Below are 115343 nucleotides of genomic sequence, written 5' to 3'. Positions count from 1 at the left end.
AATATCCCCTGTTCATAAGCATAATCTAAAATATTATCTAAAATGGGCTGAGGATTTTCTAAATTCTCACTTTCTATTTCTACATCTTTATATTCATCTAAGTTTAAAATATCCAAAATTCTATTTACAGCATAAATTTTATCTTCCTCACACAATAGCCTATTTGCAATTCCATAATTTACAAGCCTTTTTATTTCTTTAAAAATACACACTATAAATCACCCCTTATCTAGATGAATTAATCAGGGCCATTTTATGTCATTTTCAATGTAACATCTAAATTCCCTTTTTAAAAAATATATATAAGAGGTAGCTTTTTATTAAATATAACTACCTCTTAATAAATAATTACTAAATTTCTCTAGCACCATCATCAACTGAAACTACATAAAAATCAGCTTTATATCCTATTTTTTCTTCATATTCTTTCCCAACTTTATCAATAAATTCATCAATATTACTACTATACACTAAATTTACAGTACATCCTCCAAATCCAGCACCTGTCATTCTTGCTCCAATTGCTCCATTCTTTAAAGCTGCTTCAACTAATACATCTAATTCTCTACAGGAAACTTCATAATCATAACGCAGTGAAATATGAGAATCATTCATTAATTTTCCAAACAATTTAATATTCCCATCATACAAAGCTTTCGCTGCCTTAATAGTTCTCTGATTTTCATAAACAGCATGTTTAGCCCGTTTTCTTTCTAATTCATTTTTAATTAAATTTTTATTCTTCTCAAATTCTTCTTCAGATAAATCTCCTAAAAAAGAAATATCAAGTTTTCTTTTCAATGCCTTTAAGGCATTTTCACATTCCATTCGTCTTTCATTATATTTTGAATCAGCTAAACTGCGTCTTTTATTTGTATTTGCAATAACAATAGAAATTCCATCTAATTTTATAGGTGCATATTCATATCTTAATGTATTAGTATCTAGTAAAATAGCATAATTTTTCTTTCCCATACCACATGCAAACTGGTCCATAATACCGCAATTTACACCTATAAATTCGTTTTCTGCCATTTGACTTAATTTTACCATCTCAAGCATATCAACATCTAGTTTATATAAAACTTTTAAAATTATACTCATAGCCAATTCAATAGATGCACTTGAAGATAATCCTGCCCCATTTGGAATATTACCATTGAAAAAAACTTCAAATCCTGTTTCAATTTTATATCCTGAATCTAAAAATTTTTTTACAACTCCCTTTGGATAGTTTGCCCAATCATGTTTTTTATCATATCTCAAATTTAAAATATCAAACTCCACAATACCTAAATCTTTAAAATTTTTAGAAAACAGTCTTATTTTAGAATCTCTTCTCTGCCTAGCTACAGCATAAGTGCCGAAGTTTAAAGCACAAGGAAAAACATATCCTCCATTATAATCTGTATGTTCTCCAATTAAATTAACTCTTCCCGGTGAAAAAAATGTATGAATTTTCTCTTCCGCATTTATTTGTTTGAAAACCTGAAAAAAGTCTTTTGTTAAATCGTCTAAATTCATAGCTGACACCTCTAAATTCAAGCATATATTTTTTACTTTTTCTTGATATATTTACGTGAATCAATTGCTACTGCAGATATAATTATAAGTCCCTTTATTATAAACTGCATATATGGGTTTATTCCAATAAAAGACAAACCATATGCTATAACTTGGAATATAAGAACTCCTGTTACTATACCACCTACACTACCAACTCCACCTGAAAAAGACAGTCCTCCAACTATACATGCTGCTATAGCATCTAATTCATACATATTACCAGTATTGTTAGTTGCACTACCAATACGAGCAGCTTCTAAACAGCCACCAAAACCATAAAGAAGTCCTGCTAAAGTATAAACCATTAATAAATATTTAACCACATCTACTCCTGATACAACAGCAGCTTCTTGATTTCCACCAATTGCAAAAATATTCTTTCCAAACTTAGTTTTATTCCATAATATCCAAATAATAATAGTAACTATTGTTGCATAAATTATAAGGTATGGAATCTTAAGACCACCAAAATTTAAATACCCTTGTGCAAACTTAGCAAATTTAGGGTCTAACCCACCAATCGGCTGTGCACCATAAGGCGGTCGGTCAAAATAAATCGAATTGACACCATAAACTATTATCATCATTCCTAGTGTTGCAATAAATGGGTCAACCTTTAATTTAGCTACAATAAATCCATTTATAAAGCTAAATAATCCTGTAACAAACATAACAAGCAATATTGGCAAAATAAGCGGCAACTGTGGTAAATTAGGATACATCTTATAAGCATAATCAGGTGCTTGTAAAAGTGAAGCCGATATTACAGCAGCAAATCCAACTTGACGTCCTAAAGAAAGGTCTGTTCCTTTAGCAACAATAATACCACCAACTCCAAGAGCAAAGATAACACGTGTCGATGCTTGAGCCAATATATTTTTAAAATTTCTAACCGATATAAAATCTGGTGAAACTGAAATAATAACTATAAGTAAACCAAGTAGTACGAAAAAAATTGCATTATCCATCATCCATGTCAATATATCTTTCTTAGATAAACTCTTTATCTTCTTTGAAATTGCATTAAACAATTTAATCACTCCTTGCCTTATAAAAACTTAGCTGATAGTTTTAATATTTCTTCTTGAGTTGTCTCCTTTGTATTTACAATACCCGCTACTCTACCATTACTCATAACTAATATTCTATCTGTAACTCCTAGCAATTCAGCCATTTCTGAAGATACCATAATTATCCCTTTACCTTTATTAGCCAAATCTATCATTAATTGATATATCTCATATTTTGCTCCAACATCTATACCTCTTGTTGGCTCATCAAGCAACAATATTTCAGGTTCTGTCAATAACCACCTTCCTATAATAACTTTTTGCTGATTTCCACCTGACAATGAACTTATAAGTGTTTTATGTGAAGGAGTTTTTACCCTCATACTATTAATAACCCAATTAGTATCATCTATTATTTTCTTTTCATCTAACAATTTATTACTTTTTATATATTTATCTATATTAGAAATAAAAGCATTAAATCTGACACTTAAAACAGGAAAAATCCCTGTCGCACGTCTTTCTTCTGTAACTAGAGCAAATTTATTTTTAATTGCTTCACGCGGATTTTTATTATTTATTTTTTTACCATGAAGATATATACTTCCAGATTCTATACGCCTTATACCAAAAATAGCTTCAACAAGTTCAGTTCTCTTAGCTCCTACCAAACCTGCAATTCCTAAAATTTCTCCTTTTCTAAGTTCAAATGAAATATCTTTAATCGATGGCTGATATGTTGCAGTTAAATTCTTAACTTCTAAAATTACTTCTCCGGGCTCATTTGTCTTTGGTGGAAAACGATTAGTTAAATCACGTCCAACCATCAAATTTATTATTTCATCAGTCGTTATATTTTCAATAAATTCAGTTGCTATCCAGCGTCCATCACGCATTATAGTAACTTCATCTGCAATTTCTTTAATCTCTGCCATTTTATGAGAAATATATATAATTCCTGCTCCTCTAGCTTTTAAAGCCCTTATAATTTTAAACAAATGATTTACTTCTTTTTCTGTAAGTGAAGAAGTAGGTTCATCCATTACTATTATCTTTGAATCATAAGAAACTGCTTTAGCTATCTCTACCATCTGGCTTTCGGATACTGTTAAATTTTGAATTTTTTCACGTGGATCTATAGGAATATCCAATTCTTTGAAAATTTTTAGTGTATCGTTATACATCTTGTCTTCATCAATAAAAAATCCCTTTTTAGGAAAACGTCCTAACCAAATATTATCCATTACCCTTGTTGTCTGTACTTGATTTAATTCTTGATGCACCATTGAAACTCCATTATCTAAAGCTTCTCTTGAAGAATGAAAATTTACTTCTCTGCCCTCTAATAAAATCTTCCCTCCATCTTTTTTATATATGCCAAATAAACATTTCATTAGAGTTGATTTACCTGCTCCGTTTTCTCCCATTAACGCATGTACACTACCCGGTCGAATTTTTAACTGTACACCGTCTAACGCTTTAACTCCGGGAAATTCTTTGGTTATACCTATCATTTCCAACAAATACTTTTCTTTTGACTGTGAATTATTGCTGCTCATAGGCTTTCACCCCATTCTATTCTCTATCTAAATAAACAAGGATGCAGATGCATCCTTGCAACAACTTACAATAAGCTATCAGTATATATTCATATTTCAATAGAAACTCTTATTTATATGCTTCCTCAGCCACTTCTATATTATCCTTTGTTATAGCAACATATGGTACACGTACAGCCTTCTTATCGTCTAACTTCCATTCAGTACCTTCTAATGGGTCTTTTCCATTAGCAACATTTAAAGCCAATTCTAATGTAGCTTTACCTTGATTCTTAGCATCATTTAATACTGTACCTACCATTAAACCTTTCTTAATTTGTTCTAATGCATCAGGAATTGCATCTACACCAACAACTGGCATAAATTTATCTCCTTCAAAATATCCATTAGCTTGTAATGATTGAAGTGCGCCTAATGCCATAGCATCATTGTTAGCAATTACAAACTCAATATTATCCCCATGCTTAGACAACCATGCATCCATTAATTCTTTACCTTTAACTGTATCCCACATTCCAGTTTGAAGCTCTAACTGTTCAACTTCTATACCTTCTGCTACTATAGTTTCTATAGAATATTTTGTACGTGCTTCAGCATCTGGATGTCCTGGCTCTCCTTTTAACATTACATACTGCATCTTTCCATCTCCATTTTTATCCCATTCAGGATGAGCCTTCCATGCCTTAGCTATTAACTGACCTTGTATAACCCCTGATTGAGATGATGTAGTACCTACATACCAAGCTTTATCATAAGATTTCATAGCTTCTTCACTTGGTTCTTTATTAAAGAATATTATTGGTATGTTTTCTTGTTTAGCTTTTGAAATTATCGTAGGAGCTGCTTGAGGGTCAACTAAATTAATAGCCAACGCTTTTACTCCTTTTGAAATCATCATATCTACTTGCTCATTTTGAGTAGCTTGATTATTTTGAGAGTCATTTAAAATCAATTCTGCCTTGCCTTTAGCCTCATTTTCTATAGCACGGCGTACAAAAGACATAAAATTGTCATCAAACTTATAAATCGTTACACCAATCTTCGGTAGTTCTGCTTTGTTTGCTCCTTCGTTACCTGTTCCAGTTTTTGAACCACACGCCGCTAATGAAAAAATAAGCGAAAATGCAAGTAATAATGTTAAAAATTTTCTCATTTAAAAATTCCCCCTTTTAAAATTTTTATTATTTTTATTGAAATCGTTTTCCGTATATGAAAATTTTACTAAACTTTTTAATGTGTTGTCAATCTATTTTTATAGTAAATTTTTGTTCAAAAAAAATTACTATACTTCTTATCAATGGGTAATTATTTAATTTAAGATATATACTTTATTAAAAAATACAGATATACATATTTCCTAACAAAATTATCTTGATTGTCTTGGAATAATTTTAAAAAAACTTAAAACAAATTAAATTTTAAAATAAAGTTACATAAATTTTTAGTAAAAGTTTACTAATTTAGTTTGCAACTTATAAACTTGACTTTGCAAGTTTGAAAATTTTCCTAAAGTTTTAAAAATAATTAGAAATTTAATCTAACTAAACTTAATCGCAAAAAATTTTTAATAATAAAAAAACTACGGATACCCGCAGCTTCTATAAACACAAACGATTACAAACAACCTTCTCATTTTATTTAAAAAATAGCTAAACAAATATATTCTTATATACCAAAGCCCATGTTTAATTCATTTTTTATATTATTATACTCATTAAGAACTTCATCTAATTGCTGACTTAAAAATATAACTTGTTTTACTAAAAGACTTTCATTATTATCAATTGATTCGTGCAAACATTTCCTCAAATATTCAATCTTGTCTTCTATTTTCTTTAATTCCTCCATCTTCATAGTTTATCTCCCCTAAGTACATAATTAATCTCATTCCTTGCTATATATAGTACCACAAAATGACAATCTGTACAATAATTTGTATGAATATTACAGTAAATTTATTGAAAATAATAAACTTTTCATTTCTTAGTTTATTAATTAAGTATAAATTTGTATAAATAAAGAAAACAGCGTCAAAAGCATTCTTGTTTTTTTAATCATTTTTGGCTAAATTAATAATAGTAAAATTTATTATCGTTTAAATAAATGAGGTGGTATATTTGTTAAATTTACCTAAAGACTTTTTAGAAAAAATGTCTTCTTTACTTAAAGAAGATTATGATTTATTTATAAAAAGTTATAAATCTCCTAAAGTTCAAGGAATTAGAATTAATACTTTAAAAATCGATATTGAAAACTTTTTAAACATCAATCCATTTCATTTAGAAAGTATTCCTTGGGTAGACGAAGGTTTTTTCTTTGAAGAAAAAGACAAACCCGGAAAGCATCCTTACCATGATGCAGGTCTTTATTATATTCAAGAACCTAGTGCAATGACTGTAGGCACTGTGCTTAACCCAAAACCCGGAGAAAAAATATTAGACCTGTGTGCTGCTCCCGGTGGAAAATCTACTCACATTGCCTCTAGACTTCAAGGAAAAGGTATTTTAGTTTCAAATGAAATAATTCCTTCCAGAGCAAAGATATTATCTCAAAATATTGAAAGAATGGGAATAAAAAACTGTATAGTAACAAATGAAAGCCCTGAAAATCTCTCTAAAATTTTCAAAGGATATTTTCATAAAATATTAGTTGATGCACCTTGCTCTGGAGAAGGTATGTTTAGGAAAAATCCTGAAGCAATAAAAGAATGGAATCTTAAAAATGTATCATTTTGTGCAGACAGACAGTTAAATATTTTAAATAGTGCCGCTGAAATGCTAATGCCTGAAGGCATACTCGTATATTCAACTTGTACATTTTCACCAGAAGAAAATGAAGGTGTAATCGATAAATTTTTAAAAAAGAACAAAAACTTTGAAATACAAAGAGTAAATACTTATAAATATTTTGATAACGGCAAACCTCAATGGATAAATTCTACAAACGAAAATCTAAAAAATACAATAAGACTTTGGCCTCACAAATTAAAGGGAGAAGGTCATTATATTGCCATTTTAAAAAAAAGAGATGATAATATATATACAACGAGAAAAGCTAAAAAAATTAAACCACTGAAATTAAAAAATAATCTAAAAGATTTTTACGATTTTTGCAATAATTTTTTAACTAAAACACCAGAAGGAAATTATTTTTTATTTGGAGAACATCTTTATATTTCACCTCTTGAAATAACAGATTTTACTAAGCTAAAAGTATTAAGACCCGGATGGCACTTAGGAACTTTTAAAAAGAACAGATTTGAACCATCTCATGCTCTAGCACTTAGTTTAAAATCTACTGAAGTAAAAAATACTATACCTTTTAAATCTTCATCAGAAGAAATTTATTTATATCTAAAAGGAGAATCCTTAAAAATAAATGCTAAAAAAGGCTGGTCATTAGTCCTTATAGATGGCTACTCTATTGGTTGGAGTAAAATATCTAATAATACATTAAAAAACCATTATCCTAAGGGATTGAGATGGAATGTATAAATAAAGCTGTTTGTTTTGTTTAGAAATTAACCTCTAAACAAGACAGCTTTTCTCAAATACTGTTCTTAATTCAATTATATTTTTACCTTTATCTGATAATTTTTACCTATAGTTTTTATTCTTTATTTGTTTTATCTATTTTAAAATGCTACTTACTTTAATTTCCTTCTTTCTATAATATTGTATAGTTGATTATAAAAATGTAATATATTAATATCTTGAGTAAGTAAAACATAAAATTTATAAATATATAAATTTAGTACTGATTAAGTATTCCAAGTTTTCTTGCTTTTTTAAAAAAGTACTTGAAAATATAAACTCCAACTATAATCCAAAATAAAGAAGACAAAATAAGAATATTTAAATCCACAACATTATATTGTGAGTTCGCTATAGATTGTCTAGCAACAATTATGCCATTATATAAAGGAATTATTCTATGAATATTAAATATCAGACCTTTTTCATTAAATATACCACCAATAAATAATAAAATTATTTGAACTATAAAAACAAGTTTTGATATTCTTTTCTCTTTTAGAGCTAAACCTCCAAAAATCAAACCAAAACCATACATTCCAATTAGAGTTATTAACAAAGAAACTATGGAAATTATTGTGAATGATAATCCTATATTAAAGAATATCTTAGAAATAATCAAAAGCATAATCGTTTCTAATATTATAAGTGTATTTCCTGAAAGTAGTTTTCCAAACAATAATATTGGTAGCCCTACACATGCCATTAATTTTTGTTCCAATGTTCCTTTAGTTGCCTCTGAACTAATTTCTGAGCTGGCAAAATTAATTGTTGACACTGAAAAATTCCAAAAAACATATCCTAATAACATAAGTGATTTAGAATCTGTAGAATATGTATTATAAATAGAACCCAAACTATTTCCTGAATTCATAAAAACCAATGCAAAATAAAGTATTGCAATTGTTGCCATTTCTGAAAAAAAGTTCATCTTATATGAAAACAATTGTTTTAAACCCAAGCGGTATTCAGCATAAACTGCTTTTAAGTAATTCATTTTTAGCCCCCCTCTTTTGCATATATCTCTATATATTGCTTTTCAAGACTCTCTTGAGTAAGTTTCTTTTCACTAATTATGGACTGTATAATTCCATTTTTAAGAAATATATAGTTATCTGATACTCTTGTCATAAATTGTGATTCATGTGAAGTTATTATAATTGTTACGCTCTCTGTTGTTTTTAACATATTAATTAAATCAACTAATTGTTTTTTTGAAACAATATCTAATCCATTTGTCGGTTCATCTAATATTAACACTTCAGGTCTATGGAGTATTGCTGTTATTAAACTTACTTTTTGACGTTCTCCTAAAGACAAAGTTCCAACTTTTCTATTTAGAAGGCTTTTTATTTCAAATTTATTTATTAAATCATCAATTCTATTTTTTAAAGTATGCATATTAACACCTTTTAAAGTTCCAAAATAATAAAAATTATCAAGTACTGTTACTCGCCAATATAAATTACGCTGCCCATCAAAAACACAACCAATTTTAGACATTATTTTAGAACGATTCTTTTCATTCATTTGTAATCCAGAAATATAAATACTCCCTTCATCAATATCTAATAATCCACATATTGATTTAATTAAAGTTGTTTTTCCACTCCCATTTGGTCCTAAAATACATGTTACCTTACATGGTTCAAAATTAATTGATATATTTTGTATTGCTGTAACATTTTTATATAATTTAACTAGATTTTTAACTTCTATCATACATAGTATTCCTCCTTAACATAGTATCTACTGTAAATCAATACACTTTTTAATGTATCATTATCTTTTATAGCATGATTTATTTTACATTCTAAAGAAAATTCATTCTCATTTATCAGTTTAATAATGTTAGAACCTTAAGTGAAATTAAATCTTATTTTCACTAAATTATTTTCATTTAAATACATATTAATATTAATCTTCAGTACATTTGAATATGTAAATTTTTTACTTTTTAAAAAAGTGTAGCACACTTTATAAAATTTGTAAATATTTTCGTGTAAACTATTTTATTTTTTTGAAAATTATGTTATTATTGTCGTGTAGATTATTCAATATTGGCAGCATAAAATCAATAATTTTAAAGTTAACAATATATTCTTTTAAGTTAAATAAAGTTGATGATTTGGAATCAAGTGCCCCTGTTGACTCATCAAAGTGCAGTATAAGTATTTCCTCTTGAACCATATACTTTTTTTAAATCCTTAACATCTAAAATAATACTCATTTATTTTACCTCCTGTAAATTTATTTTTATTTCTTACTAATATTTTTTATAAAATTATTCTACTTAAATTACTCATTTTAAACCATTTATTTAACTAACAAATAAGATATTAAACTTACAGTTTTGTCACATTTCAAAAATAAATATATTTTTTATAACACTTTATCTCAATATTCCAAATTACAAATATTATTATACATTTAATTCTAACCTTATAATTCAATTATCAATTGTCAATTAATTATCTTAAGTAACTTCCATTTATTTAAAAATCATAATTTTTTATAAAAAATATTTACGTTTTTAAATAAAAAAAGACTCTTAAAAGAGCCCTTTCCTTTACTATTCTTTAAAACCAAACTGGCTTTTTATTGCATTATGAGGTATTTTGTAAAGTAATTCCTCAATTAATCCAAAAGGACATAACCACCCACATATAAAATCTCCCTAATAAACCTCCTATCAACATTTTATAAATATAAGCATAAAACTAATAATTTTTTTCATTCTTTCACTCATTTACAAAATTATTTTTATTCTTTATTTTACACGATTTATTTAATTCAAACAATTGATTTACATTATAAAACATAGTTTCTATTTTACATTTTCATAAGATAAACAAAAATATCTTCAAAAATTCCAAAATCTAATATATCTCAATATTATATCGGCAAAAAAGCTGCTGACAATTCATTTTGTCAGCAGCTTTTTATTTTTATTTCTCATTTTTTTGTAACTTCTTTAAAAATTCAACTGCTCTATCAGGAAAATCAGTAAATATTCCATCTACTCCTACTTTATTGTAAAAGATATCTAACATATCTTCAAAGTTTTCAGCATATTTAGGTATTCTTCCTTTATCTAATCTAAATGTATAAGGATGTACTTCAAGACCTGCCTCATGAGCTTCTTTAACTAAATTTGTTATCTTTAAATTTTCTCTAGTAGAATCATTTTTTACTATCATAGGTTTCCATGGTCCTACTCCATCAGCATACTCAGCAATTTTTTTCATTGCACCTTTTTCAAACATCCAATCATAATTGTAAGGAACTGCCTTTCCATTTTTATACTCCATTGTTTCATTCCAACTTGTTTCTGCTATCAATTGAACTAATTTTAAATCCATTCCTAATTTAGGCATAAGCTCATTTTTAATTCTCTTTAATTCATTAGCATCAAAACATTGAAGATAAATTTTAGAATTTTTAGAAATATATCCATATTTTTTAAGTACCTTTAAAACTTCCAAACTAATATCTTTTCCCTCATGTTTATGGAACCATGGTGCTTTTATTTCTGGATAAATACCTACATTTTTACCTGTACTCTTATTAAGTCCTTGAATCATTTCTATTTCTTCTTCTAAAGTATGTACCCTAAAAGAAGATTTCCATATAGGAAAACGTTCAGGAAAATTAGCTACTTCTTTTCCGTCTTTAATACTAAAACCTTCTGTCATTTCAAGCTTTTTAATTTCATCTAATGTAAAATCAATCACATAATATCTCCCATCTTTTCTCTTTCTATCAGGATAAACTTTTGCTACATTTGTAACTCTATCAAGATAATGATCGTGTAATACTACTAATTTATTATCTTTTGTCATAACTACATCTTGTTCAATATAATCTGCACCCATAGCGTAAGCCATTGCTTTTGCTTCTAAAGTATGTTCAGGCAAATAACCACAAGCTCCTCTATGTGCTATTACAATCTTCTTTCCTTGCTGTGCATAAGACATATTGCTACAAAATGCAATCACAGTAAATAAAGCAATAAATAAAGCAAATACCTTTCTCATTTGCAACCTCCTTTTCTTTTTTTATAAATATATTTTATATTATTAAAATATATATTAAATTTTGTTAAAATTTATGTTAAATCTTTATTTTTTTTATATTCTTTGATTTTTTTATTAGTTCTTGATTATAACTTTTATAATCTCAAATATTTAAAGGCTATCCCAAAATGATTAAAAAATCATTTTGAGATAGCCTTGTTAATTAATCAATTATTATTTATAAAGCAGAATATAGCTCCGCCTCTAGGTCCTCTTAAAGTTTTATGAGTAGTTGTAATTACAAAATCAACATAATGTATAAATAAACTATATACATTCTTTCTTATAATTTTTATTCTTTATTGAATTTCTTAAAATTACAATAAATTCTCTCTCTTTTAAATTCTCAACTTATAACCCACAGATTCAAATATACTATACTATAATATACCCTTGTCCCTTTTTAGTTTTAATAAAATCTTTAATATTTATTTCTTCAAGCTTTTTTCTCAGTCTATTAATATTTACAGTCAATGTATTATCGTCTACAAAACTTTCATCTTCCCATAGACTCCTCATAATTTTTTCTCTGCTTACAATACTACCTGCATTTTTCATCAATATATACATAATTTTAAATTCATTTTTAGTAAGTTCTACTTGCTTCCCTTCATATAAAACACAACTATCATTTATGCTTAGAAAGACATTATTATATTCAATAACATCGCTTTCTACTTTCATATAAGAATACGTTCTTCTAAGAATAGCATTAATTTTTGCTATCAAAACATCTATAGAAAAAGGCTTATTGATAAAATCATCTCCACCCATATTAATAGCCATAATAATATCCATATTTGTGTTCCTAGATGAAATAAAAATTATAGGTACTTTTGAAAATTTCCTTATTTGGTTGCACCAGTAAAATCCATCATATAGAGGAAGATTAATATCCATAAGTATTAAATGAGGTCTATACTTATTGAAAACATTTAAAATATCAGAAAAATCTTCTACTACCTTAACATCAAAAGCCCATTTTATTAGATTTTCCTTAACAATTTGTGCTATCTTAAAATCATCCTCAACTACCATAATTTTAAACATATTAATCCTCCAAATCTTAATATAATAATTTCATTATAAAATAATTTTATAAAAACTGCCTATTATCTAGGCAGTTTCTAAGTTTACAATTTTATTATAATAATTCACCGTTAATAAATAATACCCCAAATAAATCAATATATATACTATCATAATAAAAACTACAGGATTTACTATATTAAGATTGAATAATTTATAATTCATAGTAATAGCAACTAGACTATGAAATATTCCCATAAGCAAAGGAAACCCAAATATCACTCCTATTTGCTTTGCAATAGATTCTTTTATTTCTTTTCTGCTTACTCCTATATTCCTTAATATTAAATATCTTCTCTTTTCTTCATTAGCTTCTGTTAATTGTTTGAAATAGATAATACTACCATTAGCAATCAAAAATACTAATCCTAAAAAAACACCAATAAATAAAAACATTCCCATAAGCATCAAAGTCGGCATATTTTCTAAACAATAATTCCATTCAACATCTTTCGGAATAATTTTCATAATTTCTTTCGTTAATTTTTTACTATCTAATTCATTCTTTATTTTATAGCTCTTTATCCTATCAACACTATTTTTATCATAATATCTAGCATAAATATTATCTTTTACAACAAATGTATCTTCAATTCTATATCTATTCATAGCATAATACTGCTTATGTGCTACAACTTTAAATTTTTGTTTTTGCTTATTAGATATTAATTCTACTATACTTCCTGTAATTATTTCATCTTTAGACCTAGAGTATTTTAATAACACTACTTCATTGTCATTATTTAAATGTATTTTATCTTTTAATCCTCTTATTTTAGCTATTTGATTAAATTTACTTTCTGATATTAAATAAACTTCTTTTATTTTCTTAGTTTTATTAAACTTTTGGTAAACTTTAATAAACTCTGCTTCTAATGAATTTATCAACTTATTTTTAGGATATTTAGATATTATTTCTTCAACTTTTTTATCTATTGTTTTATCATTAGAAATATACGAATAAGAAAAAGGATGTGAGATAGTATTTTCTTTTACTATAGTATAATACAAAGAATATGTTATTCCCATTGAAGTTAATGTAACAGCACTAAGTATTGCTATTACAGATAATGTAAATGAATTACTCTTTATTCTATATGACAGCTGACTTAAACTTATTATATTAGTTCCCCTATAATACCTTTTTTTATTCTTTTTTAAACTCTTTATAACAAAAACCAAAAAAGAATTAAAAAACATAAATGTCCCCATAACAGATGTTGTAAATACAATAGAGGTATTCAGTAAAAAGTTGCTTGTATTAACATTAAGTCCTACTACATAACCTATAAATATAATTATTATTGAACTAAGAGCCATAATTACTGAAGATTTAGGTTCTTTTTCTTTAATGTTTTGTGCTCTAAAAAGTTCAATAATACTAAATCTATAAATAATGGTATATCCATATATTGATATAATTAAAAATAAAATTCCAAAAGTAAAAATAGTATTTAAAATTGCTTTAAAACTGACTGTAAATTTTACTGCTATTAAAATATTCATAAATCTAAACAATATCATTATAAATAATTTGCTCAATATACTTCCTAATACCAAACCTATTCCTAAAGCAATCATACCCATTATTATATTTTCATAAAACAACATTCTTCCTATTTGACTTTTCTTTATTCCAAATAGTGAATAAAGAGCTATCTCCTTTTTTCTTTTTCTCATAAAAAAAGAAGTTGAATACCATATAAAAATTAACGAAAATACAAATAACACTATAGAAGCAAATTTAAACACTATTAAAATTTTTTCTTCTCCTTCAATAAAATTTACAATTTGCCTATTAAACCTAATAGATGTAAAAGTATAATAAATAATCACATTAAACACTATAGACATGAAATATATAAAATAATTATGAAAATTTCTTTTTATATTCTTAACACAGATATTAAATAAAGTCATCATTATCACCTCCAAGCACTGCTAAAACATCAAGTATTTTATGAAAAAATTCTTTTCTACTCTCTCCTTTTACAAGTTCTGTAAATATAACTCCATCTTTTATAAATAATATTCTATTGCAGTAACTTGCTGCAAAAGCATCGTGTGTTACCATCATTATAGTAGCTTTATTATTTTCATTTAAATCAGATAATGCTTGTAAAAGCTCTGTTGATGATTTAGAATCAAGTGCCCCTGTTGGTTCATCTGCAAGTATAAGTTTAGGTTCATTTATAATAGCTCTAGCTGCTGCCGTCCTCTGCTTTTGTCCTCCTGAAATCTCATATGGATATTTATTTAATATATCAGCTATCCCTAATATGCTTGCTACTTTATTTACTTTTTTTTCAATCTTTTTAGGATTAATTTTAGCAATAGCCAGTGGAAGAAGTATATTTTCTTTAACAGTTAATGTATCAAGCAGATTAAAATCTTGAAATATAAAACCTAATTTATCTCTCCTAAATAATGATAATTTGTTTTCATTCATTCTCAATATGTCTTTTCCATCTATAGTTACAACTCCTGAAGTTGGTTTATCTATAGTTGAAATTATATTCAAAAGAGTAGTCTTGCCAGCACCTGAAGGTCCCATTATGCCTACAAATTCTCCTTCTCTTATTTGTAAACTTATTCCACAAAGTGCAGTATAAGTATTTCCTCTTGAACCATATACTTTTTTTAAATCCTTAACATCTAAAATAATACTCATTTATTTTAACCTCCTGTAAATTTATTTTTATTTCTTACTAATATTTTTTATAAAATTATTCTACTTAAATTACTCATTTTAAACCATTTATTTGACTAACAAAATAAGATATTAAACTTACAATTTTGTCACACTCCAAAAATAAATATATTTTTTATAACATTTTATCTCAATATTCCAAATTACAAATATTATATACATTTAATTCTAACCTTATAATTCAATTATCAATTGTCAATTAATTATCTTAAGTAACTTCCCTTTATTTAAAAATCATAATTTTTTACAAAAAATATTTACGTCTTTAAAAAATAAGACTCTTAAAAGAGCCCTTTCCTTTACTATTCTTTAAAACCAAACTGGCTTTTTATTGCATTATGAGGACAGCTATCAATACATTCTCCACATCTTATACATTCTAAACTATTTGGATTTTTATAAACTTCTATATCTAATTTGCATTTTTGACTACAAATCCCACATTGTGTACATTTATCTAAATCTATATTTAATTTATATACACTAATAGGATTAAATAATGAATATATAGCTCCTAACGGACATATAAATCTACAAAAAGGTCTAAAAATTACTATAGACAATATGATAATTATAATCAATAAAGTTATCTTCCACACAAACAAAAATCCTATTGCTAATCTTAGTGATTCATTTAAAATAACAAGAGGTATGCCTCCTTCAATAGTTCCAACAGGACATATATATTTACAAAAAGTTGGAGAACCCATACCTATATCATTAACCCAAAACATAGGCAGTAAAATTACAAATACAATTAATATTACATACTTTAAATATTTTAATTTTTCAAATCTTTTACTCACTCTAAACTTTGGAGAAGGTATTTTGTAAAGTAATTCCTCAATTAATCCAAAAGGACATAACCACCCACATATAAATCTCCCTAATAAACCTCCTATCAACATTAAAAACCCAACTACATAAAATGAAAACTTATATTTTATATCAGATATAATCGCTTGTAATGAACCAATGGGACAAGAACCTAATGCACCCGGACAAGAATAGCAATTAAGTCCGGGTACACATATTTTTTTCAAATTTCCTTTATAAATATTCCCTTCAAAAAAACCCTTAAAATAACTATTTATACCTATGCTAGTTATTATTTGAACTAATTTTCTCTTCATATTAACCAATTCCTATACACTCCAGACATATATTTATTGCCTTTATGAATGTTTTTCCAACTTCCCCTCGATATATGCCTAATCCAATAAAAACAAATCCTAATATAAATATTATTTTTCTTATTTTATCTCTCATAACCTCCACCTAATTTATACTTTTCAAAGCTTCTTCTATTATTTCTTTATATCCCTCTCTATTCCTTGAACCAACTATAGGTTTACCTATAATCTCTCCTTTATCATTTACAAGTATAGATGTTGGTACAGCTCTTATTTTACTTATAAAATCATTCATAAATTTTTCATCTGGTATTATATTTATAAATGTTACATCTGTCTTTCTTAAAATATCTAATACGCCAATTTCATTATCAATACCATCAGCAGCAATACCTATAATATTTACTTCCTGTCCTTTCATTTCTTCATATAATGCCTGCAACTCAGACATCTCTTGTATACATGCGCCTCAGCCAGTCGCCCATATATTTATCATTGTAAGTTTGTTTCCTTTAAATATTTCATTATTAACCTTTTTATCATTTACATCTTTGAGATCAAACTTAGGCATAACTTTTAAATCTTCTAAAGATACTTTTTCTTTTTTTGCTCCACAGCCTACCACACTTATACCTATTATAAATATAAGCATAAAACTAATAATTTTTTTCATTCTTTCACTCCTTTACAAAATTATTTTTATTTTAATTTATATTATAAAATATAATCTCAAATCATCTCAAATCTCAATTTTATATTTTCGTAACATTAAAATAATCTATCAATTTAGGAAAATGTATCACTATTTTCGTATATTTCTTAAATTTTGATTCTATTGTTATATCATGTCCTAATTTTACTGCTAACTTCTTTGATAAATAAAGACCCATTCCCGTTGATTTATAATTTTTCCTTCCATTGTATCCAGTAAATCCTCTATCAAACACTCTTGATATATCTTCCTTTTTTATCCCTATACCATTATCTTCAATTATAAGTCTTTTTTCTTTTTCATCTTTCTCTGCATAAATTTTTATATAACCACCTTTTTCGGTATACTTTAACGAATTATCTACAATTTGATTGATTATAAACATCAACCATTTTTTATCAGTATGTACACTTATATTTACATCTTTAATATCAATCTTAATTTTTTTATTTATAAAAACCTTAGCATGTTTTTTTACAACCTCTTTTACAACTTTTTCTATATCTGTTTCATTTATCAAATAATCCTTTGAAAAATCATCTATTCTTGAATGATACAATACTTGCTCAACATATTTTTCTATTTTATCAATTTCTTCTTCTAAACTCTCTAATATTTCTTCTTTAGATTTTGCTGCACTATTTTCTATAATCAATCTACTTACTGAAATAGGAATTTTAATTTCATGAACCCATGAAGTAATAAACTCTAAATTTTCTCTTTTTTCTTCACATAACTTCTCTATTTTTTTATTCTGTTGCTCATATATACTAATTAAAAGCTTATTATACAAACTATGTATGTAAGTACCAAAATTAGGCAAACAATTAATTATATTTTCTTTTCGGTTTTTTATAATATAATTTATATCTTCATAATATCTTTTATATAATAAATATTCTCCTATTAAGTAAAATAAAAATAAAACAATAGAAACAAAATTTATATATAATATATTATCTAACCTTACTTTTATAGTTACATCTAAATATATTACTAATGATATAAATCCCATTAAAATAATATAAAATAAAATCAAATACTTCTTGTCTAATATATATTTTCTAAAATTCATAATTATCTACCTACATATTTTTTTATTATATTATTCTAGTTATATTTTATATAAATTTGAACGTTTTGACCATTTATTTATCTAACAAATTATTATTTTAATCTTACATTTTCGTAAGATAAACAAAAATGTCTTCAAAAATTCTAAAATCTAATATATTTTAATATTATGTAGAATCATTTTTTACTATTTTTTTATATTCTTTGATTTTTTTATTAGTTCTTGATTATAACTTTTATAATCTCAAATATTTAAAGGCTATCCCAAAATGATTAAAAAATCATTTTGAGATAGCCTTATTAATTAATCAATTATTATTTATAAAGTGGAAATTTTTCACAAAGCTTTTTAACACGTTCTTTTGCATGTGTCAAATCTTTATCTCTATTATCTATAGTCCAGCTTATAATATCAGCTATTTCTACCATTTCTTCTTTTCCAAAACCCCTAGTTGTAACAGCAGGTGTTCCTATTCTTATACCACTAGTTACAAATGGACTTTCCGTTTCATTTGGTACAGTATTTTTATTTACAGTAATACCTATTTCGTCTAATAAATGCTCTGCTGCTTTACCAGTTATATTTTTATTTCTTAAATCAACTAACATCAAATGATTATCCGTTCCTCCTGAAACTAAATTAAATCCCCTATCTTGAAGAGCATTAGCTAAAGTTTTTGCATTTTCTATCACATTTTTCTGATATTCTTTAAATTCATCTGACATAGCTTCTTTAAAGCAAACGGCTTTTGCTGCTATAATATGCATAAGAGGTCCACCTTGTATACCCGGAAATATACTCTTATCTATTAGTTTAGCATATTTTTCTTTGCAGAGTATAGCTCCACCTCTAGGTCCTCTTAAAGTTTTATGAGTAGTTGTAGTTACAAAATCAGCATATGGTACTGGACTAGGGTGAAGCCCAACTGCAATTAATCCAGCTATATGAGCCATATCTACCATCATATAAGCTCCTACTTCATCACAAATTTCTCTTATCTTTTTAAAATCAATTATTCTTGGATAAGCACTCGCTCCAGCTACAATCATCTTAGGTTTTTCCTTTATAGCTAACTCTCTAAGTTTTTCATAATTTATGTATCCATCATCGTCTACTCCATATGAAACTACATTATATAATTTTCCTGAAAAATTAACTGGACTTCCGTGAGTTAAATGTCCTCCTTCAGATAAATTCATACCCATTATCTTATCTCCGGGATTTAATACTGCAAAATAAACTGCCATATTAGCTTGAGAACCTGAATGTGGCTGAACATTTGCATGCTCTGCTTCAAATAACTTTTTCATTCTGTCACGTGCTAGATTTTCTGCTATATCTACATACTCACATCCCCCATAATATCTCTTGCTTGGATAACCTTCCGCATACTTGTTTGTAAGAGGTGACCCCATAGCTTCCATTACAGCTCTACTAGTGAAGTTTTCAGAAGCAATAAGCTCAATCTTATTTTCTTGTCTTTCTTTTTCTAATATAATACTTTCATATAACTCCGGGTCCTGACTTTTTAAAAATTTAAAATCCATATTCTTTCCCTCCAATCATTTCTATAATATGCATCTTATTTTCTATAGATGCACATTTATTTATATATCTGATTAATGTTAATATTCTATATAAAACATTAATTTCCTTTAAAATATAATATTTATTATTTATATGTTATACTAAACTTGTCTAATTCAATAACTCTTACTTTTAATATGGAGGAATAGACATGAAAGTAGCTATTTTAGATGCTCAAGGAGCAGGCCTCGGTCAAACTGTCATTAAAAAAATAAGAAAAGAAATAGGAAAAAATATATATTTGATAGCTTTAGGAACTAATCAAGTAGCTACTTCTAATATGATAAAAGCTGGAGCAGATGAAGGTTTAACTGGCGAAAGAAGTATTTTCCTTTTTTGTAAAAATAATGAACCTGATTGCATAATAGGTCCTATAGGAATAATATGCAGTGGAGGCATAAAAGGAGAAATTACACCGCTAATTTCTAAGACAGTTTTTGAAATGAATTGTACAAAATACATAATTCCTTTAAAAAAACATGGAATCTATATCCCCGGTACAAGAAATCTTAAAATAAAAGAAATCATTGAAGAAATTGTCTTTAACATAAAAGAAAAAATGATGTCATAAATTATGACATCATTTTTTCTTTACTCCAGATATATAGTACATCTCATCATTATCAATAGCTATTTCTACTTTAAAATACTTTGACATTATTCCTGCTGTTACATCTACAGGTGGCAGCTTATCATCTTTAACATTCTCATTTTTACTGTGAATTTCATTTATTTTTTCCTTACTTTCCGAATGTGCAATAATTATTTTCCCACCAACACTAATAAGGTCATATAAATGTCTAAACAATTTATTTTTATCTTTAAAATGTGGATACGCTGAATAGATAAATATGTATTCAAAATCTTTATTTTCTTTATAATCCATAATATCACTTACAATAAACTGAATTCTTTTATCTTCATATTTACTTTTGGCAACTTCTATCATCTTTTCAGCAATATCTACTGCAACAACTTTCAATGGATTTTTTTCAATCAAATACTTAATTAATACACCTGTACCAGTTCCCACATCTAATATCTTAGAATTTTCCCTTATATTAGATAATTCAATTATTTTTTTTATTTTTTTATCATCATGTATACACATTTCATCCCATTTAAATGCCACTTTATTAAAAAATTCCCTGTTATTCATTTACACTTACCTTCCTTTTTTCTATAGCTTTAATAATAATTGGTATAAATACAATCTGAATTAAAATTCCCCAAATAGACTTTATAAATGCTGACATTAAAAACATCTTAAATACAAAAACTTTACCTCCTAATGTCAATAATAAATAATTTGCAATTCCAGAAATAAATCTACCTATAATCATAGCTATTATCAAAGATATATAAACATTTACTCTCTTGTTTTTATACAAATACCCTGTTATAAATCCGTAAGTTGCTAGCTCAAATCCCATAGATATTGCTACTGGATATAAAGGCGGCATACCTGTAAGAAAAGAATTTAAAAATGGAGTAATAAAACCTATCATAACTCCATATCTTTCACCAAGTACAAATCCGCATAAAAGTACAGGTATATGCATTGGTAAAAATATAGGTCCAGCCATTCCAGTTGCATGAAAAGCATAAGGTAAAATTAATCCCAATGATAAAAACAAACTAGCTTTTACAAGTTCATTAGTTTTAGACATAATACCAACCTCCTCTATATTTTCAAAAAATAAAAGATAGAGCAATATTGCCCTACCTTCGTGGTAAAGAACTAAATTAATAAAATATTAAATTTTTCATTAAACAACTTATAAAAATACAGATTTTCGTAATCTGCAAACAATATGATACCACAATTTTTATATAGTTTCAATCAATAAATATATACCAAAACTTAACACACTAAATTCTTTAATTATTAAAATAGTTGTCTATATAATGCTATAAAGTACATGAACGTTTCATATTTACATGGAATAAAATATTTTATGAGCAAATTAAGAGTCTTTGCTTTTGTCTTTGTTTTAAAGGAGGAGAGTATATTGAATTTTATAATTGATATGATTGCTGATAGATTTAGAGATAAAAGTTTTGATATAACGAAACAAGATTATAAATTTATGAAAATAAAGAGAGCAAAAGAAGAAATTAAAAAAAATTTTCCCTATATTAAACTTATAGATATGGGCATAGGAGAACCCGATTCTCCTGCTAATTCAAATATCGTAAAAATCCTAAAAGAAGAAGCCGGAAAACCAGAAAATAGACATTACTCAGATAATGGTATCCCAGAATTTCAAAAGGCTGCTGCCAAATACTTAAAAGAAGTTTTTGGAGTTGACAATATTGACCCATATAAAGAAATTTTACATGGAATAGGAGCAAAATCAATTTTATCAATGCTGCCATTATGCTTTATAAATCCCGGCGACATTACTATTACTACTCTGCCAAGCTATCCAATCATATCTACTCATACCAAATATCTAGGCGGAGTAGTTTATGGACTTCCCTTAACTAAAGCCAATAATTTTTATCCCGATTTTTCTAATATACCAAATATAATTTTATATAGATCTAAACTTTTATATATAAATTATCCAAATAATCCTACTGGTCAAATTGCCAATAAAGATTTTTACAAAAGAGTAATTGAATTTGCCCACAAAAACAAAATCATTGTTGTAGCAGATTCTACTTATGCACCTTTAACTTTTGACGGTATAGAACCTTTAAGTTTTTTATCAATAGATGGTGCAAAAGAAGTAGGTGTAGAAATCCATTCTCTTTCTAAGATATTTAATATGACTGGATGGAGACTTGCTTTTATTGCAGGAAATCAAGATGTAATAAATATATATGCAAGAGTAAAAGCCAACTCAGATTCAGGTCAGTTTAGAGCTATACAAAAAGCAGGAGTATATGCTTTAAATCATCCTGAAATCATAAAGAAAAATTCTGAAAAATATTCTCGAAGGCTTGATTTGTTAATTAAAGCCTTAAAAGAAGTCGGTTTTAATGTAGAAAAACCAAAAGCTACTTTCTACTGTTACCTACCTATTCCGAAGGGAACTAAGTCAGGTAAAACCTTTGAAAATGCAGAAGACTTTTCTCTATATCTATTAAAAAATGCTTTTATATGTACTGTCCCATGGAATACTCCAGAACCATATGTAAGGCTCTCTGTAACATTTGAAGCAAAAAATTATGAAGAAGAAAAGAAAATAATCGAAGAATTTAAAAACCGATTATTAAAACTAAAGCTGATATTTTAACTTAAGAGACGATACTATTTATCGTCTCTTAAGTTATTTATAACTATTTTTTCATCTTTGAGAATTATTTCAATAGTATCTCCTGCTTTAATTTTATTTTCAAGATAATACTGTACTATTTCATCTTCTATATATCTTTGGATAGTTCTTCTCAGTGGCCTAGCACCATATTTTTCATCATACCCTCTTTGTAAAATAAATTCTTTTACTTCTTCTGAAATTTCTACATTTATTTCTTTTTCCTTAGCTTCTTCGATTACTTCTTTTAACATAAGGTCTACTATTTGACGAAGTTGCTCTTTTGTAAGTTTTGTAAATACTATAATTTCATCTATCCTATTTAAAAATTCAGGTCTAAATATTTCCCTTAATGCTTCTTTTACACTACTTTCTAAAGCTTCATATCCTTCCTTTGCAAATCCCATTCCAGTAGATTTAAAATGAGTACCTGCATTTGACGTCATTATGATAACTGTATTTTCAAAATATACTGTTCTTCCTTGACTGTCTGTAAGTCTTCCATCTTCAAGAATTTGAAGAAGCATATTAAATACATCAGGATGAGCTTTTTCAATTTCGTCTAATAAAATAACAGAGTAAGGTTTTCTTCTAACTTTTTCTGTAAGCTGACCTCCTTGGTCATATCCTATATATCCCGGAGGAGCTCCAATCAATTTTGAAACTGTATGTTTTTCCATATACTCTGACATATCTATACGTATCATAGCATCTTCGCTTCCAAAAAGTTCTTCAGCCAAAGCTCTTACAACTTCTGTTTTTCCTACTCCAGTAGGTCCTACAAATATAAATGATGAAGGCTTTTTCTTCTTTCTAAAACCTGAACGATTGCGTCTTATCGTTCTAGCTAAACTTTTTATTGCCTTATCTTGACCTACTACCCTCTTATGAAGTCTTTCTTCCAAATTTAACAGTCTTTGAGCTTCTTCTTCCGTAATTTTTTGTACAGGTATCTTAGTCCAAGATTCTATTACAAAAGCTATATCGTCAATAGTAATCTCTACTTCATTTAATTCTTTTTCTATTTCTTTAATCTCTTTTTGCAATTTAATCTCTTTCATTTTATACTCAGCAGCTCTTTCAAAATCATTATCAATAGCAGCTTTTGCCTTTTCTTCTTGTATTTTTTTCATTTCTTCTTTTAAATTTTCAAGTTCTATAAGTCCCTTATTTTTAAGATTAGCCATTGAACCTGCTTCATCAATAATATCTATTGCCTTATCTGGTAAATATCTATCAGTAATATATCTTTCTGATAACTTTACAGCAGCTTCAATAACTTCATCTGATATTTTTACCTTATGAAAATCTTCATAATAATCTTTTATACCTTTTAAGATTTCTATGGTTTCTTCTATCGTAGGTTCTTCAACTAATACAGGTTGAAATCTTCTTTCTAATGCTGAATCCTTTTCAATATGTTTTCTATATTCATCAATAGTTGTTGCACCTATAATCTGTATATCACCTCTAGCTAGAGCAGGTTTTAAAATATTCGCTGCATTCATTACTCCTCCATGAACTTCTCCTGCACCCATGATATTGTGAACTTCATCAATTACTAAAATTACATTTCCACACTCTTTAGCTTCATTTATAATATTTTTCATACGTCCTTCAAACTGTCCTCTAAACTGTGTACCTGCTACAATAGCAGTTAAATCAAGAAGATATATTTCTGCATTATATAATTTTGTCGGAACTTTTTTTTCTACAATTCTAACTGCTAATCCTTCTGCAATAGCTGTTTTTCCAACTCCCGGTTCTCCAATAAGTATGGGATTATTTTTTGTTCTCCTATTCAAAATCTGTACTACTCTATCTATTTCCTTATTTCTTCCAACTATTCTGTCTATCTCCTTATTTTTAGCTTTTTCAATTAAGTTTATTCCATAAGTTTCTAAATACTTTTTCTTTTTCTTAAATTTCTTACTTTCATTTTTTTCTTTCTTTATACCTTTATCACTTACAAAATCTTTTTCCTGTTTAGAAGTTTTATTCTCTCCATCTAAATCCTTCATAAATGAAAAAGGATTGTTTAAAAAATTCATAAGTGAATCATCACTATCAAGCTCATCCATATCTTCAAACATTTCATTCATCTGTTCAGTTAAGTTTTCAATATCTTCTTTTGTCATTCCAACTTGCTGCATAAGCTGATCAATGACAGGTATACCCATCTTTCTAGCACATTCTATACATAATCCCTTTATTTCAGGTTTTCCATTTTCAATCCTAGTTGTATATATAACTGCCAAATTTTTATTACAAATAGAACACTTTTTCATACATACCCTCTCCATAATTTCATTTGTTATTAAAAAATATTTTTATTAAAGTAAGTATATCATATTTTACAGTATATTATATTATCAATAATATTAAAACTTGAAAATAACAGTTTTTTAAACACTATATTTATTATAATTAACAAAAAAGACAAATGATATTTTCAAAAAATATCTTGAAATTATATCAGAATATGTTATAATATTTAAAAATGTATATTTATTCATTATTCTGTATATGTATTTTTTATAATATTAATTTTGTCCAGTGAGGCAAAAATATGAGGAGGTTAAAAAATGAAAGGTTATTTATTATTAGAAGATGGAAGTATATTCTTTGGTAAAACAGTAGGAAAAGAAAATTTACTTGGAGAAATTTCAATAAATGGACAAGATTCCATTAAAATTCAATGCCAAATAACTGGTAAAAATAAATTCGTTGCAAACACTAAATCTAACTTAAAAAATGGCATTATATTATCAAATATAGATTTTGAAAGTTTAAAACAAAAAATTAAAAAATCAAAAAAACTTCAAGCTAAAATTGTTACTGATTCTTTACCAATACAATTTCACATGTATGATTTAAAAACTTTTATACCAATTGTATAATACTAAGCCAAGGAATGATTCCTTGGCTTAATTTTATAATTCAGCTAGTCTTCCTTGCAAATATAAGTATATTTATGTTATATTAGTAAAAAATTAAAGAATGGGGGGAGAGTTTTTTCATGCAAGCTACTTTTGTAAAAATAGAAGATATTGATAAATTTGTAAAATTTGTTTCTAAACTAAAGGGAAAAGTATATTTAAAATCTGGAGAAATTAAAGTTAATGCTAAGTCTATAATCGGAGCAATGTACATTGTAAAAGAACATCCTGAAAACATAGTTGTAGAAGTCGAAGACCCTAAAGAAAAAGAAATGGTTTTAGATTTTTTGATTAGAGGAGCACATTTGAAAAAAGATTAGGTATGATTTATTATCATACCTAATCTTTTTTACTATTTTCCACATTTAATCTTTTACATCTATTTTTATGTTTGTCCATTTTTTACTTCTAAATCTCATAAAAACAACTATACAGAAAATAAACATTGAAATTATTTCTCCATACCAAGTTCCTGCTAATCCTTGTTTTAACATGATTGTAAAAACATATGTCAGAGGAATAAAAAACAACCACAACCTTATCGAAGTTATAATCATTACACTCCTAGTATCACCTGCTCCTCTTAATGCACCTGTCATTACAATCATAAAATTTAAAAAAGGCTGATTAATACCTACTGCATACATAGTTGCAACAGAAACCGATATTACATTTATATCTGGTGTAAATATAGCCAATAATTGTTTAGGAAAAATTAAGAATATAATTCCCATAAAAATACCCCACATAGCACCAAATGCCGATGCAGTATATCCTATTTCTACCGCTTTATTAATATCTCTTTCTCCTAATGATTTTCCGACTAACGTTGCTGCAGCAATTGATAATCCTACTGCCGGCATATATGATATTGATTCTATATTTATAAGAATACGAAATGCTGCTTCTGAAATAGTGTCTAATTTAGATACTATAACTCCTACAGCAATAAATGATGTCTGCATAAGTGCTTGTTCAACTGCACCCGGATAGCTCAAATTCCATAAAGGTTTTAATATATTTTTTGTAATTTTCATATATTTTAATTTTATATATACATTTCCCTTTGGATTAAATAAAATAAAAGTATATAAAACAGCTGCAATCATTCTAGAAATTGTAGTAGCCCATGCTGCACCAGCAATACCCATCTTTGGAAAAGGTCCCCATCCAGTGATTAATATATAATTTCCTATAATATTTAATATATTAGCTATCCCTGTAATAATCATAGGTGTAACTGTATTCCCAGCACCTCTTAAAATTGCAGCATAAGAAAAAGATAAAAACATAAAAATACAGCCGAATATTACAATATAGAAATAATCTAATGTAAGATGCATTACTTCCTGAGTCATATCATATATACTGAAAATTTCTTTTGCAAACAACAATGCTAATACAGTTATTATAATACCTATAAAAATATTGATAGATAATCCTTGTCCTGCAACTCTATTAAGTTTTTTATAATTTTCTTCTCCATAAGCCCTAGCTATCATCGCTGTAGCTCCTGTATTGAACGATGAAAAAATAAAAATCAATGTAAAAATAATTTGATTAGCAAATCCTACTGCTGCTAATCCTTCAGAACCTACAAAATAACTTATCATCAAAGTATCAGATAAACCCAATAATGTATTTAAACTCATTTCTCCTACTGCCGGTAAAGCTAATAAAATTATTGAAGCTAACAAATTTTTACGTCTTTTTAGAAAAACCTTTAAATCAACCATATTATCTTCTCCCCATACATATTTAAATATTATGAATTTAGCTATATATATTATAAATATTAGGGTACTACATATAAAAAATAGAGTCAAAGGATAAATCCTTCAACTCATAAATTTTAACACTACATTTCTTCAAATGGCTTATTAAGTTCTTCTGTTCCTTTTAGTACAAATCTTCCATTTCTTATTATATCTATTTCTTCACCATCTTCTGTTATTACTGATATTTTCTCTAGTGAATCATATGGCAAAGTTATATCTGTGTGACAATTTGTATAAGCTTTAGATACATCAGTTTTCCTAAGTATTGATTTTTCATTATCTCTAGCAATTATTTCTTTCTTATCTAAAAAATTATAAACTGGATTGTCTTCTGACCATGCAAAACAAGTATCTCCTACTGCAAAATGTGGTCCCATCTTTTCTATTATAAGTATTGGAAGCTTATTAGTTATATTATGTTTTTTTGCTATTACATATGCAAAAGTATTTGTACCTATAGCAAACTCTCCAATAGGTAGAGTTTTATGCGGAAATAACAAATTTTCCCTTATATATTTTTTATTTTCTTCTTCATTTTCAAAATTAGTACAAGTATAATCAGTAATATATCCATCTTCAAATTTTAATTTTAAATTATTATATTTAAAACCTCTTAAATATATTTCTTTTACATGAAGAATTCCACTTGTCTCTTTTAATACAGGAGATGTAAATACTTCTCCAACAGGTATATTTACATCTGCTACACAATTCACAAAATTTGTTTCTTTTTCAGGATTATTTATTTTGTGAAGATGCACCTTTATATCTGTTTCGTTATCGCCTCTACCTTTTATATGTACATACTTACCTTTGTCAAGTGTATCTATTATTACCTGCTGAATAACTTCATATTTTTCACTGTCAAGCATATTTACCTTTAATATATCTTCAAAAATTTCTTCAAAATTTTCCCCTATTTCTGGAGTAGGAAATGCTATTATACAGAAACTTCTTTCATTTTCTGGAATATATTTTTCAATTAATTGACGTCTTTCATTTTGAATAGTCTGGTATATACTCTGCTGATTCTCACTTAGGGTCAATCTCTCTTCCTTACTCTTTGGACTAAATGGTTCTTCTCCAAATCTTTCTATAAGTATTATTCCAGAATAATCCTTTAATATTTCTTTATTCTTCTCAGCTTCAGTTTCAAAAGCTTTATTAGATAATTTTGCAAACTCTTCATCTAAATATAGAGCATTATCAAATTTATGGTCATAATCATACTGTTTATTATAATCTGTTGATACAACTTCTGCTACATATCCATATAAATTATTTTTCCTTAAATGTTCTATTACTCCTTTCGTTATTTTCTCTTGACCTGCATTAGCAACTATTCTTACATTAGACCTCAATGTAATATCTTTATTATCCCTCTTAAATCCTTCAATATATGCTTTAACTATCATTTGAGCCAGTACATTTAATTTATCATCAGAATAATCATTTAAAAACTTAGCTGTTTTTATTTCATTTTCAGTTATATATTTTCCATACTTGAAAAGATACCTTAAATCATTTAAATCAGAATTACAAGTAATATCAGTATAATATGTATAATCTTTACTAAAAGTTTCATAAATATACTGTTTAAAATCTTTATTTAAATCCTCTGTAACATATTTTTTAATTATATTTTTCAATTCCTTACTATCTTTTTTATCTTTTAAATAATTATAAACATCTATAAATAGTCTATTATTTTTCTCCATTTTAAATATTTTATGGGTAAAAGCAAATGAAATATATCCTCTTACTCTGCTATAAATATAGCAGAGAATCTGACCTATCTCATTTCCAAATTCTTTTACACAAAAGCTTGGATTTGCAAAACTAAATTCATATTTCGCTGGAAGCATTTCTTCATACAATTTATTATTTTCCTCTAATAGCTGTTCAAAAGTCTTACTTTTAAAATAATCTTCATCAATTTTTGCTTCCAAATCTGCCATTTCTAAAATAAATTTTGAAACATAATTAAAAAATTTATTATATTTATTGATATTTAAATTTTCTGTTTCTTCATTTATTTTTCTTATTACTTCTAAAGTTTCTTTATAACTTCTTAATGCCTTATTATTTTCTTCTATGTAAAAATCTTTTACACTCATTAAATCTCCCTCCCGTATTATTTGAATGTAACAAATTAAAATATTTTACTATATAAATTATTTTTTTCATTAATAAGAATTATTCAATATTTTTTCTAATAATCCTTCTTTTTTATTAAAATCAAATTTTCATAATTATTTGCAAAATATATACTCAAATAATATGTCTTTTATTGTATAATAACTTTAAATATTAATTAGGAGGAAAAAGAAATGAGTTTAAAAGTAGCAAAATTTGGTGGTTCATCTCTAGCTGATGCAAATCAAATAAAAAAAGTCAAAGATATCATTTTTTCAGATAAAAACTATCGATATATTGTCGTATCTGCTCCCGGCAAAAGATATGAAAATGATACTAAAATTACTGATTTATTATATTTATGTCATGCCCATATTAAACATTCTGTTCCATATAATGAACTATTTGATATTATCAAAAATCGATTTATTGATATAGTTGATAATTTAGGTCTATCTATTGACATTAATTATCATCTTGAAAATATTAAAGAAAGAATTAATAAATATGAATCTGTAGATTATATTGCAAGTCGTGGAGAATACTTAAATGGCCTTATATTAGCTGAATACTTAGGATATGACTTTATTGACCCAACTGAAATAATTTTCTTTGACGAATATGGTTCATTTGATGCAAAAAAAACACAAGAAGCCGTCAGCAAACGGCTTCAAAAACATAAATATGCCGTAATACCGGGTTTTTATGGCTGTACTCCAAATGGAAAAATAAAAACATTTTCTAGAGGTGGTTCAGATATAACTGGAGCTATAATTGCCCAAGCTGTAAAAGCAAAGGTATATGAAAATTGGACAGATGTTTCAGGTTTTCTTATGGCAGACCCTAAAATAATTGACAATCCTAAACGAATTGAAAAAATTACCTATGATGAACTGCGTGAACTTTCTTATATGGGAGCTAAAGTTTTACACGAAGATACTATTTTCCCCGTACGTGAAGCTAATATACCTGTAAATATAAGAAATACAAACGAACCTGAAAATCCCGGTACAATTATTTTCAATGACAAAAATTATAATATTAGAAAAAATAGTATAACTGGTATAGCAGGTAAAAAAGATTTTACTGTAATAGCAATTCAAAAAAATTTCATGAATTCAGATATTGGATTCGTTAGAAAAATTCTTTCTATACTTGAAGCAAATAGTATTCCATTTGAACATTTGCCATCGGGAATTGACAATATATCGCTAGTTATAGAAAGTTCAAAACTGGAAAACAAAATCGATAAAATAATAAATGAAATTAACAAACAATGCAAACCTGATTCAATTGACATATATGAAAACATAGCACTTATAGCTACAGTAGGTCACGGAATGGCTTATACTCCGGGCATTGCTGCAAAACTTTTTTCTGCGGTAGCTAAAGCTAATGTAAATGTTAGGATGATTGATCAAGGTTCTAGTGAAATAAATATCATCATTGGAGTTGAAAATAAAGATTTTGAAAAAGCCGTTAAAGCAATATATAATGCTTTTGTTAATTGACACAAAAAAGATTAGATTAGCGTCAAAATGTCGCTAATCTTTTTTTCTCCTTAAACATAATAAAGCTATATCATCTTCAAGCTCATTTTTACCAATATGATTAATTATCATGTTAATTAAACTCTCAAAATACTCTTCACACATACCACTTTCCTTCTGCTTCATCAATTCTCCAATCTTTTTTATACCTAATATTTTACCATCAATAGATTTTGCTTCCGTAGCACCATCAGTTAAGAAAATCAATCTATCTTCTTCATTTAAATATATCTTCTTTTCATCATATAATGTAAAAAATGTATTATCATCAAACCAGTTATTTATAGGAAAGCCTCTTATATCGTAAGAAATCACTTCGTTTTCTTTTTTCTTAAAATGAAGTGGTTCCACATTATGTCCTGCATTGGCTAAAATTATTTCATTGTCATATATATCTAAAACTCCTACTAAAACACCAATATATAATTCTTTATCTGTATTAAAGTCATTAAATCTACACTGTAGTTTTCTCAATATCTCCGAAGGTGTAATAGGCTGTCTGTTCAAATGAAAAGAATTACTTATTCCCCTTATAGATTGTTTTAAAAATAAAGTAAATAGTGAAGAAGCTACTCCGTGTCCAGAAACATCTGCAATATACATTACTATCTTTCTGTCATCAAATTTAAAGACATCATAAAAATCTCCACCTAAATAATTAGTATGTACATGATTACAGTAAATTTCATATTGATTAAATTCATGTTTACCTATTGGCAGTATATACTCTTGTATTTTTTGAGCATATTTTAAATCGTTCTTAAATCTTTTATTTTGTTCTAATACTATTTTTAATTTTTCCTTTAATTTTTTATTTTCTCTTAAAAGGTTTTCGCTGTCCAAATAAATCATTGACCAGCTCTCACTTTCTATCTATATTTAAAGTTTGAAATGCTTTAAGAGCATCTTCACTATTTTCATAGATATTTATTATTTTATCTAGCTTAGTAATTGCAAATAATTTTTTTATATGCTCTTGAAGTGAACACAGTTTAAGTTCGCCCTTCCTCTTTTTTAGTTCAGAATAAGCTTTAACAATAGTACTAAGCCCCATACTATTTAAATATGCAAGTTTTTCCATATCTAATACAATTTTGTTTTCATTACCTTGTATACTCCTTAATAATCCCTCTTTAAATTCTATATGATTTTCAAAATTTACTTCTCCAAAAACTTTTATTATTTTTATATCTTCTTTTATAGATGTTTCAATCATCATGTTATCTCACCCTTTCAAAATAAATACTAACTTCCGTTCCTATATCTTCACAATTTTTAATTTCTAATTTATCTGCTAAACTATTAACTATATACAATCCACGTCCTGATTCAGATAATATATCATCATCTGTAAATATAATTTTTTTAGTATATGTTTTAGGTATACCTACTCCATAGTCCCTAATTTTTGTAATTAAATATTTTTCATTTAAAATAAATTTAACATCTATATTTCCATTATTTTTTCTATATGCATGTATAATACTGTTAATAAATATTTCATCAATACAAAGTAAATATTCAAAAACTCTATTATTATCTTTTAAAATCAATTTTCCAACTTCTCTGCAATAATTTCTAACTTTTGTATAATTTTCAATATCAGCTTTAAACCTTAATTCCTTTATCATAATTTCATTATTAATCGATTGTGAAGCAATATCCATTCCCACTCCTCCCCTATTTTTTACTCATAGAGGCTACATCTATTATTTGAGCAAAACTTCCATCACCTAAAATACTTACACCTGAAATACCTTTAATATTTCCAAACAACTTACCATTTCCTATAAATTCTCCCATAGATTTAATAACTATCTCCTGTTCCCCCATGAGTTTGCTAACAATAAATGCAAATCTCTTCTCCAAATATCCAACAACAACTATAAATAATTTATTACTATCTGTCTTTTTAGCTATTCCAAAATATTCTCCTACTCTTATAACGGGAATAGCTTGATTTCTCCAATCAAAAACTTCTAAATTATCTATTTTATGAATCCTTTCTTCTATCTCTCTACCTTTAAGCCTAATCATTTCAATTATAGAAGAAATAGGTATTGCAAATATATATTCTCCTTCTTTGATAAGCAAAGCCTGTACAATTGCAAGTGTAAGTGGCAGTCTTATTATAAATTTTGTACCCTTTCCTTTTTCTGTTTTTATATCTATTATTCCATTTAATTTGCTTATATTTGATTTTACAACATCAAGTCCTACACCTCTACCTGATATATCTGTTACTTTTTCAGCAGTAGAAAAACCCGGTTCAAATATAAACTGTAAAATATCTTTATCTGATAATTTTTTCAATTCTTCTTCAGTTGCTAAACTTCTTTCTAAAACTTTTTCTTTTATCTTATCTATGTTTATACCTCTTCCATCATCTTCTATTTCAATCACTACATTATTTTCTTCGTGTCTTGCACTTAACTTTAAAATCCCAACTTCATCTTTACCTGTTCTTTTTCTTTCTTCACAGCTTTCAAAACCATGATCAATTGAATTTCTCAAAATATGAGTTAAAGGGTCTAATAATTCTTCAATAATGCCCCTATCTATTTCAGTTTCTTTTCCTTCAATTATAAACTTTATGTTTTTATCAAATCTCTTTGCCAAATCTCTTACCATTCGCGGAAATCTATTGAATATATGTTCTAAAGGCAACATTCTCGTAGACATTACCGTTTCCTGAAGCTCTGAACCAATATAATTTATATGTGAAAGTACATTTAACAATTTATTTACATGTAAATCATTTTTATATTTTCTCTTTAATTCTATACTTATTTGATTGAGATTTTCCTTATCTATAATAAATTCACCAACTAAATTAAGCAATTTATCTATTTTGCTAATATCAACTCTAATTGTCGATATTTCTTTCTTTTTCAACTCATCTTTCAACTCTACTATTTTTACATTTTTAGGAACTCTTACATCCTCTTTTCTTCTTTCTCTTACTCTTTTTATGTATATTTTCTTTATTTCTGATATAGAATTTATATTTTCATATATAGCTTCATACTCTCTATTAGTTGCAATAATCAATTTAAATTTGTTCCCAAAATCACTATCAGACAATTTTTCAAATTCTGCTGGAACTGTTTTTATAATATCACTAATACCTAATAAATTATTTACTATTAAAAATGCTTTTACAGATTTCATTCTCATATCTTCATTCATTAAAATTATTATTTTATATATATTCAATTCAGGATTTATTCCTTCAATCAACTTTAGCTCACTTTTTTCTAAATCCAATTCTTTTTCTTCAACTATCTCTTGTTCATCTTTACTTTTTAAATCTAAATTAGCTTCTTCTTTATCATATCCTTTATCTTCTATAGTATTAATTACCATCTGTATTTCTTTTATAAATCCTTCTATATTCTCATCATACTCTTTACCTCTGCTCAACTGATAATGCATTTGTTTTAAAATATCAATACCTTTAAAAAATATATTAATAATATTTGTATCAACTGATATTTCTTTTGACCTTACTTTTGAAAGCAAGTTTTCAAGATGATGAGCTAACTTTGACATATTCTCTAAACCCATAGTAGCAGATGCACCTTTTATAGAATGAGCCATTCTAAATATTTCATTTACAATTTCAATATCATCTTGTCCACTCTCCAATATCAATAAATCTTGTTCAATTTTTTCAATTTGCTCTTTCGTTTCTTCCAAGAACATAGAATAATAAATATCATTCATATCAAATTTGTCCATAATTAATTCCCCTTTACCCTTCTATTCTCTTTTATCATCTATTTGCATTATCTCTTTCCTTTCGCTACTATCAAATAATTTTTCTATATCTAATATAAATATCATTCTACTTCCCTTTTTTCCTACTCCTATAATATACTGAGAACTAATCTTTATTTCTTCAGGTGGTGGACTTATCTCTTTTTCTTCTAAAGTTAATACATGAGATACACTATCTACCAACAATCCAATAATTTTTGAACCTATTTTTACAATTACTATTCTCGTTTCTTTATCTATATCTCTATGCTCCATATGAAATTTTTTCCTTAAATTTAATATAGGTACAACATCTCCTCTTAAATTAATAATTCCATCTATATAATCAGGCGTCTTAGGTATTTTTGTAATCTTAATTTCTTTTAATCTGTTTATTTCATTTACTTTAAGTATATCTATAGCATACTCTTCACCACATAGACTAAATACTACATATTGATTTTCAGCCATTGTTTCCCCTCCTTGATTTATAAGAGGCATATCTAACTTGTAATTTATTTATCCGCTGCAGTAAATATAAAATCATTTAATAATCTATCATTTAAAACACTGCAGCGGATAAAATAAGTTAAAAATACTCTTTTTCTAAGATATTTTAAACCTATATACAACTTCTAAAAGTTTTTTCGCTTGTTCTGCTAAATTTTCTGCTGCAGCAGCAACTTCCTCACTTCCCGATGCAACTTCTTTAGTCATGACATTTATATTTTCAACTGTAGCTAATATTTCTTCACTTGACGCTGACTGTTCTTCAGCTACACCTGCTACTCCCTGTGATAAGTCATTTAACTTTTCTACAGCTTCTACTACTCCTTCAATAGATGCTACTTGTTCTTCAACTGATGTTGATACCCTCATTGAAAGTTCATTTACTTTTTGTACAGCTTCCATTATAGACTTACTTGCCTTTGCTTGTTCTTCTGCTTTTGCTGCTATTTCATTAATCAATTGATTGGTATTTTCTATAGCTTTAAATATCTTGTCTAATGCCATTCCCGTATTCTTCACCAAATTTACTCCATTTGCAACTTGTTTTACACCTTCATCAGTTGTATTAACTGCATTTTCTACTTCCTCTTGTATTTTCTTTATTAAAGCTGCTATATCTTTTGTGGCTTCTCCAGATTTTTCTGCTAAATCGCCTATTGCAGCAGCTACCACTGCAAATCCCTTCCCATGTTCTCCTGCTCTTGCTGCTTCTATTGATGCATTGAGAGCTAACAAATTAGTTTGTTCCGCTATGTCATCAATAACTTCTACTATATCTCCTATTTGCAGTGCTGCTTTTCCAAGCCCCTTAACAACCTCTCTTAAATCTTCCATTACTCTATTTACATTATCCATTTCGGCTATTGTATTATCCACTGCCTTTTTACCATCATTAGCTACCTTTACAGTATTTTCTGCCTCTCTACTAGCATCACTTGAATTGCTTGCTACAAGTTCTATAGAATCATTCATTTGCTGTAGTGAGTTTGTAACATCTACTATTGTTGTAACGGTTTCTTCGGTACTCTTTGCTACATCATCTGCTGTTTTTCCCAACTCCTGCATTAAATCGTTAATTTTATTTATATTATTTGCCATCTCATTAACATTAGATGCAGATTCACCTATCGCTCTACTCATTTCATTCATTGCATCTGTCAAATCTCCTATAGCTTCAGATTGATTTTGAGCTGAAGATGCCATCTCTTCTGATGCACTACTTGTTTCTTCTGATGAATTTCCTACTTGATTTGCTACATTTAACACTTCTTCTATTACTCTTCTTTGACCTTCAATCATGTTATTAAAACTATTTGCCAATTCTTCTATTTCATCTCCCGTACTTACCTTAGCCTTAACAGTCAAATCTCCTTTTTCCGCTTTAGACATTAAATCCATCAAATGTTTTATGGGATTTACTATAAATCTAGAAAAAATTAACGCTGCAAATATGATAACAATTACTGATATTCCAAATATAATTAATGTTTTATTTAACAATTTCTTTGTATTTGCTAAAACTTCTTTTTCATCTATTTCAGCTAAAATTGCCCAATTAACACCTTTAATATTTAGTGGTGCATATGCACTAAATACTTTAACTCCTCTATAATCTTTTATTATTTTATTGTTTGTTTTTCCTTCAATTGCTTCCTTAGCAGCAACAGTTTCAACTTTTAATTTTAAAATCGTACTTTGCTGTGAAAACCTAGAATCCGTTCTCATAAATAAATCCTGTCCAACAACATATGTTTCTCCGGTTTCTCCAAGTCCAGACCTTTCATGCATTATATTATCAATTTCATCTAGTGGTATTTGAAATACTACTACACCCTTAACTTCTCCTGTATTTTCATCTTTTATAGGCCCTGAAACAAAAGCAGCTGCTTCATTATTAACTTCATAATATTTAAAATCAGTAAGTGTTATATCATAAAGTCCTTTATTAAATGCTTCAGCAAGTGGTGTATCTTTATATTTCCCATTTATTAAATTTGTTCCAAAGTCTTGTTCTCTTGCCGCAGTATATACAACATCTCCCGATTTAGTTATTAAAAACAAATCATAATAACCATTTACTTCTTTATATTTTCTCAATTTTTCTCCAAATTCAGCTTCTACCCTTTTATACTCATCACTATTTATTCCCATTTTAAAAGCCTTTTCATAATTTTCTATTCCTCTTTTAACTAAATAATTATCTTTCAAGATTTTCATATCTGTAATTAAATCCGAAAAATATGTTTCAATTTGCATCTTTTTAATATCTCTTATAGAAATTAACTGTTCAAAAGCTCTCTCTTCTAAAGCTTTTTTAGCTTCTTTATAATTAAGATATGTTGAAATACTTAATGGCAATAAACTCAACAACAATATAACTATAAGTAATTTGGTGCTAAGTCTCATATTTTTCTTTCCCTTTTTCATAGATTATTTCCCCCTCTTTATCTGTTTTATTATTTACATAGTTTTTTTATGTATTTTTTTACTGCAAAGTCACCTCCCTATTAAAATATATTTCCATATTAAATTATGAAAAAACAAAAAAAAAAATCAGACTAAATATAATTGTCTGAATTCAAACTAAAATATTTAAATCAACAGATAATTTAATAAAAATATCAATTAATAAACTTTTATTCTATTACTTTATTGTTTTATGTATATTTATAAGCTTTTTTAATAATTTTTAAAAAGGATTTTGTAAAAAAAAGTCGAATTGTTTTTAGAAAATAATAAATAAAGTAGGAGGCCACTTATAATGAAATCATTCATTAAAACATTAAGAGCAAAACTTTTATTACTGCTCGTCTTAATTGCAATAATTCCAGTATCTATTGCTTCTTCAATTCTATACAATCAAAGTAAAAATAACTTAGATCATTTAATTTACAATGACTTAACTCACACCTGCTCTGTCGTAAATTACAAGCTTGAAAAAAAATCATTAGAAGCTCTATTCCTAGCAAAACTCTATTCAAACAAACCTGAAATTGTCAATGCTCTTAAAAATAAAGACCGCAATGCATTAAAAAAAATAATTGCACCTATTTTTCAACGATTAAAAGAAGAACATCACTTGCAAATACTCGAATTTGGTGATGATAAAGGAATTGTATTTTTAAGAGCTCATAGTTCTAAATTTGGAGATGACAAAAGCAACAATGAATCTATAAAACTAGCACTGAAAGGGCAGTCAATAAACGGATTTGAATTTGGAAAAAGTGGATTGGCAATTCGTGCCTTTGTTCCTATAAAAGACAATGGAAAAATTATTGGAACTCTACAAGTTGGATTTGAAGATGAATTTTTAACTGAAATTAGCAGTATTACACTTGGAGATATAAGTATCTATGCAAAAGACAAACTAATCAAAACTTCAAACAATGCTGAAAAGAAAAATATAGGTAAATCATTAAAAGACCCAAGTATCTTTGAAAAAGTCTCTAAAGGAGAAACTGTAAAAATTTTAGATAATAAAGGATATATAAAACTATACAATCCCATATGGAATCCTACAAAAACTAAAGTCATAGGTATGATAAATATCAATTATAATATTTCTTCTTCATTATCCTTGAAAAAAAATATTTTAATAACAACTTTTACAATTGTAATTGCATCATTTATTCTTGCATTAATAATAGCTCTAATATTCAGTAAAAATATTACTAATCCAATTAAATTAACAATTGAACATTTAAAACTCATTGCAACTGGAAATCTTACAAAAAATATTCCTAAAACATATCTCAATAGAAAAGATGAAATAGGCGATCTTTCCAGAGCTGTAGACATAATGCAAACAGACATAAGAAAACTGATTAATCAAGTAAATAATACTTCAAATGAATTAGCTTCTTCATCAGAAGAATTAACAACAATCACAAATGAAAATGTCAAAGCAACTAACCATGTTGCCTTAACTATACAAGAAGTATCAAGTGGTACTCAAAAACAAATGACAATATCTAAAGAAACTTCAGATTCTATGAAAGAAATGGCATTAAATATTCAAAAAATTGCTCAATCTTCAGCTATAGTAAAACAATCTGCACTCGAAGCATCAAAAGAAGCTGAACAAGGAAATGAATTTATACAAAAAGTCATAAATCAAATGGACTCCATAAATAAGTCTGTTTACGACTCATCATCAACAATAAAAGTACTAGACCAACATTCAAAAGAAATAGACCAAATATTAGAAGCTATCAATAACATTACTTCACAAATAAATCTACTTGCATTAAATGCTGCTATAGAAGCTGCACGTGCAGGAGAATATGGTAAAGGATTTGCTGTTGTAGCTGATGAAATAAGAAAATTAGCTGAACAGTCAGAAGAATCAACACATGAAATTTCAAATATAATAAAAGAAATACAAAAAAATACTAATTACTCTGTAAATTCAATGGAAAATGTAAATAATGAAGTACAAAAAGGAATGAAAATAACAAATGAAGCCGGTAAAGCATTTGCGAAAATTTTAGAAGCAATTCAAAATGTTGCAAAACAAATTCAAGAAGTTTCAACTACATCTGAACAAATGTCTACAAATTCAAAACAAATAGCTATTTCAGCAGAGCAAATATTTGATATAGCTAAAAATTCTGCTGCAAGTTTCCAAAATATAGCTGCTATTTCAGAAGAACAATTAGCTTCTATGGAAGAAATTGCTTCCTCTACAGATACTTTAAATAATATTGCACAAGAATTAAATGAACTAATAAGCAAATTTAAAGTATAAAAAACAAATATATTTTTAGATTTGTTTCTCTATCTCAAAGTAAAACTCGCCTACAAAGGCGAGTTTTACTTATTTATACATCAGCATTTTTAGTAAATCATTTTATCTAAAAAGTCCTCTTCTCTAATTGTTATTTTAAAATTTGTATTTTCCCTAAGCTCCTGTACTTTATCTAATATACTCTTACATAATTCTATTTCCTTTAATGATTTTGACTCTTTAATTTTGTCTATATTTTTTATTTGCGTATGGTCAAGCTCTAATTTTTGTAAATTTGAAAGTTTCTCTATGCCTTCCATGCTCTCAATTGTACAGCCACTTAAACTTAATTTTTCAAGTTCCTTTAATTCCCTTATAAAAGATAAATCCTTAAATTTTGACTTGTGTATTGATAATTCTTTTAATCTAGGAAAATTGTCTATAAAGCAGTCATTATTAATTTTAACATATGAAAGACTTAGCTTTTCTAAAGATTTTAAATTTTTAATTTTTTTTAATCTGCACAACTTATCATTACTTATATATAATTCCTTTAAATTATTTAACATACCTAAACGTTCTAAATTTTTAATTCCATTTGAATTAATATCTAATTCTTCTAAGTTTTTAAGATTTTCTATTCCCTGTAAGTCATATACGCAATTATCTTTCCAAATATATAATCTCTTTAACATTTGTAAATCAGATAATGTCAGTGGCTGTCCTTTTTCAAAATCATAAAAATTTTTTTCAAGTACTTCTTTTATACACCTTTCAAGTCCCCTGTCTTTAATTAATTCATCTTTTCTCAAATATGAATTTATAGATACTATCAATAAAATCATCAATATTACAGCAAATATTTTTTGCCATTTATATCTTGAAGCATCTTTAAATATATAATAAATAGTTAATGTCTCAAAATAAATTGCCAAAAACACATCAAATCTTAAAAAAATATATAATCCATTTAAAACAAAATTTAATATTATAATACCTATTAACAGCAATAACTCTTTTTTATAAATTCTTTTAAATAACAGATATTGTCCTCCATATATAAACCAATATAATAACACTACATTAATCCCATTTATAATATTAAACGGATATGCAATTAATGTTATTAATAAAGCTGACAAATATATAAGTATCTTTTTCTTATAAACCGACTTTTCCTCCATATCATATACCCTCTCTATTCACAATACTCCACTATCATTATACTCATCTTTTAATATGATAACATATAATCTCTCATATGTCATTTTTAACCATAATACAAATTGATTAAACAAATTAATCAAATGTTTTATACCATCTCCATTCGTAACTATATATTAAAATTTTCATATTATGTTAGTAAACACTTCTAAGGAGATGGTTACATTGTATATATGTCCTTTTTATTTTTTAAGACAAGAAAATAATAGTAATATCTTTATACTAGATTTTAAACAAGGAGATGTTAATGGCGATTTAGTAACAGATAATATATACTTAATAGGAGAAAAACCATATGGAGCAGAAAGTCCCTTTACTGAAAACATAACTTTATTAATTCAAGACGGAAAAACAAATATATTTTATAAAATCGCTTTAAAAGAAAATGCTGGATATAATCCAACAATTTTCTTAGGAGATTTTATTGGAAACAAAATAGATGACATCTTAATCAGTATAGATTCTGGTGGAAGCGGTGGATATGCTTCTTATTATATCTACTCATTTAAAAATAACACTCCTAAAAAAATATTTGACCATGAAAATTTCAATCATAACTATGAGGTAATATATAAAGATTATTATAAAGTTGAAATTAAAGAAAATAATACAAAAAAATATACTATAGACATTAAATATAAAGGCAAAGAATATTTATCTGAAATATACGATTCTAAAGGCAAACTTAAAAAACCTATTGAAGGATGGGTAAATGCACTTGGCGGACTATATCCTATAGATTTTCAAAGAGATGGGATTTATGAGTTGTATGCTGTTCAGCGAATAATAGGAAGATACAATGCTGATAACTTAGGATATGTTCAAACATCATTAAAATGGAACGGTAAAGATTTTGTACCTTTCTTCCAGACCATAGGAATACTAGGATAGAATGAACTCTATCCTAGAGGAACTAACAAAGGGACTGTTCTTTTATGCTATAACCTTTTTATTATTCTAAATCTATCTGTTAATCTCTTTATTTATCTTATTTATAAATTCTTAGCGCATGAGAACCGTCCCCTTATACTCACTCCTTGTGCGTCCCTTTATAAATATTTACTACCTTCTCTTACACTCAAAGGATTTAATTTATTTTGTAATATAAAATTTTTCACCCAACATTTATCTGTTTTTGAATATTCCCTTAATGCCCATCCAATAGCCTTGTTAATAAAAAATTCATCTGAATTAAGATTATCGAAAATAACCCGACTAAGTAATTCTAAATCTGTTTTATCTTTATACCTTAATTGAAATAATATAGCAGTTCTTGATAGCCAAATATTATCACTTTTACTCCATTTTAAAATAATTTCTTTTTTTCCTTCAGGATATTTTTGTAAAATATACCCTATTAATTTAGATGCTAGTAAATCAACAGTATCCCACCATGACTTTTTAGTAATCAACTTCTCTATTTGTACAATTTCTTTTTTTGAAAGTTTATTCCTTAAAGCAACTAATATATCTACAGCTAAGTATTGAAATTCCCTTTCTGGTAAATCCCAAAGCTTGAAAATTAAATCCCAATCTACTTCTTTTTTCTTTTTAGATTGTTTTATAAACTGTTTTTGTAATGCTGCTCTTTGAGGTTTTTTTATTCCTAAAAACGAAAATTTATTTTTCATATACGCTGCCATTTTCTTTGCTTCAGAATCATTTCTATTCTCATAAAACAGACTTATTATTTCTTCATACACAATTTACTTTCCCTCCTATCTATTTTTTCATACGCTGCTACCTCTACTATTCTCGATTATTCTTCATTTTACCTGCTATTAAAACATATTTATCTATTCATCTTGCTTCTCACAAAGTCACAAAGGGAAAGTTCTTTTGTGCTATAACCCTTTTATTATTCCAAATCTATCTGTTAATCTCTTTACTTATCTTATTTATAAATTCTTAGTACACGAGAACTGTCAACCTCTTTCCTATGAAGAGTTCTTTAATTTTTTATTTTATATCAATACAAAAAATTTTATCATCAATATAAATAAAAACACATTAATAGTTGTTGCTATAATAAAACTTAATTTTGTTTTTATTTTATAATATGGGTTTTTATTTCTTATACTTAAAAAACTAGAAATTTCCATTGATACTATAACAGTTATTATTACAATATGTGAATGAATTAGAAATTTATCAATAGGAAAAAATTTAAGAATGTAAGCCATTATAATATATATATTTATATATAAAAAAAGCATAGGGATAATCTTTAATTTTGAAATGTTTTTATTTTTTTCTTCTTTCATATAATCACCCCTAACTTCTTATAATAACTTTAACAAAGTTAAAGTAATAAAAGGACGGTTCTTTTGTGCTATAACTTTTTATATTCTAAATCTAATATCTGTTAATCTCTTTATTTATTTATAAATCTTTAGCACACGAGAACCGTCCCTTTGTGTCTATTATTTATGATACGGCTGTCCCTTATTTATCCTAAATCCTCTATAAATCTGTTCCATTAGTATTACTTTCATAAGCTGATGAGGAAATGTCATAGGAGAAAAAGATAATCTATAGTTTGCTCGTTTTAATACTTCTTTTGAAAGACCTAAAGAACCACCTATTACAAATGCTATATTACTTTTTCCTTGTATAGCTAAATTATCTAGTTTCTTGGCAAACTCTTCTGATGACAACATCTTACCTTGAATGTCAAGAGCTATCACATAGCTATCTTCTTTAATATTTTTAAGAATTCTTTCTCCTTCTCTATTTTTTACTAATTCTATTTCTGCATTACTCAAATTTTCCGGAGCTTTTTCATCACTTACTTCTATATATTTAAGTCTGCAATATCGACTAAGTCTTTTATCATATTCTTTAATGGCATCTTTAAGATATTTTTCTTTTATTTTTCCTACTGAAATTATAGATATATTCATTATTTCACCACTCTTTAAATATTTTACTTTTTATTTTCGTACATTATATAATCTACTTATTTTATCTCTATAAGTTAAATCTAAAAATATATCTCTACCAACTTTTATTTTTCTCTCTTCTACTATATTTTTTACTGTTTCATAAGCCAGTTCTGGAAAATTATTTTCTTTACTTAAATGTGCTAAAACTACATATGATACATTTCCTTTTTCAACAACTTGTGCTACAATTTTTCCAGCTGCTTCATTTGATAAATGTCCTTCTTCGCTGAGTATCCTTTTTTTTAAAAACCATGGATACTTTCCCATTTTTAAAGTTTCCACATCATGATTTGCCTCTATTACGAGTAAATCACTATCTTTTATTTCTTCTATAATTTCATCACTAACATATCCTAAATCTGTAGTAATACTTATTTTAGAATTATAGCCAATAAATGAAAAGCCTATAGGGTCTACTGCATCATGAGATATACTATAAGGTTTAATTTTTATATCTCCAATATAAAAAGGCTCATTATCCTTTAATATTTTTATATCCTTTCCATCAATTTTTCCTATTTTATTTTTGATAACTTCCCATGTTTTTTCTTTTATATAAAGAGGAATATCAAACTTTCTCATAAGTATTCCAACAGACTTTATATGGTCAATATGCTCATGAGTTACAAGAAGCCCATCTATATCTTTTCCTTCAATTCCTATATTTTGAAGAGCATTTATTATATATTTTCCTGTCAAACCAGCATCTATTAATAATTTCGTATCCTTACTTCCTATAAATTGACAGTTTCCACTGCTTCCACTTGCTAATGAACAAAATGTTAATGACATATATTTTCAACCTTTCCAACTAGCACATAGATATATAACTTAAATAGCCCCATAAAACTATAACTATTATATCAAAAAAAATAAAAGTGTCTAAAACACTTTTGTTAGCTTTATTATTCATAAGCAGTTATATAAATACATTTTTTATCTTTTAAACATATTCGCCAATAAGGCGAAGCATAAAAAGATTCCATTTCATACCACTTATCATCAATAAATGTATCAAATCCATATACATCAAGACAATATCCCAAACTTATATCGGTTATAATAGCTGTTTCCCCTTCAGGTATTATATCTCTAATTTTTTCTATTGCCATAAGTAAAGCCTTCGTAGACGGTATTACTCTTTTAGCATAAGATTTTGCTCCATCAGATATAAGCCATTTTTTAGTAAACTTAATTACACCTGTATTGTTTACTAGCACTTTCATTCCCAAACTAGTATTTTCTTGCTCATCATTATCCATATCATCTAAAAATCTACCATTATAAATTTGTTTATAAATAACTTCATATTCTCCATTATTTTTTATCTTTGTATCCCAATATTTTACATTGTCATTATAAAATCCATACTTCTTAATAAACTTATCTGCTATTTTTTTCGCTTCTTCTAAACTTATTGCCTTTACATTAGAAGTCATTAATTTTTTTTCATAAGTAAACAATTTATTGTTGCAAGATACTTCTATCATTTCATTCCTATCTGAATTAAAATACTTATTATCAGTTTGCTTATAATTACCTAAAATCTTTTTTGCTAAATTTCCTCCATTAAACCTTTCATACCTCACTTTTAAAATTGGTAAACTCGGTATTCTTTTAGGAACATTTGCTTTTACAATTATATCCCTTTCCTTTAATATTTTTTTGACATCTTCAATAGTTTCATCTTTAACACTATAAAAAAAATTTTCATTCAACTCTTTAAAAATATGATAAAAAAGAAAAATATTAGTTATAATAAAAGCTATTATTAAAATATTTTTAGCCTTAGTCCAATCCATCTATACACCTCTTTTATAGTGATGCAACATCTCACCACTATATACATCAAAGTAATAAACATTATTACCAAAAACAATCTTCCAAACAGGAATAAGTTTATCATCTTTACAATAATAAACCAATCCAATATCTTTCATAGTTTCCAATATTTGAATATCTTCTATTTCAACAACCAAATTATTATCTTTCATATAATCTTTTTTTATATAATCTATATTTTTAGCTAAAATCTCTGTTATTAAAGGTACTTTTTTATATCTATATTCCTTTTGCCCTGTTCTTTTTCTCTTTATAAATCTTTTATAATAAGTTACTTGATTTCCTATTACTTCTATCTCTATTGCCTTTTCTTCACCTATTTGAGGAATAAATATAGGTAATCCATTTAATCTATAATTAAAATAAAATCTGTACCCTTCTTTTTTATCTTTCTTTATCTTTTCACAATAAGATAAATATGCATTTTCAGCATTTATAGGCCAATCTAAATGCTCATTTATAAAAGCCACTGCTATTTTTAAAGTTTTTAAAAAATCTATTTTCCCTTTGACTCTTTGCTTATTAACTCTCTCAATATGTTCTAGTAATCCTTCAGCATTAATTTTAAGTGCTTTTTCTCCATAGCCATAAATATAAATTATACTTCCATCTTTCTCCTTTATCTCTTTAACAAAATTAAAATTTTCTCCAAAAAACTTGTTTGATAATGATTTTATCTGAACTCTATCTAATACATCTATTTCGTTTTTTATTTCAATAGTTGGGATAGCTATTTCTTCAAGATAAGGTATGAGGATATCTTTATTATCACTATTTATTGGAACATATTTTTTAAGAGGATAATATGATATATAATAATCTTCTTTATCTGCTATTTCTTCTATATTGTTAATTAAATTTCTTATTTCATAATTTAATTCTTTCCCTACAAATTTAAAATAAACATTTTTATTAGTATTGCCCATATATATATTTGTCTTTTCAGTTTCAACAGCTGGTATAAGCAAACTATTTATAGTACCTATATTCTTTTGAGAAATATTACTGTTTCCACTTAAAACTTTTATAAGAGATTCCCCAGGAATTTCACATCCAAAATCCATCTTAATCGATTTAAATTTATTCAAATTTTGCCAAGTATTTAAGTCCACAGACTCTACTTCATATCTTCGAGTAAAATATCCTTTTAATATATATTTAACTGTACTCCAAATCGATATTTTTTCTTTCTTAGAAATATCATTAATATTCCATGTTTCATAAGGTTCAGAAAAAAACACAGTATGACGTCCCCCGCCAAAGTTAATAGTAAAACTTCGAGGACTTAACACATCAGCAACATCAGTATCCAAGTTTTCAAAATTATAATTTTGATTATTAGAAATAGCTTCACCTAAAGGTAAAGCTATCCATAGCTGTTTTGTTAAAAAGACACTTATTACAAATAATAGTAATAATAAAACTGTCTTTAATTTTTCACTCATCATTCCATTTTCCCCCAGCTAATTTATTTGCCTAGCAGGAGGTCAGTAATACTCTTATCTGATAAATCTGGTAATTCCTTTTTTATTTTAAATTCAATTGTTTTAAAAGGTTCTTCCTCATCATCTTTTCTAAATTCTATTTTATAATCTCCGGGTTCAATATCTTTTAACTCTTTATTATAAGTATCAAATAATAAATCTTCTTTCTTTATATCTTCTTCCTCAAAAATTAATTCCTCATCATCTTCTAATTGTCTATAAACGCTTATTGTTACAGTAGAGTCTGTTAATATCTGAACAGAAATAAGCAAATCATCTTTTTCCTGTATTACTTCATCTAAAGGACTTATTTTAGGACTTATAAGATTAATAATTTCTTCTTTCAACTGTACAACTTCTTTATTATCTTCTACTTCTAATTTAACTTCTTTATTTTCATCTGTATTGGCATATATAATGGTACTAGAGGCGCTCAAAATTACTAACACCAGTGTACCTGTAACTATCTTTTTAATCATACCTAGTCCTCCCAGCATAGCACATAATAATTATTTAATTTCATTATATATAAATTATATTACAGTGGTGTTACACTGCATTTAAAATAGTATTACATGTTATCTTCTTTTAACGGAAGATGTATAGTTACCTCAGTACCCTTTCCAACCTCACTATCTATTTTTATAAGTCCATTATGAGCTTCTATGATTTCTTTTGCTATTGACAAACCCAAACCTGTTCCACCGAGTTCTCTTGACCTTGCTTTATCTACTCTATAAAATCTTTCAAATATTCTAGATAAATCTTCCTTTGGTATACCTATTCCTGTATCTTTTACTCTTATAATGGCTGTATTATCTTCTTTTTCAAGAAAAACTTCTACTTTTCCTCTTTCTTCAGTATATTTTATTGCATTACTGATTATATTCAAAATTACTTGTTCAATTCTATCATAATCAAAATATCCCTCTAAACTATCATACTTTGTAATAAATTCTAGTCTTTGTTTTTTATTTTTTACAGTCATATCTAATTTCATTATAGAATTATTAATCAATTTTACCAAATCATTCTTAGTTTTATTAAAAAATACTTTTTTGCTATCAAAATTTGATAATTGCAACAAGTCTCTTACTAACCTTGTCATTCTATCTGCTTCACTGTAAACTACACTTAAAAAGTTTTTTGCAATTTCTTTATTTTCCAGCGCACCATTTAAAAGTGTTTCTGTATAACTCTTAATACTAGTTAAAGGCGTTTTTAACTCATGAGATACATTAGCTACAAATTCTTTTCTCATGTTTTCCAATTTTTCCTGTTCTGTTATATCTTGAATAACTAAAACTAAACCGCCTTTTTCATTTTTTTCATTTTTATATGGAGCATAATTAACTTTATATATACTATCTTTTATTGATATTATTTCGCTCCCTATCCATTCATTATTATTTTGCATTATATGTTCAAGCGTTAAATTTCTATTAAATCTTCCAATCAAATCATCATAATTTTCTTTTAATATGTCTTCATCAAAAAAATTAAGCATACGCATGGCACTTGGATTTGCATGAATAATTTTACCATCTGTATTAACTGCTATCAGTCCATCAGCCATATAATTTAATATTGTTTCCATTTTACTTTTTTCACTCGAAATTTCACCAAGTGTCGTTTTAAGTTTGTCTGTTAAATAATTAAACATTTCTGCTAACTTTCCTATTTCATCATCTGACTTAACTTCAACTTTTTGGTCAAAATTTCCTTTAGCCATTTCAAGAGCCTTCTCTGTAACATCGTTTATAGGTTCTGTTATACTTCTTGCTATTAAAAAACCTAATAAAACCGTTATTGCCAAAGCTAACATTGTTGCTTGAGTTAAAATCCATTTTGATTGATTTAATGTATTATATATTTCTTGAAGATTATACCTTAAATAAAGTACACCTTTAACTTCTCCATTTTTAGAAATAGGAAAAACCATATTTTTAGATTGATTACCTGAAAATTTTATATCTTTATCTATTACTTTTCCTTTAAAACCTTCTATAATCAAATCATATTCCAGTTCATTTATTGCATTTTCACCTAAAAAATTATTATTATTAGTAGCAATTATTTTAAAACCACTTTTTGCATCTCCTATAATAAATATTTCTTCATTTACAAATCCTTGGGACCATTTATCTATTATGTTTTGAAGCTGTTCTGACATATAATCTAAATCTTTATTTTCAGTCATAATCAAATTATTTATATCTGGAAATATATAATCGGTCGCCATTCTATATAATTTTTCACTTACATTATTTAGATGATATTTTTCAAAATTTTGTATAATAAAAACTCCTATTATAGCCATTGCTATGAATACTAATCCGAAATATATAGTAATAAATTTCCACCTTATACTTTTTAACATTCTAAATCCTCCTGAAGTAATATCCTACTCCTCTTTTTGTGAGGATATACTTTGGATTGCTAGAATCTTCCTCTATTTTTTCTCTTAACCTCCTCACAGTAACATCAACTGTTCTTATATCCCCATAATATTCATATCCCCAGACATCTTTTAAAAGCTGTTCTCTTGTAAAGACTTGATTTTCTTGAGTAGCTAAAAATTTTAAAAGTTCAAATTCTCTTAAAGTTAACTCTAAAACTACATTATCCCTTCTTACTTCATATTTATCTAAATCTATCGTTAAATTGCCAGATTTTATTATACTACTTGTATTTTGTGTTTTATCTATGTCTATTCTTCTTAAATTAGCTTTAACTCTAGCTATAAGTTCTCTCATTCCAAAAGGTTTAGTAATATAATCATCAGCACCAAGTTCTAAACCTAAAACCTTATCTACTTCTTCTTCCTTAGCTGTTACCATCAATATAGGAGTATTAAAATTTTCTCTTACTTTTCTACAAACTTGGAAACCGTCAAGCTTTGGAAGCATGACATCAAGAATAATCAAATCTGGTTGAAATTGATATACTTTTTTTAGTGCCTCTTCTCCATCAAACGCAACATCTACTTTAAAGCCTTCTTGATCTAAATTAAATTTTATTATATCTGAAATAGGTTTTTCATCATCAACTACAAGTATTTTCTTATCCAAGAAGTGTCACCCCTTTAACTAAAAATATTAAAATCGCCCAGACGATAGCCTGAGCATATATTCAAATAAAATATCATATATTTATCATATCTTTTTTAACAAATATTGTCTACATTTTTATTTGTTCCAAGTTGCATATTCCAAGTTTTAAGGTTAAATCCTAAAAAGCTTTTAATTTTTTATTCTAATATAATTTAGCTATAAATTTATTAATTTTATAAAATTACATATCTAAAAGTACACTGATATTATAACATAAGGTTATGTAAACTTCATTGTCAATTTAAGGATATACTTCAATAAAAAATGAAAATATCCTAATCTTAATTTGCTTAAATATTATAATTTCCTGCAAAAAATATTTCAATTCCAAAACAATAAAAAATTCTCTTTTATTCAATTATATATCATAAAACTCTGTAAACATAGTATTTAATACTTTCCGGCAAACATTTTTGAACTTTATTCAATTCTTCTTTTGTAAGGTCTATATAATATTTCTTTTTTTGTTTTGATTTTAAATATACTACCATCTTTACTTTTTCTAAATATATAAACTCTATTTCATCCCAATTTACAAAATCTATTACAAAATTAAATATATCTATATATCCAATTCCATTTGCTGTAACAATTAACCTTTTAGAAAGATAAGAGTACAACCATAATACTCCTATGAATAAAAAGACTATAAAAGAAATTAATAAATTCATATGAAAAATTTTTGAAAATAATACAAGAAATAAACTCAAACCAACAAAATGAATAATCTTCTTATAATACTTTACTTCCTCTTTAAAAAGGACTTTGCCCAAATCCTTATTCCTATTGTAAAATATTAAACCTGATAAAAATTTTATTATATCGTATAAAATTACTATCCATATAATTGAACTAATAACCTCCATTTTATCACCTTTCTTTATTTTAAAAATTTTATATAGCTTTTTTAAAAAACATAAATTGTTTTTAACATAATTACTTTATAACTTATTTTGTATTCTCTATGAAATGTTTTACTAATTTATATAAATATCTATATATAGAATTCTCTTTATTGCTATAAGTTTCCTCTAAATTTTTGCTTAATAATTTTTTACTTTTCTATTCTTTTCCTTTTCAATTTTATTGCAGTATAAACTAAAAGCGAGTCTAAAATGACTCGCTTTTTTAATATCTCACATATTTTATTGGATTAACCGGAACACCATTTTTCCTCACTTCAAAGTGAAGATGTGGTCCAGTACTTCTGCCGGTGTTTCCACTTTTAGCTATAGCTTGCCCTTTAAAAACTTTATCTCCTTTTTTAACTAAAATCTTACTGAGATGAGCATAATAAGTCTGCATGTTTCTGCCATGGTCAATTATTACTAATTTCCCATAGGCCCCTTTCCAACCAGCATATATAACTTTACCACCATCTGAAGCCTTAACAGTTGTTCCCGTTGGCATCCCTATATCTATTCCCGTATGCCTTCTTCCCCATCTTATTCCAAAAGGTGAAGTTATATATCCTCTGCTTGTAGGTTTTGCAAAAGTTCCTGTACCAATCCTTGGTGGTGGATTTTTTATGCCTTTAAGAACTACTTTAGTAACTGGCTGTTTTATTATTTTTTCTTCTAAAATATTTTTACTTACTTCTATTCCATTTTCCTTTGTTATTTCTGCTTTTACTTGACGCTCTCCTTTTTCACCATTTATCTTAATCCTATATTCACCTTTGTATAGTACCTTAGTTTCTTCATATTTAGTATCAAAAGGTATATATTCTTTATATTCTTTTACCTCTTTTGTAACTACAGTAATAAACGACTTTGGTACAACTAAACTAATTTCTTGTCCTATTTGTAATCTTTCAGGGTCAATATCTGGATTTGCTCTTACTAAATCACTAGCTTTTATTTTATACTTTTTTGCTATTGTCCAATAATTTTCACCTTTTTCTACTTTATGTTTTCTTACCTCACTCGTTCCCTTAGTTACATAATAAAGTGCTTCATCAAAATCTTTAAAATCATTTATTCCTGCAATTGTTTCTACTATACTCACATCTTCTTTAAATTTTAAATCTTTTATTCCATCTTCCATAAAAGGTTTTTTTATTTCTTCTAGTAGTTTAATCGCTTCTTCTTTCGTTTTAAAATTTACTATATCTTTTCCATTTACATTTATACTATAAGCTTTAACTTTAACTTTTAATATAGAATCTATATCCTTATTTACTAATTCCAATTTTTCCAAATCATTGCTGGTTTTAGAAGTAATTTTAGAATAAAATTTTTTATGTAAAAAAGCTCTATAATCCCTCTTTTTAACTTTAAATGTATCAGATATAACATTTTCTTCTGTATATGCTCTTTGTTTATCGTCCATTATAAATAAAATAGACAGTACTAAAAAACTAGCTATACAAGCATATATGATCCATTTTTTAATTCTTTTCGAATTATAATTTATCATTAGTTTTCTCTCCCAAGAATAATTTGAAATTTTATCTAATGTTATCGTCTTTCACAACGTATTTTTTGTAATCTATTTGTAACATTTAATAGTATATCATATCAAACCCCTTGTTACAATGCTAAATACGAATATTATTTATTCTATAAGATTATAATGTACTAATTTTTACTATTTATTCTTTTTGTCCAAGAAGCCATTTGTTAAAAAAACTTTTTAATTCTCTATCTGAAACAATCTCACAAAGTTTTATAAAATCTTCAGTAGTAGCATTTTTGTATTTATATTTATCATAATATACCTTTAAAATATCAAAAAAAACTTTATCCCCTAATTCTCTTCTTAAAGATTCAAAAAACATAGCTCCTTTACAATATACAAGTGCATGATATTCCCTAGAATTATTAAATTTACCCAAATCCTTTAATAATACTTCTTTATTATCTCTTATGCTGCTTCTAAACCTATTATATCCTCCTAAAATAATTTCCTTATATACTTTGTTTTTTACTTCCTTTCCATATTTATTTTCATAATACAATAAAGTCGAATATTCAGTTAATGCTTCATCAAGCCAAGCTTCTTTAACTTCATTATTACCTACAAGCCCATACCACCACTGATGAGCTGTTTCATGAACAATTATATATTCTAATATTTCATCATTCCCTTTATACATACCTTCATCTATAAATACAAGCTTTGGATATTCCATACCACCTATAAAAAAATCTGAAGCTGCAACTGAAAAATGTTTATAAGGATATTTTCCAAAAATTTTATTAAATATCTTTATTGCATCTTTTGCAGCATTTAGAGAAATTTCAGCAGACTCATCATCAAAATAATAACTTCTAACTGCTATTCCATCCACATCATCTTCTGCTATTTTATATTTGCTACTTGCTATCATAGCAAAATCCCTTACTTTTTTCGCTTCAAAACTCCATTTATAGTTACCTTCTATGCTTTCTCTTTTAATAAGGTCCCCAGTTGAAGCTATTATATAATTTTGCGGCATAGTCATAGTTACTCTATAATTACTTACATCACTATAAAAAGGATCACCTATAGAATAATATGGCTCAAGATTCCATCCCGAATTATCTATAACAGCTGCTATAGGATACCAATTTGCTATATTTATAGTATTTTTCCCATATCCAAATCTTCCAGAAGCTGGAGGTATTTTAACCATGAAATTTATATATATTTTTATACTATCTTCAGGTTCTAATCCTTCGTTCAATTTTACTTTTAATATGGAATTTCCCTTTCCTATTATCAAATAACTTAAACCCTCTTTTGTAGATTTTACTGATTTTATATTTATATATCCCGGTTCAAAACCATTAATATAAGCAATCTCTATTTCATTTTTATCAAAAGGAACTGTATCTCTTTTCTTAAAAACATTGGGATAAATATGAAAATATAGACTGTCTAAAGTTTTATTTGTATTATTTACATATATAATCTTTTCTGTACCTTCTATAATCTTTTCTTCATCATAGTATACCGCATCAATTTCATATTCATTTAGTTTTTGTATTTTTGATATTATTTCCTCAAAAACTGTATAATTACTCATTTTTATTCGGTATATACCTATACCAATAATAAAAATAAATATTGCTGCTGTAATAAAAATCATAAACATTTTTTTGTGTTTTAAGTTATTAACTATTTTTCTGATAGCTCTACTACTAAATACTTTCATTTACTATCAGCTCCTAAAAAAAATTTGATTTATTAAAAACTATATGTATTTAAAAACTCTTTATGTATAGTTTTTATAACATTCATTCCCATATTCACACGCTAAAATTAATTATGATATAATTACAACAAACAATAGTTGTATGGAAGGTGTTTTTATGAACTTTATAAAAAGAACTACTGATATCGATTTTGGACAAACACCAATAGAAAATATATTTATAAATGATTTTATGCCAATGGCTAATGGAACATATGTAAAGGTATATCTTCTAGGATATAAATATGCAAATGATAGAGATGAAAATTTAATAGTAGACAATAAAACCATTGCTAAACACTTAAATATTCCTTTAGAAGATGTTCTCGGCGCTTGGGATTTTTGGGAACAAAAAGGCATTATAAAAAAAATAAAAAAAAATAATGGCGATGAAAGTGATTTTATAGTTGAATTTTTATCTTTAAGACAACTTTATATAGATAACAACTATAAACCTAATACCCCTCAAAAAAGTAAAAATCCTATTTCAAATTCAAATAAACAATACAAATGTTCACCAGAAGATTTAATAGAAGCTAACAAAATACCAGAAATTAAAAATATGTTTTATCAAATAGACCAAATTATGAGAAGACAGTTATTTCCAAATGAAAGAATTACAGTACTTGACTGGATTTATAATTTTAACATGGACCCTGACATCATCATAAAAGCTTTTGAATACTGCATAGATAAAAAAAATATTAAAAGCATACGATATGTTGGAGGAGTAATAAAAAATTGGTATGATAATGGAATCATTGATATGAATAAGTTAGAAGAATATCTTGAAAAAACAGATAAAAAATTTATATATTATGATAAAATTTTCAAAGCTCTTGGATTTAATTTCAGACAGCCGTCAAAAGCTGAAAAGGAAGTCATGGATATATGGATAGATAAATGGGGATTTTCTTTAGATTTAATCCTCAAAGCATGTGAAAATTCTAAAAAAACTTCTAATCCAAGTATAAATTATATAAATAGTATCCTTCAAGCATGGAAAAAAGATGGAATAACTACTACTGAAGAAGTAGAAAAAAAAGAACTTCAAATAAAAGAAACTAAATCAAACAATTCTTCTAAATCAAAACAACTTAAAAGCAATAAATTCCAAAATTTCAAACAAAGATTTGACAAATATTCAAATGAAGAACTTGAAAAAATTTTGGGAATAAAAAAATAAAGTAGGTGTATATAATGAAAAACGATTTTTTTATAAAAAAAATACTTTTAGAATATGAAAAAAAAAGAGATAGAGCTCAAAGAGAACTTGAATACAGAAAATCACAAGTTTATGAAATAATTCCCAGAATAAAAGAAATAGATGAGGAAATATCTAAAACAGGTATAAAAATATCAAAAGCTATACTTCAAAATACTGATAATTATCTTGAAAAAGTCAATGAAATAAAAGAATATACAAAAAAATTAAAACAAGAAAAAGCTATTCTCCTCACTGAAAACAATATACCTTTAAATTTTTTAGAAATCCAATATGAATGTAGTAAATGTAAAGACAGTGGTTTTTTAGATAGCGGTGAAAAATGCAATTGCTTTAAACAAAAGTTAATAGATAAAGCTTATGAAATGTCTAATATTTCTCATCTGCTTAAAGAAGAAAATTTTAAAAATTTCAATATAGATTTATTTTCTGACGAAAAATTTGAAGATGAAAATCTTTCACCAAAACAAAATATGCTTAAAATATTAAATATATGTGAAGGTTTTGTATTTAATTTTGACAAAAAAAATGATGAAAATTTATTATTTTATGGTTCAACTGGACTTGGAAAAACTTATCTATGCAACTGCATAGCAAAGTCACTTCTCGATAAAGGTAAAATAGTTATCTATCAAACTGCATTTAAAATACTTGAAATACTCGAAGAATACAAATTTAACAGTAATCAGTCTCCTGAAATTAAACTGAGTTATGAACTTTTATTTGATTGTGACTTGCTTATAATAGATGACCTCGGAACAGAACTTGCAAATAAATTCACTAATATTGAAATATTTAATATAATAAATTCTAGACTTATACAAAATAAAAAAACTATTATTTCAACAAATCTCTCTCCTGCTGATATTATTAAAATTTATGGAGAGAGAACTGCGTCCAGAATTTTTGGCAAATTTACTATTTTAAAATTTTATGGACCTGATTTAAGATGGGAAATAAAGGCAAAATAAAATTTTAAAAAATTTGTAGATTTTTGTTGACAATAAAGCATTTGTATTGTAATATATATAACTGTGAGTAGCGACCCATTAGCTCAGTCGGTAGAGCACCTGACTTTTAATCAGGGTGTCCCGCGTTCGAGTCGCGGATGGGTCACCATTTTGGCCCCTTGGTCAAGTGGTTAAGACACCGCCCTTTCACGGCGGTAACAGGGGTTCGAATCCCCTAGGGGTCACCACGCTGGCGTAGCTCAATTGGTAGAGCAGCTGACTTGTAATCAGCAGGTTGCGGGTTCGAGTCCCATCGCCAGCTCCATTATAGCTATATAAAAAAGGGATGTATGACGAGTAAGCATATGTCTCTTTTTTTATATATAAAAACACCCTGTAAAGAAGAAAATGAAATTTACAGGGTGTTTTTATATATTACTTAAATTTATGACTTTTTTATTTTACTCGCAATCTATCTAAATATTTTATCTCTAACTATTGTCTGACTTCTCTTTGGTCCTACTGAAATTATTTTAACTGGAATTTCTACTAATTCTTCAATCTTATTAATATATTTTTGTGCATTTACCGGTAATTCTTCAAATGTAGCAGCACTTGTTATATCTTCATTCCAACCATCAAGTTCTTCATAAACTGGTTCACACTCAGAAAGTGTTTTTAAACTTGCAGGAAAATCTTTTATAAGCTCCCCTTTAAACTTATAAGCAGTACATATCTTTATTTTTTCAAATCCTGTAAGTACATCTAAAAGCATTAAAGCTAAACTTGTCATTCCATTTACTCTAGCAGAATACTTTAACATGACAGCATCAAGCCATCCACATCTTCTTGGTCTTCCTGTAGTTGTGCCGAACTCATTTCCCTGAATTCTAATTCTATCTCCAATTTCATTATCTTGTTCTGTAACAAATGGTCCTTTACCAACTCTTGTTGTATATGCCTTTGCTATTCCCAATACTTCTTCTATCATATTTGGTCCTATCCCTGAACCAACTGCAAATCCCCCAGAAGTAGGATGAGAACTAGTTACATATGGATAAGTTCCTAAATCTATATCTAAAAAAGTTCCTTGTGCACCTTCAAACAACACTTTTTTGTTTTGTTTTATACTCTCATATACAATTACAGATGTATCAGCCACATACGGTCTTATCTTTTCAGCATATTCAAGATATTTATTTATTATTTCATCTTTGTTAACTGGCTTTCCTCCATATATCTTTTGGATTATTTCATTTTTTCTTTCTATCTGCTTTGTAACTTTTTCTATAAATTCTTCTTTATCCATCATATCACAAATTCTTATCCCAGACCTTTCTACTTTATCCATATAGCAAGGTCCTATACCTTTTTTAGTAGTTCCTATTTTTTTATCTCCTCTAGCATTTTCCGCAAGTTCATCAAGTAATTTATGATATGGGAATATTACATGAACTCTATCACTTATTTTTATATTCTTTGTACTAATACCTTCTTTTTCAAGTTTTTCTACTTCATTTAAAAAACCTTCTGGATCAAAAACTACACCATTACCTATTACATTTATAGTTTCAGAGTATAATATACCTGATGGTATTAAATGTAATGCATACTTCTTATCCCCAACTACTACTGTATGCCCTGCATTATTACCACCTTGACCTCTAACAACTACATCTGCCTCAGAAGCCAAAAAATCTATTATTTTACCTTTTCCTTCATCTCCCCATTGTGCACCTACTATAACAACTGTTGACATAAATTTGCACCTTCCTTCAATTTGGCTAAATCCGAACATACACATTTAATATTATCAAATAGACCCTTTATAGTCAATGAATATACGAATTTTTTTATTAATACTAAAATTAATATTCGCTTGCTTATTTTATCCACATTTTCCACAAGATTTGTTAATAACTTTGTTAATATTATATATATATCTTAAAATTATAATAATATAATAATTATAAACAATAATAAGAGCAGCTTAAAGCTGCTCTTATTATAACTAATTATTTATTAATTGCTTTGTCTTTCTAAATATTCATTTAAATCATTAATAAGTGCATCTGCATCTATTCCATGCACCGAAGCAGCATCACCGATGCTTTCAAAAGCAGCTCCACCTCAGCCAAGACAATGCAATCCATGCCTCATGAAAATCATAGCTGTACTTCTATCCATTTTAAGAACTTCATTTATAATCGTATCTTTAGTTACCTTAGCCACTATATTCCCTCCTTTAAACAAAATACATTAATCATTATACCATTTATCCTCATATAAACGAAACAAAAATTTTCATATACTTAAAAATAAATTGTTGCTTATTATAATTTATTATTTACATATCATATCAATTTTATTTAAACATATATTTATCCACATTATTCACAGAGTTATCAACAATTCTAAATTATTTTTGTGGATTATGTATTTTTCCTTTGTTATCTTCATATAATAATATGTTGTCATTAATTTATTATCTTTTAAATCAAAATCTTTATATTTTTCCACAATTTCTTTTTTTATTTCCTCACTTAATCCTTGTTCTTCAAATTCTTCATAAACTTCATTTATTATTTCAAATCCACATTTTTCATAACAGCGTATAGCACGTTTATTAAATTTTCCAACTTTAAGAAATAGAGTTTTCATTTTTTCTTTAGTAAAATAAATATCTAAAAATTTATTCAAAGCGTCTGTTCCATATCCCTTGTTTATAACATCTGGATTAAATACTATACCTAATTCGCTTTCTCTCTTAAAAAATTTAATATTTCTTAAAGAAATATATCCTATTAATTCTCCATTTAAATTTTCTATGGCAAAACATTTTTTTGTAAATTTTTTAGTTTTTATCTTAAACCATAAATCTCTTTCTTTCTCTGACAGATAGGGAAAGTTATAATGATAAAATATAGGTTCATCATGTTTTCCCCATTCTATCATCTTATCAACATCTTTTCTTTCAAGTTTTCTTATTTTTGTCTTATCCCCCATCATTACTAACAGCCCCATTCTTATATATAATTTCTAGTACAAACAAAATATATATGTTAATTATTATACAAAAAAGCCGATAATCCTTTTATCGATTATCGGCTTTTTTTATTCTCTATATTTCTCAAGATTTGCAAATTTAGTATACTGCCCAAGCCAAGCAAGTTCAACTGTTCCAGTAGGACCATTACGCTGCTTAGCTATAATCACTTCTCCAATATTTTTCCTATCTGAATCTGGATGATAATACTCATCTCTATATAAAAACATAACTACATCGGCATCTTGTTCTATAGCTCCTGATTCTCTTAAATCTGAAAGAATAGGTCTATGATCTGCCCTAAGTTCTGGAGCACGTGAAAGCTGAGATAATGCAATAACCGGACAGTCCATCTCTCTAGCTAATATCTTTAATGCCCTTGATATTTTAGAAATTTCCTGCTGTCTACTTTCTGCTCGTCCATGTGAAGACATAAGCTGCAAATAATCTATCATTATTAAATCTAAACCATGTTCCATTTTCAATCTTCTACATTTTGCCCTTATCTCCATTACATTAATCCCGGGCGTATCATCTATAAATATTTTAGCCTTAGCTAAAGGTCCCATTGCACTTGCTAATTTAGGCCATTCATCTTCACTTAATGTACCGTTTCTGATTTTTTGAATTTCTATATGTGCTTCAGAACTAAGCATACGCTGTACCAATTGTTCTTTAGACATCTCAAGACTAAATATAGCTACTGAAGCTTTTGCTCTTATAGCAGCATTCTGACATATATTTATTGAAAATGCAGTTTTACCCATAGATGGTCTTGCTGCAATCAATATTAAATCTGATTTTTGAAGTCCTGAAGTCTTTCTATCCAAATCTACAAATCCAGTTGTAAGTCCTGTTATTCCACCTTTATTTGTATAAAGCTGTTCTATTTTGTCAAATGTATCTAACAATACATCTTTTATATGAGTAAAGCCTTCTTGATTTCTTTTTTGCGAAATATCAAATATACTCTTTTCAGCTAAATCAAGCAGTGCTTCAGCTTCTTCCGATTCATAACCCTTTTGAGCTATTTGTGTTGAAACATGTATAAGCTTTCTAAGTAATGACTTTTCTGATACTATTTTTGCATAATATTTTGCATTTGAAGTTAATATACCTGATGTTGATAAATCAGAAAGATATGTTACTCCACCTAATGCATCTAAAGTTCCTCTCTGTCTCAATTCTTCAGATAAAGTAACTAAATCTACAGGTTCATTTCTATTATAAATATCTAAAATAGCTTCATATATTTCTCTATGAGCTTCTTTATAAAAATCATCTGCTTTCAAAATTTCCGTTACAGTTATTATTGCATCTTTATCTAAAATCATTGCTCCTAAAACAGATTGTTCTGCCTCTATATTATGAGGTGGTACTTTTCCTAAAAGTTCTAATTCCATACAAATCACCTTTTTAAATTACTTATTTATTAAATATTTGTTTTAAATATTATTAAAAAAAATGCAGTGAATTATAAATTTTCACTGCCTTAAATTGTATTAATCGTAATTTATATTATTCTGCTGTAACTTCAACTTTTAATTTCGCAGTTACATCTGGATAAATCTTCACTTCAACAAATCTAGCTCCAAGTTCTTTAATAGGACTATTTAAAATTATTTTTCTCTTATCTATATTTATTTTGTACTTATTTTTAAGTTCTAATGCTATATCTTTAGAAGTGATTGACCCAAATAATTTTCCGCCTTCACCAGCTTTACCTTTAAACTTTAAAGTAATACTTGATATTTTTTCTGCTAAAGCTTTAGCTTCAGCCAATTCTCTTTCTTCTTTTTTCTTTTGAGCTGCCTTTTGATTTTCTAATTCTCTTAAATTACCCTTTGTAGCTTCTTTAGCTAATCCCCTTGGAATAAGGAAGTTTCTCGCATGCCCATCACTTACATTTACTACTTCTCCCTTTTTACCTGTTCCCTTAACATCTTTTAATAGAATAACTTTCATCATTTCTCACCTTCCTTTAAATATTCCTTAATTGCATCTATAAGCATTTCTTTAGCTTCATCAAAAGTAACATCTTTAAGCTGAGTTCCAGCCACCGTAAGATGACCTCCTCCTCCAAGCTTTTCTAAAACTCTTTGAACATTTATATTTCCTAATGACCTTCCACTTATAAAAATTGTACCATCTTCCTTTAAACCTAAAACAAAAGATGTTGTTATTCCCTTTATATTTAAAAGTTCATCTGCGCCTTGTGCTGCAACTAATTGTATATTCTTTATGTTCTGTTTACATACTGATATTGCAATTCCTTCTTCAATTATTTCTGCACTTCTCACTACATCAGCCCTTGCAATATAGGTACTGAGATCATCTTGAAACAGCTGCCTTACTTCTGTTGTATCTGCTCCTGCTCTTCTAAGAATAGAAGCTGCTTCAAAAGTTCTTACACCAGTCTTAAATGAAAAGTTTTTAGTATCCACAGCTATACCTGCAAGAAGTGCTTCAGCTTCTATCTTTTCTATTCTCATCTTATCATCCATATATTGAAGAATTTCAGTAACTAATTCAGCAGTCGATGAAGCATATGGTTCTAGATAAGTAAGAACAGTATTTTCAATAAATTCTGTTCCCCTTCTATGATGGTCAATAAGAACTATTCTATCTATTTTTTCCAAAATCTCAGGACAACCTGTAAAACTTGGTCTATGAGTATCGACAACAACTAATAAATCGCCACTTTTAGACTGTTCTACTGCCTCTTGACAGCTAATAAATTTATATTCTTCATTATCTTTAAATTTGTCATATACATTTTCAATTGCTGCCGTAACTTCATCTATTACTATATAGGCTTCTTTGTTTCTATTGCGAACTGCTCTATATACACCAATAGCCGCTCCAAAGCTATCCATATCCGGAAATCTATGTCCCATTATTATAACTTTATTACTTTGATCAATCAGCTGTCTTAATGCATGAGCAATAATTCTTGCCTTAACTTTATTCCTTTTTTCAACAGCCTTTGTTCTTCCACCATAAAATTCAAAAGACGATATTTTTCTCACTACTGCTTGGTCTCCACCTCTACCTAAAGCTAGTTCAAGAGCAGTAAATGCATATTCTTCTAAATGACTTAAATTTTTACCATTTACTCCTACTCCTATACTCAAAGTTACAGGTATTTTATTCCCAACATTTATTTCTCTAATATCATCAAGAATAGTAAATTTTTTAGCCTCTAAATTTTCAAGGTATCTATTTTCAAATATAACTAAATACTTATCTTTTTGATATTTTTTTACTATCCCATTCATTCTAGAAACCCATAAATTAATTCTTCTATCAATTTCTGCAATAACTAACGGTCTATACGCCTCTTCTGTACTTTGAAGTACATCATCGTAATTGTCAACTTGTATAAATGCCACATTAGGTCTTTCATCATTATATTTTTCTTTTAAATTAAAGAAATTTGTATTGTCTATCCAATAAAGCATTATAATATATCTTTCTTCATGTTTTGTATCTATCTTTACTACATTATAAAGAACTCTATAAACTTTATCTCTTATTCTAAAATCCCTTACAGTATCCGGATTATCTCCCAAAAGCTTGACAATATCAAATGATGGAATAAGTTTTTCAATATTTTTATCTAGTATATCTTTCTCACCTATCATGTCTAAAAACTTAGAATTATACCAAGAAATATTGCCATCAAACTCTACTATAGCTAATGGAATTGGTAAATTAAGCAGTGAATATTGAGCTGCAGTATCTATTTCTGCCGATAAATTTTCTATATATTTAGCCCATTTTTTCTTTCTTATATCATTAGTTCTCCAGTTATAGTATATAAGATATACTAGTAAAATTAAACCGATGATACCTAGCTGTATATTGTAAGCTAAAATAAAGAGAACTAAAATTCCTATAATCCATAAATATATATTTGTATCAGGAATTAAAATTTTCAAAAATTTATTATCTCTCATATTTACACTCCAAATCTAGCTTTCTATTTTTCTAATATTTATTATTATATCAGCTAATCCTATAAACATTATAATCATAGCCATGCTAGGAATAGAAAGCAATATTATAGTTATAAATACTCTCAAGCCTTTTCCAATATTTCGCTTTTCTAAGAAAAACCATATTACTGATAACCCTTCTACAAAATAAATTATAAAAAATATATACAATACATTTGCAAACAAAGTTTCAAAATCAATCGTTTTTAAATTTCTCACCAAATAAGTTGATACTAAAATTATTACCGTTCCCATTAATATATTTTTGGGTAAACGAAACTGTGAAAATTTCCTAGGTTTTGCAATATAATAACCCATTCTTCTCAATACTGCACCTGAAATTATATAATTTATATATGTAATTATAATAGAACTAAATATTACACTTGAAGGCACTAGCATTATAGCCATATTTTGTGCATATTCCAAAGACTTTTTTACTTCCTCTATTTTAGAAGGATTTGCTGCAATATTTTTCAATAATGCATTATATAAATCATTACTCATTTTAAAACTTTCTTCAATAGTTTGTATAATATTTACACCACTAATATAAGATAAAAGAGTCAAAGATATTATTGAAGCCATTATTGAAGCTATACTTCCATAAAATATCGTCTTTCCTGCTGAAAATTTCTTTTCTATCATATACCCTACAACTACTGAATTAAATCCAACAACTACTATTATAAATAATGCCTTTAATGGTTCTGTCATACTTCCTATTATTATAGATGCTGCCAATACAGATAATATATTATATTTTATTCCATGCTTAGCACCTATTATGATAAAAGGAACTGGCAAAAGTATAAGAGCATAAGCAAATAATGGCAAATAAATTCCAGCTAAAGCAAAAACTACTGCAATTGCTGCAAACAAAGCTGATTCAACCATAGATTTTGTCTTGTTTTGTCTATTCAATAATTTCACTCCCTAATCTCTTTTTCTATCCATATGTTGTTTTAAACTCGATAAATCACCAAACCAACTCTCTATCTTATGTTCTTCAATAACTCCTAATCGAATTTTTTCCTTAATCCTCATATCTAAAACATTATAATTTATACCTAAGCGTCTCCCCAATACATATGTAACTAAAATTATATTTGCTAAAATATCTACAATCGTTTCTTGACTCCCTTTTATTCCTTTAAACAAAATTTCAAACAAAGATGCTACTGATGATAAAAGTTCACTCTTAAGCCATTCTATTATTTTTATATTCTTTGTTATATCAATCCCTTTATCTCCCAAAACCATTTATTTCCCCTCCCATATTACATTATAACAAATAAAGAAGGTATCTGTATACATTATTAAATCTTTAGATATAAATAAAAGGAGAAGTGAATTTTTCACTTCTCCTTTTAATCTTATAACATTATTCATTTATTGTAAATGGTAATAGCGCCATCATTCTAGCTCTCTTAATAGCTGTAGTTAACTGTCTTTGATGATTTGCACAGTTACCTGTTATTCTTCTTGGTAAAATTTTTCCTCTATCAGTAATATACTTTTGTAAGTATTTTACATCTTTATAATCTATACTTGTAACTTTGTTTGCACAAAAACTACAAACTTTCTTTTTTCTACGTCTTCTCATCCTTTTCCCTCCTTATCTAAAATGGAATATCATCATCGTCTTCTATAGCTTGAAATCCGTCTGAACCATCATCTGTAAAATCAGAAAATTCTGTATCGTTAAATCCAGCACTAAAACTTTCATTTCTATCTATTCTATTTCCTCTATCTAAAAACTCAACTATATTTGCAACTATTTCTGTAGTATATCTTTTTTCTCCTGTGCTTGTCTCATAATTATTATTTTGAAGGCGTCCTTGTATACCCACAAGTCTTCCTTTTGAAAGATAATTTGCACAGTTTTCACCTTGTTTACCCCAAACTACTACTCTAAAAAAATCTGCTTCGTTGTTTTGAGAAAAAGGTCTATTTACTGCTATAGTAAAGGTGGCTACTGCCTTACCAGTACCTGCCGTAAAGCGAAGCTCTGGGTCTCTGGTAAGTCTTCCTATTAAAATCACACTATTCATTTATATCCCACCTTTGTATTTTAAACAGATTATTTTTCTTCTACATTAATAACCATGTATCTAATTACTTCATCAGCTATTCTGAAGTTTCTTTCCAATTCCTTTGGTAAATCTGCACCAGACTTGAAGTTCATTAGCACATAGTAACCTTCTTTATACTTGTTAATTTCATATGCTAACTTTCTAATTCCCCATTCATCAATGTTTTCTACTTCTCCATTTGTTTCAATAATTGACTTGAACTTTGAAATTAACTCATTTCTTCTCTCTTCTTCAACATCTGGCTTTACAATAAACATAGCTTCATACTTTCTCATTTTTACACCTCCCTATGGTCTTTATGGCCCTACTCAAGCAGAGCAGAGAGCTCATTTGATATATTCACATCAATATATTATAACATTGTATTTAAATTTTATCAATGATATTTTACTTTATTTTTTATCGAAATTCTTTAATGTTTTGATTAATCGACACGTATGTTTCTATACATTAACAATAAAATGCTAAAAACATTAAACTGTCTAAATATAGAAATTTTCTTGGTAACAATCCACCTAATAATATTTTTAACTATTTTCCTTACTTTTTTCTACTATCCTTCTAACTAATCCAAATATCGAAATATAAAATATTATTGCTACAAATACATCCATAACTAATGATATCAATACCATTTCTATACTTGGCATCTTTTGCCTTTCCATTATATACTTTGCTAAAAAAGGCAGAGAAAATAAACTAAATATATTAATATACACAAATATTGCTGCTTTTTTGTTTTCATCATATTTACATTTATTCAAAATTAAATATGAAATATAAATAACTAAAGGACCAACAAGTTCTATACAACTCCCTATTATTTCATATTTGTTAATTTTAAAATATTCTATCCTGTGCAGTATGTTTAAAAAAACAATTGCATAAAAATATAAAAATGCAATATTTAAATTAAAAAATTTTTCAAAATGTATCTTACTCTTCTTTATATTCATTCTCAATCACCCTTCTTAAAAAAATTATTAGCGTTTAGCATAACTTCAAACGCTTTATATCATTTTGTTTCAAAACATAAATTTTTTTAATCACTCTATAAATTTTTTCTATTTTCAAAAAGGATTTCGCCTCACTTATGTCGAATATTATATTTACCCCTAAATATTTTATTTCTTAAGGAGACGAAACCTTTTTTCAAAATGTCATAGAATATATCTATATTAACACCGAATATTTCTAAAAAATCTTCCCACGAAATTGATGTGAAAAAGATAGATGCAAATATTAATATTGGAATAAATGGCAATAAAAAAATTAACATTAATAAATCATATATAATTTTATATTTTAACTTGTATTTTCTTTTTGTCATTTCAATAAACTCCTTTGATATTAATTCTATCTAAAACTATTATTCTATTTTCTATTAACCTCTCTCATTTTTTCAATCATGAATTACTTCAACATTTTTGATGTCCTTTTTTTGAATATTTTCTATTTGAATTTTCCTGCATGAAAAATTCAAAGCTAATTAAACAATATGTAAATCAATAATTTTCTTCTTTTGACTATTTTCGACATTTCTCATTATTTTACGACATATTCCATAATTGTTATTTTTTTCTTGATGAAAAAGATTATATATTGTAAAATATAACCTGTCAATACAAAATCATTTTTTTAACAAGAATAAAATACCCTATAGAGTAGGCTTTTTTTATTGTCTACTCTATAGGGTACATTTTATGCATATGGTACAGCTTTTATTTTTTATTATTTATTTAAAGCTTCTTTAATAACTTCTGCTAATATTTTAATTCCTTCTACTATCTTATCTTCAGACATATTTGAATAATTTATACGCATAGTATTTTCATGTCCTCCATTAGGGAAGAAAGAACCTCCCGGAACAAATGCTACATTCCTTTCAAGTGCTTTTTTCATAAGTTCCCTAGTATTAATATGTTCTGGAAGTTCTGCCCAAGTAAATAATCCACCTTCTGGGTGAGTATATTTAACTTCTGGTGGAAAATGCTCCTTCATTGTCTTGAGCATTAAATCACGGCGGTTTTTATATAACTTTTTAATCTTTTCTATATGCTTGTCTAAATCATATACTTCTAAAAATGCATCTAATTCTCTTTGTGACATAGAGTTGCTTTGTAAATCCGCACCTTGCTTAACTAAAATATACTTATTTAAAACTTCTTCTTCAGCACATACCCAACCTATTCTAAGTCCCGGACAGAAAGTTTTTGAAAAAGTTCCAAGATATATTACTCTACCTTCTGTATCAAAAGATTTGATAGAAGGAATTTTTTCACCTTCAAATCTCAATTCTCCATATGGATTATCTTCAATTATTGGCAAATTGAATTTATTAGCTATTTCAACTAATTTTTTACGTCTTTCAAAACTCCAAGTTCTTCCGGATGGATTTTGAAAATCAGGAATTACATAAATCATCTTTACATTTTCAGTAGTTTCAAGTGCTTTTTCAAGCTCTTCCATAATCATACCATCATCATCTGTTGGTATTTCTAAAAATTTACACTCATATGCTTTAAATGCATTAATTGCACCTAAATAACTTGGACTTTCAACTACAACTACATCTCCCGGATTTAAAAATATCTTTCCACTAAAATCAAGTCCTTGCTGAGAACCATTAGTAATAAGTATATTTTCTGCTGTAGTCTTAACTCCAGCTTGTTCCATTCTTTTAGCTATTTTTTCTCTTAAAGGTGGAAATCCTTCTGTAGGGCTGTATTGAAGTGCTTGTTCTCCATTTTCTTCTAATACCTTCTGTGATACTTTCTTCATTTCTTCTATTGGAAACAATTCTGGTGCTGGTAGTCCTCCAGCAAAAGATATAACTTCTGGTCTTACAGTAAGCTTCAACAATTCACGAATTTCTGAAGCTCTAATTTTATCCATACGATTTGCAAATTTTAATGCCATTAAAAAAGCACCTCCAAAATATTTATATAAGGAAAAGGTTTGCCCGACTAATTACATTATAACATTTTTTAATATTTATTTGTATCAAATTTTAAAATCTTTTTGTAAATATATAAAAAAATATGCAAGAATATTCAATATACGCTACCTCATACATATTTTTATATATTTTTTTAATTTCTATTCATCTTCTTTTCTTTCAACTTTTTTTATTCTCTTCTCAAGATTTTTTCTAGTTATCCATATTTGTTTATTACATTTAAAACACCTTATTCTAAAATCTATACCTGTCCTCATTATTTCAAATCTATTTCCTCCACACGGATGCTGCTTTCTTGTTTCAATAATATCGCCAACTCTTAAATCCATAGGCATAAAAACTACCTCCCTACAAGCTTTTCGAAAAACTTAAGTAGTTTTAATTTCCATTTTCCACATCTTAAACTATAAAGTTTAAATACTCCTTTATAATAGTCTATTAATTACTTCTCTGGCATATACACAACCATCTTAGAATAAGGAATTTCTATTCCTTCTCTATCAAAGGCCTCTTTAAATCTCTGTCTCATAAGTCTTTCAACAGCCCATTGAGTCATAGGCTTGACCTTTGCAATAACAGTTATAACTACATCAGACGAACCAAAATTTGTAACCCCTAAAACAATAGGACCTTCTACTATATCATTAGTTTCTTTTAATATTTCCTTACTCGTTTTATTTAAAACATTTATAGCATTTTGAATGTCTTCTTCATAGGCTATACTTATATTAACTAAAGCCCTCATATTCCCTCTACATCTATTTGTCACCTTTGAAATAACTCCATTAGGAATTATATGAAGTTCCCCATTAAAATCCCTAATTTTAGTAACCCTCAATGCCATTTCTTCAACTATACCTGATTTACCATCCAGTTCTACATAATCCCCTACTGTAAATTGGTCCTCGAAAAGTATAAAAAAACCTGTAATTACATCTCTAACAAGGTTTTGTGCTCCAAAACCTATTGCAAGGCCTCCTATTCCAGCTGCTGCTATAAGAGTTCTTATATCTATTCCCACAGTATCAAGAATGGGCATAGCTGCCATAAAATATATGGTATATCTAGATACACTTTTAAATACACCCTTTAATGTATTTACTCTATTTTCTTCAAGCTTTAATTTCAATTTATCCCTTGAATCAAAAAATTTTTCTATTGCTACATCTAAAAATTTAATAGCCATTTTAGCTATTATTAATATTAATACTATTTTTATTAAACCAAATAAAACACTTGAAATTATACTCGGATTAGTATAAGTAATTATTACATCTTTAAAATTATTAACTAATTCCGATGAAACTTTTTCATAATCCAACTATATTACCCCCAGTTTATTTTTTCTGCAACTTTCTTACTTCCTTTCCTCTTTATCTTATATATACCCATTTTATCATAATCTACATTTTCTTTTCTTAACTCTTCTAAAATTTTACTTAAATATTCAGAATCAAACTTTATCGATAAACCACAACTTGCAGTTATTTCCCTAGGGGTTGGTACAGTATGTATTTTAAATTTTTCTTTAATTTTTCTTTCTATCATAATTGCATAATGAGTAGATTCAAAGGCTATTACATAAAACTCTTTTTCCAATGTATCTATCTCCTTTTTTTAAAGTGTTATAGTATTTTTAGCTTCACTCATCTTTTCTACTATAGTATACATATTTGTTACTCCACCTACAACAAGTTTATCTTTTAAATTAAAATAATCTAAACAAGTTCCGCAGGATAATATTTCTACACCTTCACTTTCTAACTTTCTTATATGGTCTATAACTTCTGAACCTTCCGTAGTAAGTTTGACTCCACTATTTACAAATAAAATTGCTTTAGGATATGGCTTAATTTCAGTTAAAGTATAAAAGTATCCTTTCATTAATACTTTACCAAGTTCCTCTGAACCATCTCCCATTATATCTTTTCCTATTAACAGTACTAAATCTTTTGTATCTGTCTTATCTTCAGGTACATATTCTTCGTGTACCATTCCCTTATAAATACTAACATAAAAATCTCCATTTATCTCTTTTACTTCTACTTCACAATTTAAACTCTTAGCTAGTTTAGTTACATTTTCTTTTGCCACTTCATTATCAACTATAGTAATAATAGTTCCCTCATTAATTTTTTCCATTGCTTTTTTTGTTTCAATTACAGGTTTTGGGCATTGCATTCCCCTTGCATCTACCTCTAACTTCATATATATCCCTCCAAATTTTTTATCAAATTCTTCATTATGACTTATTATAATACTTTTTTTATACTTGTTTTATAATTTTTATTTATAATATGTAATTTTGTATTAATTTTATTTATAAATCTAACTTTTTAAAACATAGAAGTTATAAACCTTCAAGCATATCTAAAATTATATTGTAATCATAGAAATATTTTGCCAAATATGAATTGTTTAAACTCTCCACTATAGAATTATCATAGGATAAGACAGTAATAGGTGTAATTAATGCAAATATTATATATACTATGATAATTCCCTTTAAAATGCCAAATATTAACCCGCCTAATCTATTAAAAGAATTAATGACTGGCAGTGAAGCTATACTATTTAGTATAAACCCAATAATATTCAATAAAATCTTTACTAATAAAAAAACAACTACTATGCTAATAAGGTCCACAATCATCTTAGTTATAATTAAAGATACATGGTTATACATATTATCCATTACATTTTGATTATATTGCTGAAGCGTATCACTTTTAAGCAATAAATCTTGCAGTGCTTTAGGAAAATTCATTATTTTAAATATATTGACTTGCTCTGTCCCTTTAAAAACATCTTTTCCAACTGCTAAAATTTTTAATTTTTCCAATATAAATGACTGAATTTTCGTAATTAAATTTGTTTTTTCTAATATAAAATTAGTTAATATAGGATAGTATATTTTTGCAGCGATTCCTGCAAAGATATAACTAGCTATACTAAAAAAGGATAAAACTAATCCCATATAAAGACCTCTTAATCCCATTATAGCTATTATAGATATGAAAAAAACATCTACCCAGTTCACAAATTTTACCTCCAAAATTTTAATAATCAACTTTCATTACTTCTACTCTTTCTTTAAAAATTACCGCTAAAAATTTATCTGAAATCCAACATATATTTTTAATATCTTTATTTATTTTTTTCTCCAAAATCAAATTTCCCTTATCATCTATCAAATATATAGTTCGTTTTGTCGCTGCCGCAATATTTTTCTTTTTTATGTCTATACTAATTATGTCTCCTACAACTGACGTAGTAAATAAAATATTTCCATCTGCGCTCATCTTACTAATAACACTTCTATTTTTAGTATCTATTATTGGATTTCTTTTCTTTATCAAACTGAGCACTATACTCCCTTTATTACTTATTTTTCCTAAATTCAATGTATTCTCTATCTTTTTAGTCCACAATAATTTCCCCTCGCTATTAATCTTAAATATTTCACCATCTCCTAATCCCAATACTTCTGCTTTATCATCAAAAAATAAATTTAATATAATCCTGTCACTAAACTTCTTACCTGAAATAATTTTTCCTTCTAAAGAGTAAAATAAAACATTACTATAAAAATTATTTTCTTCAACATTTAATATAGTTAATACAATCATATTGTGGTCATTAGATAAATGTCCATCTATTATTTCTCCTTTTGGTACACTTATATTTGAAATAATTTCTCCTTTATTATTTATCACATAAATTTCATTTTCTTCAGTTGTTATGAGCTGATAGCCTTCTCTATTAAGTTTTAGATTAAATATTTTCTTATTTATTTGAATATTTCCTAAAATATTACCCTTATAGTCTAAATATATTATTTCTCCTCTTTCACAATCTGCAATTATTATTTTATCTATAGCTTGTCTTACTACTGCTGTTTGAACATTTAATTTTCTCTGCCAAAGGTCATTTCCTTCACTATCAAACAAACTAATAGTATTATTTTCAATCTTTACAATATAATCATTTAAAACTTCTACTACTCCTTTTTTATCGTTTTTATTTATATATGAAATAGAATTCTTCTTCTCTAGAGAAACTTCTCCTACTTTCAATACTGTTTTTAATACAGGAAAAAATTTATTAAAAATAAGTACTATAAATACTAGTCCTATTATAATATTTAAAAAATTTATCTTCTTCCTTCTCTTTCTTTTATTCAAAATATTTCACTCCTAAATGGATATTAAAATATTTAAAAAAACCGGAATATACCCGGTTTTATTATATCATATTACTTCCATCATCATAATAGCTATATCATCATCTATATTTCCAGCAGAAAAATCCATAACATTTTTTAAGACTTTTTCTATTATTTCTTCACTACTACTATTCAAATTTTCCATACAAACATTTAATATTCTATCTCCATATAATTTTCCTCTTTTATTCTTAGCTTCAATAATACCATCTGTATAAAATAATATACGTTCTCCCTTTTCGAGTTTTACTTTCTTTTCAGTATACCTAAATTCACGAAATAAAGTACATATAGGTAAACCTGAAAGAAAAATTTCCTCAATTCCATCTTTCCTAATAACTATTGGAGTGCTGTTTTGCCCTCCATTAACTAAAGTAATTTCTCTTGTAGTTTTATTATAAACTCCATAAAATATAGTTACATAATAATGGTCATCTAATCCAAGTTCATTATATCTTAAATTCAAATAACTTAAAGTATATGCAGGGTCTTTTGCTTTTTTTCCAAGATTCTTTATAGCCTGTTTTATAAACATAGTCATTATAGAAGCCGTAACACCATGTCCAGCAACATCAGCTATATAAATACCTATATTTTCTTCATCTATATTTATTATATCAAATACATCTCCACCTAACATTTCACAAGGTATGTATTTAGAACATATTTTTACAGCATCATTATATATACCATCTTTAGGCAATATTTTATTTTGAATATTTTTTGCAAAATTTATATCTCTTTTCATCTTAAGATTTTGAGAAAGTATAATATTTTCCATCTTTTTCTTCTCTGTAATATCTCTAAATACCTCTACAGAACAATAAATATTTCCATTTTCATCTCTTATAGGAGAACTTATAACTGAAAAAATTTTATCTCCAACAACTTCTTCTTTTTTAACAATAACGCCTTCTTTTATCGTTTTCTGTGAAATACAGACTTCACATCTGCGAGTTTTCCCTAATGCTTTAAAGCAAATTGTTCCAGTTATATCTCCAAGAAAATCCTTCATTGGTTTATTAATAAATATTACTCTTCCATTTTTATCTATTACCCTCACAAGGTCTATCATTCCCGCAAGTATATCTTCTGTAAAACGCCTTTGCCTTTCAAGCTCTTTTTTCAATATTTTTTCCATACTTCTTCACCATTTTTATATTTTTAGCTCAATTATTATTTTACAGTAATTTATATAGATTTACCACAGATATTCATATATATTTTCTTTACATTATTTTTTAGGAGGTTTAGGTCCAAAATACTGATAATAATAACATTTTATTCCTCCATTATAAAGTTTTCTATTTTTATCTGCTTTTTTACCAAAACATTTCTCAAATTTTTCATAGGAAGTGAGTATATAGTATGACCATGTATCCAACTTTCTAAATACTTTTCCCATTTCTTTATATAAATTTTCAACTTCTTTTTTTTCTTTTAAACGTTCTCCATAAGGTGGATTACATATTATATAACCATATTTCTTCTTTGTGCTTAATTGACTAACAGGTCTTTTTTGAATATGTATACAATCGTCTACTCCTGCCTTAATAGAATTGTTTATAGCTATCTTCGCAATCTTTCCATTTATATCATAACCATAAATTTCCATATCTTTGTCATATTCTATAGCTTCATATGCTTCTTTACGAATTTTCTTCCATATTTTTTCTGAAATCATATCCCATTTTTCAGATATAAAAGTACGACTTAATCCCGGAGCTATATTTCTACCGATAAGAGCTGCTTCAATTGGTATAGTACCAGAACCACAAAACGGGTCTATAATTGGTCTATCCGGCTTCCATCTACTAATCATTATCATTGCAGCAGCCAATGTCTCCTTTAAAGGAGCTTCACTTCCAATTTCCCTGTATCCTCTTTTATGAAGTCCTGTTCCACTTGTATTTATCATTACTGTAACATTGTTCTTTAAAATAGATATAAGTATCGGATATTTACTGCCACTTTCTTCAAACCATTCTTTCAAATATATTTCTTTCATTCTCTCAACTATTGCCTTTTTACTAATAGCTTGTATATCTGATAGACTAAAAAGCTGAGATTTTACTGACTTTGCATTTACAGGAAAATTTGCATCCACAGGCAAATAATTTTCCCAAGGTAAAGCTTTAATCTGCTGAAATAACTCTTCAAACGTTGTAGCTCTAAATTCTCCAACTTTAAGAAAAACTCTGTCTGCACATCTAAGCCATAAATTAGACTTACATATAGCTTCTTCATTACCTACAAAAGTCACCTTACCATTTTCAACTTTTATATTATCATAGCCTAAATTTCTCAATTCTCTTGCAACTAAAGCTTCTATTCCAAAAGCTGATGTAGCTATGAGTTCAAATTTTGCCATACTATCTCTCCTACTTGTTTAATATAAATTTTATAATTATTTTAATGTCAATTCTTATTCATTATACAACAATTACTCTGATTTTTATATAAAAATAAACTCTAGATATCTTTGCCTAGAATTTAAACTAAACTTTAAGTTAATATTATTATCATATTAATTTAAGTTTTGTGGATAAATCTATTATTTTGTGTTTTTTATCCACATAGTCCACAATATTTTGTGGTTAACTTTTTTATTTTGTGTATAGTATTAATTTTACTCTAAAAATTAAAGCCCTTTACTTTAATTTAAAGTAAAGGACTTTAATCAAAATACATTATTTTGCAAAATTTCCTTCTAAAAATGGCTGATACATCATAATAGCATGATTCTCTGTAATATATTCATCGTCTATCAAATTTCCATTTATATCTAATTTTTCTCTGTGGATTATATTATGTCTTACATATCCTCCCCAATACTCATGAGTAATCCAATGTTTTTTTTCATATACTCTATATTTATAAATCGGTTTTTCTACCGACCTCCACTGCCCAACTAAATATTCATCAGTTAAATATACATGCAACTGATACTCTACATCTGTATCATTAAAAATCTGTAAATCTCTATAATTATATACACATGTAGCACCACTTCCAAAAGGCTGAGTTCTATTTGAATCTGGAAAAACATCATAACTGTGCCTATATCTTTCAATAACTGTAAGAGGCGTATGTAATGTCATCCAATATATCAAATTTGAAAGCTGACAAAGTCCTCCTCCAACACCTGCTTTAAACCCTCCATAAAACAAAACCATACCATCTAAATAACCCTTTCTCCTTGTAGGTTTCCCTATAAGCTTCCAATATGAAAAAATTTCACCCGGTTTTATAATAACTCCATTTAATTTACTTACTGCAATTTTCAAATTATTAACCTTATTATATTGCATCCACATATCTACATTTTTTAATTTTCTATATAATGGTGTTTTATGCTCAAAAACTATTATCGGCAACAAATTTTTTGAACGCTTTTTAGAATATTTTTTTCCACTAAAATACCAATCTATATAACGTCTATAAGTATAATACAATTTTCCCAAAGTTATTCTCAGCTGTGTTCTTTTTATAGGTTTTACATTTTTCATTTTTAAATCACACCTTATAATTATAAAAATTGTAAATTTATTCCTTAAAACCTCTCTTTTATTTTATATAAGGTGTGTAATCATGTCAACAAAACACTTTATTAAAAAAATCTTACTTTGCCATCTTACATCATCTATTTTCAGTCGCCCATTGAATTACTTCAATAATTTTTTCTATACCATTACTAATATCACTAGACCTCATAGCTTCTATCATTGTCCTGCGATTACTATATGCTTTATATAAACTATTTAAAAAATTCTCATCATTCAAATCTTCTTCCATTAATACATGGCTAAACCCCTGCTTTTTAAATGAATTAGCATTTAATATCTGGTCTCCTCTACTAGCCTTTTTAGATAATGGAATAAGCAAATTTGGTTTTCTAAGTGCCAGTAACTCAAATATAGTAGTTGCTCCAGCTCTTGATACAACTAAATCAGCCATTGCGAATATATGAGATAAATCTTCATTTATATACTCAAATTGTTTATATCCTCTAACTTTTTCTAATGATTTATCTACTCCACCTCTTCCGCAAATATGACATACTTGAAATTTTTTTAATATAAAATCAAGATTATGTCTAATAGAATCATTAAGCACTTTAGAACCTTGACTTCCTCCTATCACTACAATAACAGGCTTATTCTCTATAAATCCACATATACCCAATCCTTTTTCTCTACTACCTTTTAGCAGACTCTCCCTAACTGGAATTCCAGTTAAAATCCCTTTATCATCTGGAATATACTGCTTTGTCTCCGGAAAAGTATAACATATCTTTTTAGCAAATGGCATAGATATTTTATTTGCAAGTCCGGGAGTATAATCTGATTCGTGAATTATTACAGGTATGCGATTTACAGATGCTGCCCACACAACAGGTGATGAAACAAATCCACCTTTGCTAAAAACTACATTTGGTTTTATCTTTCTGATTATAGACACAGCTTCTACAAATCCCTTCATAACTCTAAAAGCATCATAAACATTTTTCATATCCAAATATCTTCTAAGTTTTCCGGCACTTATTATATGATAGGGAATACCTTCTCTTTCAATTAATCCCCTTTCAATACCATTTCTTGTTCCTATATAATGTATCTCAAAGCCAAGTCTCTTTAAAACTGGAAATAATGCTATATTTGGAGTTACATGTCCTGATGTTCCTCCACCTGTCATTACTATACGCTTCACTTTTCCACTCCTTTAAAATTTATTAATTTGCAAAATTTTTATCTAAATATATTACATAATAGCTAAATTTAAAAAAATTATAAACTAAAATAATTTCCTATAATATTTTATTTTTTATCTGCTTTTTATACAACTTAAACTACAAAATAAAATATAAGTTATAAATATAAAAAATCCAAACATGGCACTAAATATAAGTGATTCCATACGAATACTATTTAGCACTGTTATGATTAACATACGAGGATTAGATATTATCTCCCAGCTATTAAGCCTTAAAAATCTTCCTAAATATATAGCAAAACCACTTAAAAAAGATATAATGACTATAAAAAGCCACCCTAAAGTACTGCCCAATCTTTCTTTAACAATCTTATGATTTATATTTAGTGATAAAAATCCAAGTATATAACCTGTAAATACAAATATCATTATTAGAATAAAATCATACCATATTTTAATATTTTTATTAAAATTTAATTCATAGCTAACAGATGAATAGAATTTATACCTACTTAAATGAATAATATCTGTTACTATATATGGAGCATTTGGATAAAAAATAAGCCATAAAAAGCTGATTAAAAATATAATTACCGGTCTTTTCTTTTTAATATTTTTGAATAATAATATTGAAAATACCAATGGCAGCCATGCTAAAAAAATATTCCATATTAAGAAAACATATCTTATGCTTTTTAATGTTAATACTCTAGCTATAACCATTAAACTCCCTATAATTGATAATAAAACTAATACATTGAGGATTGATTTTATATCTCTATCCTCCATTAAATCTCACTCCCTTGCATATTTTCTTCTTTATCTTTACTTCTACATTATACTCTTATTATAATATGATTTACATAATTTATTAATTAACACAATTTTTACAAAAAATAATATCTGCAATTGTGTATAATTATATTTAATAAAATCTAATATCTTATTTCTTCCTATAAAATCATATCTAGCCAATATAAAAAACTATTAACTCCATATTTTTTATTTTGACTTACAAATTTTAAAATTTAAAAAGTTTGAGGAAAATAAAAAATTTCCTCAAACTTTAAAATAATAATAAAGCTAAAATAATTATAATCATTACTGCAAATATAAATACTGCATAAATTATACTATTTAACCTATTTCTAACTCCTTCGAGTATATCTGAAAAAGTTATTAACTCATATTTATACTCTTTTACTTTCTCCTTTTTAAATGCATTAAACTCTTGAAATCTTTCTTTTTGCCGCTTTATATACTCTTTATTAAATATATTAGGTCTTTTAAATTTTCTTGTCATTATTTCAGGTTTCTTTATTTTAATGCCACTTAAAGCCTTTAAAGCATCTGTAATATGCATGACTATATTTACTACACCTCTATCTATTACATGAAAAATTGCAGAGCTTACTTTGTATAACGTCTTGCCAACAGGTATATACAAATTTTCTTCTAATTTAAACCAATTTAAAGATGGATTAACATATACAGGACCTACTTCACTTTCTCTTCTGAGATATTTTTTTATAAATCCAAAGAATATTATTAAACCAATTATCATTGGTATGATTGAATTTTTAATATTACTAATAGTATAAAAATGTTCTTTTAAATACACATGTCCTTCAAAATTTTTCACTGCTCCATCTAAAAAACGTAAAAATATATTTGGCTGCAGTCCTATAAATATTATCATAAAACTTAATATAAGCATAGGAATTACAGCTCTTTTCTTAATATGGCTCTTATACTGTCCCCTGTATTTTTCACTTTCTTCTAAAAAAATAGTAACAAATATTTTTAAAAGATAAGCTACCGTAAAACTACTGCTTATAGTAAATACAACTTCAGCTACAGTAAACCAAATACTGTGATGCTTATGATGTGCTTGTGCAAGAGCTTCATGTAAAAGAGTCTTACTTATAAAACCATTAAATCCGGGCATTCCTATTATGGCAAAAAAACCTATGATAAATAATATTTTTAAAATAGTTTTATGCTTTCCAAAACCCCTTACTATGTTTATACTTAAATCATGAATTATCATATATATAATTCCTGCACAAAGAAATAGCAATACTTTGAATATGGCATGGTTAAATATATGATAAAGTGTAGCATAAATAGCAATTTCCTTATGTTCTTTAAGAATCCCAATTAAACCCAATCCAACTAATATATAACCCATTTGGCTCATACTGCTGTATGCAAGAATTCTCTTAGTATTTCTCTGAAAAAGTGCTAAAAAACCACCAAGAAACATATTGATAAATCCCATTACCATTATAACCGTACTCACAGCTATATCTCCCTGCATAATTATATTTACCATAATCATTATTCCAAATATACCTGTTTTAACTAATATACCTGAAAGAACTGCACTTGCAGGAGTTGGTGCAGCCGGATGGGCTTTAGGAAGCCATACATGTAGTGGAACCATACTTGCCTTTACTCCAAATCCAATTATTATTAAAGTCGTAATAATATATTTTATATTATCTAAATACATAAATCTAGAAGCTAATAAACTTATTTCTACCGTTCCCGTATAGTCAAATAGTAAAAAAAGTCCCATTAAAAGTATTAAACCACCGATTATTGCCATGGAAATATATGAACGACCTGCTTCATGTGCATATTCATCTTCATCATGAATTACTAATATATATGAAGTAAAAGACATTATTTCAAAAAAAGTAAACAAGTTCAAAAGATTTTCTGACAAAAATATTCCTAAAGTACTTCCTAGAGTTAACATAAAAAAAGCATAGTATCTATTTCTATTTTTATACTTTATCAAGTATTGTGTAGAATATATAGTTGTCAAAAACCATATAAAAACTGTTACCCATACAAAAATATATCTAAATACATCTAGCTTTAAATGAAGTCCCGTACCCATTATATCTGGCACATACAATTCCATAGGTTTGACGGTTACTTTCTTATATAAAAAAGTTACTATTACAAGTTCCATTCCAGTTAAAAATATATTAAATACATCTCTATACCTTTCTTCTTTCTTCCCAATTATCCAACCGACATATGAACCTATTAATGGAATTATAAATATCACCAGTAATATTAAATTTCCCCTCATCAATCCACCTCCCCTAAACTATATTTCTAACAATACTCTGGATAAAATGCAAAACGACATTTGGAAAAAGTCCTAGAAAAACTACTATAATAGTTAATAAAACTATTGGTATAAGCATTGACAAATCTGGTTCTTTTTTTACTATATTCTTTTCTTCACCCGGAAAAAAAGCAGTTATGACTATCGGCAACAAATACCCCGCTGTAAGCAGTGCACTTAAAAGCAATATTATTACAAACACAGCTTTATTTTCTCCAAGTCCTCCAAGAGCTAAGTACCATTTGCTTACAAATCCATTTGTTGGAGGAATTCCAATTAAAGATATTGAAGATATAGTAAAACACCACATAGTTATTGGCATCTCTTTTCCAATACCTCTTATTTCATGTATATACTTTTTACCAGTCTTAAAATAAATTGCTCCTACACAAAAGAAAAGCGTTATTTTAATTACGGCATGATTTACCAAATGAAGTAAACTCCCCGTTAATGAATTTTGATTTAAAAGAACTATTCCTAATAAAATATACCCTAACTGACTGACAGTAGAATATGCCAATCTCTTTTTTAAATTATCTTGATGAAGTGCAAGTAATGAACCCATTAAAATGGTTAATATTACTAAAATACTTATATAGTAATTTCCATGTATTTTCTTCAGTACATCTGACCCAAATATAAAATAACTTATTCTGATAAGTGCAAATATTCCAGATTTTACAACAGCTACAGCATGAAGTAGTGAGCTAACAGGAGTAGGAGCTACCATTGCTGCAGGAAGCCATGAATGTAGTGGTACAAGAGCTGCTTTAACTCCAAATCCTATAAACATAACCATATAAATAGTTAATAAAAGTTTAGGATTATCTATACTAATATTTTGTAAAACTCCATTTTCTACAAAGTTTAAATTATTGCTTATACTAAATATCAATATTATTCCTAATAATGCTAATGTTGCTCCACTAAATGAATATATCAAATACTTCTTCCCTACTCTTAGAGCTTCTTTACTTCCACTGTGTATTACAAGTGGAAAAGTAGCTAGTGTTAAAAATTCATAATAAAGATACAATGTAAACAAATTTCCTGAAAAAGCTATTCCAACTGTTACACCTAAAGTAAGCATAAAATAAATAAAAAATCTTTTTTCATTTCCTTCATGAGTCATATATACAAAAGAATAGAAAGTAGTAAATATCCATAATATAGATGCCAGTAAAACAAATAATATGCCGAGTCTATCAATTTTAAAATATATATCTAAAAAACTATTTATCTTAATCAAATGTATTTCTCTTAAATTATTACTGATAAGAATACCTATAATAAAAAATAAGTTTAACATAACTACTGTAGATATATAAATATTTCTATTTTTATCACTCTTAAATTTTATAATCCCCATAATGAGAGCAGCTATTTGTGGAAAAAATATAGGGATGAGTATTAAAAAATTTTTCAATTATTTTTACCTCCCTACAAAATAATCAAATTCCATATTTTAAGTTGCAATCTTTTTTAGTTAAATAACAGCCTTTTCTAAAATATTTAACAGTCCTCCTGATGCAATACCCAGATAAAAAACTCCTATCACTAAAACTATTAAAGGTAATAATCTACTTATTGACAATTCCTTTTTCATTAATATTTTATCTTTTAAATTTTCCTCTCCAAAAAATCCATTTATTACTATTGGAAAATAGTATAATGCATTTAATAGACTACTTATCAATATTACAGTAACCAATATACTCTTTGAAGCATTTATACTTGCTAAAGCAAAATTAAATTTACTTATAAATCCAGGAAACATGGGTATTCCTACCATTGACAATGCTCCAACTGAAAATGCTCCAAGAGTTACAGGCATTTCTTTGCCTATTCCATTTAAACCTTTAATACTTTTTTCTCTTGTCTTTTCAACAATAGCTCCTGCAACTAAAAACAATAGTGACTTTACTACAGCATGATTTAAAATGTGAAAAATAGCTGAAATCAAACCTAATCTATTACCTAATCCTATTCCAAAAAAAATATATCCCATTTGAGCAACACTTGAATATGCAATAACTCTCTTTAAATCTTTTTGTAATATTGCAAGTACAGAACCTGCTATCATTCCCACACTTCCTAAAATTAGTACTATATCTAATATTGGAAACATTTTTATAATCTCATATCCAAATATTCTATATAATATTTTTATATATAATATTACATAAGCTTTAAGTACTAATGCAGAAAGTATTGCACTAGAAGTAGAAGGTGCATTTGAATGAGCATCTGGAAGCCATACATGCATTGGGAACATTGCACTTTTAACTCCTAGTCCTGCAGTAAACAGTCCTAATGCAATAAGCATTGTCTTTCCATAAGAGCTTCCAACTTTCATAATTTCTTTATTTATAAAAGTCATATTTAAATTTCCAGTAAAAGAATATATAAATGCTATTCCCATCAAAATCAAACCAGAGCCTACACTGCTAAGTATCAAATATTTAAGTGTAGCCTTTATATTTTCTTTTTTATCTTTGACTACAATTATTCCACATGCCCCAATAGTACTTATCTCTATAAAAACAAAAGCATTAAATATATCATTCGTATATACTATACCAAGAAGAGCTCCAATCAGTATATTTATCAAAGTATAATATAAAGAAATTTTGCTATCCTTTATCTCTTTTTCAGAGCTGTATAATGAATACCATATTATTATTGAAGATATAAAGGTAAATAATATGGACATAATTGCTTCTATAATTCCTATTTGCAACTCAATCCCCCAAGGTGCATCAAAATGTCCTACTCTATATACATATCCCCCATGTTCTTTGACATATATAAAAGTCAATACAGATAAAATAGTTGAAAACATCATGGAAGCCAAACTAATACTTTTTACTAATTTTTTCTTTCTCATAATTGGCATCGAAAAAGCACTTATAAATAGAATAATAATTATCAATAGAGGAAAATTCTTAATTATATCCATATTTATTCACCTCTCATTTTCATAATTTCATCAAGTTCAATCGTTCCATACTTTTCATAAATCTTAAGAGTTAAAGATAGTGCAAAGGCAGTTATACTCACTGCAACTACTATACCCGTAAGCATTAATGCCGTTGGTATTGGATTTACATATCCAGCTGCTCCTTTGTGCATTTCTCTTATAATTGGAGCTTCCTTTTCAAATATATATCCTTTTGAAATAAAAAATAAAAATACAGCCGTATCCATAATATTCATTCCAATAATTTTTTTTATCAAATTATTATGAAGTAATAATGTAACAAATCCAACTCCAAATAATATAATTGATGCTGTCTCAAAATAATTTATAATTAACCCTTTCATATCTATATCTCACCTTCATAAAACAATGTAAATAAAATATATACAGTTACTGCTACCACTATTCCAACAGATATATTTAATGGCAACAAATATCTTCCTGAAAGAATATTGCCCGGAGTTCCTATTGGAATCTGAGGTAAATTTAAATGCGCTCCACCAGAAATAAAACTGTATCCCTTTAATATTCCATAAAATATCAAAGCCCCGCATATTAACATCATTAAATTAATATAATTAAGCTTATCTTTTATCTTTTCACTGCCAAAAACTATTCTATATAAAATTAAACTAGCTCCTATTATAGTTCCTCCAGCAAAACCTCCACCCGGAGATAAATGCCCAAAAAATATTATATATATCCCAAATATTTGTATAAAAGGTATTATTATTTTACCTACTTCTATTAAAACCAAATTATTTATTGGAAACACCTCCTATTCCCAGATTAAGTTTTATCTTTAAACAATACAAGTATTACTGCAATTAATCCTGTAAAGAGCAGTGTAGCTTCTCCAAAAGTATCAAAAGCCCTATAATCTAATATAATTCCCGTTACTATATTTAAAGCACCAGTATCTTCTATACTCTCTTTTATATACTTCTCAGAAACATAATTATTAACCGGATTATTCTCATGTCCAAAATGAGAAGATTCACTAACTCCCATAAGCAATATCGATATTAATATTGTCGTTAAAATAATCGAAAATAATTTTCTCATCTACCTTCCACCTCTAATTCTCCTTAAAGTAAGGATAAACAAAAGAGTTGTTATTCCTGCTCCTACTGCTGCCTCAGTTATAGCTAAGTCTGGAGAATTAAGTTGCTGCCAAAGTATCGCCATTACAAGACTGTATGCCATAAAAACTATAATAGCTCCAAGAAGATTTTTTATTGCTGAAACAGCTATTGAACAGCCTATTAAAAATAAAAGCATAATTACACTAAATATCTTCATAGCTTTTTACCATTCCCATTCTCTTGATTATAGGCTGCTCTAGCTATAAGATGAGTTGCAGTCGGTGATGTAATCCATAAAAATACAATAGTTAATAGAAGTTTTATACCTGAAAAATTTAAACCATCATATATAATAAGAGAAATTAAACACAATATAGCTCCTAATGTATCACACTTAGCAGCACTGTGAGCTCTAGTAAATACATCTGGAAACCTAAGAAGTCCTATAGTTCCAACTGTAAGAAAAAACAATCCCCCAAATAAAAATATAAATATCAAAATTTCTCTCATTAAAATTTCCTCCTATTTTCTTTTATAAATTCAGCTATTACTATAGAAGCTAAAAAACTTATTAAAGCATATACTAAAACTACATCTAAAAAGTAAGTTTCTTTAAGTATAAAAGAAATTATTGAAATCAAAACTACCGTTTTCGTTCCAATAACATTTATAGCTATAAGTCTATTAGCAGCTCCCGGTCCTTTAATCGCTCTTATAATACAGAGAATTATTGTAAATGCCAACAGAATCGTTGAGATTATAAATAATTTTTCTATCATCTCTTTTACTCCTCTATCTTTAATAAAATCTTTTCAAATTTAGAATCAATTAAAGTATATTCATATTCTTCTAATAAGCAGTGAACAATAAATTCATCATCATTAACTTGTATAGATAAAGTTCCCGGAGTAAGAGTTATTGAATTTGCTAAAATAGTCTTTGTCAAATCATTTTTTAATTTAGTTTTAAATTTTACTACTTTAGGAGAAATTTTTAACTCTCTGCTTAAAACTATTTTAGCCACTTGAAAATTAGCTACAATTATTTCCTTTAAAAGCAAAAATAAATACTGAATCAAATATACAAGTCTCTGAATATTTAAAAATTTCTTTTCTGAAAAAAATATTATAAAATCTCTATTCAAATAATAAACTGCAAATGAAATAACACATCCTATTAATAACGATTCTATATCTATCTTCTCCGACAGCATTAACCAAAATGATAAAAATATTAATAACACAATAATATTTACTAATCTATATTTCATACCGTCCTCCAAATTTCTTTAAATCTAAATACTCAATTTCAAAATACAATAAAATAAAGAGCAAATATCATGCCAATTTTTATAATAACTCTTTGAAATAATTGATATTACTTATTATTCTCATTTTTAATCAAAATAACATAAAAGGGTTGTTATTTAAATAACAACCCTTTCCCCATCAACTGTTGCATTTTAATACATATATTAAAAATTTACTTGTCCACTATTGTTTCATTTTAATACACATGTGCTATTTTAAAACATATTCCATGTTATATTTATAAATTTTTCTATATAAAGAACTTCTACTAATCCCTAATATCCTAGAAGCTAAAGCTATATTTCCTCCTACTTCAGAAATAGTTTTTTCTATAGCTATCTTTTCTACTTCTTCTAATGAAAGTAATTTATCACTTATTCCTAAACTTTTAGATAAATTAGTAGGTTTTATATATACAGGTAAATGTTTAAAAGATAGCATTTCATTATTTTCCACTACATTCATTACCTGCTGCATAACATTTTGCAGTTCTCTTACATTTCCGGGCCAATTATAATTTATCATTCCCTTATAAAAACTATTACTAACTCCTTTTACTTGTTTACCCATTTTTATACAAAATTTCTCAAGAAAATAATCAACTAGTATTTTTATATCTTCTTTCCTTTCCCTTAAAGCTGGTATCCTTATAGGCATTACATTTAATCTATAATATAAATCCTGTCTAAAGTTTCCAAGCTTGACTTCTTTTTCTAAATCTTTATGAGTAGCTGCTATTACCCTAACATCTACAGAAATAACTTCATGACTTCCAATTCTAACTACTTGTTTTGTTTCAAGCACCCTAAGTAAATTAGCTTGTGTATCTAAAGGCATATCACCTATTTCATCTAAAAATATAGTTCCTCCATCGGCTAATTCAAATTTTCCCGGATGTCCTCCCCTCTTTGCACCTGTAAATGCTCCTTCAACATAACCAAATAATTCACTTGCAACAAGCTCTCTAGGTATAGCTCCACAATTTAAAAAAATAAAAGGTTTATTTCTTCTTGAACTTGCATTATGAATAGCTTGAGCAAATAGCTCTTTGCCTGTCCCACTTTCTCCACTCAAAAGTACAGTTGTATTATATCTAGCTGATTTTTTTGCCAATTCAATTGCTTTTTTTATCCCTTCACTTTGACCTAATATATCATTAAAAGTAAATTTTGCTTCAGCTCCAACAATTTTATTAACGAGATTGTGAACCACCTTTGCTTCCTTAAATGTTATTACAACTCCCTCTACTTTATTTGAAATATTATCCTTTATAGGTGTTACAGTAGCTATACACAACAGCTTTTTACCTTTTTTTAACTTAAAATAAATTTCCTCTTCCTCATATTTTCTGCCTTTTTCAATTACTTTTAATATTTTATCTTCATATTCTTCATATAATATAGTTTTTATATTCTTGCCAATAATATCTTTATCTCTCAAAGATAAAACTTTTCTTGCAAAAAAATTTATATCTGTAACAATGCCTTCATTATCTATACAAATTAATCCTTCTGAAATAGACTCCATTATGGCATAAAAATGTTTATTAGCTAACCTCAGCTGCCTATTTATCTTTTCTAGTTTTAATTCATTTTCTATAGCCTCTGCAGCAGCAACTACCATTCCCAACGTATGAGGATGTACCTTTTCTTTTGGCCCAGTCATACTTATTACACCTATTATATTTTCATATTCATCTCTAATGGGACACGCCGATGAGCTCCAATTGTGATACTGCTTACAAAAATGCTCAGCTCCTATTACTTGCAAAGGCTCTCCCGTATAAAGTGCTGTTCCTATTGCATTTGTACCAATTACTGCTTCTCTCACATTACAACCCTTATACATATTTAAATTTCCATATTGTTTAACTAAACTTATATCTCCTATACATTCAAGAATATATCCTTCTTTATCTGTAAGCCTTACTAATAAGCCTGAATGTCCAACTATTTTATATAAACTATCCATAAATGGTTTAGCAGTTTTTAAAAGAGGTTTAAATTTTTCATATTTTTCTTTTAATTCTTCTTTCGTAAGATGTACATCTACTTTATTTGTTAATGGATTTACTCCATATTCTTTACTTCTCTTCCATGAATCAAAAATTATTTTTCTTAAAACTCCTTCTTTAAGTATATTTTTTTTTATGAAAATTTCCCACACCTTCAATATTTCATCATTTTTATCAAGCATTTCTTTAACGGGCAAGAGCTACACCTCCCCATCTACTTTGTTTTATCTTACTATAAACAAAAAACTTCTTCAATTAAAATAATCAATATTTTTACGTATTATTTTTTTATTGTTGGGAAAACTTCTATATATATTTAAATTCTACAAATATATTTTTAAACCTTTAAAATATCATCTGAATATTCTCTAGTATAAAAATATCTATTTGATTTTAGAAATATATCATGAGGCAGGTGAATTTTTTGAATACTACTACCTTATACTCAAAAAATACAGTAAACATCAATGACCCTACAGCTGTAATATCTTTTACCAACATTTTTAATTATTATTTAAAAACTTTCTGTACTAATAGACATAGCGATATTATTCTACTATGCATTGGTACAGACCGCTCAACAGGAGATAGTTTAGGTCCTCTAACTGGCTATAAAATAAAAAAAATCATAAAAAATTTTGACAATGTACATGTCTTTGGAACTCTTGATAAACCTGTTCATGCAAAAAATTTAAAAGATACTATTGATTTAATATATAACTCTTTTCCAAATCCTTTTATAATTGCTATAGATGCTTGTCTTGGGAAAATAGATCGAGTAGGATATATAACTGTATCAGAAGGACCCTTAAAACCAGGTGCTGGTGTAAAGAAAACTCTACCTGCCATAGGAGATATTAATATTACCGGCACAGTAAATCTAGGAGGTTTTATGGAATACATAGTACTACAAAATACCAGACTAAGTCTTGTTATGAATATGGCAGAAACTATCGCCAGCAGCATTTATTTTGGACTCTTAACATTTCAAAGAGAAAAGGAAAAATCGAGTAAAAAGAGCAGTTTAATTTAAATAACTGCTCTTTTTATTTTAAAATATTGAACTATAACTCCTATTCAATAATATACTTTCTATTTCATCAATTGTCTTGTTATTTACATCTACTAAAAATACTCCATAATTCATATCTATAACATTGTCAAATACATTTAAATAGCCTAAAGAACTATTATTGCTATCAAATAAAATTGCATCTACATATCCTTCATATGAATTATCCACTATCCTATATCCTCTATGTTCCAAATTTTCAATTATATAAGAAGGAATATTATTTGCAATTATAGTCTTTTTCACTAAAAAACACCTCCTTGTATTATTTTTTCAAGGAAGTGCTCTTTATATACTCTAGTTTTAGATTTTTTATATTTACCATTAAATCTATAATGTTTTCTCAATCGCCAGATACTTCTTTAACACTCTATCTGCTTTAAGTTACAAATTGTACATCACAATATTTTTAATCAACTCTTTAAAGTTTTTTAAAAAATTTAACTTCTTTAAATTATTAACATTAACTTATATCAAATCTTAAAAACTAATATAAATTAATATGTTTTTTTACATATTTTTCTTATAGCTTCTACAGCTTTATCTATATCTTCTTTAGTATTAAAATAACCTATACTAAATCTAACTGTACCTTGTTCAAAAGTTCCTATAGTTTTATGAGCTAAAGGTGCACAATGAAGTCCTGACCTAACTGCAATATTAAACACTTGATCTAATGCATAACTTACTTCTGATGAGTCCAAATCACCTATATTTAGAGAAATAACTGAAGCCTGCTTTTTCGCATCTTGTGGTCCATAAACTTTTACTTTTTTTATTTCTGCAAGTTTTTTTAACATGTAATCTGTCAATTCTTCTTCATGTTTTCTTATATTCTCTATTCCTTTATCTAAAATAAATTTTATACCTGCTCCTAAACCTACTATTCCGGGAGTATTAGGTGTCCCACTTTCAAATTTATCTGGAATAATCTCAGGTTGAAGTAAAGACTCAGATTTACTTCCAGTACCGCCCTCTTTCATTTGCTTCAAATTTAATCCTTCTCTGATATATAAACCTCCTGTACCTTGAGGACCCATCAACCCTTTATGACCGGGAAATGCTAATAAATCTATATTCATTTTTTTTACATCTATATCATATACACCAGCAGTTTGTGCTGCGTCTACAAGAAAAAATACTCCATATTTTTTTGCAATTTTCCCTACTTCTTCTATTGGCATTATAGTTCCTGTAACATTAGAAGCATGTGTCATAACAATTAATCTTGTATTGTTTCTAATACTTTTTTCTACTTCTGTTACATCTATAAATCCATTTTCATCGCATTTTATTATAGTATTTTCTATTCCTTTTTCCTCTAATGTCTTTATCGGTCTTAAAACTGAATTATGTTCCATACTAGATGTTATCACATGGTCACCTTTCTTTAATATCCCTTTTATTGCAAGGTTAAGAGAATCTGTTGCATTACTTGTAAAAATTATCTGCATAGGATTATCTATATTAAAAAGTTCACATATAACTTCTCTAGTATTGAAAATAGCTCTGCCTGCTTGTAATGCTAATTTGTGCCCTGACCTACCTGGATTTGCTCCAAACACTCTGAAACATTCATCTACAGCTTTATACACTTCTTCAGGTTTTGGAAATGAAGTCGCAGCATTATCTAAATAAATCATTTTATCACATCCTTTTTTTAATTGTTTCACATGAAACATTAATTATTTTTTAATAAATTAATTATTCTTTCTAAATCATCATCACTATAATACTCTATTTCTATCTTTCCCTTTTTCTTGCCCTTTACAATATTTACCTTAGTCCCTAAAACTTCTTTTAAAGTTTCTTCAAGAAAAATAATATTGCTATCTTTATTAACCTTTTTCTTTTCTTTCCTTTCACTTTTCTCCAGCAAACCTGCAACAAATTTTTCAACTTCTCGTACAGTTAAATTTTCTTCTATTACTTTTAATGCAACTTGTTTTTGTAACTTTTCATCTTTAATCCTAAGTAGTGCTCTTCCATGTCCACCTGTTATTTTTCCTTCTATAATTAAATCTTTTACATGACGACTTAAATTTAACAATCTTAATGTATTTGCTATATAAGTCCTACTCTTTCCTACTAATCTTGAAATTTTTTCTTGTGTCATATTATACTCATCAATCAATCTTTTATACGCTAATGCTTCTTCTATATCATTCAAATCTTCTCTTTGTAAATTTTCTATTAAAGATAATTTGACTGTTTCTTCATCATTTAAATCTTTTATAATACAAGGTATTTCTTTTAGACTAGCATTTTTTGCCGCTCTCCATCTTCTTTCACCTGCAACTATCTCAAAACCACTTGGAATTTTGCGGACAATAATAGGTTGAACTATTCCATGTTCCCTTATAGATTCTTCTAAATCTTTTATTTTTTCTTCATTAAAATATTTCCTGGGCTGTTTTTCATTTGGTCTGATATTATTTATTTTTATCATTTTTATAACTTTATCATCTTTACTATTTTCATCGACAAAGGATTGATTATAACCTTGAGGTATAAGTGCACTCAACCCCTTACCTAATCCCCTCTTTACTTTTGTCAACTATATCACTTCCTCTTCTAATTCTAAAAATTCTTCTGCAAGTTCAAGATAAGCTTGTGCACCTCGTGACCTCGGATCGTATTCTATCACAGGCAACCCATGACTTGGTGCTTCTGCTAATCTTACATTTCTAGGAATGATAGTTGTATAAACTTTCCCTCTAAAATATTTTTTAACTTCTTCTACTACTTGTATTGATAAATTTGTTCTTCCATCGAACATACTAAGTACTACTCCTTGAACTTCAAGATTAGGATTTAAATTTTCTTTAACAAGCTGTATTGTATTCATCAACTGACTAACTCCTTCCAATGCATAATATTCGCATTGAATTGGAATTAATACGCTATCTACTCCAGTTAAAGCATTTATAGTCAATAGACCTAACGAAGGAGGACAATCGACAAATATATAATCGTACATATCTTTTATTTCTTCTATAATCTTTTTAAATCTAAATTCTCTTCCTTCTATATTTGTCAACTCTATTTCTGCACCAGCTAATTGTACATTTGATGGAACTATGTATATATTATTAAAATTAGTCTTTAATATACATTTTTTTATGTCAATACTTTCTAAAAGTGCATCATATATACTAAATTCTGTATTATCTTTATCAATACCAAAACCGCTAGTTGTATTACCTTGAGGGTCAATATCTATTATAAGAACTTTTCTCCCTTTTATAGCAATACAAGCACTAAGATTAACATTCGTTGTTGTCTTTCCTACTCCGCCTTTCTGATTAAATAAAGCTATCGCTTTCCCCAATTCCTTCACTCCCCTTTTAATATATGGGCTGTATTATATATTTTCTTTTTCAAAATAATTTATTCCTGCTAAATTTATATAGAAATTTTTAATAAAATGTCTTAAAATATTTTATATTATTTTTTATACCATAAATTTTAAATTTAAATTTTTTTACATAAATTTTTTAAATTAATTTTTAATTCACCAAAATAATTATTATATAAAAATTTTTTTCTAGAAAACAAACTTTATAGATAAATATTTTTTCTGTATACATATTTCTTATTTATTTTTAATAAATATAATATTAGATTATTTTATCTTTTCAGGAGGTTTTTAATGTGGAAAATAATTATAACTTCATTTTGGTTAGTCTTTTTAGCAGAATTAGGTGATAAAACACAAATACAAACTATGATGCTCGCCTCCCAAACAAAATCTTATTTTGGGGTCTTTATTGGTGCTTCATTAGCTCTAATTTTAAGTGTACTTTTAGGAATAATAGCAAGTACTTTTATAACTAAATACATATCTCATAATATAATCCAATTTACAGCTGGAAGTGCATTTATAGTTATTGGAGTTTTGACTCTTTTAGGAAAAATTTAAATTTTATTAAAATCAAAAAAAGTCGTAGTATTTACTACGACTCGACTTTACTGGTTTTTAGGTATTTTTACTACTACCTTAATATACTCTCCTTGGTCTATTTGTTCATATTCAGCTTTAAGACCTGTATTAACTATAGCATTATAAGCATTTTTTAAAGTATTTAAATATATTCTAAAGTTTAACGCACTTTTTATAGTTTGGTTTCTTTCAGGCTGCTGAGGTTTACTAAGCTCTTCTAACTTATTTTTTATTAATTTTTCTGTCTTCTTAACATTCAAATTCTTTTTGACAACAACTTGAAGTATCTCAAGTCTAGTTTGTTCATCTGGCAATTTTAATAATGCTCTCGCATGTCTTTCAGTTAATTTATTATTTAAAATAATTTCTTTAACTTTATCTTCTAATTTCAATATTCTCAATTTATTTGCAATAGTAGATTGGTTCTTTCCAACCTTTTCTGCTAGTTCCTGCTGTGTAAAACCGTGATTATTAATTAGTTTATAATAGCCTTCTGCTTCTTCAAAAAAATTCAAATCTTCTCTTTGTAAATTTTCAATCAGTGCAACAACAGCTGAGTCTTCATCACTCATTTCAACTACTATTGCCGGTATCAAATCTAATCCCGCTAACTTTGAAGCTCTTAATCTTCTCTCGCCAGCAACTAATTCATAATCTTCTTCATTTTTTTTGCGAACACTAATAGGCTGTATAACTCCATAAGCTTTTATAGATGAACAAAGCTCCTTTAAACTTTCTTCTGAAAAGTCCTTTCTCGGCTGATAAGGATTGGGTAGTATTTTATCAATTGGCAAATATAAAACCTTATTATTTATATTAACGTTTTCCATTCCTAACGTCCCCTTTTTAATACTACTAATCAATTATTAGTTCTTCATAAATGCCTAACTTCCTTCTTATTTTTTCAAAAAATAATATTAATTAAATATTTTTGTAAAACAATTTATCTTATAGGATTTTTAACAGGTATTCCAGCCTTTCTTGGATACTTTTTAGGAGTAGATTTTCTTTTTTCTATAATTATCAAACTATGGGTTATATCACTAAAAGGAAGATTAATACTCACTTTATCTATCAATTTTCCACCTAGTATTTCTATAGCCTTTTTTGAATTTTTTATCTCCTCTTCAACATCAGGTCCTTTTTGAGCTATGAAAAAGCCTCCTTTTTTAACAAAAGGCAGACAGTACTCACAAAGCACACTTAAATCTGCTACAGCTCTTGCTACAGCAACATCAAATGATTCTCTATAACCCTCTTTTTTTCCATAATCTTCTGCTCTTCCATGTAAAAAATTTACATCAACAAGTCCTATTTTACTACAAACATCTTCTAAATATTTTATTCTCTTATTAAGCGAATCTAAAAGTGTTAATTTTAAATCCTCATAATATATTTTAAGTGGTACACCCGGAAATCCTGCACCCGTACCAACATCTATAATTTTAGAATCATGCTTTATTACTCCACTGCTAAAACATGAAAGAGAGTCAAGAAAATGCTTTATCATTACTTCTTCATCTTCAGTTATTCCTGTAAGATTTATTTTTTTATTATATTCAATAAGTAAATCTTTAAATTTTAAAAACTTATCTATCATACTGCCATCAATATCTAATCCAAGTTCTTCTCCACCTTTTTTTAATATATCAAAATTATTCACTTTCTTCTCCCCTTCTTCTCTTTTGCTGTTCTAAATATACTAATAGTACTGAAATATCAGCCGGTGAAACTCCTGATATTCTCGATGCCTGTCCAACGGATAGTGGCTTTATCTTATTAAGTTTTTCTCTAGCTTCTAATCTTATACCGTCTATTTTACTGTAATCTATATCAGGTGATAATTTTTTGCCTTCTAATTTTTTAAACTGATTTATTTTTTTAAGTTGTTTTTGAATATATCCTTCATATTTAATTTGTATATCACACTGTCTTGCTACATCTCTTCTAACTTTAGGTCTATTTACATCTATCTCTTTAATAGTATCATAACTAATCTCTGGTCTTTTTAATAAATCATATAAAGATATACTGTTATTTATTTTGGAACTATTATGTCTTTCTAAAAATTCATTAACTTCACTAGGCTTTACATAAGTATTTTTAAGTCTTTCCATTTCTCTTTCTATTTCTTCTTTTCTTTTAAGATATTTTTTATATCTTTCTTCTGTAACTAATCCTATTTTGTACCCTTTTTCTGTAAGTCTAAGGTCTGCATTATCTTGTCTTAAAATTAACCTGTATTCTGCTCTTGAAGTCATCATCCTGTAAGGCTCATTAGTCCCTTTAGTAACAAGGTCATCTATTAATACTCCTATATAAGCTTCAGACCTGTCAAGTATAAATGGCTCTTTCCCTTGAATTTTTAATACAGCATTAATACCTGCTATTAAACCTTGTGCAGCAGCTTCTTCATATCCCGAAGACCCATTAAATTGACCACATGAAAATAAAAATTCTATATCTTTACACTCTAAAGTTAATTTTAATTGAGTAGGGTCTATACAATCGTATTCTATTGCATAAGCCGGCCTCATTATTTTTACATTTTCAAGTCCGGGTATAGTACTTAAAAATGCTTTTTGAACATCTTCAGGCAAACTTGTCGACATACCTTGAACATACATTTCATTAGTATCTAATCCTTCAGGCTCAATAAATAACTGATGTCTTTCCTTATCTGCAAATCTTATTATTTTATCTTCTATTGAAGGACAATATCTTGGACCTGTCCCTTCTATTTTCCCTCCATATAAAGCTGAACGATGAAGATTTTGATGTATAATTTTATGAGTTTCTTCATTTGTATAGCTAAGCCAACATGATACTTGTTCTCTTTCTAAATAATCGTTCATAAAAGAAAACGGTACTATTTCTTCATCACCAGGCTGCTCCTGCATTTTTTCAAAATTTAATGACTTTCTATCTACTCTTGCTGGTGTACCCGTTTTAAATCTTCTAATTCTAAGTCCTAATTCTTTTAACTGTTTTGTAAGTTCTAATGACGGAGCTAACCCATTAGGACCACTTTCATAACTAGTCTGTCCAATAAATATTCTTCCACCTAAATAAGTACCTGTAGCTAAAATTACAGCCTTAGCATAATAAATCGAACCTTGTTTTAGTACAACTCCTTTAACTCTTCCATTTTCAACTATAAGCTCGATTACTTCTCCTTGTTTCACATCAAGGTTCGGTTCATTTTCTAAAGTTTTTTTCATTTCAATATGATAAAGATGTTTATCTGCTTGAGCTCTTAATGAATGTACTGCCGGTCCTTTTGCCGTATTAAGCATTCTACTTTGTATAAAAGCTTTATCAATATTTAAGCCCATTTCTCCACCAAGCGCATCAATTTCTCTTACAAGATGTCCTTTACCCGTTCCACCTATAGATGGATTACAAGGCATCATTGCTATTGAATCGAGATTAATTGATAAAACTAATGTTTTACATCCCATTCTTGCAGCTGCAAGACAAGCCTCACAGCCAGCATGTCCTGCACCAACAACTATAACATCATAACTACCTGCTTCAAAACGTTCCATAACTTCTTCAACCTCCAAACAATCAATCATAATTGTATTTATTTACCTAAACAGAAATTCTTAAATATATTATCAATAATATTCTCCGCAACTGTATCTCCAGTTATCTCTCCCAAATACTCATAACAATCATTTAAATCAACCGCTATTAAATCAAAGAAAAGCTCTTGTTTTATTGCTTCTATTGACTCTTCTATACTTTTTAATGCTTTTTCAAGTGCATTTTTATGTCTTATATTTGTAACTAATGACATTTCTCTAGATTTAACTTGTCCACCATACACCATTTTAACAATTTCTTCTTCTAATTCATTTAATCCTACTTCTTTTGCAATAGAAACTTTTATTATTTTTTTATCATGTAATATTTCTTTTATCTCATTTTCATTAATTTTTTGAGGTAAATCTGTTTTATTTATTAATATTATAGCTTTTTTATTTTTTACATGCTCCATGATTTCCCTATCTTCTTTAGTCAACTCTTTAGAAGCATCTAACATAAAAATAACTAAATCTGCCTTGTTGAAAAATTCTTTACTTCTCTCAACTCCCATTTTTTCCACAACATCTTCTGTTTCCCTTATACCTGCAGTATCCACAATTTTAAGTGGTATTCCCCTTATGCTTACATATTCTTCAATTACATCTCTAGTTGTACCAGGTATATCTGTAACTATGGCACGTGATTCTCTAAGTAAAGCATTGAGCAGTGAAGATTTTCCTACATTTGGTTTTCCAACTATTACCGTATTTAATCCTTCTCTTATAATCTTTCCAGTTTCTGACGTATCTAATAATTTTTTTATCTTATCTCTTACTATTTCTGATTTAGATAACAATTCAGGGTACGTAATTTCTTGAATATCTTCTTCTGTATAATCTATACTAACTTGAAGATGAGCTAGAAGTTCAACTATTATATCTCTTATTTCTGAAACTTTTTTAGATAAAGAACCCTCAAGCTGATTTAAAGCTACATCAAACCCTTTATCAGTCTTAGCACTTATTATATCCATAACTGCTTCTGCTTGAGCTAAATCTATTCTTCCATTTAAAAAAGCACGTTTCGTAAACTCTCCCGGTTCTGCCATTCTTGCTCCATTTTTTAAAATTAAATCAAGTATATTCCTGACAGGAACTATCCCTCCATGACAATTGATTTCTACAACATCTTCTCTTGTATAAGTAAAAGGTGCTTTCATATATACAGCTAAAACTTCATCTATAATTTTATCTTTATTTTTATCTATAATATGACCATATACAAGCCTTCTCTGTGGATAATTTTTAATACTCTTATTTTTTTTAGGCACAAAAATTTTATCCACAATTTCTAATGACTTTGACCCACTCATTCTTATTATACTTATTCCAGCTTCTCCAGGTGCTGTAGCAATTGCAGCTATAGTATCATCAAACATATAAATCACCCCAATAAGTAATATTCAACCGATAATATATTTAATAAAATAATTATAATTTCAAATTTCATTTTTTATTATTCCAATTTTATCATAAAACAATAACAAAACCCAGCATAAATACTGGGCTTTTAAAATAGACTGCTTATTTATTTTAAGAAGATTACTACCCTTCTATAAGGTTCTTCTCCTTCACTTTTTGTTCCTACATAAGGATTGTTTTGTAAAGCTGAATGAATAATTCTTCTCTCATAAGGATTCATTGGTTCAAGTTTAATATCCTTTTTCAAATTCTTAACTTTATTTGCTAATTTATTTGCCAATCTAATCAAAGTTTGCTCTCTTTTCTTTCTATAATTTTCAGTATCTAATATTACTCTTATATAATCCTCTTTTCCACTATTTACAACTAAACTCACTAAATACTGTAATGCATCTAAAGTTTGTCCTCGTCTTCCTATTAATATCGCAGAATCTTTTCCGTCAATTTCAATATATAAATTATCATTCTTTAAATTTGTTTTAATGTTTGCTAAAATTCCCATTTTATTTAATACATTTTCTAAAAATTGAGTTGCCTTTTCAGCCGGGTCTTCTTTTAACGTAACTCTAACTTTAGCTGGTTTTGAACCAAACAAGCCAAACAACCCTTTACTAGGTTCTTCAATTACTTCTACCTCTACTCTATCTCTAGTAGTGCCAAGTTCAGCAAGGGCTTTACTTACAGCTTCAGCAATAGTCTTGTCTGTTATTTCTACAAACTTCATTTTAATTTGACTCCTCCTTAAGCTTAACACCTTTAGTTAAAAAATACTGTTGAGCCATCTGGAATATATTACTTACTGCCCAATATAATGTTAAACCTGCTGGCAAACTTATACCCCACCATAAAATCATAAGAGGTAATACTGTATTCATAACTTTCATCTGCTGAGCCTGTTCACCGGTATTCATTTGATTCATTGACAGATAAGTAGTAATTGCTGCTAATATAGGCAATACTCCGGGAAGTTTTAAATTTCCAAGTAAAAATACATCCGGATTTACAAGATTAGGTAGCCATAAAAACGGAGCATTAATTGCCTTAGAAAGCAACTCAGGATTATTTGGGAAAACGAATACCTCAGGTTTCCTCAATGCACCAAACAAACCATAAATTATAGGTATTTGAATAAGCATCGGCAAACATCCACTCAGAGGATTAATTTTATGTTCTTTATAAAGTTCCATTATCTTAATATTTAATTTTTCTTTATCATTTTTATATTTTTCCTGAAGTTCTTTTACTTTAGGCTGAATTTTCTGCATCTTTTTAGTCTGCTTTGTCTGATTTAAAGTAAGGGGCAACAATATGAGTTTCACTATCACTGTAAATAATATTATAGCTATTCCATAATTATTTACTAAGTTATATATTAAATTCAGTAGTGTCCCTAACGTCCTTGCTATCAAAATTTTACCTCCTATCTCATCTTTCGTTAACACTCAAAAGCTTTTCTTCATTTTTTATATTATTTCAAAGGGTCATATCCACCTGGATGAAAAGGATGACACTTTAATATTCTAATTAAAGCTAATTTTAATCCTTTAAATGCTCCATATTTATTTATAGCATCTAATGCATACTGAGAACATGTTGGATAAAATCTACAACTTGGTCTTTTTAAAGGAGATATATATTTTCTGTAACCCTTTATAATTAATATTAAAATCTCTTTCATTTTAACACCTTTTTTAACTATTTATTAAATTTGCCCTCTTAAGTAATCTAACCACACACTTTTCTACATCTTTATAATTAGCATCTTTAATAGAAACTCTTGCAATAAACACCAAATCATATCCTTTTTTTATTCCTTTACTATTATTTCTAAAACTCTCCTTAATTAAACGTCTTGCCCTATTTCTTACTACACTCTTTCCTACTTTTTTACTTGCTGTAAAACCAACTCTCGTAACATCAAGATTATTCTTTGCCATATAAATAACTACATACTTATCAGCTAAAGATTTACCCCTACTATAAACCTTTTTAAAATCAATATTTTTTTTTAACCTTTCTACTTCTGACATAGGGCTTTTCCTCCAATAAAAATTCCATAATTACAGAAAAAGGCCACTACTAGCGGCCTTAAAAGTCAATTAAGCAGTCAATCTCTTTCTACCTTTTCTTCTACGTCTTTTTAATACATTTCTTCCTGATTTAGTTCTCATTCTCTTTCTGAAGCCATGCTCTTTTTTTCTTTGTCTCTTTTTTGGTTGATAAGTTCTTTTCAATTCCTACACCTCCTTCGAAAACCACTCATCATGTATTTATAATTAAATCTTTTTTCTTTCATTCTATAAGTACAAAGTCCGCTAAATAATTATACCTTTATACATCAATAATGTCAAGGTTTTCAAATTTTGTATTCTTAATAAATTTAATCTCTTAATAATTAAAATAAAAAAATAATTTCATTTACATGTGGAAATTTTTATTAACAATTTTTTAAATTGTGGATAATTTTCTATTCTAATTGAAAAATCTTTATATATTTGATATTATTAATTAGACCCTGTTGATAAGTGGATTTTTGTATTTAATAATGTGAATTATTCACAAATTGTGGATAAACTTGTGTATAACTTTTAATTTTAAAAAAATATCTTGATTTGACTTTGATTTTACTTGTTAATAATACTTTTTATCATCTGTTTGTTTTGTTAATATTTTATATTATTTTTTTTCTTCAAAAATTTTTCCACAAATTTTATTATAAACTCTGTTTATATTTTTAGTTTTACATTTTTTTTATATAATTATAGATTATTAACAATTTTTGTGGATTTTTTGTTTATAACTTATTAAAAATATTTTTTATTTAAACAGGAGGCTAATAAAATGACTATTAACCTTCCAGAAATTTGGGAAAAGACTTTAAATGTCATAAAAACTGAATTAACTCAAGTAAGCTACAACACATGGTTAAAATCATTAGAACCTATTTTAATTAAAGGTGACACAATTATTTTAGGAGTACCAAATGACTTCAATAAGGGCATTTTAGAAACTAGATATTTAACACTTATAGAAAATGCTGTAAAGCAAGTAACTTCAAAAGATTTTAAATTAAAATTTGTAGTACCGGGAAGTGAAGATTTTAATAAACTAGCTCAAAAAGATGAAATAAAAGAAAGTAATAATTATTTTGAATCCCCAAATCTTAATCCTAAATATGTTTTTGATACATTTGTTATAGGAAATAGTAATAGATTTGCTCATGCAGCTTGTCTAGCTGTATCTGAAGCTCCTGCAAAAGCATATAATCCGCTATTTATATACGGAGGCGTAGGACTTGGAAAAACACACCTTATGCATGCTATAGGTCATTATATACTTGGCCAAAATCCTAATACAAAAGTAGTTTATGTTACATCAGAAAAATTTACAAATGAACTTATAAACTCCATTAAAGATGATAAAAATGTAGAATTTAGAAATAAATACAGAACAGTAGATGTACTGCTTATAGATGATATTCAATTCATAGCCGGTAAAGAGAGAACTCAAGAAGAATTTTTCCACACATTTAATGCCCTTTATGAAGCTAATAAACAATTAATAATTTCAAGCGATAGACCTCCTAAAGAAATTCCTACACTTGAAGACAGACTAAGGTCTAGATTTGAATGGGGTCTAATAACAGATATACAACCTCCTGATTTTGAAACTAGAATAGCCATACTTAGAAAAAAAGCCGAACTAGAAAAAATAGACATTCCAAATGAAGTTTTACATTTTATAGCTAAAAAAATAAAATCAAACATAAGAGAATTAGAAGGTGCTTTAATAAGAATTTCTGCATATTCATCTTTGGCAAATAAACAAATCTCTGTAGAGTTAGCTCAAGAAGCTTTAAAAGATATTATTTCTTCTTCAAAACCTAAACAAATCACTATTTCATATATAAAAGATATAGTTGCTCAACATTTTAATATTAAAGTAGAAGATTTAGATTCTAAAAGAAGAACAAGAAGTATAACCTACCCTAGGCAAATAGCTATGTACTTATGCAGAGAACTTACAGACCTTTCTCTACCAAAAATAGGTGAAAACTTCGGTGGACGAGATCACACAACCGTAATTCACGCTTACGATAAAATAAGTCAAGATATAGAATCCAGCAGTGATTTAAAAAATAAAATAGATAAAATAATTAAAGAAATAAAAGGAGAATAATCAACAACTTTTTGTTGAGTAAAACTTAATAACATGTTAATAACTTTTAAAATTTTTTTGTCATATTTTTTGTGGATAAAACATATATTTATATATTTTTTATTAACAGTATTTTATACATGTGAAAAACTTTAATTTTCTTTGTTTTAGATACTTATCCACATAAAAACAGGCCTTATTACTATTACTAACATTTTTTTGTCTTATTTATATATTCCTCACCAAAGGAGGTTTTCCACAATGAAAATAATTTGTTCTCAGAAAAAATTATCTACAGCAGTAAATATAGTTCAAAAAGCTGTATCAACAAAAACAACACTTCCTATATTAAAAGGTATTCTATTAGAAGCAAAAAATGACAAACTAAAATTAGTAGGTAATGATTTAGATATAGGTATAGAACATGAAATAGATACCAAAATAATTAGAGAAGGCTCGATAGTTATTTCATCAAGAATATTTGGAGATATAGTAAGAAAACTACCAGATTCTGATGTAGAAATAGATATTGATGACAATAATAATGTATATATAAAGTGTGGACATTCTGATTTTAAATTAGTAGGACAACCTGCATTAGAATTTCCAGAGCTTCCTTATGTAGAAGAGGAAAATACTTGTATAATAGATCAAGATTTACTTAGAAATATGATAAGACAGACTATTTTTGCAACATCTCAAGATGAAACAAGACCTATTCTTACTGGAGCATTAATTGAAATATTAAATAATAATATATCTATGGTCGCTATTGATGGCTATAGATTGGCTTTAAGAAGGGCTTTCATAGATACAGACATTCAAAATAAGGCAGTTATTCCTAGTAAAACTTTAAATGAAATTAACAGGATATTGGGTAGTGAATCTGATGGTAATGTTTATATTTCTTTTACTGATAAACATATATTGTTTAAAATTGATGAAACAAGAATAATTTCTCGTTTATTAGAAGGTGAATTTATAAATTATGAACAAATAATACCGAGAGAATATAAATCTAAAGTTAGAGTAAATACTAAGGAATTATTAAATAGTATAGAAAGAGCATCACTACTGGCAAAAGAAGGAAAGAACAATTTGATTAAGTTTTCAATAAGAGATGATTTTATGAATATAAGTTCAAATGTTGAGATAGGGAGTGTTAATGAAGAAGTAGCTATCGAACTTGAAGGTGAAGATATAGATATAGGTTTTAATTCAAAATATCTGTTAGAAGCTTTAAAAGTTATGGATAGTGAAGAGATAAATTTAGAATTTACTACTAGTGTGAGCCCTTGTATAATGAAGCCAGCTGACAATGAAAATTATATTTATTTAGTACTGCCAGTTAGACTTTCTAAGTAAAATATATCAAATATTTTAAAGTTCTATGGAGTCCTCTTCTAGTAAAGAGGACTTCTGTCATGTTAAAAAAATAAGGAGGTTATAAAAATGAGAGAGATTTCTATAAAAACAGAATTTATAAGATTAGATCAGCTACTGAAATACTGTAATGTAGTTAATACCGGTGGAGAAGCCAAGATATTAATAAAAGAAGGTAAGGTCAAGGTAAATGGAGAAGTTATTTTGCAAAGAGGAAAAAAAATTAGGAATAGAGATGTAATTGAATTTAATGGTAATAAAATAAAAGTAATATATGAAAAGTAAATAAAATTTGATATAATAAAATGTTACTATATCGAAACTGAGGTGCTATATGTGTTTATAAGCAGAATAAGGTTAAAAAATTTTAGAAATTATGATGATTTAGATATAAAGCTTAATGATAGATTGAACATCTTTGTAGGTAATAATGCACAAGGAAAGACAAATATTTTAGAATCTATATATTTATCTGGTTTTGGAAAGTCATTTAGAACAAATAAAGATAGAGATATTATAAAAATGGATAAAGATATGGCTTACATAAAAATTGAAGGTCAGAAACGGTATGGAGATATTTCTATTGAAATGAGATTTTGGAAAAATAGAAAAAAAGAAATAAAGGTAAATAGTCTCAGTTTAATAAAGCTTTCAGATATTTTGGGTAATTTAAATATAGTTATTTTTTCTCCAGAAGATTTAAAATTGATAAAAGAAGGACCTTCAGAAAGAAGAAAATTTGTTGATAGAGAAATATGCCAGATAAATAAGAGATATTGTCATAGTTTAATTTCGTATAATAGAGTTTTATATCAGAGAAATAATTTACTAAAGAAGATAAAATATGATAGAAAGCTTATAAATACTATAGACATTTGGAACGAAGAATTGGTTAAATTTGGAACAGAAGTTATATTAAAGAGAAGAGAGTTTATCAATAGAATAAGTTCATTGAGTAGATTAATGCATAGAAAAATTACGGATGGTAAGGAAAATTTAGAGGTAAAATATTTAAGTAATATAGGTATAAAAAACAAAGATGGTTTTAATGAAATTTATAAAAATTTTATAGAAAAAATAGAGAAGAATATAGAAAAAGATATAGATAGAGGTTTTACTGGAGTGGGTCCTCATAAAGATGATTTAGGATTATATGTAAACAATATAGATATAAGGAATTTTGGTTCTCAAGGACAGCAGAGAACGGTAGCTTTGTCTTTGAAACTTTCAGAACTTGAGATAGGCAAGGCAGAAATAGGAGAATATCCAATACTTTTATTAGATGATGTAATGTCTGAACTAGATATAAATAGGCAAAAATTTCTAATGAAGAGTCTTAAAAATGTTCAAACGTTTATTACCATAACTGAAATACCTGAGATAATGATACCATTAGTTCAGGAAGGTTTTATTTTTGAAATATCAAAGGGAAAAGTCAAGAAAAGGTAGTTTGCAACACGAAAGTTAAGTCAGGAGGGAATTGAATGACTGAAAAAGTTACAAATCAGTATAATGCTGAGCAGATTCAAGTATTAGAGGGGTTAGAGCCTGTCAGAAAAAGACCTGGCATGTATATAGGTTCGACTAGTTCTAAAGGGCTTCATCATTTAGTTGAAGAAATAGTAGATAATAGTATAGATGAGGCTTTGGCGGGATATTGTAAAAATATTAATGTTATTATAAATGAGGATGGTTCTGTAACAGTTGAAGATGATGGAAGAGGTATGCCAGTAGATATTCATCCAAAACTACAAAAACCAGCAGTTGAAGTTATTCATACAGTGCTTCACGCAGGTGGTAAATTTGGAAGCGGTGGATATAAGGTATCAGGAGGTTTACATGGTGTAGGAGCTTCAGTAGTTAATGCTTTATCTGTTTGGTTTGAAGTAGAAGTTAAAAGAAATGGCAAGATATATTATCAGAGATATGAAAGAGGAAAGACCGTTACTGATTTAAAGGTGATTGGTGAAACGAATAAAACTGGTTCAAAGAGTACATTTAAACCAGATGACGAAATATTTGAAACTACTGAATTTAAATTTGAAGTATTAGAACATAGATTGAGGGAACTTGCATTTCTAAATAAAGGTATAAGAATTAACTTAGAAGATAAAAGAGAAGGAAAAGAAAAAAAGGTAGTATTTTATTATGAAGGCGGGATTAAAGAATTTGTAAAACATTTGAATAAAAATAGAGACCCTATTCATAAAAATATTTTATATACTGAATCTGAAAAAGATGGAGTAGTCGTAGAATTAGCACTTCAATATACAAATGGATATTCAGAAAATATATTTACATTTGCTAATAATATAAATACACATGAAGGTGGTACTCATTTAAGTGGGTTTAAAAGTGCTTTAACAAGAGTAGTTAATGATTATGCGAGAAAAAATAATTGTTTAAAAGAAAAAGATGATAATCTTCAAGGAGAAGATATAAGAGAAGGTATAACTGCAATAGTTTCAGTTAAACTTTCAGAGCCTCAATTTGAAGGACAAACTAAGACGAAACTTGGTAATAGTGAAGTAAGAAGCATAACAGAATCTATAACTTCAGAAGTTGTTCAAGCATTTTTAGAAGAAAATCCTTCAGATGCAAAGATAATTATAGAAAAGTGTATAAAGGCTGCTAAAGCTAGAGAAGCTGCAAGAAGGGCTAGAGAGCTTACGAGAAGAAAAGGAGCGCTTGATAATTTAACTTTGCCTGGAAAACTTGCTGATTGTTCAGAAAGAGACCCTGCTAAAAGTGAAATATTTCTTGTAGAGGGTGATTCTGCTGGTGGTTCTGCTAAGCAGGGTAGAGATAGAAACATACAAGCTATTTTACCACTTAGAGGTAAAATAATGAATGTAGAAAAAGCTAGTTTTGTAAAAATATTAAATTATAATGAAATAAGAGCTATGATTACAGCTTTTGGATGCGGAATAGGTGAAGAATTTGATATTAACAAATTAAGATACCATAAAATAGTAATTATGACAGATGCCGATGTAGATGGTGCCCATATTAGAACATTACTTTTGACATTTTTCTTTAGATATATGAGACCTTTAATAGAAAAGGGTTATATATATATAGCTCAACCTCCACTTTATAAGATAAAAAAGGGTAAGGCGGAATATTACGTTTATTCAGATAATGAACTTGAAGAGCTTTTAAGTAAAATAGGAAGAAATGGTATATCAATACAAAGATATAAAGGTCTTGGAGAGATGAATCCAGAGCAGCTCTGGGAGACAACCATGAATCCAGAAACTAGAACTATACTTCAAGTAACTATAGATGATGCCATAGCTGCTGATGAAATATTTACAACTCTTATGGGTGATAAAGTTGCTCCACGTAGAGAATTTATACAGCAAAATGCAAAATATGTAAGCAATTTAGATATATAAGGAGGGCGTTTGTATGGAAGGAAGTAGAGAAAAAATAGTACAAATAGATATTTCCGATGAAATGAAAAAATCATATATAGATTATGCAATGAGCGTAATAGTTAGCAGAGCCCTTCCCGATGTAAGAGATGGATTAAAACCTGTTCATAGAAGAATACTTTATGCAATGAACGAATTAGGTTTATCTCCAGATAAACCTTATAGAAAATCTGCTCGTATAGTCGGAGATGTATTAGGTAAATACCATCCGCATGGAGATAGTTCTGTTTATGATGCAATGGTAAGACTTGCTCAAGAATTTTCAACTAGATATATGCTTGTTGATGGACATGGAAACTTTGGTTCAATAGATGGAGATAGTGCTGCGGCGATGAGATATACTGAAGCAAGGCTTACTAAGCTGTCTGTGGAAATGCTTAGAGATATAGATAAGGATACTATAGATTTTGCTCCAAACTTTGATGAAACATTAAAAGAACCAGTTGTACTGCCAAGTAAATTTCCAAATCTTTTAGTTAATGGTTCAAGCGGTATTGCTGTAGGAATGTCAACTTCAATACCACCTCACAATTTAAAAGAAGTTATTGATGCAGCTATTAAGATGATTGATGACCCTGATACAGATATTGAAGATTTAATTGGTATTATAAAAGGACCTGATTTTCCTACTGGAGCAATAATAATGGGCAAAGATAGTATAAAAGAAGCCTATAGGAAGGGTAAAGGAAGGATTACAGTAAGAGCCAAAGTGGAGATAGAAGATATAGGTAAAGGAAAACAAGCTATAATAGTTAATGAAATACCTTATCAAGTAAATAAATCAAAATTAATTGAGGGAATTGCAGAACTTGTTAAAAATAAAAAAATTGAAGGTATTACAGATTTAAGAGATGAAAGTGATAGAAGAGGTATTAGAGTAGTAATAGAGCTTAAAAAAGATGTTAATCCTAATGTTGTGCTCAATAAGTTATATAAACATTCACAACTTCAGACTACTTTTAGCATAATAATGATAGCTTTAGTTGATGGACAACCTAAATTATTGAATTTATATGATATGTTAAAATATTATTTAAAACATCAAAAAGAAGTAGTAACAAGAAGGACTAAATATGAACTTAAAAAAGCTGAAGATAGAGCTCATATATTAGAAGGTTTAAGGATAGCTTTAGATAACATAGATGCAATAATAAAATTAATAAGAAGTTCTAAAAATGTAGGTGAAGCTAAAAAAGGTTTAATGGAAAACTTTAATCTTACTGAAGTTCAAGCTGGAGCTATATTAGATATGAGGCTTCAAAAGCTTACAGGATTGGAAAGAGAAAAAATTGATTCAGAATATGAAGAACTTATAAAAAGAATAAGTAGATTTAAAGAAATATTGGCTAATGAGAGACTTTTATTAAATATAATAAAAGAAGAATTAATAGAAATAAGAGAAAAATACAAAGATGAAAGAAGAACAATGATTTCAATAAAAGAAGATGAAATAGATATAGAGGACCTTATTGCTGAAGAAGAAGTAGTTATAACATTAACTCATTTTGGATATATAAAAAGAGTTCCAGCAGATACTTATAGAAGTCAAAAAAGAGGTGGAAAAGGTATAGCTGGTCTTTCAACAAGGGAAGAAGATTTTGTTAAACATATTTTTGCAACATCAACTCACAACTATATATTATTCTTTACAAACTATGGTAAAGTATATAGATTAAAAGCTTATGAAATACCTGAAGCTAAAAGACAAGCAAAAGGAACTAATATAGTAAATCTTCTTTATTTAGAACCGGGTGAAAAGATAACAGCTGTTATACCTATAAAGAAATTTTCTAAAAAAGGTTATTTAGTTATGGTAACTAAAAAAGGTATGATTAAAAAATGCGAATTATCTCAATTTGATACATCTAGGAAGACAGGTCTTATAGCTATTAGCTTAAAAGAAGAAGATGAACTTATAAGTGTTAAAGCTACAGATGGGAATAAAGAACTCATTTTAGTTACAGCTCATGCTATGGCGATAAGATTTAGTGAAGAAGATGTGAGAAATATGGGTAGAACAGCTATGGGGGTTAAAGGAATAAATTTAAAAGATGATGATTACGTAGTTGATATGAGTTTAGTAGATGAAGGAAATGATTTATTAGTAGTGAGTGAAAAAGGATTTGGAAAGAGAACACCTTTAGAAGAATATAGAGTTCAGTCAAGAGGTGGAAAAGGTATAAAGACGTATAATATTAACGAAAAAACTGGCAAACTTGTAGGAGCTAAGGTTGTTAATGAAAATGATGATATTATGCTTATAAATACTTCGGGAATAGTTATAAGACTTGAAGTTAAAGGAATTTCACGATTGAGTAGGACTACAATGGGAGTAACATTAATGAAAGTCGATGAAAATAATAATATAGCTTCAATAGCAAAAATAACTGAAGAAATAGATGAACAGTAAAAGTGAGAATTTTTCTCACTTTTATTGTTATTTGGAGAGTTTAGAAATATTATTTTATTTATAAAATAGAAAATATGTGATATTATATTTTAAAATAGAAAAATAAAAAGATGTTTGAGTATTAAAATATTTGGGTATATTTCAAATGGTTTTCAAGGAGGGTTTTTTGTGGCTTTAGATATTAAAAAGAGTTTTAATGATGAAAAAAAGGTATGGAATGTTGAATTGACAGGAGAAGTAGATATTTATACTTCAAATATTTTAAAAGAAACTTTGAATGAACTGATTTTAAAAGAAGAAACAGATATTGTACTTGACTGTGAAAAGTTAGATTATATTGACAGTACAGGTTTAGGAGTTTTAATAGGTATTCTTAAGAGGTTAAAAAATAATGAAAAAAATATTATAATAGCCAATCCAAAGTCAAATATATCTAAATTATTTAAAATAACAGGATTAGATAAGATATTTATTATGGAATAATAAGTATTAGGAAGGTGGATTATTGCTAATGTCTATAAACAGTCTAAAAGAGGTGAGTCGGTTAATGAAAGAAAGTATTTCTCTATCTTTACCCAGTAAACCTGAATATGTAAGTATAGCAAGACTAACGTCTTCTGCAATAGCAAATAGTATGGGATTTAATATTGAAGATATAGAAGATATAAGACTTGCAGTAGGTGAAGCCTGCAATAATGCAGTTTTACATGGTAGGAATGGGGATAGTAATTTTAATATTAACTTTACAATTTATGAGGATAAATTTGTTATAGAAATATTTGATGAGGGTAAAGGTTTTGAAATAGAAAAGTGTCCTGAACCAGATTTTTCAAATCCAAAGGAAAGTGGTCTAGGATTATTTATAATTGAATCTTTAATGGATGAAGTCGAGGTTATATCTTCCCCAGGTGAAGGAACAAATGTAAAAATGATAAAATACTTAAATGATTAAATATGGCATAAGGGGATGATAAGAGTGAAAAGTGTTGTCAATTCAACTGTAGAATATAGTTATAGTATAGAATCCCTAAAAGATTTAGACCACAAGGAGCTATTTAAAATATTTAAAGAAACTAAGGATATTAATATTAGAAATGAATTGGTAAAAAGATTTTTATATATACCTGAGATTCTTTCTAAAAGATATATAAATAAAGGAGTAGAATATGATGATATATACCAAGTTGCTTCATTAGGACTCATTTTTGCTATAGAAAGATTTGATATAGACAAAGGCTTTGAATTTTCTAGTTTTGCTACACCTACTATTATAGGCGAAATAAAGAAATATTTTAGGGATAAGGGTTGGTCTATAAAAGTTCCAAGAAGAATTCAAGAGTTATCTAAAAAAGTAAATTTAGCAAAAGCTAAGCTTCAGCAAGAACTTCAAAGAGTTCCGAAAATAAAGGATATAGCTGACTATTTATCGGTTACGGAAGAAGAAGTTCTTGAAGCTATGGAGGCAAGTCATGTTTATACACCTAAGTCATTAGATGTAAGTTATGATAAAAATGGTGATGATAAAGACATTCAACTGATGGATATAGTAGGTGAAGATGATAAATATTTTGATGATATAGAAAATAAAGACTTTCTAAAGCAGTGTATGAGTAAACTTAATAAAGTTGAAATTAAAATAATAAAAGACAGATTTTTTAAGAATAAGACTCAAATAGAAGTTGCTTTAGATTTAGGAGTTTCTCAGATGACTGTTTCAAGGATGGAGAAAAAAATAATAAAGAAGCTTAGAAAAGAATATGAAAAGTTAAAAGAATTGTAAATAGCTGACAACTTTTTAAAAAAAAGGTTGTCAGCTGTTTTGTTTTTAAAATATAACAAACCCCATTTTTTTCTTTACATCAGTTAAGATTTTATGTGAAACTTCTTTGGCTTTTTCAGCACCTTCTTTTAAAACTTTTTCTACTTCTCCAGATTCTATTATTTCTTTATATTTTTTTTGTATAGGTTCTAAACTTGATATTACAATTTCAACCAAATCTTTTTTGAATGTACCATATCCTTGACCTTCATATCTTTTTTCAATATCTTCTAAAGAAGTTTTTGTTAAGACACTATAGATAGTCATAAGATTACTTACACCTGGTTTATTTTTTACATCGTATCTTATTTCACTTTCACTGTCAGTTACAGCTTTCATAATACTTTTCTTAATTTTTGAAGGAGAATCAAGTAAATTTATTTTACTATATTTATTTTCATTACTTTTGCTCATTTTTTTAGTTGGGTCATCTAATGACATTATTCGAGCACCAAATTTTGCAATAAGAGGTTCTGGTATTATAAATGTTTCTCCAAATTTTTTATTAAATCTAATAGCAATGTCACGACATAATTCAAGATGTTGTTTTTGGTCTTCTCCAACTGGAACATAATGTGTATCGTAAAGGAGAATATCTGCTGCCATTAGGACTGGATAAGTATATAAACCAGTAGTAACAACTTCTTTTCCTTGACTTTTATCTTTAAATTGAGTCATTCTATTTAGTTCACCTATATATGTATTACACTGCAAGTACCAAGCTAATTCAGCGTGAGCAGGAACTTGAGATTGGAGGAATATAGTTGCTTTACTAGGGTCTATACCAACTGCCATGTAAAGAGCTGCAAGCTTTAGAGAATTTTCATAAAGATTTTTAGGGTCTTGAGGTATAGTAATAGAATGCATGTCAACTACGCAGAAGAAGCAGTCCATTTCATTTTGTAGTTCAACAAATCTTTTTATAGCACCTATATAGTTACCTAAATGGATTTCCGAAGTAGGTTGTACACCGGAAAGAACTCTTTTCATAAAAATACCTCCATTAAAAATGATTTTATTAAAAAAATAAAGTTACATTATTAAATCAAAAAAGATAATTTATGTAAGAAAATATATATTATTGATTATAATATATTAATTATTAGTTTAAAACAAGGTTAAAAATTAATAATACGAAAAAGTTTTTTGTCTATTTAAAAAAGTAACCCATTATAAGTATAAACCATATTATATTTATGAGGTATAAATTATAATATGGAGGTATGAGAATGTATTATCGAGATTATATGATGCCAACCATGTGGCAGGTTCATTATGGGTATCAAAATAATATGAGAAAATTTTATTATTCTTTTAGAGAAGCATTGAAATTAGTTAAAGATGCAGTTTTAGGGGAAAAAAAGGACGAATTGTTTTATGATTATCTTATAACTAAAGCACCAACAAAAGAAGAAAAAGAAATAATAAGAACTATTAGAAATGATGAAAGAAAACATAATAAAATGTTTAGGCAAATATATAAGGATTTTACAGGTATGGATATTAAAATTGATGAAGAAATAGAGTTTGAAAAGCCTAATTCATATATCGATGGAATAAAAAGAGCTTTATTTGGAGAATTAAAAGCAATGGAAAAGTATAGAAATATAAGAGCTGGGTTACCAGGAAGATATTATAGAGATATGGTTTTTGAAATTTTAACAGATGAATTAAAACATGCAGATAAATATAATTATATCTTAAATAAAGATTTGTATAGAAGAATAGATTAAAAAATGATGACTAAAAAATGATTTATATGATAAAATAAAAAGAAAATATAAAAAATTTTTATCTGCTGGTTATATGGCTAGCAGAATTATTTTTAAAGAGTTGGTGGTAAGAATAATGCAAAAAGAAGTAGAATATGAAAATTTAAAAAATGAATGTTTAAAAGAAAGTGAAGAACCAATAGTTTTTGGTGAAGGTAGATTGGATGCTAAAATAGTTTTAATTGGAGAAGCACCTGGAGCGAAAGAGATAGAAATGAGAAAACCTTTTGTAGGACAAGCAGGCAAAAATTTAGATGAATTTCTTGAAATAGTTGAAATAAGTAGAGATGATATATATATAACTAATGTTGTAAAAATAAGACCTTATAGAATAAATAAAAAAACAGGACGAAAAATTAATAGAGCACCTAACAAGAGAGAAATTGATAAATATTCCAAATATTTATTTAAGGAATTAGAGATTATAAAACCAAAATTAATTGTTACTCTTGGAAATGTACCTTTAAAAACATTATTAAATGATTTTGATGCTAAGATAAGTAATCTTCATGGACAGGTCTATAATATAAGTAATAGAATTATTTTTCCATTATATCATCCTGCTGCAGTTATATACAATAGAAGTTTAAGAGGTACATATTTAGAAGATTTAAATAGACTGAAAAAATATATAAAAGAAAAAGGTATCATTAAATAAAAATTTCAACAAATTACCATTTGACATTATTTATATAAAGTGTTAATATACTATTGTCTCATTTGTTGAAGAAGTGGCAAAAAGGTCAAAAAATGTTCTTGACAAAACAGAGAATATATGATAAAGTATTAAAGGTCGACAGCAGACGACAAGAAAAAGTTGGACATTGAAAACTAAACAGTGTAAGGAAAAAAGCAGGTAACAGTAAAAGATTAAAAAGATTTGCTGAAGCCTAAAGCGAAGGGTCAGTTTTATTTTGAGAGTTTGATCCTGGCTCAGGATGAACGCTGGCGGCGTGCCTAACACATGCAAGTCGAGCGGAGCTTTAATCTTTACAGCTTAGCTGAAAAGATTAAAGCTTAGCGGCGGACGGGTGAGTAACGCGTGGGCAACCTGCCCTGTGCAGGGGGATAACACATCGAAAGGTGTGCTAATAC

General features: G+C 27.4%; 115 protein-coding genes, 3 tRNA genes and 1 rRNA gene (1 of these 119 running past the window's edge). 27 read left to right on the top strand and 92 right to left on the bottom strand.

Features of this window, described 5'->3' with window-relative positions:
- The 6 genes from galT to BUA90_RS04515 all read right to left on the bottom strand — a co-directional run.
- Window positions 1-212 carry the start of a UDP-glucose--hexose-1-phosphate uridylyltransferase gene (gene galT / locus BUA90_RS04540; RefSeq protein WP_330390659.1) on the bottom strand. Its footprint begins 1288 nt before the window's first position, so the window shows 212 of its 1500 coding nt (coding positions 1-212); it begins with the start codon at window positions 210-212; the stop codon falls past the left edge of the window.
- A 139-nt stretch (window positions 213-351) separates the two neighbouring features.
- Window positions 352-1524: a galactokinase gene (locus BUA90_RS04535; RefSeq protein WP_072966198.1), complete on the bottom strand. Its 1173-nt coding sequence runs from the start codon at window positions 1522-1524 to the stop codon at window positions 352-354.
- 32 nt (window positions 1525-1556) lie between these two features.
- A complete protein-coding gene (mglC, locus tag BUA90_RS04530; protein WP_242945039.1) occupies window positions 1557-2597 on the bottom strand; it encodes a galactose/methyl galactoside ABC transporter permease MglC in 1041 nt (346 codons plus the stop codon).
- Window positions 2598-2614: 17 nt separating this feature from the next.
- The gene (gene mglA / locus BUA90_RS04525; protein WP_072966197.1) at window positions 2615-4135 is read right to left on the bottom strand and encodes a galactose/methyl galactoside ABC transporter ATP-binding protein MglA; all 1521 of its coding nucleotides are present in this window, start codon (window positions 4133-4135) and stop codon (window positions 2615-2617) included.
- 109 nt (window positions 4136-4244) lie between these two features.
- Complete coding sequence (gene mglB, locus BUA90_RS04520) at window positions 4245-5288, bottom strand: galactose/glucose ABC transporter substrate-binding protein MglB (protein ID WP_072966196.1); 1044 nt, start codon at window positions 5286-5288, stop codon at window positions 4245-4247.
- Window positions 5289-5800: 512 nt separating this feature from the next.
- A complete protein-coding gene (locus tag BUA90_RS04515) occupies window positions 5801-5989 on the bottom strand; it encodes an aspartyl-phosphate phosphatase Spo0E family protein (protein ID WP_242945038.1) in 189 nt (62 codons plus the stop codon).
- Window positions 5990-6252: 263 nt separating this feature from the next.
- On the opposite strand from BUA90_RS04515, the gene BUA90_RS04510 reads away from it, so the two are divergent.
- Window positions 6253-7629 carry an RsmF rRNA methyltransferase first C-terminal domain-containing protein gene (locus BUA90_RS04510; RefSeq protein ID WP_072966195.1) on the top strand — a complete coding sequence of 459 codons (1377 nt, stop codon included), beginning with the start codon at window positions 6253-6255 and terminating at the stop codon, window positions 7627-7629.
- 256 nt (window positions 7630-7885) lie between these two features.
- Here the strand turns inward: BUA90_RS04510 and BUA90_RS04505 are convergent, their stop codons facing one another.
- The 14 genes from BUA90_RS04505 to glyA all read right to left on the bottom strand — a co-directional run bounded on the left by BUA90_RS04505 (window position 7886) and on the right by glyA (window position 20010).
- On the bottom strand, window positions 7886-8665 hold the full coding sequence (locus BUA90_RS04505) for an ABC transporter permease (RefSeq protein WP_072966194.1): 780 nt from the start codon (window positions 8663-8665) through the stop codon (window positions 7886-7888).
- 2 nt (window positions 8666-8667) lie between these two features.
- A complete protein-coding gene (locus BUA90_RS04500; protein ID WP_072966193.1) occupies window positions 8668-9390 on the bottom strand; it encodes an ABC transporter ATP-binding protein in 723 nt (240 codons plus the stop codon).
- Between the two features lie 850 nt (window positions 9391-10240).
- Complete coding sequence (locus BUA90_RS12815; RefSeq protein ID WP_242945047.1) at window positions 10241-10306, bottom strand: hypothetical protein; 66 nt, start codon at window positions 10304-10306, stop codon at window positions 10241-10243.
- A 310-nt stretch (window positions 10307-10616) separates the two neighbouring features.
- Window positions 10617-11705: a glycerophosphodiester phosphodiesterase gene (gene glpQ, locus BUA90_RS04490; RefSeq protein WP_072966192.1), complete on the bottom strand. Its 1089-nt coding sequence runs from the start codon at window positions 11703-11705 to the stop codon at window positions 10617-10619.
- 206 nt (window positions 11706-11911) lie between these two features.
- Complete coding sequence (locus tag BUA90_RS12810; RefSeq protein WP_416386379.1) at window positions 11912-12031, bottom strand: hypothetical protein; 120 nt, start codon at window positions 12029-12031, stop codon at window positions 11912-11914.
- 88 nt (window positions 12032-12119) lie between these two features.
- Complete coding sequence (locus BUA90_RS04480; RefSeq protein WP_072966191.1) at window positions 12120-12794, bottom strand: response regulator transcription factor; 675 nt, start codon at window positions 12792-12794, stop codon at window positions 12120-12122.
- 66 nt (window positions 12795-12860) lie between these two features.
- Window positions 12861-14753 carry an ABC transporter permease gene (locus BUA90_RS04475; protein ID WP_072966190.1) on the bottom strand — a complete coding sequence of 631 codons (1893 nt, stop codon included), beginning with the start codon at window positions 14751-14753 and terminating at the stop codon, window positions 12861-12863.
- Window positions 14740-15504, bottom strand: coding sequence for an ABC transporter ATP-binding protein (locus tag BUA90_RS04470; protein WP_072966189.1), 765 nt, complete (start codon window positions 15502-15504; stop codon window positions 14740-14742). Before BUA90_RS04470 ends, BUA90_RS04475 begins: the two co-directional genes overlap by 14 nt.
- 341 nt (window positions 15505-15845) lie before the next feature.
- A complete protein-coding gene (locus BUA90_RS04465) occupies window positions 15846-16676 on the bottom strand; it encodes a 4Fe-4S binding protein (protein WP_072966256.1) in 831 nt (276 codons plus the stop codon).
- A gap of 1 nt (window position 16677) precedes the next feature.
- Window positions 16678-16812 carry a CD1871A family CXXC motif-containing protein gene (locus BUA90_RS12695; protein ID WP_278301982.1) on the bottom strand — a complete coding sequence of 45 codons (135 nt, stop codon included), beginning with the start codon at window positions 16810-16812 and terminating at the stop codon, window positions 16678-16680.
- A 9-nt stretch (window positions 16813-16821) separates the two neighbouring features.
- A complete protein-coding gene (locus tag BUA90_RS04460) occupies window positions 16822-17127 on the bottom strand; it encodes a TlpA family protein disulfide reductase (protein ID WP_072966188.1) in 306 nt (101 codons plus the stop codon).
- A gap of 18 nt (window positions 17128-17145) precedes the next feature.
- Window positions 17146-17349 (bottom strand): hypothetical protein, encoded by a 204-nt coding sequence (locus BUA90_RS04455; protein ID WP_072966187.1) that lies wholly within the window; start codon window positions 17347-17349, stop codon window positions 17146-17148.
- Window positions 17350-17428: 79 nt separating this feature from the next.
- On the bottom strand, window positions 17429-18463 hold the full coding sequence (locus tag BUA90_RS04450) for a sensor histidine kinase (RefSeq protein WP_072966186.1): 1035 nt from the start codon (window positions 18461-18463) through the stop codon (window positions 17429-17431).
- A gap of 314 nt (window positions 18464-18777) precedes the next feature.
- Entirely contained in the window at window positions 18778-20010 is a 1233-nt protein-coding gene (gene glyA, locus BUA90_RS04445; protein WP_072966185.1) for a serine hydroxymethyltransferase, read from the bottom strand.
- A 191-nt stretch (window positions 20011-20201) separates the two neighbouring features.
- Here glyA and BUA90_RS04440 point away from each other — a divergent pair, with 191 nt between their 5' ends.
- Window positions 20202-20621, top strand: coding sequence for a DUF3842 family protein (locus tag BUA90_RS04440; protein ID WP_072966184.1), 420 nt, complete (start codon window positions 20202-20204; stop codon window positions 20619-20621).
- Between the two features lie 9 nt (window positions 20622-20630).
- Here BUA90_RS04440 and BUA90_RS04435 read toward each other — a convergent pair whose 3' ends face one another.
- Entirely contained in the window at window positions 20631-21209 is a 579-nt protein-coding gene (locus tag BUA90_RS04435; protein ID WP_072966183.1) for a class I SAM-dependent methyltransferase, read from the bottom strand.
- Window positions 21202-21720, bottom strand: coding sequence for an ECF transporter S component (locus tag BUA90_RS04430; protein WP_072966182.1), 519 nt, complete (start codon window positions 21718-21720; stop codon window positions 21202-21204). The genes BUA90_RS04435 and BUA90_RS04430 overlap by 8 nt, the downstream gene beginning before the upstream one ends.
- A gap of 342 nt (window positions 21721-22062) precedes the next feature.
- On the opposite strand from BUA90_RS04430, the gene BUA90_RS04425 reads away from it, so the two are divergent.
- Window positions 22063-23295 carry an LL-diaminopimelate aminotransferase gene (locus BUA90_RS04425; protein ID WP_242945037.1) on the top strand — a complete coding sequence of 411 codons (1233 nt, stop codon included), beginning with the start codon at window positions 22063-22065 and terminating at the stop codon, window positions 23293-23295.
- Window positions 23296-23309: 14 nt separating this feature from the next.
- Here the strand turns inward: BUA90_RS04425 and BUA90_RS04420 are convergent, their stop codons facing one another.
- Window positions 23310-25601 carry an ATP-dependent Clp protease ATP-binding subunit gene (locus tag BUA90_RS04420; RefSeq protein ID WP_072966181.1) on the bottom strand — a complete coding sequence of 764 codons (2292 nt, stop codon included), beginning with the start codon at window positions 25599-25601 and terminating at the stop codon, window positions 23310-23312.
- Window positions 25602-25898: 297 nt separating this feature from the next.
- Here BUA90_RS04420 and BUA90_RS04415 point away from each other — a divergent pair, with 297 nt between their 5' ends.
- Window positions 25899-26213, top strand: a complete 315-nt coding sequence (locus BUA90_RS04415; protein ID WP_072966180.1) for a hypothetical protein — start codon at window positions 25899-25901, stop codon at window positions 26211-26213.
- Between the two features lie 119 nt (window positions 26214-26332).
- The gene (locus BUA90_RS04410) at window positions 26333-26572 is read left to right on the top strand and encodes an HPr family phosphocarrier protein (RefSeq protein WP_072966179.1); all 240 of its coding nucleotides are present in this window, start codon (window positions 26333-26335) and stop codon (window positions 26570-26572) included.
- 45 nt (window positions 26573-26617) lie between these two features.
- Here BUA90_RS04410 and BUA90_RS04405 read toward each other — a convergent pair whose 3' ends face one another.
- Together BUA90_RS04405 and BUA90_RS04400 are read right to left on the bottom strand one after the other, a co-directional pair.
- Window positions 26618-27988: an MATE family efflux transporter gene (locus BUA90_RS04405; RefSeq protein WP_072966178.1), complete on the bottom strand. Its 1371-nt coding sequence runs from the start codon at window positions 27986-27988 to the stop codon at window positions 26618-26620.
- 122 nt (window positions 27989-28110) lie between these two features.
- Window positions 28111-30147: an aminopeptidase gene (locus BUA90_RS04400; RefSeq protein ID WP_072966177.1), complete on the bottom strand. Its 2037-nt coding sequence runs from the start codon at window positions 30145-30147 to the stop codon at window positions 28111-28113.
- Between the two features lie 213 nt (window positions 30148-30360).
- Here BUA90_RS04400 and BUA90_RS04395 point away from each other — a divergent pair, with 213 nt between their 5' ends.
- Window positions 30361-31677: an aspartate kinase gene (locus BUA90_RS04395; protein WP_072966176.1), complete on the top strand. Its 1317-nt coding sequence runs from the start codon at window positions 30361-30363 to the stop codon at window positions 31675-31677.
- 33 nt (window positions 31678-31710) lie between these two features.
- Here the strand turns inward: BUA90_RS04395 and BUA90_RS04390 are convergent, their stop codons facing one another.
- The 6 genes from BUA90_RS04390 to BUA90_RS04365 form a co-directional block, all read right to left on the bottom strand.
- Complete coding sequence (locus tag BUA90_RS04390) at window positions 31711-32568, bottom strand: PP2C family protein-serine/threonine phosphatase (protein ID WP_072966175.1); 858 nt, start codon at window positions 32566-32568, stop codon at window positions 31711-31713.
- Window positions 32569-32578: 10 nt separating this feature from the next.
- Window positions 32579-32932: an STAS domain-containing protein gene (locus BUA90_RS04385; protein WP_159429995.1), complete on the bottom strand. Its 354-nt coding sequence runs from the start codon at window positions 32930-32932 to the stop codon at window positions 32579-32581.
- Between the two features lie 4 nt (window positions 32933-32936).
- Entirely contained in the window at window positions 32937-33383 is a 447-nt protein-coding gene (locus tag BUA90_RS04380; RefSeq protein WP_072966173.1) for an ATP-binding protein, read from the bottom strand.
- 13 nt (window positions 33384-33396) lie between these two features.
- Window positions 33397-35457, bottom strand: coding sequence for a chemotaxis protein CheA (locus BUA90_RS04375; protein ID WP_072966172.1), 2061 nt, complete (start codon window positions 35455-35457; stop codon window positions 33397-33399).
- 21 nt (window positions 35458-35478) lie between these two features.
- Window positions 35479-35946: a chemotaxis protein CheW gene (locus tag BUA90_RS04370; RefSeq protein WP_072966171.1), complete on the bottom strand. Its 468-nt coding sequence runs from the start codon at window positions 35944-35946 to the stop codon at window positions 35479-35481.
- A gap of 135 nt (window positions 35947-36081) precedes the next feature.
- The gene (locus BUA90_RS04365; RefSeq protein ID WP_072966170.1) at window positions 36082-38412 is read right to left on the bottom strand and encodes a methyl-accepting chemotaxis protein; all 2331 of its coding nucleotides are present in this window, start codon (window positions 38410-38412) and stop codon (window positions 36082-36084) included.
- A gap of 334 nt (window positions 38413-38746) precedes the next feature.
- Here BUA90_RS04365 and BUA90_RS04360 point away from each other — a divergent pair, with 334 nt between their 5' ends.
- The gene (locus tag BUA90_RS04360) at window positions 38747-40732 is read left to right on the top strand and encodes a methyl-accepting chemotaxis protein (RefSeq protein ID WP_072966169.1); all 1986 of its coding nucleotides are present in this window, start codon (window positions 38747-38749) and stop codon (window positions 40730-40732) included.
- A gap of 89 nt (window positions 40733-40821) precedes the next feature.
- Here BUA90_RS04360 and BUA90_RS04355 read toward each other — a convergent pair whose 3' ends face one another.
- On the bottom strand, window positions 40822-41895 hold the full coding sequence (locus BUA90_RS04355) for a leucine-rich repeat domain-containing protein (RefSeq protein ID WP_072966168.1): 1074 nt from the start codon (window positions 41893-41895) through the stop codon (window positions 40822-40824).
- Window positions 41896-42100: 205 nt separating this feature from the next.
- On the opposite strand from BUA90_RS04355, the gene BUA90_RS04350 reads away from it, so the two are divergent.
- The gene (locus BUA90_RS04350; protein WP_072966167.1) at window positions 42101-42826 is read left to right on the top strand and encodes a spore coat protein; all 726 of its coding nucleotides are present in this window, start codon (window positions 42101-42103) and stop codon (window positions 42824-42826) included.
- A 158-nt stretch (window positions 42827-42984) separates the two neighbouring features.
- Here the strand turns inward: BUA90_RS04350 and BUA90_RS04345 are convergent, their stop codons facing one another.
- From BUA90_RS04345 to BUA90_RS04290, 12 genes are all read right to left on the bottom strand, one after another.
- The gene (locus BUA90_RS04345; RefSeq protein ID WP_242945036.1) at window positions 42985-43638 is read right to left on the bottom strand and encodes a DNA alkylation repair protein; all 654 of its coding nucleotides are present in this window, start codon (window positions 43636-43638) and stop codon (window positions 42985-42987) included.
- Between the two features lie 261 nt (window positions 43639-43899).
- Window positions 43900-44199 (bottom strand): hypothetical protein, encoded by a 300-nt coding sequence (locus tag BUA90_RS04340; RefSeq protein ID WP_072966166.1) that lies wholly within the window; start codon window positions 44197-44199, stop codon window positions 43900-43902.
- Between the two features lie 159 nt (window positions 44200-44358).
- A complete protein-coding gene (gene rlmH, locus BUA90_RS04335) occupies window positions 44359-44838 on the bottom strand; it encodes a 23S rRNA (pseudouridine(1915)-N(3))-methyltransferase RlmH (RefSeq protein WP_072966165.1) in 480 nt (159 codons plus the stop codon).
- A gap of 30 nt (window positions 44839-44868) precedes the next feature.
- Window positions 44869-45672, bottom strand: a complete 804-nt coding sequence (locus tag BUA90_RS04330; protein ID WP_072966164.1) for an MBL fold metallo-hydrolase — start codon at window positions 45670-45672, stop codon at window positions 44869-44871.
- A gap of 113 nt (window positions 45673-45785) precedes the next feature.
- Entirely contained in the window at window positions 45786-46682 is an 897-nt protein-coding gene (gene yycI / locus BUA90_RS04325) for a two-component system regulatory protein YycI (RefSeq protein ID WP_072966163.1), read from the bottom strand.
- On the bottom strand, window positions 46683-48170 hold the full coding sequence (locus tag BUA90_RS04320; RefSeq protein ID WP_072966162.1) for a hypothetical protein: 1488 nt from the start codon (window positions 48168-48170) through the stop codon (window positions 46683-46685).
- A 20-nt stretch (window positions 48171-48190) separates the two neighbouring features.
- Window positions 48191-48685: a hypothetical protein gene (locus BUA90_RS04315; RefSeq protein ID WP_072966161.1), complete on the bottom strand. Its 495-nt coding sequence runs from the start codon at window positions 48683-48685 to the stop codon at window positions 48191-48193.
- Between the two features lie 92 nt (window positions 48686-48777).
- Entirely contained in the window at window positions 48778-50586 is a 1809-nt protein-coding gene (locus tag BUA90_RS04310; RefSeq protein WP_072966160.1) for a sensor histidine kinase, read from the bottom strand.
- Between the two features lies 1 nt (window position 50587).
- The gene (yycF, locus tag BUA90_RS04305) at window positions 50588-51277 is read right to left on the bottom strand and encodes a response regulator YycF (RefSeq protein ID WP_072966159.1); all 690 of its coding nucleotides are present in this window, start codon (window positions 51275-51277) and stop codon (window positions 50588-50590) included.
- Window positions 51278-51684: 407 nt separating this feature from the next.
- Window positions 51685-51939, bottom strand: coding sequence for a hypothetical protein (locus tag BUA90_RS12230; protein WP_143146266.1), 255 nt, complete (start codon window positions 51937-51939; stop codon window positions 51685-51687).
- A 508-nt stretch (window positions 51940-52447) separates the two neighbouring features.
- Entirely contained in the window at window positions 52448-53737 is a 1290-nt protein-coding gene (locus tag BUA90_RS04295; protein WP_072966157.1) for a peptidoglycan DD-metalloendopeptidase family protein, read from the bottom strand.
- Between the two features lie 175 nt (window positions 53738-53912).
- Window positions 53913-55457, bottom strand: coding sequence for a M1 family metallopeptidase (locus BUA90_RS04290; RefSeq protein ID WP_200793483.1), 1545 nt, complete (start codon window positions 55455-55457; stop codon window positions 53913-53915).
- 157 nt (window positions 55458-55614) lie between these two features.
- On the opposite strand from BUA90_RS04290, the gene BUA90_RS04285 reads away from it, so the two are divergent.
- The 5 genes from BUA90_RS04285 (at window position 55615) to BUA90_RS04265 (ending at window position 57996) form a co-directional block, all read left to right on the top strand.
- Window positions 55615-56682 (top strand): DnaD domain-containing protein, encoded by a 1068-nt coding sequence (locus BUA90_RS04285; protein WP_072966156.1) that lies wholly within the window; start codon window positions 55615-55617, stop codon window positions 56680-56682.
- A gap of 14 nt (window positions 56683-56696) precedes the next feature.
- Window positions 56697-57692: an ATP-binding protein gene (locus BUA90_RS04280; RefSeq protein ID WP_072966155.1), complete on the top strand. Its 996-nt coding sequence runs from the start codon at window positions 56697-56699 to the stop codon at window positions 57690-57692.
- A 72-nt stretch (window positions 57693-57764) separates the two neighbouring features.
- Window positions 57765-57840 (top strand) — tRNA-Lys (locus BUA90_RS04275).
- A 4-nt stretch (window positions 57841-57844) separates the two neighbouring features.
- A tRNA-Glu gene (locus BUA90_RS04270) sits at window positions 57845-57919 on the top strand.
- A gap of 1 nt (window position 57920) precedes the next feature.
- Window positions 57921-57996, top strand: a tRNA-Thr gene (locus tag BUA90_RS04265).
- 147 nt (window positions 57997-58143) lie between these two features.
- Here BUA90_RS04265 and BUA90_RS04260 read toward each other — a convergent pair.
- The 34 genes from BUA90_RS04260 to BUA90_RS04085 form a co-directional block, all read right to left on the bottom strand.
- On the bottom strand, window positions 58144-59430 hold the full coding sequence (locus BUA90_RS04260) for an adenylosuccinate synthase (protein ID WP_072966154.1): 1287 nt from the start codon (window positions 59428-59430) through the stop codon (window positions 58144-58146).
- A gap of 635 nt (window positions 59431-60065) precedes the next feature.
- Complete coding sequence (locus BUA90_RS04250) at window positions 60066-60680, bottom strand: GNAT family N-acetyltransferase (RefSeq protein ID WP_207647560.1); 615 nt, start codon at window positions 60678-60680, stop codon at window positions 60066-60068.
- A 105-nt stretch (window positions 60681-60785) separates the two neighbouring features.
- Window positions 60786-62120 carry a replicative DNA helicase gene (dnaB, locus tag BUA90_RS04245; RefSeq protein ID WP_072966153.1) on the bottom strand — a complete coding sequence of 445 codons (1335 nt, stop codon included), beginning with the start codon at window positions 62118-62120 and terminating at the stop codon, window positions 60786-60788.
- A gap of 115 nt (window positions 62121-62235) precedes the next feature.
- Window positions 62236-62682, bottom strand: coding sequence for a 50S ribosomal protein L9 (gene rplI, locus BUA90_RS04240; protein WP_072966152.1), 447 nt, complete (start codon window positions 62680-62682; stop codon window positions 62236-62238).
- Entirely contained in the window at window positions 62682-64676 is a 1995-nt protein-coding gene (locus BUA90_RS04235; protein WP_072966151.1) for a DHH family phosphoesterase, read from the bottom strand. Before BUA90_RS04235 ends, rplI begins: the two co-directional genes overlap by 1 nt.
- Before the next feature lie 15 nt (window positions 64677-64691).
- Window positions 64692-65639 carry a YybS family protein gene (locus tag BUA90_RS04230; RefSeq protein ID WP_072966150.1) on the bottom strand — a complete coding sequence of 316 codons (948 nt, stop codon included), beginning with the start codon at window positions 65637-65639 and terminating at the stop codon, window positions 64692-64694.
- A gap of 12 nt (window positions 65640-65651) precedes the next feature.
- Window positions 65652-65978 (bottom strand): MazG-like family protein, encoded by a 327-nt coding sequence (locus tag BUA90_RS04225; protein WP_072966149.1) that lies wholly within the window; start codon window positions 65976-65978, stop codon window positions 65652-65654.
- A 121-nt stretch (window positions 65979-66099) separates the two neighbouring features.
- Complete coding sequence (gene rpsR, locus BUA90_RS04220) at window positions 66100-66321, bottom strand: 30S ribosomal protein S18 (protein WP_072966148.1); 222 nt, start codon at window positions 66319-66321, stop codon at window positions 66100-66102.
- A gap of 16 nt (window positions 66322-66337) precedes the next feature.
- Window positions 66338-66769 carry a single-stranded DNA-binding protein gene (locus BUA90_RS04215; protein WP_072966147.1) on the bottom strand — a complete coding sequence of 144 codons (432 nt, stop codon included), beginning with the start codon at window positions 66767-66769 and terminating at the stop codon, window positions 66338-66340.
- A 29-nt stretch (window positions 66770-66798) separates the two neighbouring features.
- On the bottom strand, window positions 66799-67086 hold the full coding sequence (gene rpsF / locus BUA90_RS04210; RefSeq protein WP_072966146.1) for a 30S ribosomal protein S6: 288 nt from the start codon (window positions 67084-67086) through the stop codon (window positions 66799-66801).
- Between the two features lie 252 nt (window positions 67087-67338).
- Window positions 67339-67767, bottom strand: coding sequence for a hypothetical protein (locus BUA90_RS04205; protein ID WP_072966145.1), 429 nt, complete (start codon window positions 67765-67767; stop codon window positions 67339-67341).
- 775 nt (window positions 67768-68542) lie between these two features.
- Window positions 68543-69730: an aminotransferase-like domain-containing protein gene (locus BUA90_RS04195; RefSeq protein ID WP_072966143.1), complete on the bottom strand. Its 1188-nt coding sequence runs from the start codon at window positions 69728-69730 to the stop codon at window positions 68543-68545.
- Window positions 69731-69910: 180 nt separating this feature from the next.
- A complete protein-coding gene (locus tag BUA90_RS04190; protein ID WP_200793482.1) occupies window positions 69911-70105 on the bottom strand; it encodes a DUF951 domain-containing protein in 195 nt (64 codons plus the stop codon).
- A gap of 107 nt (window positions 70106-70212) precedes the next feature.
- Window positions 70213-71091 carry a mechanosensitive ion channel family protein gene (locus BUA90_RS04185; RefSeq protein ID WP_200793481.1) on the bottom strand — a complete coding sequence of 293 codons (879 nt, stop codon included), beginning with the start codon at window positions 71089-71091 and terminating at the stop codon, window positions 70213-70215.
- 5 nt (window positions 71092-71096) lie between these two features.
- Window positions 71097-71369, bottom strand: a complete 273-nt coding sequence (locus tag BUA90_RS04180) for a putative Se/S carrier protein (protein ID WP_072966142.1) — start codon at window positions 71367-71369, stop codon at window positions 71097-71099.
- 18 nt (window positions 71370-71387) lie between these two features.
- Window positions 71388-71978, bottom strand: a complete 591-nt coding sequence (gene yedF, locus BUA90_RS04175; protein ID WP_072966141.1) for a sulfurtransferase-like selenium metabolism protein YedF — start codon at window positions 71976-71978, stop codon at window positions 71388-71390.
- Between the two features lie 142 nt (window positions 71979-72120).
- The gene (locus BUA90_RS04170) at window positions 72121-72810 is read right to left on the bottom strand and encodes a CvpA family protein (protein ID WP_072966140.1); all 690 of its coding nucleotides are present in this window, start codon (window positions 72808-72810) and stop codon (window positions 72121-72123) included.
- Between the two features lie 19 nt (window positions 72811-72829).
- Complete coding sequence (locus tag BUA90_RS04165; RefSeq protein ID WP_072966139.1) at window positions 72830-73954, bottom strand: DUF5711 family protein; 1125 nt, start codon at window positions 73952-73954, stop codon at window positions 72830-72832.
- A gap of 66 nt (window positions 73955-74020) precedes the next feature.
- Window positions 74021-75136 carry a SpoIIE family protein phosphatase gene (locus BUA90_RS04160; protein WP_072966138.1) on the bottom strand — a complete coding sequence of 372 codons (1116 nt, stop codon included), beginning with the start codon at window positions 75134-75136 and terminating at the stop codon, window positions 74021-74023.
- A 93-nt stretch (window positions 75137-75229) separates the two neighbouring features.
- Window positions 75230-76366: a THUMP domain-containing class I SAM-dependent RNA methyltransferase gene (locus BUA90_RS04155; RefSeq protein ID WP_072966137.1), complete on the bottom strand. Its 1137-nt coding sequence runs from the start codon at window positions 76364-76366 to the stop codon at window positions 75230-75232.
- Between the two features lie 319 nt (window positions 76367-76685).
- The gene (locus BUA90_RS04150; protein ID WP_072966136.1) at window positions 76686-77504 is read right to left on the bottom strand and encodes a VanW family protein; all 819 of its coding nucleotides are present in this window, start codon (window positions 77502-77504) and stop codon (window positions 76686-76688) included.
- Window positions 77505-77634: 130 nt separating this feature from the next.
- On the bottom strand, window positions 77635-78705 hold the full coding sequence (locus BUA90_RS04145; protein WP_072966135.1) for an undecaprenyldiphospho-muramoylpentapeptide beta-N-acetylglucosaminyltransferase: 1071 nt from the start codon (window positions 78703-78705) through the stop codon (window positions 77635-77637).
- A gap of 114 nt (window positions 78706-78819) precedes the next feature.
- On the bottom strand, window positions 78820-79497 hold the full coding sequence (locus BUA90_RS04140) for a DUF1361 domain-containing protein (protein ID WP_072966134.1): 678 nt from the start codon (window positions 79495-79497) through the stop codon (window positions 78820-78822).
- Window positions 79498-79774: 277 nt separating this feature from the next.
- The gene (locus BUA90_RS04135) at window positions 79775-81814 is read right to left on the bottom strand and encodes a complex I subunit 5 family protein (RefSeq protein ID WP_072966133.1); all 2040 of its coding nucleotides are present in this window, start codon (window positions 81812-81814) and stop codon (window positions 79775-79777) included.
- Between the two features lie 13 nt (window positions 81815-81827).
- Window positions 81828-83279 (bottom strand): monovalent cation/H+ antiporter subunit D family protein, encoded by a 1452-nt coding sequence (locus BUA90_RS04130; RefSeq protein WP_072966132.1) that lies wholly within the window; start codon window positions 83277-83279, stop codon window positions 81828-81830.
- Window positions 83280-83339: 60 nt separating this feature from the next.
- The gene (locus BUA90_RS04125; RefSeq protein ID WP_072966131.1) at window positions 83340-84812 is read right to left on the bottom strand and encodes a complex I subunit 5 family protein; all 1473 of its coding nucleotides are present in this window, start codon (window positions 84810-84812) and stop codon (window positions 83340-83342) included.
- Window positions 84813-84814: 2 nt separating this feature from the next.
- Complete coding sequence (locus BUA90_RS04120; RefSeq protein ID WP_072966130.1) at window positions 84815-85177, bottom strand: sodium:proton antiporter; 363 nt, start codon at window positions 85175-85177, stop codon at window positions 84815-84817.
- 2 nt (window positions 85178-85179) lie between these two features.
- Window positions 85180-85608, bottom strand: coding sequence for an MnhB domain-containing protein (locus BUA90_RS04115; protein WP_094756717.1), 429 nt, complete (start codon window positions 85606-85608; stop codon window positions 85180-85182).
- Between the two features lie 14 nt (window positions 85609-85622).
- On the bottom strand, window positions 85623-85898 hold the full coding sequence (gene mbhE, locus BUA90_RS04110) for a hydrogen gas-evolving membrane-bound hydrogenase subunit E (RefSeq protein ID WP_072966128.1): 276 nt from the start codon (window positions 85896-85898) through the stop codon (window positions 85623-85625).
- Window positions 85899-86135, bottom strand: coding sequence for a hydrogenase subunit MbhD domain-containing protein (locus tag BUA90_RS04105; protein ID WP_072966127.1), 237 nt, complete (start codon window positions 86133-86135; stop codon window positions 85899-85901).
- Window positions 86132-86428 carry a monovalent cation/H(+) antiporter subunit G gene (mnhG, locus tag BUA90_RS04100; RefSeq protein WP_072966126.1) on the bottom strand — a complete coding sequence of 99 codons (297 nt, stop codon included), beginning with the start codon at window positions 86426-86428 and terminating at the stop codon, window positions 86132-86134. Before mnhG ends, BUA90_RS04105 begins: the two co-directional genes overlap by 4 nt.
- Window positions 86428-86697 carry an MrpF/PhaF family protein gene (locus BUA90_RS04095; protein ID WP_072966125.1) on the bottom strand — a complete coding sequence of 90 codons (270 nt, stop codon included), beginning with the start codon at window positions 86695-86697 and terminating at the stop codon, window positions 86428-86430. The genes mnhG and BUA90_RS04095 overlap by 1 nt, the downstream gene beginning before the upstream one ends.
- A gap of 5 nt (window positions 86698-86702) precedes the next feature.
- A complete protein-coding gene (locus BUA90_RS04090; protein ID WP_094756716.1) occupies window positions 86703-87188 on the bottom strand; it encodes a Na+/H+ antiporter subunit E in 486 nt (161 codons plus the stop codon).
- 250 nt (window positions 87189-87438) lie between these two features.
- A complete protein-coding gene (locus tag BUA90_RS04085) occupies window positions 87439-89439 on the bottom strand; it encodes a sigma-54-dependent Fis family transcriptional regulator (RefSeq protein ID WP_094756715.1) in 2001 nt (666 codons plus the stop codon).
- Window positions 89440-89657: 218 nt separating this feature from the next.
- Between BUA90_RS04085 and yyaC the strand changes: the two genes are divergently transcribed.
- A complete protein-coding gene (yyaC, locus tag BUA90_RS04080) occupies window positions 89658-90275 on the top strand; it encodes a spore protease YyaC (protein ID WP_408608435.1) in 618 nt (205 codons plus the stop codon).
- An 18-nt stretch (window positions 90276-90293) separates the two neighbouring features.
- Here the strand turns inward: yyaC and BUA90_RS04075 are convergent, their stop codons facing one another.
- The 4 genes from BUA90_RS04075 to BUA90_RS04060 form a co-directional block, all read right to left on the bottom strand.
- On the bottom strand, window positions 90294-90560 hold the full coding sequence (locus BUA90_RS04075) for a YkuS family protein (protein ID WP_242945034.1): 267 nt from the start codon (window positions 90558-90560) through the stop codon (window positions 90294-90296).
- 251 nt (window positions 90561-90811) lie between these two features.
- Window positions 90812-91957 (bottom strand): aminotransferase class V-fold PLP-dependent enzyme, encoded by a 1146-nt coding sequence (locus tag BUA90_RS04070; protein ID WP_072966123.1) that lies wholly within the window; start codon window positions 91955-91957, stop codon window positions 90812-90814.
- A 38-nt stretch (window positions 91958-91995) separates the two neighbouring features.
- Window positions 91996-92871 carry a ParB/RepB/Spo0J family partition protein gene (locus BUA90_RS04065; protein WP_072966122.1) on the bottom strand — a complete coding sequence of 292 codons (876 nt, stop codon included), beginning with the start codon at window positions 92869-92871 and terminating at the stop codon, window positions 91996-91998.
- Window positions 92872-93645: a ParA family protein gene (locus tag BUA90_RS04060; RefSeq protein ID WP_072966121.1), complete on the bottom strand. Its 774-nt coding sequence runs from the start codon at window positions 93643-93645 to the stop codon at window positions 92872-92874.
- 321 nt (window positions 93646-93966) lie between these two features.
- On the opposite strand from BUA90_RS04060, the gene BUA90_RS04055 reads away from it, so the two are divergent.
- On the top strand, window positions 93967-94236 hold the full coding sequence (locus BUA90_RS04055) for a TMEM165/GDT1 family protein (RefSeq protein ID WP_072966120.1): 270 nt from the start codon (window positions 93967-93969) through the stop codon (window positions 94234-94236).
- Window positions 94237-94283: 47 nt separating this feature from the next.
- Here BUA90_RS04055 and noc read toward each other — a convergent pair whose 3' ends face one another.
- The 9 genes from noc to rpmH form a co-directional block, all read right to left on the bottom strand.
- On the bottom strand, window positions 94284-95087 hold the full coding sequence (gene noc, locus BUA90_RS04050) for a nucleoid occlusion protein (protein ID WP_072966119.1): 804 nt from the start codon (window positions 95085-95087) through the stop codon (window positions 94284-94286).
- Between the two features lie 113 nt (window positions 95088-95200).
- Window positions 95201-95920 (bottom strand): 16S rRNA (guanine(527)-N(7))-methyltransferase RsmG, encoded by a 720-nt coding sequence (rsmG, locus tag BUA90_RS04045; protein ID WP_072966118.1) that lies wholly within the window; start codon window positions 95918-95920, stop codon window positions 95201-95203.
- Entirely contained in the window at window positions 95913-97805 is a 1893-nt protein-coding gene (mnmG, locus tag BUA90_RS04040; protein WP_072966117.1) for a tRNA uridine-5-carboxymethylaminomethyl(34) synthesis enzyme MnmG, read from the bottom strand. Before mnmG ends, rsmG begins: the two co-directional genes overlap by 8 nt.
- A gap of 38 nt (window positions 97806-97843) precedes the next feature.
- A complete protein-coding gene (gene mnmE, locus BUA90_RS04035; RefSeq protein ID WP_072966116.1) occupies window positions 97844-99226 on the bottom strand; it encodes a tRNA uridine-5-carboxymethylaminomethyl(34) synthesis GTPase MnmE in 1383 nt (460 codons plus the stop codon).
- 149 nt (window positions 99227-99375) lie between these two features.
- Window positions 99376-99993 (bottom strand): RNA-binding cell elongation regulator Jag/EloR, encoded by a 618-nt coding sequence (gene jag, locus BUA90_RS04030; protein WP_072966115.1) that lies wholly within the window; start codon window positions 99991-99993, stop codon window positions 99376-99378.
- Window position 99994: 1 nt separating this feature from the next.
- Window positions 99995-100678 carry a YidC/Oxa1 family membrane protein insertase gene (locus BUA90_RS04025; RefSeq protein ID WP_242945033.1) on the bottom strand — a complete coding sequence of 228 codons (684 nt, stop codon included), beginning with the start codon at window positions 100676-100678 and terminating at the stop codon, window positions 99995-99997.
- Between the two features lie 59 nt (window positions 100679-100737).
- Window positions 100738-100947, bottom strand: a complete 210-nt coding sequence (yidD, locus tag BUA90_RS04020; protein WP_072966114.1) for a membrane protein insertion efficiency factor YidD — start codon at window positions 100945-100947, stop codon at window positions 100738-100740.
- A gap of 13 nt (window positions 100948-100960) precedes the next feature.
- Window positions 100961-101299 carry a ribonuclease P protein component gene (gene rnpA, locus BUA90_RS04015; protein ID WP_072966113.1) on the bottom strand — a complete coding sequence of 113 codons (339 nt, stop codon included), beginning with the start codon at window positions 101297-101299 and terminating at the stop codon, window positions 100961-100963.
- 69 nt (window positions 101300-101368) lie between these two features.
- The gene (gene rpmH, locus BUA90_RS04010) at window positions 101369-101503 is read right to left on the bottom strand and encodes a 50S ribosomal protein L34 (RefSeq protein WP_072966112.1); all 135 of its coding nucleotides are present in this window, start codon (window positions 101501-101503) and stop codon (window positions 101369-101371) included.
- A gap of 613 nt (window positions 101504-102116) precedes the next feature.
- Between rpmH and dnaA the strand changes: the two genes are divergently transcribed.
- The 9 genes from dnaA (at window position 102117) to BUA90_RS03965 (ending at window position 112437) form a co-directional block, all read left to right on the top strand.
- Complete coding sequence (gene dnaA, locus BUA90_RS04005; RefSeq protein ID WP_456297942.1) at window positions 102117-103448, top strand: chromosomal replication initiator protein DnaA; 1332 nt, start codon at window positions 102117-102119, stop codon at window positions 103446-103448.
- A gap of 240 nt (window positions 103449-103688) precedes the next feature.
- On the top strand, window positions 103689-104792 hold the full coding sequence (dnaN, locus tag BUA90_RS04000; protein ID WP_072966110.1) for a DNA polymerase III subunit beta: 1104 nt from the start codon (window positions 103689-103691) through the stop codon (window positions 104790-104792).
- Between the two features lie 87 nt (window positions 104793-104879).
- Window positions 104880-105095 (top strand): S4 domain-containing protein YaaA, encoded by a 216-nt coding sequence (yaaA, locus tag BUA90_RS03995; protein WP_072966109.1) that lies wholly within the window; start codon window positions 104880-104882, stop codon window positions 105093-105095.
- A 51-nt stretch (window positions 105096-105146) separates the two neighbouring features.
- Window positions 105147-106259, top strand: coding sequence for a DNA replication/repair protein RecF (gene recF / locus BUA90_RS03990; protein WP_072966108.1), 1113 nt, complete (start codon window positions 105147-105149; stop codon window positions 106257-106259).
- Window positions 106260-106294: 35 nt separating this feature from the next.
- Window positions 106295-108208 carry a DNA topoisomerase (ATP-hydrolyzing) subunit B gene (gyrB, locus tag BUA90_RS03985; protein WP_072966107.1) on the top strand — a complete coding sequence of 638 codons (1914 nt, stop codon included), beginning with the start codon at window positions 106295-106297 and terminating at the stop codon, window positions 108206-108208.
- 13 nt (window positions 108209-108221) lie between these two features.
- Entirely contained in the window at window positions 108222-110657 is a 2436-nt protein-coding gene (gene gyrA / locus BUA90_RS03980; protein ID WP_072966106.1) for a DNA gyrase subunit A, read from the top strand.
- A 168-nt stretch (window positions 110658-110825) separates the two neighbouring features.
- Window positions 110826-111140, top strand: coding sequence for an STAS domain-containing protein (locus tag BUA90_RS03975; RefSeq protein ID WP_072966105.1), 315 nt, complete (start codon window positions 110826-110828; stop codon window positions 111138-111140).
- A 64-nt stretch (window positions 111141-111204) separates the two neighbouring features.
- A complete protein-coding gene (locus BUA90_RS03970) occupies window positions 111205-111609 on the top strand; it encodes an ATP-binding protein (RefSeq protein WP_072966104.1) in 405 nt (134 codons plus the stop codon).
- 24 nt (window positions 111610-111633) lie between these two features.
- Window positions 111634-112437 carry a SigB/SigF/SigG family RNA polymerase sigma factor gene (locus tag BUA90_RS03965; RefSeq protein WP_330390651.1) on the top strand — a complete coding sequence of 268 codons (804 nt, stop codon included), beginning with the start codon at window positions 111634-111636 and terminating at the stop codon, window positions 112435-112437.
- Window positions 112438-112482: 45 nt separating this feature from the next.
- Here the strand turns inward: BUA90_RS03965 and trpS are convergent, their stop codons facing one another.
- Entirely contained in the window at window positions 112483-113466 is a 984-nt protein-coding gene (gene trpS, locus BUA90_RS03960; RefSeq protein WP_072966103.1) for a tryptophan--tRNA ligase, read from the bottom strand.
- A 239-nt stretch (window positions 113467-113705) separates the two neighbouring features.
- Between trpS and BUA90_RS03955 the strand changes: the two genes are divergently transcribed.
- The 3 genes from BUA90_RS03955 to BUA90_RS03945 form a co-directional block, all read left to right on the top strand.
- Entirely contained in the window at window positions 113706-114209 is a 504-nt protein-coding gene (locus BUA90_RS03955; protein ID WP_242945032.1) for a ferritin-like domain-containing protein, read from the top strand.
- 115 nt (window positions 114210-114324) lie between these two features.
- Window positions 114325-114906 carry a uracil-DNA glycosylase gene (locus BUA90_RS03950; RefSeq protein ID WP_072966102.1) on the top strand — a complete coding sequence of 194 codons (582 nt, stop codon included), beginning with the start codon at window positions 114325-114327 and terminating at the stop codon, window positions 114904-114906.
- 252 nt (window positions 114907-115158) lie between these two features.
- Window positions 115159-115343 (top strand): 16S ribosomal RNA (locus tag BUA90_RS03945); the annotation flags it as partial.

The sequence above is a fragment of the Caminicella sporogenes DSM 14501 genome, from assembly GCF_900142285.1.
GTDB lineage: Bacteria > Bacillota > Clostridia > Peptostreptococcales > Caminicellaceae > Caminicella > Caminicella sporogenes.
The sequence above is the reverse complement of the archived record's forward strand: the minus strand, read 5'-3'. Positions and strand labels throughout refer to the sequence as shown.

Excerpts from the sequence above, each read along its gene's own strand:
- BUA90_RS04055 (WP_072966120.1), top strand. The coding sequence starts at position 93,967 with ATGTGGAAAATAATTATAACTTCATTTTGGTTAGTCTTTTTAGCAGAA.
- BUA90_RS03950 (WP_072966102.1), top strand. The coding sequence starts at position 114,325 with ATGCAAAAAGAAGTAGAATATGAAAATTTAAAAAATGAATGTTTAAAA.
- BUA90_RS04505 (WP_072966194.1), bottom strand. The coding sequence starts at position 8,665 with ATGAATTACTTAAAAGCAGTTTATGCTGAATACCGCTTGGGTTTAAAA.
- rplI (WP_072966152.1), bottom strand. The coding sequence starts at position 62,682 with ATGAAAGTTATTCTATTAAAAGATGTTAAGGGAACAGGTAAAAAGGGA.
- mnmE (WP_072966116.1), bottom strand. The coding sequence starts at position 99,226 with ATGTTTGATGATACTATAGCTGCAATTGCTACAGCACCTGGAGAAGCT.
- noc (WP_072966119.1), bottom strand. The coding sequence starts at position 95,087 with ATGGAAAACGTTAATATAAATAATAAGGTTTTATATTTGCCAATTGAT.
- BUA90_RS04390 (WP_072966175.1), bottom strand. The coding sequence starts at position 32,568 with ATGATTTATTTGGACAGCGAAAACCTTTTAAGAGAAAATAAAAAATTA.
- BUA90_RS04160 (WP_072966138.1), bottom strand. The coding sequence starts at position 75,136 with ATGGAAAAAATATTGAAAAAAGAGCTTGAAAGGCAAAGGCGTTTTACA.
- BUA90_RS04215 (WP_072966147.1), bottom strand. The coding sequence starts at position 66,769 with ATGAATAGTGTGATTTTAATAGGAAGACTTACCAGAGACCCAGAGCTT.
- BUA90_RS04140 (WP_072966134.1), bottom strand. The coding sequence starts at position 79,497 with ATGGAGGATAGAGATATAAAATCAATCCTCAATGTATTAGTTTTATTA.
- BUA90_RS04430 (WP_072966182.1), bottom strand. The coding sequence starts at position 21,720 with ATGTCTAAAACTAATGAACTTGTAAAAGCTAGTTTGTTTTTATCATTG.
- BUA90_RS04260 (WP_072966154.1), bottom strand. The coding sequence starts at position 59,430 with ATGTCAACAGTTGTTATAGTAGGTGCACAATGGGGAGATGAAGGAAAA.
- BUA90_RS04405 (WP_072966178.1), bottom strand. The coding sequence starts at position 27,988 with ATGGTTGATTTAAAGGTTTTTCTAAAAAGACGTAAAAATTTGTTAGCT.
- BUA90_RS04205 (WP_072966145.1), bottom strand. The coding sequence starts at position 67,767 with ATGAATATAAAGAAGAGTAAGATACATTTTGAAAAATTTTTTAATTTA.
- rnpA (WP_072966113.1), bottom strand. The coding sequence starts at position 101,299 with ATGTCAGAAGTAGAAAGGTTAAAAAAAAATATTGATTTTAAAAAGGTT.
- BUA90_RS04235 (WP_072966151.1), bottom strand. The coding sequence starts at position 64,676 with ATGAGAGATAATAAATTTTTGAAAATTTTAATTCCTGATACAAATATA.
- BUA90_RS04070 (WP_072966123.1), bottom strand. The coding sequence starts at position 91,957 with ATGATTTATTTAGATAATGCTGCGACTTCATTTCCAAAACCTGAAGAA.
- BUA90_RS04250 (WP_207647560.1), bottom strand. The coding sequence starts at position 60,680 with ATGATGGGGGATAAGACAAAAATAAGAAAACTTGAAAGAAAAGATGTT.
- BUA90_RS04330 (WP_072966164.1), bottom strand. The coding sequence starts at position 45,672 with ATGTCATTAACATTTTGTTCATTAGCAAGTGGAAGCAGTGGAAACTGT.
- BUA90_RS04410 (WP_072966179.1), top strand. The coding sequence starts at position 26,333 with ATGCAAGCTACTTTTGTAAAAATAGAAGATATTGATAAATTTGTAAAA.
- BUA90_RS04370 (WP_072966171.1), bottom strand. The coding sequence starts at position 35,946 with ATGGCTGAAAATCAATATGTAGTATTTAGTCTATGTGGTGAAGAGTAT.
- BUA90_RS04455 (WP_072966187.1), bottom strand. The coding sequence starts at position 17,349 with ATGAAAAAAATTATTAGTTTTATGCTTATATTTATAATAGGTATAAGT.
- BUA90_RS04415 (WP_072966180.1), top strand. The coding sequence starts at position 25,899 with ATGAAAGGTTATTTATTATTAGAAGATGGAAGTATATTCTTTGGTAAA.
- BUA90_RS04375 (WP_072966172.1), bottom strand. The coding sequence starts at position 35,457 with ATGGACAAATTTGATATGAATGATATTTATTATTCTATGTTCTTGGAA.
- yidD (WP_072966114.1), bottom strand. The coding sequence starts at position 100,947 with ATGAAAGAGATTTTAATATTAATTATAAAGGGTTACAGAAAATATATA.
- dnaB (WP_072966153.1), bottom strand. The coding sequence starts at position 62,120 with ATGGAATTAGAACTTTTAGGAAAAGTACCACCTCATAATATAGAGGCA.
- BUA90_RS04385 (WP_159429995.1), bottom strand. The coding sequence starts at position 32,932 with ATGATTGAAACATCTATAAAAGAAGATATAAAAATAATAAAAGTTTTT.
- rlmH (WP_072966165.1), bottom strand. The coding sequence starts at position 44,838 with ATGAATATATCTATAATTTCAGTAGGAAAAATAAAAGAAAAATATCTT.
- BUA90_RS04500 (WP_072966193.1), bottom strand. The coding sequence starts at position 9,390 with ATGATAGAAGTTAAAAATCTAGTTAAATTATATAAAAATGTTACAGCA.
- BUA90_RS04515 (WP_242945038.1), bottom strand. The coding sequence starts at position 5,989 with ATGAAGATGGAGGAATTAAAGAAAATAGAAGACAAGATTGAATATTTG.
- gyrA (WP_072966106.1), top strand. The coding sequence starts at position 108,222 with ATGGAAGGAAGTAGAGAAAAAATAGTACAAATAGATATTTCCGATGAA.
- BUA90_RS04150 (WP_072966136.1), bottom strand. The coding sequence starts at position 77,504 with ATGAAAAATGTAAAACCTATAAAAAGAACACAGCTGAGAATAACTTTG.
- jag (WP_072966115.1), bottom strand. The coding sequence starts at position 99,993 with ATGAAGTTTGTAGAAATAACAGACAAGACTATTGCTGAAGCTGTAAGT.
- BUA90_RS04420 (WP_072966181.1), bottom strand. The coding sequence starts at position 25,601 with ATGAAAAAGTGTTCTATTTGTAATAAAAATTTGGCAGTTATATATACA.
- mnhG (WP_072966126.1), bottom strand. The coding sequence starts at position 86,428 with ATGAGAGAAATTTTGATATTTATATTTTTATTTGGGGGATTGTTTTTT.
- glyA (WP_072966185.1), bottom strand. The coding sequence starts at position 20,010 with ATGGATTTTAAATTTTTAAAAAGTCAGGACCCGGAGTTATATGAAAGT.
- BUA90_RS04225 (WP_072966149.1), bottom strand. The coding sequence starts at position 65,978 with ATGGTTTTGGGAGATAAAGGGATTGATATAACAAAGAATATAAAAATA.
- BUA90_RS04380 (WP_072966173.1), bottom strand. The coding sequence starts at position 33,383 with ATGGATATTGCTTCACAATCGATTAATAATGAAATTATGATAAAGGAA.
- BUA90_RS04125 (WP_072966131.1), bottom strand. The coding sequence starts at position 84,812 with ATGGATATAATTAAGAATTTTCCTCTATTGATAATTATTATTCTATTT.
- BUA90_RS04340 (WP_072966166.1), bottom strand. The coding sequence starts at position 44,199 with ATGAAAGAAGAAAAAAATAAAAACATTTCAAAATTAAAGATTATCCCT.
- glpQ (WP_072966192.1), bottom strand. The coding sequence starts at position 11,705 with ATGAGAAAGGTATTTGCTTTATTTATTGCTTTATTTACTGTGATTGCA.
- BUA90_RS04360 (WP_072966169.1), top strand. The coding sequence starts at position 38,747 with ATGAAATCATTCATTAAAACATTAAGAGCAAAACTTTTATTACTGCTC.
- rpsF (WP_072966146.1), bottom strand. The coding sequence starts at position 67,086 with ATGAGAAAGTATGAAGCTATGTTTATTGTAAAGCCAGATGTTGAAGAA.
- BUA90_RS04135 (WP_072966133.1), bottom strand. The coding sequence starts at position 81,814 with ATGAGGGGAAATTTAATATTACTGGTGATATTTATAATTCCATTAATA.
- BUA90_RS04460 (WP_072966188.1), bottom strand. The coding sequence starts at position 17,127 with ATGTCTGAGTTGCAGGCATTATATGAAGAAATGAAAGGACAGGAAGTA.
- BUA90_RS03970 (WP_072966104.1), top strand. The coding sequence starts at position 111,205 with ATGAAAGAAAGTATTTCTCTATCTTTACCCAGTAAACCTGAATATGTA.
- BUA90_RS04395 (WP_072966176.1), top strand. The coding sequence starts at position 30,361 with ATGAGTTTAAAAGTAGCAAAATTTGGTGGTTCATCTCTAGCTGATGCA.
- BUA90_RS04285 (WP_072966156.1), top strand. The coding sequence starts at position 55,615 with ATGAACTTTATAAAAAGAACTACTGATATCGATTTTGGACAAACACCA.
- BUA90_RS04320 (WP_072966162.1), bottom strand. The coding sequence starts at position 48,170 with ATGATGAGTGAAAAATTAAAGACAGTTTTATTATTACTATTATTTGTA.
- BUA90_RS04355 (WP_072966168.1), bottom strand. The coding sequence starts at position 41,895 with ATGGAGGAAAAGTCGGTTTATAAGAAAAAGATACTTATATATTTGTCA.
- BUA90_RS04315 (WP_072966161.1), bottom strand. The coding sequence starts at position 48,685 with ATGATTAAAAAGATAGTTACAGGTACACTGGTGTTAGTAATTTTGAGC.
- BUA90_RS04365 (WP_072966170.1), bottom strand. The coding sequence starts at position 38,412 with ATGAAAAAGGGAAAGAAAAATATGAGACTTAGCACCAAATTACTTATA.
- yaaA (WP_072966109.1), top strand. The coding sequence starts at position 104,880 with ATGAGAGAGATTTCTATAAAAACAGAATTTATAAGATTAGATCAGCTA.
- BUA90_RS12695 (WP_278301982.1), bottom strand. The coding sequence starts at position 16,812 with ATGAGAGATAAAATAAGAAAAATAATATTTATATTAGGATTTGTTTTT.
- mglA (WP_072966197.1), bottom strand. The coding sequence starts at position 4,135 with ATGAGCAGCAATAATTCACAGTCAAAAGAAAAGTATTTGTTGGAAATG.
- mglB (WP_072966196.1), bottom strand. The coding sequence starts at position 5,288 with ATGAGAAAATTTTTAACATTATTACTTGCATTTTCGCTTATTTTTTCA.
- trpS (WP_072966103.1), bottom strand. The coding sequence starts at position 113,466 with ATGAAAAGAGTTCTTTCCGGTGTACAACCTACTTCGGAAATCCATTTA.
- BUA90_RS04280 (WP_072966155.1), top strand. The coding sequence starts at position 56,697 with ATGAAAAACGATTTTTTTATAAAAAAAATACTTTTAGAATATGAAAAA.
- gyrB (WP_072966107.1), top strand. The coding sequence starts at position 106,295 with ATGACTGAAAAAGTTACAAATCAGTATAATGCTGAGCAGATTCAAGTA.
- BUA90_RS04155 (WP_072966137.1), bottom strand. The coding sequence starts at position 76,366 with ATGGCAAAATTTGAACTCATAGCTACATCAGCTTTTGGAATAGAAGCT.
- BUA90_RS04535 (WP_072966198.1), bottom strand. The coding sequence starts at position 1,524 with ATGAATTTAGACGATTTAACAAAAGACTTTTTTCAGGTTTTCAAACAA.
- BUA90_RS04400 (WP_072966177.1), bottom strand. The coding sequence starts at position 30,147 with ATGAGTGTAAAAGATTTTTACATAGAAGAAAATAATAAGGCATTAAGA.
- BUA90_RS04105 (WP_072966127.1), bottom strand. The coding sequence starts at position 86,135 with ATGAAGATATTTAGTGTAATTATGCTTTTATTTTTAATAGGCTGTTCA.
- BUA90_RS04480 (WP_072966191.1), bottom strand. The coding sequence starts at position 12,794 with ATGTTTAAAATTATGGTAGTTGAGGATGATTTTAAGATAGCACAAATT.
- BUA90_RS04095 (WP_072966125.1), bottom strand. The coding sequence starts at position 86,697 with ATGATAGAAAAATTATTTATAATCTCAACGATTCTGTTGGCATTTACA.
- rpsR (WP_072966148.1), bottom strand. The coding sequence starts at position 66,321 with ATGAGAAGACGTAGAAAAAAGAAAGTTTGTAGTTTTTGTGCAAACAAA.
- yedF (WP_072966141.1), bottom strand. The coding sequence starts at position 71,978 with ATGAAGTTAGAGGTAGATGCAAGGGGAATGCAATGCCCAAAACCTGTA.
- BUA90_RS03955 (WP_242945032.1), top strand. The coding sequence starts at position 113,706 with ATGTATTATCGAGATTATATGATGCCAACCATGTGGCAGGTTCATTAT.
- mnmG (WP_072966117.1), bottom strand. The coding sequence starts at position 97,805 with ATGGAACGTTTTGAAGCAGGTAGTTATGATGTTATAGTTGTTGGTGCA.
- BUA90_RS04475 (WP_072966190.1), bottom strand. The coding sequence starts at position 14,753 with ATGACTTTATTTAATATCTGTGTTAAGAATATAAAAAGAAATTTTCAT.
- BUA90_RS04440 (WP_072966184.1), top strand. The coding sequence starts at position 20,202 with ATGAAAGTAGCTATTTTAGATGCTCAAGGAGCAGGCCTCGGTCAAACT.
- BUA90_RS04450 (WP_072966186.1), bottom strand. The coding sequence starts at position 18,463 with ATGAATTTTAGAAAATATATATTAGACAAGAAGTATTTGATTTTATTT.
- dnaN (WP_072966110.1), top strand. The coding sequence starts at position 103,689 with ATGAAAATAATTTGTTCTCAGAAAAAATTATCTACAGCAGTAAATATA.
- BUA90_RS04470 (WP_072966189.1), bottom strand. The coding sequence starts at position 15,504 with ATGAGTATTATTTTAGATGTTAAGGATTTAAAAAAAGTATATGGTTCA.
- mbhE (WP_072966128.1), bottom strand. The coding sequence starts at position 85,898 with ATGAGAAAATTATTTTCGATTATTTTAACGACAATATTAATATCGATA.
- BUA90_RS04435 (WP_072966183.1), bottom strand. The coding sequence starts at position 21,209 with ATGAATAACAGGGAATTTTTTAATAAAGTGGCATTTAAATGGGATGAA.
- BUA90_RS04120 (WP_072966130.1), bottom strand. The coding sequence starts at position 85,177 with ATGAAAGGGTTAATTATAAATTATTTTGAGACAGCATCAATTATATTA.
- BUA90_RS04465 (WP_072966256.1), bottom strand. The coding sequence starts at position 16,676 with ATGAAGAGAAAATTAGTTCAAATAATAACTAGCATAGGTATAAATAGT.
- BUA90_RS04310 (WP_072966160.1), bottom strand. The coding sequence starts at position 50,586 with ATGTTAAAAAGTATAAGGTGGAAATTTATTACTATATATTTCGGATTA.
- yycI (WP_072966163.1), bottom strand. The coding sequence starts at position 46,682 with ATGGATTGGACTAAGGCTAAAAATATTTTAATAATAGCTTTTATTATA.
- BUA90_RS04195 (WP_072966143.1), bottom strand. The coding sequence starts at position 69,730 with ATGGCATTAAAATTTGCAAATCGTATGGATAAAATTAGAGCTTCAGAA.
- BUA90_RS04295 (WP_072966157.1), bottom strand. The coding sequence starts at position 53,737 with ATGATAAATTATAATTCGAAAAGAATTAAAAAATGGATCATATATGCT.
- BUA90_RS04290 (WP_200793483.1), bottom strand. The coding sequence starts at position 55,457 with ATGAAAGTATTTAGTAGTAGAGCTATCAGAAAAATAGTTAATAACTTA.
- BUA90_RS04190 (WP_200793482.1), bottom strand. The coding sequence starts at position 70,105 with ATGCCTATGGATTTAAGAGTTGGCGATATTATTGAAACAAGAAAGCAG.
- BUA90_RS04090 (WP_094756716.1), bottom strand. The coding sequence starts at position 87,188 with ATGAAATATAGATTAGTAAATATTATTGTGTTATTAATATTTTTATCA.